Annotated in this window: 85 protein-coding genes, 3 tRNA genes and 1 pseudogene; 57 read left to right on the forward strand and 32 right to left on the reverse strand. The window is 54.3% G+C overall.

The annotated features are described in order from the left end of the window. Positions 1-195: 195 nt before the first annotated feature. Both recD and recB read right to left on the reverse strand, forming a co-directional pair. Positions 196-2,490 carry an exodeoxyribonuclease V subunit alpha gene (gene recD / locus V8L71_RS13645; protein ID WP_431313181.1) on the reverse strand — a complete coding sequence of 765 codons (2,295 nt, stop codon included), beginning with the start codon at positions 2,488-2,490 and terminating at the stop codon, positions 196-198. A gap of 46 nt (positions 2,491-2,536) precedes the next feature. Then, positions 2,537-6,442: an exodeoxyribonuclease V subunit beta gene (gene recB, locus V8L71_RS13650; protein ID WP_336274452.1), complete on the reverse strand. Its 3,906-nt coding sequence runs from the start codon at positions 6,440-6,442 to the stop codon at positions 2,537-2,539. A gap of 159 nt (positions 6,443-6,601) precedes the next feature. Between recB and pncB the strand changes: the two genes are divergently transcribed. Continuing rightward, positions 6,602-7,783 (forward strand): nicotinate phosphoribosyltransferase, encoded by a 1,182-nt coding sequence (pncB, locus tag V8L71_RS13655; RefSeq protein WP_176301995.1) that lies wholly within the window; start codon positions 6,602-6,604, stop codon positions 7,781-7,783. Positions 7,784-7,788: 5 nt separating this feature from the next. Here pncB and recC read toward each other — a convergent pair whose 3' ends face one another. Further along, positions 7,789-11,406, reverse strand: a complete 3,618-nt coding sequence (gene recC / locus V8L71_RS13660) for an exodeoxyribonuclease V subunit gamma (RefSeq protein WP_336274453.1) — start codon at positions 11,404-11,406, stop codon at positions 7,789-7,791. Positions 11,407-11,583: 177 nt separating this feature from the next. On the opposite strand from recC, the gene V8L71_RS13665 reads away from it, so the two are divergent. From V8L71_RS13665 to V8L71_RS13690, 6 genes are all read left to right on the forward strand, one after another. Further along, the gene (locus V8L71_RS13665) at positions 11,584-12,015 is read left to right on the forward strand and encodes a DUF2384 domain-containing protein (protein WP_336274454.1); all 432 of its coding nucleotides are present in this window, start codon (positions 11,584-11,586) and stop codon (positions 12,013-12,015) included. Continuing rightward, positions 12,012-12,530, forward strand: a complete 519-nt coding sequence (locus V8L71_RS13670) for an RES family NAD+ phosphorylase (protein ID WP_336274455.1) — start codon at positions 12,012-12,014, stop codon at positions 12,528-12,530. The genes V8L71_RS13665 and V8L71_RS13670 overlap by 4 nt, the downstream gene beginning before the upstream one ends. Before the next feature lie 102 nt (positions 12,531-12,632). Further along, entirely contained in the window at positions 12,633-14,315 is a 1,683-nt protein-coding gene (ilvD, locus tag V8L71_RS13675; RefSeq protein ID WP_336274456.1) for a dihydroxy-acid dehydratase, read from the forward strand. Positions 14,316-14,404: 89 nt separating this feature from the next. Next, complete coding sequence (gene chrA / locus V8L71_RS13680) at positions 14,405-15,601, forward strand: chromate efflux transporter (RefSeq protein WP_176302001.1); 1,197 nt, start codon at positions 14,405-14,407, stop codon at positions 15,599-15,601. A gap of 113 nt (positions 15,602-15,714) precedes the next feature. After that, positions 15,715-15,948, forward strand: a complete 234-nt coding sequence (locus V8L71_RS13685) for a hypothetical protein (protein ID WP_083832267.1) — start codon at positions 15,715-15,717, stop codon at positions 15,946-15,948. 43 nt (positions 15,949-15,991) lie between these two features. Next, entirely contained in the window at positions 15,992-16,168 is a 177-nt protein-coding gene (locus tag V8L71_RS13690) for a hypothetical protein (RefSeq protein ID WP_008958941.1), read from the forward strand. A gap of 82 nt (positions 16,169-16,250) precedes the next feature. Here V8L71_RS13690 and V8L71_RS13695 read toward each other — a convergent pair whose 3' ends face one another. Further along, a complete protein-coding gene (locus tag V8L71_RS13695; RefSeq protein WP_008958942.1) occupies positions 16,251-16,523 on the reverse strand; it encodes an XRE family transcriptional regulator in 273 nt (90 codons plus the stop codon). 218 nt (positions 16,524-16,741) lie between these two features. On the opposite strand from V8L71_RS13695, the gene purE reads away from it, so the two are divergent. The 3 genes from purE to V8L71_RS13710 all read left to right on the forward strand — a co-directional run bounded on the left by purE (position 16,742) and on the right by V8L71_RS13710 (position 20,140). Continuing rightward, positions 16,742-17,257 (forward strand): 5-(carboxyamino)imidazole ribonucleotide mutase, encoded by a 516-nt coding sequence (gene purE / locus V8L71_RS13700; protein ID WP_176302002.1) that lies wholly within the window; start codon positions 16,742-16,744, stop codon positions 17,255-17,257. Between the two features lie 11 nt (positions 17,258-17,268). After that, positions 17,269-18,390, forward strand: coding sequence for a 5-(carboxyamino)imidazole ribonucleotide synthase (locus V8L71_RS13705; protein WP_336274457.1), 1,122 nt, complete (start codon positions 17,269-17,271; stop codon positions 18,388-18,390). Positions 18,391-18,565: 175 nt separating this feature from the next. Then, a complete protein-coding gene (locus V8L71_RS13710; protein WP_336274458.1) occupies positions 18,566-20,140 on the forward strand; it encodes a diguanylate cyclase domain-containing protein in 1,575 nt (524 codons plus the stop codon). 20 nt (positions 20,141-20,160) lie between these two features. On the opposite strand, the gene V8L71_RS13715 is transcribed toward V8L71_RS13710, so the two are convergent. The 9 genes from V8L71_RS13715 to V8L71_RS13755 form a co-directional block, all read right to left on the reverse strand. After that, positions 20,161-20,979, reverse strand: coding sequence for a TraX family protein (locus V8L71_RS13715; protein ID WP_336274459.1), 819 nt, complete (start codon positions 20,977-20,979; stop codon positions 20,161-20,163). Positions 20,980-21,057: 78 nt separating this feature from the next. Further along, positions 21,058-22,200 (reverse strand): beta-aspartyl-peptidase, encoded by a 1,143-nt coding sequence (iadA, locus tag V8L71_RS13720; protein ID WP_336274460.1) that lies wholly within the window; start codon positions 22,198-22,200, stop codon positions 21,058-21,060. A 90-nt stretch (positions 22,201-22,290) separates the two neighbouring features. Further along, the gene (locus V8L71_RS13725) at positions 22,291-23,088 is read right to left on the reverse strand and encodes a transporter substrate-binding domain-containing protein (RefSeq protein ID WP_336274461.1); all 798 of its coding nucleotides are present in this window, start codon (positions 23,086-23,088) and stop codon (positions 22,291-22,293) included. A 316-nt stretch (positions 23,089-23,404) separates the two neighbouring features. After that, entirely contained in the window at positions 23,405-24,184 is a 780-nt protein-coding gene (locus V8L71_RS13730) for a transporter substrate-binding domain-containing protein (RefSeq protein WP_336274462.1), read from the reverse strand. Between the two features lie 143 nt (positions 24,185-24,327). Then, a complete protein-coding gene (locus V8L71_RS13735) occupies positions 24,328-25,059 on the reverse strand; it encodes an ABC transporter permease (protein ID WP_336274463.1) in 732 nt (243 codons plus the stop codon). 1 nt (position 25,060) lies between these two features. Continuing rightward, on the reverse strand, positions 25,061-25,762 hold the full coding sequence (locus V8L71_RS13740) for an ABC transporter permease (RefSeq protein WP_240719572.1): 702 nt from the start codon (positions 25,760-25,762) through the stop codon (positions 25,061-25,063). 15 nt (positions 25,763-25,777) lie between these two features. Next, positions 25,778-26,548 (reverse strand): ABC transporter ATP-binding protein, encoded by a 771-nt coding sequence (locus tag V8L71_RS13745; protein ID WP_336274464.1) that lies wholly within the window; start codon positions 26,546-26,548, stop codon positions 25,778-25,780. Between the two features lie 229 nt (positions 26,549-26,777). Beyond that, a complete protein-coding gene (locus V8L71_RS13750; RefSeq protein WP_336274465.1) occupies positions 26,778-27,755 on the reverse strand; it encodes a succinylglutamate desuccinylase in 978 nt (325 codons plus the stop codon). Between the two features lie 199 nt (positions 27,756-27,954). Continuing rightward, positions 27,955-28,395 carry a hemerythrin domain-containing protein gene (locus V8L71_RS13755; protein ID WP_101147790.1) on the reverse strand — a complete coding sequence of 147 codons (441 nt, stop codon included), beginning with the start codon at positions 28,393-28,395 and terminating at the stop codon, positions 27,955-27,957. 202 nt (positions 28,396-28,597) lie between these two features. Here V8L71_RS13755 and wrbA point away from each other — a divergent pair, with 202 nt between their 5' ends. Then, positions 28,598-29,197, forward strand: a complete 600-nt coding sequence (gene wrbA / locus V8L71_RS13760) for an NAD(P)H:quinone oxidoreductase (protein ID WP_336274466.1) — start codon at positions 28,598-28,600, stop codon at positions 29,195-29,197. A gap of 76 nt (positions 29,198-29,273) precedes the next feature. Here wrbA and V8L71_RS13765 read toward each other — a convergent pair whose 3' ends face one another. Next, positions 29,274-30,302, reverse strand: a complete 1,029-nt coding sequence (locus V8L71_RS13765; RefSeq protein ID WP_336274467.1) for an SMP-30/gluconolactonase/LRE family protein — start codon at positions 30,300-30,302, stop codon at positions 29,274-29,276. Between the two features lie 159 nt (positions 30,303-30,461). After that, positions 30,462-31,535, reverse strand: a complete 1,074-nt coding sequence (locus V8L71_RS13770) for a tartrate dehydrogenase (RefSeq protein WP_336270116.1) — start codon at positions 31,533-31,535, stop codon at positions 30,462-30,464. A 183-nt stretch (positions 31,536-31,718) separates the two neighbouring features. On the opposite strand from V8L71_RS13770, the gene V8L71_RS13775 reads away from it, so the two are divergent. Next, complete coding sequence (locus V8L71_RS13775) at positions 31,719-32,645, forward strand: LysR family transcriptional regulator (RefSeq protein ID WP_336274468.1); 927 nt, start codon at positions 31,719-31,721, stop codon at positions 32,643-32,645. On the opposite strand, the gene V8L71_RS13780 is transcribed toward V8L71_RS13775, so the two are convergent. Continuing rightward, complete coding sequence (locus V8L71_RS13780; protein WP_336274469.1) at positions 32,646-33,182, reverse strand: lipocalin family protein; 537 nt, start codon at positions 33,180-33,182, stop codon at positions 32,646-32,648. 140 nt (positions 33,183-33,322) lie between these two features. Between V8L71_RS13780 and V8L71_RS13785 the strand changes: the two genes are divergently transcribed. Next, entirely contained in the window at positions 33,323-33,751 is a 429-nt protein-coding gene (locus V8L71_RS13785) for a secondary thiamine-phosphate synthase enzyme YjbQ (RefSeq protein WP_336274470.1), read from the forward strand. Positions 33,752-33,860: 109 nt separating this feature from the next. After that, positions 33,861-36,107: a glycosyltransferase gene (locus tag V8L71_RS13790; RefSeq protein WP_336274471.1), complete on the forward strand. Its 2,247-nt coding sequence runs from the start codon at positions 33,861-33,863 to the stop codon at positions 36,105-36,107. Here V8L71_RS13790 and V8L71_RS13795 read toward each other — a convergent pair. From V8L71_RS13795 to V8L71_RS13805, 3 genes are all read right to left on the reverse strand, one after another. After that, positions 36,089-36,811 carry a TVP38/TMEM64 family protein gene (locus V8L71_RS13795; RefSeq protein ID WP_336270006.1) on the reverse strand — a complete coding sequence of 241 codons (723 nt, stop codon included), beginning with the start codon at positions 36,809-36,811 and terminating at the stop codon, positions 36,089-36,091. The two genes, V8L71_RS13790 and V8L71_RS13795, sit on opposite strands and share 19 nt — an antisense overlap. Positions 36,812-36,888: 77 nt before the next feature. Beyond that, complete coding sequence (locus V8L71_RS13800) at positions 36,889-37,827, reverse strand: ABC transporter substrate-binding protein (protein ID WP_336270005.1); 939 nt, start codon at positions 37,825-37,827, stop codon at positions 36,889-36,891. Positions 37,828-37,914: 87 nt separating this feature from the next. Continuing rightward, positions 37,915-39,102, reverse strand: coding sequence for a TauD/TfdA family dioxygenase (locus V8L71_RS13805; RefSeq protein WP_336270004.1), 1,188 nt, complete (start codon positions 39,100-39,102; stop codon positions 37,915-37,917). 151 nt (positions 39,103-39,253) lie between these two features. Between V8L71_RS13805 and V8L71_RS13810 the strand changes: the two genes are divergently transcribed. The 3 genes from V8L71_RS13810 (at position 39,254) to V8L71_RS13820 (ending at position 41,267) form a co-directional block, all read left to right on the forward strand. Next, complete coding sequence (locus tag V8L71_RS13810; protein ID WP_176302021.1) at positions 39,254-40,120, forward strand: LysR substrate-binding domain-containing protein; 867 nt, start codon at positions 39,254-39,256, stop codon at positions 40,118-40,120. A gap of 188 nt (positions 40,121-40,308) precedes the next feature. Beyond that, complete coding sequence (locus V8L71_RS13815) at positions 40,309-40,917, forward strand: FMN-dependent NADH-azoreductase (protein WP_336274472.1); 609 nt, start codon at positions 40,309-40,311, stop codon at positions 40,915-40,917. Positions 40,918-40,967: 50 nt separating this feature from the next. Next, positions 40,968-41,267: an MGMT family protein gene (locus V8L71_RS13820; RefSeq protein WP_176302023.1), complete on the forward strand. Its 300-nt coding sequence runs from the start codon at positions 40,968-40,970 to the stop codon at positions 41,265-41,267. Positions 41,268-41,350: 83 nt separating this feature from the next. Here the strand turns inward: V8L71_RS13820 and V8L71_RS13825 are convergent, their stop codons facing one another. Both V8L71_RS13825 and V8L71_RS13830 read right to left on the reverse strand, forming a co-directional pair. Further along, entirely contained in the window at positions 41,351-42,919 is a 1,569-nt protein-coding gene (locus V8L71_RS13825) for a GNAT family N-acetyltransferase (protein ID WP_336274473.1), read from the reverse strand. Between the two features lie 42 nt (positions 42,920-42,961). Beyond that, positions 42,962-43,876 carry a DMT family transporter gene (locus V8L71_RS13830; protein ID WP_336274474.1) on the reverse strand — a complete coding sequence of 305 codons (915 nt, stop codon included), beginning with the start codon at positions 43,874-43,876 and terminating at the stop codon, positions 42,962-42,964. 185 nt (positions 43,877-44,061) lie between these two features. Between V8L71_RS13830 and V8L71_RS13835 the strand changes: the two genes are divergently transcribed. The 5 genes from V8L71_RS13835 to V8L71_RS13855 all read left to right on the forward strand — a co-directional run bounded on the left by V8L71_RS13835 (position 44,062) and on the right by V8L71_RS13855 (position 52,483). Continuing rightward, on the forward strand, positions 44,062-46,083 hold the full coding sequence (locus tag V8L71_RS13835; RefSeq protein WP_336274475.1) for an FAD-dependent oxidoreductase: 2,022 nt from the start codon (positions 44,062-44,064) through the stop codon (positions 46,081-46,083). 162 nt (positions 46,084-46,245) lie between these two features. Then, positions 46,246-47,292, forward strand: coding sequence for a threonine aldolase family protein (locus V8L71_RS13840; protein ID WP_008958970.1), 1,047 nt, complete (start codon positions 46,246-46,248; stop codon positions 47,290-47,292). Between the two features lie 294 nt (positions 47,293-47,586). Beyond that, complete coding sequence (locus V8L71_RS13845) at positions 47,587-49,509, forward strand: PrkA family serine protein kinase (RefSeq protein WP_035565019.1); 1,923 nt, start codon at positions 47,587-47,589, stop codon at positions 49,507-49,509. 62 nt (positions 49,510-49,571) lie between these two features. Then, positions 49,572-50,858: a YeaH/YhbH family protein gene (locus V8L71_RS13850; protein ID WP_101147802.1), complete on the forward strand. Its 1,287-nt coding sequence runs from the start codon at positions 49,572-49,574 to the stop codon at positions 50,856-50,858. Positions 50,859-50,911: 53 nt separating this feature from the next. Beyond that, complete coding sequence (locus V8L71_RS13855; RefSeq protein ID WP_336274476.1) at positions 50,912-52,483, forward strand: SpoVR family protein; 1,572 nt, start codon at positions 50,912-50,914, stop codon at positions 52,481-52,483. Positions 52,484-52,594: 111 nt separating this feature from the next. Here the strand turns inward: V8L71_RS13855 and V8L71_RS13860 are convergent, their stop codons facing one another. After that, on the reverse strand, positions 52,595-52,909 hold the full coding sequence (locus tag V8L71_RS13860) for a high-potential iron-sulfur protein (RefSeq protein WP_336274477.1): 315 nt from the start codon (positions 52,907-52,909) through the stop codon (positions 52,595-52,597). A 266-nt stretch (positions 52,910-53,175) separates the two neighbouring features. Between V8L71_RS13860 and V8L71_RS13865 the strand changes: the two genes are divergently transcribed. Both V8L71_RS13865 and V8L71_RS13870 read left to right on the forward strand, forming a co-directional pair. Then, complete coding sequence (locus V8L71_RS13865) at positions 53,176-53,451, forward strand: Lrp/AsnC family transcriptional regulator (RefSeq protein WP_008958975.1); 276 nt, start codon at positions 53,176-53,178, stop codon at positions 53,449-53,451. A gap of 89 nt (positions 53,452-53,540) precedes the next feature. Beyond that, positions 53,541-54,401 carry a DNA/RNA non-specific endonuclease gene (locus V8L71_RS13870; RefSeq protein WP_336274492.1) on the forward strand — a complete coding sequence of 287 codons (861 nt, stop codon included), beginning with the start codon at positions 53,541-53,543 and terminating at the stop codon, positions 54,399-54,401. A 124-nt stretch (positions 54,402-54,525) separates the two neighbouring features. Here V8L71_RS13870 and V8L71_RS13875 read toward each other — a convergent pair. From V8L71_RS13875 to V8L71_RS13885, 3 genes are all read right to left on the reverse strand, one after another. Further along, positions 54,526-54,612 (reverse strand) — tRNA-Leu (locus V8L71_RS13875). Positions 54,613-54,656: 44 nt separating this feature from the next. After that, positions 54,657-54,743, reverse strand: a tRNA-Leu gene (locus V8L71_RS13880). 95 nt (positions 54,744-54,838) lie between these two features. Then, positions 54,839-54,925, reverse strand: a tRNA-Leu gene (locus V8L71_RS13885). A 249-nt stretch (positions 54,926-55,174) separates the two neighbouring features. Between V8L71_RS13885 and rnr the strand changes: the two genes are divergently transcribed. The 9 genes from rnr (at position 55,175) to V8L71_RS13930 (ending at position 63,228) form a co-directional block, all read left to right on the forward strand. Beyond that, the gene (gene rnr, locus V8L71_RS13890) at positions 55,175-57,592 is read left to right on the forward strand and encodes a ribonuclease R (protein WP_336274478.1); all 2,418 of its coding nucleotides are present in this window, start codon (positions 55,175-55,177) and stop codon (positions 57,590-57,592) included. A 2-nt stretch (positions 57,593-57,594) separates the two neighbouring features. Next, positions 57,595-58,380, forward strand: coding sequence for a 23S rRNA (guanosine(2251)-2'-O)-methyltransferase RlmB (rlmB, locus tag V8L71_RS13895; protein ID WP_101147805.1), 786 nt, complete (start codon positions 57,595-57,597; stop codon positions 58,378-58,380). A 248-nt stretch (positions 58,381-58,628) separates the two neighbouring features. Then, positions 58,629-59,006 (forward strand): 30S ribosomal protein S6, encoded by a 378-nt coding sequence (gene rpsF, locus V8L71_RS13900; RefSeq protein ID WP_007113338.1) that lies wholly within the window; start codon positions 58,629-58,631, stop codon positions 59,004-59,006. Positions 59,007-59,039: 33 nt separating this feature from the next. Continuing rightward, positions 59,040-59,267 carry a 30S ribosomal protein S18 gene (rpsR, locus tag V8L71_RS13905; RefSeq protein ID WP_008958980.1) on the forward strand — a complete coding sequence of 76 codons (228 nt, stop codon included), beginning with the start codon at positions 59,040-59,042 and terminating at the stop codon, positions 59,265-59,267. A 12-nt stretch (positions 59,268-59,279) separates the two neighbouring features. After that, positions 59,280-60,131, forward strand: coding sequence for a hypothetical protein (locus tag V8L71_RS13910; RefSeq protein WP_336274493.1), 852 nt, complete (start codon positions 59,280-59,282; stop codon positions 60,129-60,131). 15 nt (positions 60,132-60,146) lie between these two features. Continuing rightward, a complete protein-coding gene (rplI, locus tag V8L71_RS13915; protein WP_035584127.1) occupies positions 60,147-60,593 on the forward strand; it encodes a 50S ribosomal protein L9 in 447 nt (148 codons plus the stop codon). Between the two features lie 284 nt (positions 60,594-60,877). Further along, positions 60,878-62,266, forward strand: a complete 1,389-nt coding sequence (gene dnaB / locus V8L71_RS13920; protein WP_176302030.1) for a replicative DNA helicase — start codon at positions 60,878-60,880, stop codon at positions 62,264-62,266. A 122-nt stretch (positions 62,267-62,388) separates the two neighbouring features. After that, on the forward strand, positions 62,389-62,682 hold the full coding sequence (locus V8L71_RS13925) for a hypothetical protein (RefSeq protein WP_008958984.1): 294 nt from the start codon (positions 62,389-62,391) through the stop codon (positions 62,680-62,682). A 243-nt stretch (positions 62,683-62,925) separates the two neighbouring features. Continuing rightward, positions 62,926-63,228 (forward strand): DUF6482 family protein, encoded by a 303-nt coding sequence (locus V8L71_RS13930; protein WP_008958985.1) that lies wholly within the window; start codon positions 62,926-62,928, stop codon positions 63,226-63,228. Positions 63,229-63,265: 37 nt separating this feature from the next. Here the strand turns inward: V8L71_RS13930 and V8L71_RS13935 are convergent, their stop codons facing one another. Next, on the reverse strand, positions 63,266-63,664 hold the full coding sequence (locus V8L71_RS13935; RefSeq protein ID WP_008958986.1) for a thiol-disulfide oxidoreductase DCC family protein: 399 nt from the start codon (positions 63,662-63,664) through the stop codon (positions 63,266-63,268). 9 nt (positions 63,665-63,673) lie between these two features. Continuing rightward, positions 63,674-65,259: pseudogene (locus tag V8L71_RS13940) on the reverse strand (cryptochrome/photolyase family protein). Positions 65,260-65,402: 143 nt separating this feature from the next. Here V8L71_RS13940 and hemH point away from each other — a divergent pair. From hemH to rloA3, 12 genes are all read left to right on the forward strand, one after another. Further along, positions 65,403-66,482 carry a ferrochelatase gene (gene hemH / locus V8L71_RS13945; RefSeq protein WP_336274479.1) on the forward strand — a complete coding sequence of 360 codons (1,080 nt, stop codon included), beginning with the start codon at positions 65,403-65,405 and terminating at the stop codon, positions 66,480-66,482. A gap of 237 nt (positions 66,483-66,719) precedes the next feature. Further along, positions 66,720-69,071, forward strand: a complete 2,352-nt coding sequence (locus tag V8L71_RS13950) for a putative monovalent cation/H+ antiporter subunit A (RefSeq protein ID WP_336274480.1) — start codon at positions 66,720-66,722, stop codon at positions 69,069-69,071. After that, entirely contained in the window at positions 69,064-69,495 is a 432-nt protein-coding gene (locus V8L71_RS13955; RefSeq protein ID WP_336274481.1) for a Na+/H+ antiporter subunit B, read from the forward strand. Before V8L71_RS13950 ends, V8L71_RS13955 begins: the two co-directional genes overlap by 8 nt. 18 nt (positions 69,496-69,513) lie before the next feature. Continuing rightward, positions 69,514-69,861 (forward strand): Na+/H+ antiporter subunit C, encoded by a 348-nt coding sequence (locus V8L71_RS13960; RefSeq protein WP_008958992.1) that lies wholly within the window; start codon positions 69,514-69,516, stop codon positions 69,859-69,861. Continuing rightward, complete coding sequence (locus V8L71_RS13965; RefSeq protein ID WP_336274482.1) at positions 69,858-71,462, forward strand: Na+/H+ antiporter subunit D; 1,605 nt, start codon at positions 69,858-69,860, stop codon at positions 71,460-71,462. The genes V8L71_RS13960 and V8L71_RS13965 overlap by 4 nt, the downstream gene beginning before the upstream one ends. Further along, positions 71,459-71,932, forward strand: coding sequence for a Na+/H+ antiporter subunit E (locus V8L71_RS13970; RefSeq protein ID WP_336274483.1), 474 nt, complete (start codon positions 71,459-71,461; stop codon positions 71,930-71,932). The genes V8L71_RS13965 and V8L71_RS13970 overlap by 4 nt, the downstream gene beginning before the upstream one ends. Continuing rightward, positions 71,932-72,201 (forward strand): MrpF/PhaF family protein, encoded by a 270-nt coding sequence (locus V8L71_RS13975; protein ID WP_176302034.1) that lies wholly within the window; start codon positions 71,932-71,934, stop codon positions 72,199-72,201. Before V8L71_RS13970 ends, V8L71_RS13975 begins: the two co-directional genes overlap by 1 nt. Then, entirely contained in the window at positions 72,194-72,598 is a 405-nt protein-coding gene (gene mnhG, locus V8L71_RS13980; protein ID WP_176302035.1) for a monovalent cation/H(+) antiporter subunit G, read from the forward strand. The genes V8L71_RS13975 and mnhG overlap by 8 nt, the downstream gene beginning before the upstream one ends. Positions 72,599-72,820: 222 nt before the next feature. Beyond that, positions 72,821-73,000, forward strand: coding sequence for a DUF2256 domain-containing protein (locus V8L71_RS13985; protein WP_101147810.1), 180 nt, complete (start codon positions 72,821-72,823; stop codon positions 72,998-73,000). After that, the gene (locus V8L71_RS13990; protein ID WP_336274484.1) at positions 72,997-74,442 is read left to right on the forward strand and encodes a DASH family cryptochrome; all 1,446 of its coding nucleotides are present in this window, start codon (positions 72,997-72,999) and stop codon (positions 74,440-74,442) included. The genes V8L71_RS13985 and V8L71_RS13990 overlap by 4 nt, the downstream gene beginning before the upstream one ends. A 92-nt stretch (positions 74,443-74,534) precedes the next feature. Then, a complete protein-coding gene (locus tag V8L71_RS13995) occupies positions 74,535-75,803 on the forward strand; it encodes a lytic murein transglycosylase (RefSeq protein WP_336274494.1) in 1,269 nt (422 codons plus the stop codon). A gap of 33 nt (positions 75,804-75,836) precedes the next feature. Further along, positions 75,837-76,403 carry a retropepsin-like aspartic peptidase RloA3 gene (rloA3, locus tag V8L71_RS14000; RefSeq protein WP_101147814.1) on the forward strand — a complete coding sequence of 189 codons (567 nt, stop codon included), beginning with the start codon at positions 75,837-75,839 and terminating at the stop codon, positions 76,401-76,403. Between the two features lie 30 nt (positions 76,404-76,433). Here the strand turns inward: rloA3 and V8L71_RS14005 are convergent, their stop codons facing one another. Then, complete coding sequence (locus V8L71_RS14005) at positions 76,434-77,147, reverse strand: 16S rRNA (uracil(1498)-N(3))-methyltransferase (protein WP_336274485.1); 714 nt, start codon at positions 77,145-77,147, stop codon at positions 76,434-76,436. A 135-nt stretch (positions 77,148-77,282) separates the two neighbouring features. On the opposite strand from V8L71_RS14005, the gene phaR reads away from it, so the two are divergent. From phaR to V8L71_RS14040, 7 genes are all read left to right on the forward strand, one after another. Next, the gene (gene phaR / locus V8L71_RS14010) at positions 77,283-77,789 is read left to right on the forward strand and encodes a polyhydroxyalkanoate synthesis repressor PhaR (RefSeq protein WP_336274486.1); all 507 of its coding nucleotides are present in this window, start codon (positions 77,283-77,285) and stop codon (positions 77,787-77,789) included. Positions 77,790-77,855: 66 nt separating this feature from the next. Beyond that, positions 77,856-79,142: a phosphoribosylamine--glycine ligase gene (gene purD, locus V8L71_RS14015; RefSeq protein WP_101147819.1), complete on the forward strand. Its 1,287-nt coding sequence runs from the start codon at positions 77,856-77,858 to the stop codon at positions 79,140-79,142. A gap of 79 nt (positions 79,143-79,221) precedes the next feature. Continuing rightward, positions 79,222-79,662 (forward strand): acyl-CoA thioesterase, encoded by a 441-nt coding sequence (locus V8L71_RS14020; protein WP_101147821.1) that lies wholly within the window; start codon positions 79,222-79,224, stop codon positions 79,660-79,662. Continuing rightward, positions 79,662-80,534, forward strand: a complete 873-nt coding sequence (locus V8L71_RS14025) for a phosphoribulokinase (protein WP_008959627.1) — start codon at positions 79,662-79,664, stop codon at positions 80,532-80,534. Before V8L71_RS14020 ends, V8L71_RS14025 begins: the two co-directional genes overlap by 1 nt. Positions 80,535-80,576: 42 nt before the next feature. Next, entirely contained in the window at positions 80,577-80,918 is a 342-nt protein-coding gene (locus V8L71_RS14030) for a histidine triad nucleotide-binding protein (RefSeq protein ID WP_008959626.1), read from the forward strand. A gap of 49 nt (positions 80,919-80,967) precedes the next feature. Beyond that, positions 80,968-81,609, forward strand: coding sequence for a 2-polyprenyl-3-methyl-6-methoxy-1,4-benzoquinone monooxygenase (coq7, locus tag V8L71_RS14035; protein WP_336274487.1), 642 nt, complete (start codon positions 80,968-80,970; stop codon positions 81,607-81,609). Positions 81,610-81,684: 75 nt separating this feature from the next. Beyond that, entirely contained in the window at positions 81,685-81,843 is a 159-nt protein-coding gene (locus V8L71_RS14040) for a DUF1328 domain-containing protein (RefSeq protein WP_101147824.1), read from the forward strand. A gap of 86 nt (positions 81,844-81,929) precedes the next feature. On the opposite strand, the gene ettA is transcribed toward V8L71_RS14040, so the two are convergent. The 4 genes from ettA to V8L71_RS14060 all read right to left on the reverse strand — a co-directional run bounded on the left by ettA (position 81,930) and on the right by V8L71_RS14060 (position 86,081). Continuing rightward, positions 81,930-83,591: an energy-dependent translational throttle protein EttA gene (ettA, locus tag V8L71_RS14045; RefSeq protein ID WP_101147825.1), complete on the reverse strand. Its 1,662-nt coding sequence runs from the start codon at positions 83,589-83,591 to the stop codon at positions 81,930-81,932. Between the two features lie 155 nt (positions 83,592-83,746). Next, on the reverse strand, positions 83,747-83,959 hold the full coding sequence (locus V8L71_RS14050) for a PA3496 family putative envelope integrity protein (RefSeq protein ID WP_008959622.1): 213 nt from the start codon (positions 83,957-83,959) through the stop codon (positions 83,747-83,749). 189 nt (positions 83,960-84,148) lie between these two features. Next, positions 84,149-84,583, reverse strand: coding sequence for a PAS domain S-box protein (locus tag V8L71_RS14055; RefSeq protein ID WP_101147827.1), 435 nt, complete (start codon positions 84,581-84,583; stop codon positions 84,149-84,151). Positions 84,584-84,767: 184 nt separating this feature from the next. After that, positions 84,768-86,081, reverse strand: coding sequence for an MFS transporter (locus V8L71_RS14060; RefSeq protein WP_335598323.1), 1,314 nt, complete (start codon positions 86,079-86,081; stop codon positions 84,768-84,770). A gap of 116 nt (positions 86,082-86,197) precedes the next feature. On the opposite strand from V8L71_RS14060, the gene V8L71_RS14065 reads away from it, so the two are divergent. The 5 genes from V8L71_RS14065 (at position 86,198) to bcsA (ending at position 90,481) form a co-directional block, all read left to right on the forward strand. After that, complete coding sequence (locus tag V8L71_RS14065; protein WP_008959619.1) at positions 86,198-86,467, forward strand: Rdx family protein; 270 nt, start codon at positions 86,198-86,200, stop codon at positions 86,465-86,467. Continuing rightward, positions 86,464-87,336: a DMT family transporter gene (locus V8L71_RS14070; RefSeq protein WP_336274488.1), complete on the forward strand. Its 873-nt coding sequence runs from the start codon at positions 86,464-86,466 to the stop codon at positions 87,334-87,336. The genes V8L71_RS14065 and V8L71_RS14070 overlap by 4 nt, the downstream gene beginning before the upstream one ends. Positions 87,337-87,489: 153 nt before the next feature. After that, on the forward strand, positions 87,490-87,978 hold the full coding sequence (locus V8L71_RS14075) for a hypothetical protein (RefSeq protein ID WP_336274489.1): 489 nt from the start codon (positions 87,490-87,492) through the stop codon (positions 87,976-87,978). Then, positions 87,975-88,757 carry a cellulose biosynthesis protein BcsQ gene (bcsQ, locus tag V8L71_RS14080; protein ID WP_336274490.1) on the forward strand — a complete coding sequence of 261 codons (783 nt, stop codon included), beginning with the start codon at positions 87,975-87,977 and terminating at the stop codon, positions 88,755-88,757. The genes V8L71_RS14075 and bcsQ overlap by 4 nt, the downstream gene beginning before the upstream one ends. Beyond that, a complete protein-coding gene (gene bcsA, locus V8L71_RS14085; protein ID WP_336274491.1) occupies positions 88,757-90,481 on the forward strand; it encodes a UDP-forming cellulose synthase catalytic subunit in 1,725 nt (574 codons plus the stop codon). The genes bcsQ and bcsA overlap by 1 nt, the downstream gene beginning before the upstream one ends. Positions 90,482-90,588: the final 107 nt, after the last annotated feature.

Here is a 90,588-nt window from a genome sequence, read left to right on the forward strand (position 1 = left end):
CCTAGCCAAAATGCTTGAGTGGAATTGAGTTCGCGGCTCATGATGATCTCCAAAATTAAAGAGACCATCAGTGTGATCAGCCTACGTTAATGTGGGTAGATGGGGTTTATGGCGCGCTTACTTATATTAGATACGACTAAAAGACCGCTTATGACCGAAAATCGACACCACCATCAACGGTAATTCCAATTTTGATTACACCGACCCACTAACCCTCATAACCTCCCTAGTCACCGCATCATTCAATATCCCGCGCTTGGCTTCGACAACCGTGAGCCAATCACGGGCGCGGGTGATGCCGGTGTAGACCAGCTCGCGGGTGAGGATGGGGTTGGGTGTTTGCGGTAGCAGTAGGGCGGTGTGCTGGAACTCCGAACCTTGGGATTTGTGTACCGTCATCGCGAACACGGTTTCTACCGCGTGTAGGCGGGAAGGCAGTACCCAGTGAATCGGGTTTTCGGGGTCGCTGGTCGGAAAGGCGACTCTTAATAGCATTCTTCCTGGCGTTCCTAATGAAGAGCGGGGATCAGGCACCGCCATGGTGATGCCGATATCGCCGTTCATCAGTTTTAGGCCGTAGTCGTTTTGGGTGACCAGCACCGGGCGGCCTTCAAACCAGCCTTTCTCTAACGTGTGGTCGTTGCCGAACAGCAGCTTTTCGCGGCGCAGGGTTTTGGCGATGCGCAGGTTTAAGCCTTCTACTCCCCAGGGGCCTTTGCGTAGTGCGCACAGCAGCTGAAAGCGGCTGTAGGCATTAAGTACTTGCTTCGCCCAGGCATCGTAAGCTTCCCCGTTCTCTTCAAATGCCAAGGTGGTATCAGGCCGTTCACTCGCTAGGGTATTCAGGTAGTGCTGGTAGCCGGTGGGCGGTGCCATTGGCTCGCCCTTGAAATTGGTGCGGCCTTCGCCTGCGTTGGGAAAACGTTCCGGGCTGCCGGTGATCACCAGGCGCTCCAGGGCGCTGTCTTCGTTTTGTGCGTCGGGCTTTAACACCAGGTGGTGCAGGTCAGCATAGCCGCTATTCAGTACGCCATGCACGGCTTGGTGTTTATCCCGTTCCCGCAATGTCTCACTTAGCGGCTGGTTAATCGCCTGGGCGAGCTGGCCGATGCCGCTTGTTTCAGTAAAGCGGTGGCTTACCCGCAGCATGGTAATGGCTTGGTCCAGCGGCTGGCCGTCCGGGTCGATTAATGCTTCTGGCAGTGGGTGGTCGGTGAGCTCGGCTAGCCACTGCGCCGTGGCGGGTGTGTAGTGGGCGGCGTCGGCGCGGCGGCACAGGTCGCCCAGCACGGCGCCTGCTTCCACGGATGCCAGCTGGTCTTTATCCCCCAGCAGCACCAGCTTGGCGCTGGCGGGTAGGGCGCTGAGCAGCGCCGTCATCATTTCGATATCCACCATCGAGGCTTCATCCACCACTAGCACGTCCAGCGCTAGCGGGTTGGCGGCGTTGTGGCGGAAGTGGCGGGTGTCGGCGCGGGCGCCAAGTAGCCTGTGGATCGTGGTGACTTCCGTGGGAATGTCGATTGCGTTCGATGAGGAAGCGGCTGATTGCTCATTTAATAGCGATTCCAACCCGCTAAGGGGTAGGTCCTTCACCTGCCCGGCGATGGATTCATTTAGCCGTGCGGCAGCCTTGCCAGTGGGAGCAGCTAGGCGAATGCGTAGCGGGTGGGCGTTGGGCTGGGCCAGTTGTAGGGTTTGCAGTAGGGCCAGGAGGCGCACCACGGTAGTGGTTTTGCCGGTACCGGGGCCGCCGGTGATGATCGCAAACGGGCTGCGGGCAGCAAGGGCGCAGGCGGCTTTTTGCCAATCCAGGGTGGTGGTGGGTTCGAAGAGGATGTTTAGGGCTTGGGAGAGTATACCGGGGTGACTATCGTCACCCATAGCCCAATGAATTGGGCTCCTACAAAAACCCTCTTCGCCGGAAAGGCGGTTGGCGATTTCCTGGTGCAGGGTTTGCTCGAACTGCCAGTAGCGGCGCAGGTAGAGTTTGCTGGTGTTGTCGCTGTGGCTCACTACCAGCGGTGTATTGCCGGGGCCGTCGCTGATCAGTGTGGGGTGGTTGAGCGCGGCCTGCCATTCGGGCAGCGTTAACGTGGCCAGCACGTGGCTGGGTAGCGGCGGCGGGTCGTTGAGGTCGTCGCCTTCCGGTGGCAGCGAAAGCGCAAAATCCGGGGCTTCCAGCGTCGCGGCTACATCCAGGCAGACATGGCCACGGCCAAGTTGGTGGCTGGCTAGCGCTGCGCCCAGTAACAGCAGCGGCGGGGCGTTTTGGGTTTCACGGTCGAGAAAGCGCACCAGGGCCAGATCCAGGTCCCGCAGCCAGCCACGGGAAACCCAGCGTTCACACAGTACGAATAGCGCGGAGGTATCGCTTAACGCGGGGTGCGGTTGGGTAGCACTGACGGCTGATTCTGTCGGTGGCGTTACCGTTGCGGTTGAATCAGGTGCAGCGGCTGGCGCGTCATCGGCGAACAGGTCAAGGTTCATGGAAGCGTTGTTTCTTTTGCTCATACCTGTTGTCTCATACCTGTGCTCATACCAATGCCTCTTGGCCTGTTGTTGATTCTATTGTTGCGTTTGCCGCTGTGCCGGTAAACAGTGCATCCAGGGCTTCGATCAGCGCGACCGGCGCAGGCACGGAGTGCACGCCACGGGCGGTGGTGCGGCTGCCGCGCAGAAACACCGTCATCGAACCGCCCAGGTGTTGGTGCGGGTCGTAGTCGGGCAGGCGCGCTTTGAGCAGCCGGTGGAGGGCGAGCATATACAGCGCCGCTTGCAGGTCGTAGCGTTTTTCAAGCATGGCATCGCGCAGGGCGTCAGCAGTGTAGGCGCTGTCGTCGCTGCCCAGGTAGTTGGATTTCCAGTCGAGCACGTAGAAGCGGCCTTCATGCTCAAAGGCGAGGTCGATAAAGCCCTTGAGCATGCCGTTGAGGGTGTCGGCATCCAATACGGGGCGCGATACCCCTGGCAGTAAGTGGTCACTGACTAGCTCATCCAGCTTGCGTGTTTGTACCTGGTGCGCGGCAAACCAGAACTCCAGTTCCACCTGATAGCTTTCGAGTTCGCATAGCGCCACTTGGCTGCCTTCGCTGGGCTCTGTCAGGGACGGGGACGGGGCCAGTGAAAGAGAGTGAGGCAGGGGAAGCGGCGTGGCGAGCAGTTCTTCCAGCCAGCCCGCCAGAGTGTCGTGCCATGCCTGCCAGCCGCGCAGCTGCACGCGCCGCCGCAGCATATCTTCTCTGGCGGCGGGGTCTTCTAGCGCTTTGTTGAAGCCTAGTTGGCCCGCCCACTCCAGCAATCCATGCAGGAAAGTGCCTGGGCCAGGCCCTCGTGGAAACCGGTGCAGGTGAAACGCCTCGGTGTTGATGGCGTTGTCGTGGGGCTCGTCCAGCACTTCCAGGGTGGTGGCTTCCTGGGGGGTGGTAGGTTCCGGCGTGGGCGTTGGCTGCGCCGCCCCTGGCATCGTTTCAGAGACAGCCCCTGAGGTGCGCAGCGCCGAGTAGCTGGCGATCCACCACTGTTCACGGGCGGGGCGCAGCGGGGTGCGGGCGTGGCCCAGTGCTTGCTGTTCCGGCGCCGGGGTGAAGCGCAGCGCGGTGGGTTCCGGGGCGGTACTTAAATCAATATCGCTGCCTTTCACCAGTTCGCCCAGCGCCTGGGTAAACGCGCGGGGGGCAATGGCCTTGCCGCCGTTGATCAAGTGGCCGATGGCGCTGTTTTCGCTGCCTTTTAGCGGCGCCAGCCCTAGCAATGTGGCGTGGCGGGCGCGGGTGAGCGCGACGTAGAGCTTGCGCAGGTCTTCACCGAGGCGTTCGCGGTCGGCGGTGGCCAGCGTGGCCTCATCGGCGCTCAGGCTGAGTTGCAGCGTGCCGTCGCTATCGTGCCAGCGCAGCGGCAGGTCGGTGTCGCTGACCGGGCGGTGGTTGGCGATAAACGGCAGGAACACCAACGGGTACTCCAGCCCCTTGGATTTGTGAATGGTCACTACCTTGACCAAGTCGGCGTCGCTCTCCAGGCGCAGCTTGTGGCTGTCGCCGTGGCTATCCGGGTCGGCAATGGCCTCGGCTAGAAAGCGAATCAGCGCGTGTTCGCCATCCAGCTCCTGGCTGGCATGCTGGAGCATTTCACCCAAGTGGAGCAGGTCGGTTAGCAAACGCTCACCCTCGGCGAACTCGCCCAGCAGCCGCGCAGCGATATCAAAATCGACCATCAATCGGCGCACCAGCGGCAGCACACCTTGGCGCTGCCACAGGCGGTGGTAGTCGCTGAACTGCTCGACCCGCGCTTCCCAGGCCAGTTCGCTCTGGTTGAGGTGGTCGAGTGCTTCAAGGCTGAGCCCCAGCACCGGCGTTGCCAGGGCGGCGCGCAGCTTGGCTTCCGCCTGGCGGGAGTTGGCTTGGGGCTCGGCGCAGGCGCGCAGCCAAATAGCTAGCTGCGGAGCGATGGGGGAGCTGAACACCTTGTCGTGATCGGAAAGGTAGACGCTCTTGATGCCCCGGCTGGCCAGCGCCAGACGAATCGCTCGCGCTTCCTGCAGGCCGTTGACCAGCACGGCCATGTCTGAGGGGGCCAGCGGAGTGAGTGATTGCTCTCCGTTATCGTCATCGCCATCAGCGACCTTCGCAAACCCCGCCTGCTGTTGGCGGCCTGCTTCCAAAAACATGGCCATGTGCGAGGCGCAGCGCTCGGCCATCTCCGTTTGGTAGGCGGTTTTGGAGAGCGGCTCGTCGCTTTCCAGTGGCCACAGGGTCATCGCTGCTAGCGGTTGGCCGTTGAGTACCAGCGTCTCTTTGGTACCTTTGGCGTTAACGGGGTTGAACGGCAGCGGGTTGTCGCCGCCATCAGCGCGGAACAGGAAAGCCCCGGCATCATGCTGGTCGGCGTAGCTGAAACAGTGGTTGACCGCTTCCACCATGGCGCGGCTGGAACGGAAGTTGGTGCCCAGCGTGACGTGGCGGCCATCGGTGTCTTCGCGGGCCTGCAGGTAGGTGAAGATATCCGCGCCACGGAAGGCGTAGATCGCCTGCTTGGGGTCGCCAATCAGCAGGATGGCGCTGTCGCGCCGGGGCGTTGCGACGTCATACACGGCGTTGAAGATGCGGTACTGGATCGGGTCGGTATCCTGGAACTCGTCGATCAGTGCCACGGGGAACTGGCGCTGGATTTGCGCGGCCAGGGCTTCTTTGTTGGGGCCTTTCAGGGCGCGATCCAGATGAGTGAGCAGGTCGTTGGGGCCCATCTCGGCGCGGCGCTCCTGTTCGCGCTCCAGCCGGGCGCGGCACCACTGTACGGCGTGAATCAGCAGGTCGTTGCGTGGCTCGGGCAGGGCATCCAGCGCTTGCGGTAGCTGTGCCAGCGCTTCCCAGGCTTGCGGGCAGGGCGGTGCGCCTTCTTTCCAGATATCGGCCATGCCGTCTGGCGTCATGCGTTTCCAGGCGGCGTCAGTGAGCGCGGGGCGGTCGGCCTCCGTTTCGCACCACTCGCGTAGTGCGCTTAGCCAGTTGGCGCGGCTTTTGGCGTTAAAGCTTTGGCCCTTGAAGGCTTTGCGCGTTGCGGCGTCTTCCAGGGCGGGCACCAGATCATCCAACCAGGCGGCCCAAGGGGCTTTGAGTTCGCTGAGCTTTGCGGCGCGTTCGGCCTGGGTAGCGGCCAGGGTCTCGCTGGGTTCGGGCTTTTCGTCGCCCAGCGCTTCGCTTTCGGGCAGTAGCCGTTGCAGCGGTGCGTGCAGGTCGTCCGGTGATTTCCAGTAGCGGGTGACAATGCCGAGGGCGTCGCTATCCAGCGGGTAGTAGAAGCTGCGCCAGTAGTCGCGCACCACTTCCTGTTCGAGTTCGCGCTGGTCGTTTTCCAGGTTGAGGGAGAACAGGCTGCCGCTGTCGAAGGCGTGTTCGCGCAGCATGCGGTAGCACCAGCTGTGGATGGTGGAAACCGCGGCTTCGTCCATCCATTCCGCGGCCAGCGCTAAGCGCCGCGAGCAGGCGGGCCAGGTGGCGGGGGCGTATTGGTCGCGGAGTTCTAGGAGCAACGGATCTAGTGCAACCGGGGCTTCCCCGGCGACAAGCCTACGTGGAGGCGCTGTGAACCCATCCCTGGGCGCTACATTCAACATCCCTGTTGAATGACCTCCACTACGGCTTGCCCCCGGCGCCCCTCCATCTATTTCCTCAGCTCGAAATACTTCTGCTGCTTCTACCAGCCGGTTGCGGATCCGTTCGCGTAGCTCTTGGGTGGCGGCGTTGGTGAAAGTAACGACCAGGATTTCCGGCGGCGTGAGCGGGCGGATAAACGCGGTATCGTCGTCAACGCTGTGGCCACCGAGTACCAGCCGCACGTAGAGCAGGGCAATGGTGAAGGTTTTACCGGTGCCAGCGCTTGCCTCTATCAGTCGGCTGCCGTGGAGTGGGAGGCTTAGTGGATTGAGTGGTGCTGGCTGGCTCATCACTGATCTCCGGACGCTGGCAGCAGAAAGCAAATCGGCCCAACGTGGGGCCTAGACTGTATGAGAGCCCCGCCACCTGATAATCTTGTCGCCGAGCCACTCTTGGTGCAATGAGTTTACGCTACCGGCGGCTTCGGTTCACTCTAACGATGGGATCTCATGCTGACATCGCTGCTGGATAATGACTTTTACAAGATCACGATGCAGAACGCCGTGATCAAACGCTTTCCCTATGCCCAGGCGCGCTATGCGTTTATCAATCGTGGCGAGCACGAATTTCCTGATGGCTTCGGTGATGCGCTGCGTCGCGAAGTGGATCAGATGGCGATGCTGCGCCTGAGTGATGAGGAAAAGCGCTATCTCGAAATAACCTGCCCTTATCTCGACCCTACCTATCTCGATTTCCTGGCCGGGTTTCATTACGACCCTGCCGAGGTGATTATCGAGCAGCAGGGCAGTGACCTTTCGGTGATTATCGAGGGGCCCTGGTACCGCACCATTCTGTGGGAAGTGCCGTTGATGGCGCTGATCAGCGAGCTTTGGTATCGGCTGCGGGGTGTGTCGGTCACCCATGAGGCCGATGCAATGATCGAACAGCGCGCCCAGGAGAAGATCGAACTCTACCGCCGTCTTGGGTTGAAGATTGCCGAGTTCGGCACCCGTCGGCGCTTCTCGTTCGATGTTCATGACCGTGTGGTGGGCGCACTTTGCCACAATGGCGGCGAGGCGTTCAGCGGCACCAGCAATGTGCTGCTGGCCATGCGCCATGGGGTTAAGCCGATTGGCACCCACGCCCATGAGTGGTTCATGTTCCACGGCGCCCGCTTTGGTTTCAAGATGGCCAACAGCCTTGCCCTCGAGCATTGGGTGGATGTGTATCGCGGTGATCTGGGCATTGCCCTGACCGATACGTTCACCTCGCGGGCGTTCTTCGATAGCTTCGATAAGAAATTCGCCAAGCTGTTCGATGGCGTGCGCCATGACAGCGGCGACCCGATTGATTTTGCCTCCCAGACCATCGCCCACTACGAGCGCCTGGGCATCAACCCGTTGAGCAAGACGATTATCTTTTCCGATGCGCTGACGCCGGAGAAGGTCGAGCATATTCACGCGTTTTGCAAAGACCGGATTGGTATGGCGTTCGGCATCGGCACCAACTTCACCAATGATGTGGGCGTCGAGCCGATGAACATGGTGATCAAGATGGTCGAGGCGCGCCCGGAAGGGCAGCAGTGGCTGCCGGTGATCAAGCTCTCCGATGTACCGGACAAGCACACCGGCGACCCGGAGATGATTTCGCTGGCGAAGCGGGTATTAACCCTGGGCTGGAAGAGCCATTAGGCTTGTCAGCCTTTAACGGCACGATGCAGCGGCGAATAGAGCGCCTCGGTTAGTGTGGCGAAAAGGTGGCCTAGCGCTTGCTCGCTGACCAGCCGTTCAAAGCTCGGCCACTGGTGGGAAAGGTAGGCGCTTTGGGCGACTTCGCCGGTCTGGAAGCGCCCGCCTTCGTAGGCGGTTTCGGCGGCGGCGTAGGCATCGCTATCCGGTTCGGATTCCGGCGTACCTAGCTTCGCCAACCAGGCGAAAGCGGCCTGGGGCGCCAGCGGTAGCGGGGCCTGCATGCCATCGCACCAGGCACTTAGCAGGTTTTGTAGCTGGTAGCGGGCATTCTCGGCCTCTAACGGTTCCAGCCGCACATGGCCTGCTTTGGACAGTAGCTGGGTGGTCATCGGGCGCTCACTATTACCCGCCAGATGCGCGACCCAGGGCCGCAGCAGGTGCTGCCAGCGGTATTGACCACGGCCGCGTCCCTGACTGACCAGGCTGCTGCTGAGCAGTAACAGGCGGCAGCGGTTGCCCGCCTCATCCTGGCGCAGTTCCCCCAGCCAATCTTCCAGCGCTACCTTTCCTTCAGTTTTTTCAACAACATGCACTGCCTGCGGTGCTGCTACCACGTGTGGCCACTCTTGCAGCGCCTCTTCGTAGGCACCGAACAGTGCCTCCATCGGTTCCGCCAGCGCTTCACGCATCCGCTCGCCAAAGGCGCCCACGGCCAGCACGCCTTGGCCTTTGAAGCGTTCCAGCGCAGCGTGCAGTGCTTCCATGCGCGGTTGGCCGTTATCCACGGCGTGGCGCTGGGCGGCGATTAACTGATCCTGTAGTTGCCAGTTCTGTAGCCCGTCCAGGGTGAAGGGCTCGACATCCAGTTGGGTAAGCGCTTCCTGCTCGAAATAGACGCCAAGACGGGTGTTGAAAAAGGCCTTCGCGGGGTCGCGTAAAAAGCTGCCTAGCTGGGCCAGAGTTAACGTGCTTTGCTGTTCGCTGTCCGCTTTTAGCTCTGGTGATTGTGAGCCTTGGGTGCTTTCTCCACTGGGGGTGTGCAGGGCGTGCCACTCGTGGGCATACGTAAACAGACGTGCTTGGGCGGGGGAATCGCTGGCTTTGGAAGAGAAGTAGCGGCGACTAAACGGCTGCAGCGGGTGCTCGGTAGTCAGCGCTTCCAGCAGCGGCTCGCCGTTGTGGGTGTGCCAGCCCGCTTCCAGGTGGTCGCGCAGTTGGCCGACCAGCACCGAGGGCGGCATGGGGTTGTTGTCGATCTGGCTGCGGCCCACCCAACTAATATAAAGCTGCTGGCGAGCGGATAGCAGCGCTTCCAGGAACAGGTAGCGGTCGTCTTCCCGCCGCGAGCGGTCGCCGGGGCGGTAGTCGCTGCCCATCAGGTCGAAATCCAGCGGCGGCTGTGAACGCGGATACTCGCCATCGTTCATGCCCAGCAGGCATACGTGCTTGAAGGGAATGGCCCGCATCGGCATCAGCGTGGCGAAGTTGACCGCACCCGCTAGAAAGCGCTGGGAAAGGCTGTGTTCGTCGATTTGCCCCAGCCAGTGTTCGCGCACCATGGAGAGCGGCAGGGGATCATGAAGCGCGGCCTCTTCGGTGCTGTCCAGCAACTGCTGTAGCGCGGTTTCCAGCTTGGTGAGCATCACGCTCTCTTGTGCATCGTCGGTCAGGAAGTAGGTTTCCAGCAGCTCGCGCAGCCGGGCCACCCAGGTGGCGGTATCGGTGGGCTGGCAGAAGGTTTCCCAGGTGGTTTCCAGCTTTTCCAGCAGATTTGCCAGGGGGCCTGCCAGGGAGGCTTCCAGCCCGCCAATATCGTCGAATGGCTCGATGCCTTGCCACGCGTCGGCACTGCCTACGGTGTACCCCAGCAGCAGGCGACGCAGACCAAAGGCCCAGGTGTTCTGGGTCAGTCCTTCGGGTAAGTCAAGACGTGTCCGTTGCTCTGCGTTAAGCCCCCAGCGAATGCCCGCGCCCTCAATCCAGCGGCTCAGGGTGGGCAGGTCATATTCATCGATGCCAAAGCGTGCACGCAGTGCGGGGACTTCCAATAGATCCAGCAGGTCGCTTACCGAAAGGCGCAGTTCCGGCAGGCGCAGCAGTTTTTCCAGCGCGATCATCATCGGTAGGCGGTGGCGGCTGGCCTGATCCGACAGCGTGTAGGGAATGTAACGCGGGTCGTCGGGTCTAGCGTTCGCGTGATAGCCACCGAAAGCGGAGCGGTACTGGCCGAACACGGCTTCAATATGCGGTGCGTAGCGGTCGATATCCGGCACCATGACGATGATATCCCGCGGGCGCAGATCCGGGTCGGCGCTGAAGTCCGCCAGCAGCTGGTCGTGAAGAATCTCCACTTCCCGCTGGGGGCCGTGGGCGATATGGAACACGATGGAGTCGTCGCTGGCCGGGTCTAGCGCGGGCCAGTGGGTTTGGGTTTCTGCTACCGGCCGCAGCTCGCGGATATCGTCCTGCAGTTGGCTGAGCAGGCAGTGGCGCTCTTCGCCGCTAAAGGGCTCGAACATGTCGATGCGCAGCGCCTGCTGCTCGAATAGCGTTTGGTAGTTGCCGGAGTCGTCGTGTTCGTCAAGCAGGCGCAGGTAGTCGCGCCCCTGCTTGCCCCAGGCGGCCAGCAGCGGCTGGGCGTGCAGGTGCAGGGCGTCGTCGGCATCGCCGGTGCCGAGTACGTCCAGGGCGTCGGGCATGCCTGCCTTGCGCCGCTGGCGGTAGCGGCTGGCGCGGAGTAGGTCTTTGTGCTCGATGATATCCGCCCAGTAATACTGGCAGGGGTTGTGCACGCAGAGCACAATTTGGCAGCAGCGCGACAGCGCCGCCAGGGCTTCGAGGGTTTGCTGCGGCAGTGACGAGATGCCGAAAATGATCAATCGCCGGGGCAATCCGTGCGGGCACGCTTGGCCTTCAAGCTGTTCGGCGGCTTCCAGAAAGCGGCTGTGTACCTGGGCTCGGCTGCTGTTAAGGCCTGCGTCGCCTTGCGTCATCGCCACATCGTCGCGCAGGGCACGCCAGAGCTCGGGCTGCCAGAGCTGGTGCGCTTCCAGCGGGCGGGCTTCGCCACGGGCGGTGATCAGCACGTCGTTACCCTTGGCCCAGGCGTCCAGCCAATCGGCGCGATACACCTGGTATTGATCGAACAGATCCGCCAGCCGCTCGGCCAGTTGGTAGTGCTTTCGCTGGTCGCGATCGACCTCTAAAAAGCGCGCCAGCGGCGCGAAGGCTTCCTGCTCGGCAAGGCTGGGCAGCAGGCGCAATAAGCGCCATATCAACCGCGACTTATCAAACGGCGACGTTTCCGGCACTGCGTGCTCGTCGTGGGTTAAGTGCGTCAGCACTGTGCGGTAAGCCTGCCACAGAAAACGCGCGGGCAGCGTAACGTTCAACGCCGCGGCTATGCCCGCCCCGCCCTGGGCTGGGTCTTCCGCTAGCGCCAGCTTTAGCCACTGCCCAATGCCGTTGCTCTGCACCAGAATAGTCTCGTTCTCCAGCGGCGAGAGCGGGTGTAGGCGCATCCACTCCACCGCCAAGCCGCGCAGGTCTTCCAGGCGATTGGCGTGCACGACCATAAAGCCCGGCGTTAACGGCGTTTGTGAGAGCAGCGAGTTTGCAGACATGCACGATGTTCCTTAATGGAGGTTCCTTCACGGCCAGGGCAGAGTGGCTCAGTGTATGGTGCCATAAGTTTAGTTCTTAAGCTTGAAACCCTAGCGTCCAGTTTTATAGCTGCTATGATGAAAATATGATGCATATAGGTTGTATATCGGCTGTATAAGCGTAGCAGGAGGTTGCCAATGGCAGTGGGCAATGTAAAAGAGTCATTGAATGAGCCGAACCGGTATCTGGTGCCTGATTCGTTCGAGCGGTTTTTGGCTGACTTAAAGGGTGTTGCTCGACAAGAGCGCCACCCGTTGATTAACCCGAGGTTATTTGCCAGTGCATTGAGCATCGATATCCAAACGCTGGCCAGCCAAGCGCATGTTCATCGTACGACGATCTCACGTGCCCAAGGGGCAGAAAAACTTCAACGTTATTTGCGTGATGCACTTCGTGTGCTCGGTGCAGCGGCGGATATTAATGGTGATTTCCATGATGCTCTGTTTTGGTTTCGCAACGAGCCGCTTAGCGCATTTGACTATAAAACACCCGAGCAGCTCGTCAGTGAAGGGCGCGCAGATGATCTTCTGCGCTATGTTCAGGCGCTGCAAGCAGGTGTCGTGGGATGATAGTACTGCCGGAGCTGAAAACTCAGGCATACCGTGTACATGTTCCACGCTGGGCATTTTCGCCTACCAGTGGGGGTGGTGCTAGAGAGCATGGTGGGCGGCTGAACCGAGTTGGTGTGGATGCTTTATATCTTTCTCTCGAGGAGCAAACAGCGTTAGCGGAGTACAAGCAGCTTTCTGCATTGATGCCACCTGGGCTGATTGTTAGCTATTCGGTGAGTGTGACTCATATTGTCGATTTTCGAGCAGGCTATCACTCGAAATGGGATAGCCTGTGGCAAGAGCTCAACTGTGACTGGCGTAAGTATTGGTTTAATCGGCGCATTGAGCCGCCTAGCTGGCTATTAGGCGATATGGCGTTGGAACAGGGTGCCAAGGGGATACTTTTTCCTTCTTTGGCACATGCTTCAGGTACTAATCTCGTTCTCTATACCGAAATGCTAACAGAAAGCGATAGCCTAGAGGTCTATGATCCGAAAGGCGACTTGCCGCGTGATGCACGCTCTTGGGAATAATTACTTTTAAAAAACTTACTTATGCGACCTCTTCCCTTGCGCGAACGCCGTGGCATCGCCAAGCTATGCGGATACCGTGAACAACGCTAAGAGAGATTTCTAATGTCAGATTCATCGCAAAACTCCCGCCGCCACTCTGCTCCTGTGGTTGATGGCCCTGGTAAAGCCGCTAGCCGCGCCATGCTGCGCGCGGTGGGCTTTACGGATGCCGATTTCAAAAAGCCTCAGGTGGGTATTGCTTCTACCTGGAGCATGGTGACGCCGTGTAATAGCCATATTAATGAGCTGGCCGAGTTTGCCCGCGATGGCGCCGATGCTGGCGGTGGTAAGGGTGTAATTTTCAATACCATCACGATTTCCGATGGTATTGCTAACGGCACCGAGGGTATGAAGTATTCGCTGGTGTCGCGGGAAGTGATTGCTGACTCCATCGAGACGGTGGCAGGCTGCGAAGGCTTTGATGGCCTGGTGGCCATTGGGGGCTGCGATAAGAATATGCCCGGTTGCTTGATGGGGCTGGCGCGTTTGAATCGTCCCAGCGTGTTCGTCTATGGCGGCACCATTATGCCCGGCAAAGGACATACCGATATCGTCTCGGTGTTCGAGGCGATGGGCGCGCACTCCCGTGGTGATATCGACCTGATCGAGCTTAAAAACATCGAAGAAACGGCGATCCCTGGCCCCGGTTCCTGTGGCGGTATGTACACCGCTAACACTATGGCTTCGGCCATTGAAGCCTTGGGCATGAGCCTGCCGGGCAGCTCTGCGCAAAATGCTATCTCTCAGGAGAAGCGCGACGACTGTAAAGCGGCGGGCGAAGCCGTGCTGGCGCTGCTAGCCGACGATATTAAACCTTCCGATATCATGACCCGCGAGGCGTTCGAGAACGCCATTACGGTGACCATCGCGTTGGGTGGTTCTACCAATGTGGTGCTGCACTTGATTGGTATGGCGCGCACCATCGGTGTGGAATTGACCCTGGCGGACTTTACCGAGATTGGTAAACGCGTGCCGGTACTCGCGGATTTGCGCCCTAGCGGCCATTACATGATGAGCGAGCTGGTGGCGATTGGCGGTATTCAGCCGCTGATGAAAATGCTGCTGGATGCAGGCCTGCTCAACGGCAACTGCTTGACCGTTACCGGCAAAACGTTGGAAGAGAACCTGGCCAATGTAGCCCCTTACCCTGCCGAGCCGCCGATTATTGCCCCGCTGGGCAACCCGATCAAAACAGAAAGCCATTTGCGCATGCTTTACGGCAACTTGGCACCGGAAGGCGCGGTCGCGAAAATTACCGGCAAAGAGGGCACGCGCTTCTCAGGCTCGGCACGGGTCTTTGGCTCGGAAGAAGAAGCCCAGGCGCGCATTAACGATGGCACGGTCGTCGCGGGCGATGTCGTGGTGATTCGCTATGAAGGACCTAAAGGCGGCCCCGGTATGCGCGAAATGCTCACACCCACCTCGGCGATTATGGGCCGCGGTTTGGGTAACGATGTGGCGCTGATAACCGACGGCCGTTTCTCGGGTGGCAGTCACGGTTTCGTGGTCGGCCATGTGTCGCCGGAAGCATTCGACGGTGGCCCGCTGGCGTTGGTAGAGAATGGCGATACCATCACCATTGATGCTGAGGCCGATACCATTGAGGTGGATTTGTCTGACGAAGAGTTGCTGCGTCGTCGCGAGGCGTGGAAACAACCAGAACCTCGCTATACCCGCGGCGTGCTTGCTAAGTATGCACGTCTTGTTAGCTCCGCTAGCACCGGCGCGGTAACAGACCAAGAGTAACGGTTTATCGGCGGGTGTCATCAAGACGTCAAGCGCAAGGCTTAGCATATAAGCCTTGCGCTTTTTTATTGGATAAACGGTGAGGATGGATGGTGGAGCAAACGCAGATACGTAGGCGCATAGGCGAGGTGTTTTGGGCATTCTTAGCGCTGGGCTTAACGTCTTTTGGCGGACCCGTGGCACATCTGGGTTATTTTCGTACCGCCTTTGTGGAGCGGCGTCAGTGGTTAACCGAAAGTGCCTACGCTGATTTGGTCGCGCTGTGCCAGTTTCTGCCGGGCCCTGCGAGTAGCCAGGTGGGGTTTGCCCTTGGCCTAATGCGTGCTGGCCCATGGGGCGCGGCCATGGCGTGGCTGGCCTTTACGCTGCCTTCGGCGATTATTCTGCTGTTGTTCGCATTGGGGGCTGCAGTGCTGGATGGCCCCATCGCCAGCGGTATCATCCACGGCTTAAAAGTGGTCGCGGTAGCGATCGTCGCCCACGCCGTATGGGGCATGGCGCGTAACCTCTGCCCGGATAAAACCCGCGCTGGGATTGCCTTGGCTGCTGTGTTCACGGTGGTGCTGGTAAGCGGCCCGCTAGGACAGGTTGCGGCGATTGTCCTGGGTGGTTTAGTTGGGCTGGCGCTGTGCCGGAATAGCGCCGCCATAGCAGAAAGCGCACCGCTGCATTTTCCGGTTTCCCGCCGGGCAGGCGTGGTCGCGTTGGGGCTATTCGGCGGGCTGCTGGTTCTGCTGCCAGTGATGGCGGGCAGTGCTGTTTGGCTTAACGTGATCGATGCATTTTACCGCTCAGGTGCGCTGGTATTTGGTGGCGGACATGTGGTGCTGCCGCTATTAGAAGCCGAGGTGGTGCAGTCAGGGTGGGTGACGCCCGATGAGTTTTTGGCCGGTTACGGCGCAGCGCAAGCAGTGCCTGGGCCGTTATTCACGTTTGCGGCTTATCTGGGCGCGCTGCTGCCCGGCATGAATGGGGTAGTGGGAGCTTTGTTGGCACTGCTGGCAATTTTTATCCCAGGCTTCTTACTGCTGGTCGGCGTACTGCCGTTTTGGAACCAATTTCGTCGGTGGGGCAGCGCTCAGGCGCTAATGCGCGGTGCCAATGCAGCGGTGGTGGGGATTTTAGGCGCAGCGCTTTATCAACCGGTATGGACCAGCGCGATCATCGGCTCTTATGAGTTTATTCTGGCACTTACGGGATTTTTACTGCTGACCGTGTGGAAGCTGCCTGCCTGGCTGGTGGTCGCGCTGGTGGCAATCGCAGGTGTCTTTATCCCACTGCCGTGACGTCAATTTCAACACGCTGTGTGTATAAACACGCACGCTGAATTTTCCCTCCCTCGGCATTGTCTTCTACGCTAAATATGTCGCCAATTATGGCTAACGAGGGAGGGGTTATCATGACGGACATGGGAGTCTGTGCCTGTCCTGGCTGTGAGCATCACGTCTCCAGCGAGCAGGCGGTCATCACAGAAGGTCGCGCCTATTGTTGTAAGGTCTGTGCTGCTGGTCACCCTGGGGGAAGCGATTGTGTTCATAAAGGGTGCCCCTGTAGTGAGCTTAACCGCCCAGCCGAGGGTGAAGAGAGTGCAGGTGAAGAGGTAATGGACGGATTCAGTAACGCGCAATTTTAGCCATAGACACAGCGTAACTGCCCACATTGACAAGGAGACCACAATGTCTAGACAAGCTCGTATCGAACCGGTCATTGAAGCCAGTGATCTTAAAGAAACCATCACCGGATGGTTGGTGATTGATGAAACAGTGCCTGAAAACGAAGTCGTTGTTTCCGAGCACACCTCTAAGAAAGAGGCAATTCAGGCTGCCGAGGCGTTAGAGCAGCGCGAAGACTAACTAGTCCATCCTAGCTAATCCATCAAAACTAGCCCAGCAAATAAAAACGCCTCGCGAGAGCGAGGCGTTGATCAGCTATTGGCTATGGCGCCTCCAGCTCTAAGGTGCGACGCAGGGCGTGAAGTTCATCCACTCCCAGGTGCTCAAGCCTTCCAGCGAGCAGGTCGCTAATTTTCTGAACGGGAAGCCCTGCCCGGCGGGCAATTTCTCGGCTTCCTAAGTCTGATACAGCGATCAGACGAGTAATAATACGCATTAGTCGCGTACGTTTTTCAAGTTCCCTGACATCGAGGTCAGGGCTGCTTCGCGGAGGATCTAGCTGTTCCGCAGTGGCAGTTGCGCGTGCCGTGCTCATGTGGCTCCAACAGTCTGAAATGACAAACACACAATGCCGCCAACTCGTGCGCATTTCAATGCCTATTTTGATGAAAATTTCACGATTTCTGCAAAGCCCGCAAACGCGCTAGCTCTGGTAAACTAGGCGTCTTCCTATTTTGCTGTGTACCTGGGCCGGTACACGCCGTTTTTCAATTTAGTATCGCTTTTATAGGCCGTTGGGCCGAGGAGTTTTGCATGTCGTCGAACAGCACACCCAAGGTGGGCGTGATCATGGGTTCTAAGTCTGACTGGCCGGTCATGGAGCACGCTGTCTCCATGCTGGAGCGTTTGGGCGTGGCCTATGAAACCCGCGTGGTCTCGGCGCATCGCACGCCGGACCTGCTGTTCGATTATGCCAAGAGTGCGGCCGAGCGCGGCCTACAAGTGATTGTGGCGGGTGCTGGTGGTGCTGCTCACTTGCCTGGCATGGTGGCCTCGCAAACGCCGCTGCCCGTGCTGGGTGTGCCGGTAGAGTCTAAGTCGCTTAAAGGCTTGGATTCACTGCTTTCGATTGCGCAGATGCCGGGCGGCATTGCAGTGGGGACGCTGGCAATTGGTAAGGCGGGCGCCACTAACGCAGGCTTGCTGGCGGCGCAGATTGTTGGCTTACAAGATGCCACTGTGCGCAGTGCGGTCGAGGCGTTTCGCGCTGAGCAGACCCAGAAAGTACTCGATAATCCGGATCCGCGTCCCGATCCAGAAGCAGAATAAGGAGGCTGTCTATGAATATCGGTGTACTAGGCGCAGGCCAACTAGGCCGTATGTTGGCGCTAGCGGGTTATCCGCTGGGCAATCGCTTCACTTTTTTAGATACCACGGGTAACCCCAGTGCAGGCATTGGCGATGTCATTGTCGACCCTGATAACCAGCATCTGGCTGAGTTTTTAGCCAAGGTGGATGTGGTGACTTACGAGTTTGAACACCTGCCAGTGGAACTGGTGCGTGAGATTGAGCAGCATAAGCCGGTTTACCCCAGTAGCCGTGCGATTGAAGTATGCCAAAACCGGGTTGAAGAGAAGACCCTATTTGACCGTTTAGGCATCCCCACGCCCGCTTACCGAGTGATAGAAAGTGCCGAGCAGCTCGAAGCTGCCGCCCGTGAGTTGGGCTGCCCGGTGGTGGCTAAATCGGTCACGGAAGGCTACGACGGTAAAGGCCAGTCGGTATTGAAACTGCCTGAGCAGGCGGCAGATGCATGGGCAGCTATTGGCCATCCGCAGCTAGTTGTTGAAGCATTTGTCGATTTCGTGCGCGAAGTCTCGATGATTGCCGTGCGCGGTCGCGATGGTGAGGTGGTGTTCTACCCCATGGCAGAAAACCAGCATGTGGATGGCATTCTGCGTTACTCGGTAGCGCCGCTACCGGATCTGGATGCTAATGTTCAGCAAACCGCCGATAGCTATATTCGTGCGTTGTTAGATGAGTTGGATTACGTGGGGGTGCTGGCGCTAGAGCTGTTTCAAACTCGTGATGGCAGCCTGCTGGCCAACGAAATGGCCCCACGCGTACATAACTCCGGCCACTGGACGATGGACGGCGCGGTGACCAGCCAGTTTGAGAATCATCTGCGTGCTATTCAGGGCTTGCCGTTGGGCGATACCCAGGCGATAGCCCCCACGTGCATGATTAATGTGATTGGCCGTGAGGGGGATAATGCGGCGATCCTGGCGCTTACAAACACGCACCTGCATCGCTATGACAAAGCAGAACGTGCCGGGCGCAAACTCGCCCACGTCAATATCCTGGCACCCAACCATGCCGAACTGCTTGAGAAAGTTCGCGCCTGTAGCGCTTTGTTGCCGGATGCTCCTCCTCCAGATCTCAGTTTTTCAATCAAACAGTAGTGCTCTAAAGCCGCCTGCCCAGCAAGCGGCTTTTTTGCTTACTTAATGGGTCGGTGGTTGACCAAGTACGCAACTTATATCGCTAAAACTACCTAAATGCGCTAAAAAGGAACTACAAAAAATCAGCTAACTAAGCTGAATCTAATAGCACTTTTTCATTAGGCGGGTAGTCGGTATGTCTCACTCCTCAACTATGGGGACTGCGTCGGGGATGCGTAGTGGTTTCCAGCGCGATCATCATGTCACCGTAAAACGTTTACACAGCGAGAAAGTACGTCTTCTGTACGATAACTTATGGCAGCCCGTGCTTAGCAGTGTATTGGCAGGGGTGTTGTTAGTGGCTGCCATGTGGCCGGTAGTGGCGAGCTGGATACTGCTGACCTGGCTTGCTGTCTTGACCTTTGTGTCGTTGGCTCGCCTTGCCTTGGCCTACTATTTTCGCCGCTTACCCGCGCAGCAACAGCAGCGCCGCCGTTGGTTACACCGGTTCAGTATCGGGGCGATTGCGGCTGGCTGCGTGTGGGGTGCTGGTGGGATAGTTCTGTTTACCGGCGAAAATCACGGCCAGGTAGCCGCGCTTTCGATTGTACTGGCCGGTATTGCCGCTGGCGGCGTCACAACGCTTTCTGCCGTATGGTGGGTTTCGCTTGGCTTTGTGTTGCCGATTATACTGCCCTTGCTGGTGCAGTTTTTGTTGTTAGGGTCATCACTGGCAATTCTCATTGGCGCCATGCTAAGCCTGTTTTTAGGCCTGATTATTACTACCAGCCGACGCCTAAGCCGCATTATTCACGACAATATTGCCCTGCGGGTGAGTATGTCTGCTCGCGAAGTGCAGTTGCAAGAAAGTGAACACCGCTACCGCTCTATCTTTCAACGTTCGCCGCTGGGCGTGCTGCATTTTGATGAACATGGCCAAGTTACTGACTGTAATAGCAAACTGCTGGATATCTTGGGTGTTAACCGTGCGCAGTTGCTCGGCTATCGCATGTTATCCCATTCGGCGGATAGTGGAGTGGCAAAGGCTGTGCGCAACGCACTAGTCAAAGGCACTGGCTATTACGAAGGAACCTACTATCTGCCCAAGGCTAGCGCGGGAACGCCTCTGCGTGCCTTCTTCAATGGCGTACATAGCGCAGGTAACGAGATGGTTGGCGGTGTAGCGATTATCGAAGATTTTACCGAGCGTAAGCGCGCCGACGCGATTATTTACCGTCAAGCCTACTATGACTCACTCACTGACTTGCCCAATCGTCGCCTGTTTATAGAGCGATTAGCTACCCTCTGCAATGAGCAGCAAACTGAACAGCAGGGCGGTTTGTTGATGTTTTTAGATTTAGACCGCTTCAAGCTGATTAACGATACCTGGGGGCACGCCACCGGGGATGATTTGCTGGTACAAGTAGCCCGCCGCCTAGAAGGCTGCCTGCGCGAAGGCGACATGGCCGCACGGCTTAGCGGCGACGAGTTTGTCCTGCTGGCGCTGCTTGAAGAAGAGACTGAGGTAGACATGGAAGCCGCTGCTGAGGCTTATATGCGCGCTGTTCAGCAGGCGCTCTCTGAACCTTATCGGCTTGAAAGCCGCTGGGTGGAGGTAACACCCAGCATGGGATACACCTGCTTTATGGCGGCTGATTGTGACGATGAAGAATTGCTTAAGCAGGCCGATATTGCGATGTACCGCGCGAAAACGGAAGGGCGCGCACGCCTGCGCCGCTTTAAGCCCTGGATGCGGGATGCCATGCATTAAAGCGGCGTTGAAAGGACCTGTTACGCTATCTGCCCGCTCAGCAATAGCCATAGCGCGATTAATGCAAAATGGCCGGGATACCACGCTAACCATAGACGCCGCGGCATTGCCAAGTTAATGGCAGGGATGCGCTGGGCCGCCCCTGCGGCAAGTATCAGCACCACCACACAAGTGCCTACAGTAAATGACTTGGCCATGTCAGACGCATTCATCTGCCCAGCAATCCAGAGAACGGGAAACGCCGCTAACCCGGCCCACAGGCGCGACTGAAAGTCACTGTCCGCTTGGCTCAAGGCATGCATGGCAAACATCAATAGCGGAATCAGCAGCAGCCCATTGTGGCCATATTCGACCCAGAACCCCAGCAGATACCACACCGTAACGCCTAGCGCGGCACCGGCTAACAGCCAGGGCATGGTGAGGGTTTGCTGCTGGTAGTGCTGCCAACCTTGGCGCACGAGCGCGCCCAGGGCTAAGCCGCTGGCGAGGGTAAAACAGACATTCAGAATGAATGTGTCTGACGTCCGCGGCATCATCATATAGGGGAGCTGGGCGACCAAACCGATAATCAAAATTCGGCGCGAGTAGCGCAGCGGATTGCGGGTATTAAACAGCCCATGCCAAGCGACCATGGCGGCAAACAGAGGGAAGGCAATGCGGCCAATGGAAGACCCCGCCCAGCTCAAATCCCAGTCACCGGGCAATATGTAGCGAGTGAGGTGATCAATGGTCATGGTGAGCAGCGCCAGCCACTGGCCCCAGCCTGTCCAGTGAGAAGAGGGACGCAGTGTCGCAGCAGCCTCTTGAGCCACCGAGTGGGCGGCTGATTTTTCAACCATGGTACCTCCTTGTAGGGTTCTGTTATGGAGTAAAGACCCGCAATGCCTGTGCTAGTTCGCCGCCAGTGCTTCTCGAGTTCAGTCCATGTAGATAGGCTTACCTAACGCCCACACTTGGTCAATCGACCAGCGTCCGTCTGAAAGCACAATAAAATCCGCATCGCTACCGGTCGACAGGCGGCCTTTATGAGGCAGTTTTAATGTGTCGGCGGCAGAAGTAGCTGCGCAGCGAAGAGCGTTCTCCACACTGATCTGGTGCTCATTAATACATTCACCCAGGACGTCAAACAGGCTGCTTAGTTTACCCGGTTTTAAGCCGATAAAGCGGCGCTGTTCGTCAAATTGCGGCAGCGAGGCGTTGGCATCTGATGAGAGGCTGATACGTGCAGGCTCAATACGCGCACTAAGCGCACGGGCAACCGCCTCTGATGCAGGCACTTCACCGCCCGCCAATAGCTCCGGCGTGGTACTCGTGGTGAAATCAATGCGGCCGCCTTCGCGGGCAAACCGCAGGCCATCTTCGAACAGTGCTGGTGTGCGGTTGATATGGGTCGGATAGAACTGCGCAAGTGGGATGGCGCTCTGCTTAGCGACACTGCGTAGTGGCTCAAGGTGCGAGTCAGCATCGCCGGTATGAATAAACACAATCCCCGACTTGCCCGCCAGCAGCCCCGCGGTGCGTGCATCAGACGCTAGCCTCGTGAGTTCGTGAGTGCTGGGTTGGGAGCCTCGGTGGTCGCTAATCGCTACTTCACCCACCCCGATAAACTCAGGAATATAGAGAATGTCGCTGGCTACCGACCCGGTCAAGGTCACGGGAGGGAGTTGGTAAGAGCCAGTATAGGCGTAGGTGGTTAAACCGCCTGCGGCAAGCTCTCGTGCTTTGCCAATTAAATTAGCAGGGGTGCGGGTTAGCGCATCGGTGCCCAGTGCGCCTATTAAGGTGGTTACTCCAGAGGCGCAGGCTTCTTCAAGGCTGAGTTCCGCCGTGCGGTTGCCAAAACCACCTTCGCCGCCGCCGCCAATATAATGAACCAACGGATCTACCAAGCCTGGAATGACGCGCCTGCCCTCAAGATCTACCGTGGTAATCAGTGAGCCCAGATTAAACGTTTCAGCGGCATCGATTATCGCTGCAATGCGCTGGTCGGCGATCAATATGTGGCATAGGCCACGAGGCTCTGGGGTGAAAAGCTGAGCGTTTTTAACGAGCGTTAGCATCGCATTCCTTACTTTTCTAAACTTAGTTTTCTGAATTCAGGTTATAAGAACGCCGACCCGAAGGTCGGCGTTATCACACCCTTCGTGTGCTTACAGGCGCACGTCGTAGTTGAAGTAACGGTTCATTATTTCATCATAAGTGCCATTGTCTTTTATGGCACGCAGCGCTTCGTTAAAGCGTTCGGCCAACGCTTCATCACGAGGACGAAATGCCACGCCAACCCCTTGGCCGAAAATATGCTCAGGCTGTTTAATAAAATCGCTGATGCGCTGGAAGTCACTCCCTTCGCTGTCAATATCAATAGTGGCTTCGGCGATAGGATAGTCCATAAAGGTGAGGTCCAGGCGTCCGCCAAGAAGGTCGGTGACCACGTCATCGGCCCCGGTATAGCGGCGGATCTCTAAGATATCTCCATATAGCTCAGTGACGTAGTTATCCTGCAGGGTGGCCCGCTGTACGCCCACGGTTAAGCCTTCCAGGCTACTGCGATCCTCAATATTGATGTCGTGCTCATTGGTGGTGATCCATGCGCTGGGGGTGGTGTAGTAGGCTTCTGAGAATAGCACGCGCTGGGCACGCTCTTCGGTAATCGCCATAGACGACATAATGGCATCGTAGTTACGTGCCAGCAGGCCGGGAATAATGCCATCCCAATCCTGTTCAACCCAGGTACAACTCACTTCAAGGTGATCGCAGACGGCGTTACCCAGTTCGATCTCAAAGCCGGTGAGTGTGCCGTCGGCTTCGCGGTACATAAAGGGTTCGTAGGGCACATCGACGCCGAGACGAATCTCGTCGTAGTCACGTGCGGTGGCGGAAATTGAAACAAACGACGTCGTTAAACCGACCGCCAAGGCAGCGGCCAGTGTCAGCGTTGCAGAACGCATAGTCAGTCTCCTGAAAACAATTTTTTAGTTAGTGGGTGTTACAACGCGCAAAGGCTTTTAAGTGCGCCAAGCGCAGGGGTTGCGGTGTGTTATGAATACACGGCAATAGTCACGCGCAGGGGCGTGGAATGGCACGGGCGTGCCAAAGGGGGAAGGCTATTCGTCGAACCACTCGCTCAGGTAAAAGCTGTCAAAGTAGCAGCTCGTGCCTGGGCGTTGCGCGCTTGAGAACTGCGCTAGCAAGGGAAGGGTATAGGTCATAGAACAATATCGCCTAAAAACCTCCCCGACGTTTCAGCCGGGGAGGAGAGAGCAATTACTCTGCGTCTTCTTCACCAAAATAACGGGTGTAGATTTCGTCGTAAGTACCGTCTTCCTGCACTTCAGCTAAGGCTTCGTTGAACTGCTCAGCCAGGGCTTCGTCGCGCTGACGGAAGGCGATACCAAAGCCGTCACCGAAGTACTCTTTCGGCTCGCTGATGCGCTCGCCGACGACTACGTACTCAGCTTCTTCGCTTTCCAGTAGGGTGGATTGGCCAATCGGGAAGTCGAGGAACACGATGTCCAGACGCTCGGCTTCCATATCCAACACCATGTCATCAGCGGTGGAGTAGCGGCTGATTTCTGCAACGTCACTGAAGTTGTCAGTCACGTAGTTATCTTGCAGGGTGCCACGCTGAACGCCGATGGTCATGCCTTCCAGTGTTTCTGTCGTCGCTTCGCTGATACCTAGGTCGCTAGCCGCAAACCATGCTGACGGCATGGTGATGTAGGGGTCAGAGAACAGCACTTGCTCACGACGCTCGTCGTTAATAGTCATCGACGACATGATGGCATCGTAGTTGCGTGACATCAGGCCAGGAATAATGCCATCCCACTCTTGCTCGACCCATTCACAGGTAACGCCCATGCGGTCACACAGTTCGTTGCCTAGGTCGATATCAAAGCCGGTAAGCTCGCCTTCAGCGGTGCGGAACTCCATCGGCTCGTAAGGAACGTCAACGCCGATACGTACGTTGTCGTAGTCACGTGCCTGTGCTGAGGAAGCGGCAGCGATGGCCAGGCCCAGCAGTGAAAGAGATAGTAGTTTTTTCATATTGTTACTCCGTATAAAGCGGATACAAAGAGCGAGTAGTATTTGTTGAACAGCTATTAAACTACCCCAGGTTGGCGTTGACGAAAAGAGCTTGCCCGCCAGTGAACCAACGTTTGTTTGACGGTTTCATTGTTTTTACATGATTAAGCATCTTGTGGACGTAGATGTGCCAGCAGCTTTTTTTCCAAATAGCGGAAGAAGAATAAAATCGCGAACGTTAAGCACAAGTAAATGGCGGCTACGAACAAAAACGCTTCAAATGGCGCGTAGTAACGCGCATAGACAAAGCGAGCGGCACCGGTCAAGTCCATCAATGTGACCACGCTGGCGATAGCGCTGGCGTGGAGCATAAAGATCACTTCATTGCCGTAGGCGGGTAGGGCGCGCCGAAAGGCGCTGGGCAAAATAATGCGCCGCATCATCATATTTTGCGACATGCCATAGGCGCGGGCAGCTTCAATCTCGCCTTGCGCGGTAGCTTTGATGGCACCCCGGAAAATCTCAGTGGTGTAGGCGGCGGTGTTCAGCGTAAAAGCGATTAAGGCCGGGTAGAAGGCCTCACGTAGCACAGGCCATAAAAAGGTTTCCTGAATGCCGTCAATAAACACCACGCCGTAGTAGATGATATAGAGCTGAATCAGCAGTGGCGTACCGCGAAATACATAGGTGAACAGGTAAACCGGCAAGCTAATCCATTTGTGCTTGGAGCTGCGCATAATGGCTAGCGGCACGGCGATAATTAACCCCGCAATCAGTGATAAAAACACTAACTGAGTGGTGGTGACCAAGCCTTCCCAGTAGTAACCCAGTGTATCGGCGGTAAAAATGGTATTGCCAGCGAGCAGGTCATTGAACCAAGCGGAAATATCGAGCATGTCACTGACCTCCAAAGCCGATGTCGTAGCGTTTTTGCAGCCGCGCAAATATCCACTCGGATACGCTGGCGATCAGCAGGTAAACCACGGCGACGGGAAGCAAAAAGGTAAACGGCTCGTGGGTAGCGCGAGAGGCTTCAGCGGCCACGCGCACCATGTCGGTTAAGCCGATAACGGACACCAGCGCAGTGGTTTTGAGCAGGACCATCCAGTTGTTGGAGAGTCCCGGCAGCGCATGGCGCATCATTTGCGGAAAGCGAATGCGGCGAAATACCAGGCTACTACTCATGCCGTAGGCCTTGCCCGCTTCGATCTGCCCGTTATCCACCGCCATAAAGGCGCCGCGAAAGGTCTCACCCATATAAGCGCCGAAGATAAAGCCAATGGTCAGCACACCAGCGGCGAAGGCATTAAAGTTAATGTAGATATCGATCTCGTAGTTGTAATAGAGCATATCGCTGATGGCGTTGACGCCGATCTGGCCACCAAAAAACAGCAACATCATTAAAACGAGGTCAGGGACGCCGCGAATCAGCGTGGTGTAAACCGTGGCGGTTCGCCTTAAAAACCAATTACGCGACATCTTGGCGGTGGCGGTTAGCAGTCCCAAAATAATCGCTAAAATCAGCGATAACACCGCCAATTGAATAGTGACGCCAGCCCCCTCGATCAGCCGGGGCCCATAACCTTGCAAATCAATCATGGTGAGCCTCGCGGATCAGTATTTGGGAGCCAGAAATTGCTGCAGGCGGGGTGACTGTGGATTGCCTAATACTTGATCCGGCGGCCCCGCTTCTTCCACCAAACCCTGGTGAAGGTAGATGACTTGGCTGGAGACATCACGGGCGAAGCTCATCTCGTGGGTTACTACCACCATGGTGCGACCCTCTTCGGCCAGCCCGTGCATGACTTTTAAAACATCGCCCACCAATTCTGGGTCGAGGGCCGAAGTAGGCTCGTCAAACAGCATGACTTCCGGGTCCATCGCCAGGGCGCGAGCAATGGCGCCACGCTGCTGCTGGCCACCGGACATTTGCGCCGGGTAGGCATTGGCACGGGCTGTTAAACCGACGCGCTCGAGCAGGGCGTGGGCGTGTTCCAAGGCCTCTTTTTTGGGCTTTTTCAGTACATGAATCGGCGCTTCAATAATGTTTTCCAGCAGCGTCATGTGGGCCCACAGGTTAAAGCTTTGAAACACCATGGAGAGCTTGGCACGCATTTGTACCACCTGCTTCCAATCTTCGGGCTCGCGGCCGTGCTTGGTGGTTTTAAAACGAATGGGTTCGCCGTGGACAATGAGGTCGCCATCATCAGGCTGTTCAAGCAAGTTCATGCAGCGCAAAAAAGTACTTTTACCCGACCCAGAGGCACCAATCAGGGTTATCACGTCGCCCTTTTGAGCTTGTAGTGAGAGTCCTTTCAGAACTTCCGTATCGCCAAAGCGCTTTTTAATATTACGCACTTCAAGGGGAGTAGGCGTAGCGGCCATAACATTGGCTCCAGTACAGAGTTGCCGCAGCAACTGGTTGGTTTGATGCGGCTGGCGCGAAAAAAGGGGCGATTCTATCAGGCTGGACGAATAATGCGCGCCCTACTTATCACATTAAACACTCGACGTTAGTTGTACCAACGCCGAGCAGCCTGTTATCGCCTCACCATTATTATTGTCAATCTCTCTAACACTAGGATGATCTTTTGGAGGGCCTTAACGCTGAACCCTACGTAACCGGTGCCACCAACAGCGCCGCACGGGCACCTACTTCTACATTGGCGTTAGGGAAGACCACGTGAAGGGGCGTATCGCCCACTCGGAATTCTCCAGCTTCTCCATCTTGCGCCAGCAGGGTGCCAGGCTCAAAACGGTTGAAGTTGGCCGTGTCTTCGGCAAAACAGAGCTGAAAGTCATCTGAGTGGCGAATCAACTCATGCTGTACCTTAAAAAACTGCATTTGCGAGGCTGGCTGGTGGGCCGGGGAGTGTCCTTCACTTAACGCTGTGAGCAGGGCAAGCATCGGTTTTAGAGACGCCAAATCGTTTTGACCGAAGGGCGCCACGCGGCCCAGTTCAAACGTAAAGGCCTGGGCGGCGTGATAGTGCTTGCTGTAGTGGGAGAATGTCCAGCTGTGCTGATGTTGGTGTAGCACCGCCTGCATATCCGCAGCGGCGAGCCACCCCCATTGCTCAGCGTCGGTAGAGGAGTCGGCAAATGGTTCGACAACGAAGCGGGGATAACGGCTATCCCGGATGGCGGTGTGTAGGTCGTAGTGCAGTTTGGGTAGCCCTGAATGGCGGGCGTAAAAGTTATCCACGGCGGCCATTAATGCTCGGGCGCGTTCCGGCTCTTCGCCTTCAGCGCGTAATTCACGCTTAAACAACCGGTTCAGGTTAGTGGTCATAAACCGCTGCTGTGCTTTAAGCGCGGGTAGGTTCCCAAGGATGACCAGCACGGGCGCGCCAAGTATGGCGCTACCGGCTTCCAGGCGGCTGAGCCATTCACCGATCAGTTCAACGGGCGCGGTTTCATTACCGTGGATAGCCGCTGAAAAAATGCACGCGTGGGCCGCGTGGCTTGCCGTATTCGGTGTGAGCTCCAAAACGCCCGGTGCATACAAGTGGTAGCTACCGCTTGGGAAGACGCCTTGCTTTTTGTCCGGGAGCTGCCCGTCAAGCGACCAGTCGAGCCATTGGCCTAGCATTGTCAGCTCCTTAGTCTCTGTTTTTAGTGTCGTTGTCGTTATAAAAAGTGAGCCTAGCATTACCACGCTAACCGTATGTCACAAGACACTAGGTCGTTCGCATGTAAAAGCCCAGCGTATTCGTGAAAAGCATAAGGGAACCGGCATCAAAAAAAGCGCCCATGCGATGCATGAGCGCTTTTTCAAGCTGCGTGTCGAGTTACGCTGAGCGCTGGCGCTCCATTTCCTGCTGATACTCACTAGCAAGGGAGGTTTTTTGTTTATCTGGTAGACCTCGGCCAGCCAGCTGGAATACTTCCTGCTCTTCTTCATCGAGGTGGTGAGTCACTAAATGCTGTAGCTGTTTAGCATGGGTCAGCCAATTAGTGGCGCTGTAGTCGGTTTCATCGAGAAGTTCTATAAGTTCATCAATTTCATGATGTTCGGCCACGCTGTGACGAGCCTTTTCCTGGGTCAAATCCATTTCCATCAGCGGGATGTAGAAAGCGCGCTCTTCGGCTGCCGCATGACCATGCAGCTCTTTTTTCACTTGCTTATAGAGTGAGTCGCGCTCGTCGCTATCTCCATGAGTCTCAATCAAGCGGGCAAGCAGATCACGCTGAATATCATGATCCTTGCGCAGGGCTTCAAAAATCGTCATTCCAGACTCCTTGGATACGTTTAGGTAGGCAAGACCAAAGCTAGTGGGGGTTTGCGTAAAGTGCAAGCTGCCGTTCGTCGATGAAATCGATGCCCGCGGACGAAAACATTCGCTTTTAACTACGCTTGAGTGCGCTATGTTGGGGTTATCGTTAACTGGGTTTAAGCCCATCGCACCGCAAAATGAAGCCAAGGAGATAGCAATGACAAAGGTACTGGTACTTTATTATTCCATGTACGGTCATATCGATACGATGGCGCACGCCGTTGCAGAGGGCGCGAAAAGCGTCAGTGGCGTTGAAGTCACCGTTAAGCGCGTGCCTGAAACCATGCCAGCGGAAGCCTTTAAAAACGCAGGCGGCAAGCAGGATTACGATACGCCTGAAGCCACACCGCAAGAGCTTGCTGATTACGATGCGATTATTTTTGGTACGCCCACTCGTTTCGGCAACATGACGGGTCAGATGCGTACCTTCTTGGATCAAACCGGCGGCCTGTGGGCCAAAGGCGCTCTGCGCGGTAAGGTAGCCAGTGTGTTTACCTCCACCGGTACCGGCGGTGGTGATGAAATGACCATTACCTCAACTTGGACCACGCTCGCCCACCACGGCATGATCATTGTGCCGATTGGTTATGGCCTTGAAGAGCAGTTCGATATTTCCAAAGTGAGCGGCGGCACGCCCTACGGCGCTGCGACCCTTGCTGGCGGCGATGGCTCTCGCCAGCCCGATGAGCGCGAGCTCAAAATTGCTCGTTTCCAGGGTGAGCTAGTCGCCAAGACAGCGGCTAAACTAGCCAGCTGATGAAGTGGTAGTTCATAACGTAAAAGCCTCGCTGGCATTGTCCAGCGAGGCTTTTTTATGGGTGATATCGACACTGCTAGGCGCCGCGTGCCGCGGTGTAAATGGTGTAAACGGATTGGCTGGCGGTCATAAATAACCGGTTACGATTCGCACCAGAAAAACATACATTGGAACAGACTTCAGGCAGCAAAACCCGCCCCAGCAGCGTGCCTTCCGGCGAGAAAACCACGACGCCATCAATACCTTCGCCACCGTTGGCGCTCGACCAGATATTGCCATCCATGTCGCAGGTCATACCGTCGAAAATGGTATCTTCGCTGGTAACGACCACTTGGCGGTCACTGACGCTTTTGCCATCTTCGCCAAGCGTCCAGCGAATAATTCGCGCGGGTTCATCGAAATGGGTGGGGGCACTGTCACTGGCGTAGAAACCCTTGCCATCCGGTGTTAGTACAATACCGTTGGGTTTAAAAATATCGTCGGTCAGCAGGATAGGTTCATCAAGGCTGTCATCGACGTAATAGATAGCGGTTTCAAGTTCCAGATCACGCTTCTTGCCCTCATAGTCGAAGTGGGCGCCGTAACCGGGATCGGTAAAGATCACACCACCCGACGGGAGCGCCACCACGTCATTGGGGGCATTGAGTGGCTTGCCTTGATAGCGCTCGGCAAGCACCGTGGTGCTGCCATCCCATTCGTAGCGTAACACCCGAGAAGGGTAGTGCTCGCAAGCAATTAGCCGGCCCTGGTGATCAAAGGTATTACCGTTAGAGTGGCCAACCTTGTCTCTTAAAACGCTGACCTGGTCAGTCGCTTCGTCCCAACGCATCTGCTTGGCTCGGGGGATATCGCTGAACACAACGTAACGGCCCACGGCATTCCAGGCCGGCCCCTCTGTCCATAGCCCGCCACTCCAGTGGCGCTCCAGCGGGCTATTGAAGATCATGTAGTCACTGAAGCGCTGATCCTCAACTTTCCAGGCATCAATGGGGTAGCGAGCGGGAGCGGGCCCTGGCGAGGCCTGCATGGCAAACAGCTGGGGGGAAGTACCGACTGCGGCCAGAGCGGCCGTTGCCGAGAGAAACTGACGGCGTCCAAGTTTCATAGCATTATCCTGAGTTTGTTTGTTGATGTTGTTACGAGCGAAGTGAAACTGACGTTTTCTTCACCTTCAGGGCAAATGTAGAACATAGGCGTGTAAAAAACATACATTGTCTGCCCGGTTGGACTCAGCCGGGCAGACAATCGCTATAGCAGATGAACGTCAGCGTGTAATAGCGTCAGCAATTGCCTTGCCTAAGCTTTGCGTTGTGCCTTGGCCACCCACATCGCGGGTGAGAACTTGGCTGTCGCCTGCGCTCAACACTTCCTCAATGGCGCTTACCAGCGCATCACCGGCTTCCTTGTAGCCAAGGTGCTCAAGCATCATGGCACCTGACCAGATCTGGCCGATAGGGTTGGCGATGCCTTTACCAGCGATATCCGGTGCGCTGCCGTGTACCGGCTCAAACAGGCTGGGAAAGTGGCCTTCTGGGTTGATGTTGGCTGATGGGGCAATGCCGATTGTGCCGGTGCAGGCGGGGCCCAAGTCGGAAAGGATATCGCCGAATAGGTTGCTGCCCACGACCACATCGAACCAGTCTGGGTGAAGGACGAAATTGGCGGTCAGAATATCGATATGGAATTTATCCACCGCGATCTCAGGGTAGCCCTTCGCCATTTCGACGACGCGCTCGTCCCAGTACGGCATGGTGATGGAAATGCCGTTGGACTTGGTGGCAGAAGTAAGCTTTTTGCGCGGGCGGGTTTGAGCCAGTTCAAAGGCGTACTTCAATACACGGTCCACGCCGGTGCGGGTCATAACCGTGTCTTGAATCACCACTTCACGGTCGGTGCCTTCAAACATTTTGCCGCCAACGCTTGAGTACTCGCCTTCGGTGTTCTCACGCACTACATAGAAATCGATATCGCCGGGTTCGCGGCCTGCCAACGGGCTTTTAATGCCGGGCATCAGCTTGCAGGGGCGCAGGTTGATGTACTGATCGAACTGGCGGCGGAACTGCAGCAGCGAGCCCCATAGGGAAATATGGTCAGGTACTTTATCGGGCCAGCCGACTGCGCCATAAAACAGTGCATCGAAGCCTTTTAACTGCTCAAACCAATCATCCGGCAGCATCTTGCCGTGTTCGAGATAGTAGTCGCAGCTACCAAACTCAAAAGTAGTGAACTCAAGGTCGATATTAAAACGCTTGGCGGTTGCCTCGAGGGCACGAATGCCTTCGGGCATGACTTCGGTACCAATGCCGTCGCCGGCGATAATGGCGATACGATGAGCCATGGTGCTTCCTTCTCTTGTTAGTGGCTGACAATTGCTGGTAAGTACTGGGTCTGGCAAGTACTAGGTCTGGTAAGTACTAGGTCTGGTAAGTACTGAATAGAGTGTAGCGGCTATTTTTATAGAGATAATCAGGCTACTATTCAAGCTATTGTTGCGTAAAAGTGAAGAGTGGCTAAGGGGTGTATGGCACAACTGGATGATTTGGCGTTTTTTCAACACCTGGCACGGGCGGGCAGCTTAACGGCAACCGCCCGTGAATTGGGGCTATCGCTCTCCGCCGTGAGTAAGCGGCTGAAACTTTTAGAAGCGCGTTTGGGGGTCGAATTGGCCGCCCGTACCACTCGGCGGTTGACGCTGACGGCGGAGGGCGAGCGCTACCTTGCCCGTGGCACGCTCATTTTGGATGAGCTTGCCGAGTTGGAGAGCTCCCTGGGTGAGCGTTCCAACCAAGCCCTTAGTGGTCGGTTGCGTGTTAATGCCACATTTGGCTTTGGCCGCCGCCATATTGCGCCGTTACTGTCGCGTTTTTGTGCTGAGCATCCCGAGGTAGAGGGTTGGCTAGAGCTCACCAACTTTCCGCTCAACCTAAGCGATCACGGCTTTGATATCGGCATTCGTGTGGGTGAACCCCCAGAGTCGCGTTTAGTCGCGCGACGCATTTTAGCGAATCGACGCATACTCTGCGCATCGCCTGGCTATATCGCTTACTCGTCGCCCCTTCAGACACCGGCTGATTTGCAGCAGCATGCTTGCCTAGTCATTCGTGAGAACGACAGTGATTTTCCGCTATGGCGCTTTGAACGCAGCGAGCCGTCCAAAAAGGAGCAAACGGTAAAAGTTAGTGGCCGGTTAGCCAGCAATGATGGTGAGGTGATTACCCGTTTGGCGTTGGACGGCCATGGCGTGATGCTGCGCTCTTGGTGGGATGTAAACGAGCACCTTGCCAGCGGCGCGTTAGTTGAACTGCTGCCTGGCTGGCAGAGTGTACGAGCGGATTTCTATGCGGTCTATGAGCAGCGCAGGCATGTGCCCGCCCGGCTGCGTGCTTTTATTGCCTTTGTTCAGCAGGAGATGGCGGGGCGGGTGTCGGCGCTGCCGGAGTCTTCCTGACTAGCGATTAGGGCAGGCTTCGCCCTGGGCGACATCGATCAGTTCATCGGTAGGAAAGTCCAGCTCCGCTGCACGCTGGCGCAGGCGGGACTCCGTCGCGCTATCCATTTCCGGTGTACGCGAGAGTATCCATAGGTAGTCTCGGTTAGGTCCCGCTACCAACGCCCACTGGTAGTCATCGTCAAGTTCAAGAATGTTATAGCCGCCGTAAAAGGGGCCAAAAAAGCTCACTTTCAAACGGCCCACATTTTTATCAGCAATAAAGTAGGCGCGGCCTTCGGCTTCATCCCACGCTTGCTCTTCCAGGTTGTAGCCACGGTTGATCACGCGTACGCCGTCGTCATCGCGCAGGCTATAAGTGGCAGTGACGCAATCAAGGCCACGCTCAAATGAGTGGTCCAGGCGCGCTATCTCGTACCATTGGCCCAGGTAGCGATCTAATGCAAAGTCACTAACCGGCTCGGTTCCCTCGGGAATGCCGGTGCAGCCGGTAAGAAAAGCCATACTGATGACGCTGCTTCCTAGCAAATGTTTCATTTAAGCGCTCCTTGGCGATGAGTCTTTGGCGATCGGCTATGTTGTGTACTATCAGACGTTACATTCTGTCGTCATTTTGCCATATAAGAAGGACACGCTGATGACGTGTCGTTAATGAGATAGCAAACACAGGAGTGTTTATGTGGTGCCAACAAGAAATCCATTTACCCGAGGTGGCGCGCGGTTTCCATCTTGTTACCGATGACGTGGCCAGGGCGCTGCCGTGTTTAAACGATGTTCATATTGGTACGCTGCACCTTCAGTTGATGCACACTTCCGCCTCGATAACGCTTAACGAGAACACTGACCCGGATGTGCGCCACGACTTAGATGCCTTTCTGCGCCGCCTGGTGCCGGAAGACTTGCCCTATTTTCGCCATACGCTGGAAGGCCCCGATGATATGCCAGCCCACGTGGCCGCTAGCCTGCTGGGCACTCAGCTCACCTTGGCCGTGCGTGACGGTCGCCTAGCGCTGGGCACCTGGCAGGGCATATGGCTGGGAGAGCATCGTCATCAGGCGGGGCCGCGGCGTTTATTGGCCACCCTAAACGGGTGCGACGCTGGTTAACCTGGTGCATCACCTGAACGCGGGGTTGCTGTATAGTTAGGGCGTTTTAAGGCTTGAACCGCTGCAGTAGCGGTTCATTCTGTATTCTCTATTGAAAAAGCGCTTTTAAATGCTACGACGCTCTGTTTTTCACCTTTCCCGCCAGCGATGGTTGCGGCTGTTTTTCTTTCTCAATCTTACCTTGGTGGGTGTGCTTATTGCGCACCAAATTTGGCTATACGTAGCAGAGCCTGAATTTGAGTCAGTCCATACGCTTCAGGTGGCGGATATTCGTGAGGTATTGGCGGAGCGAACCGACTACCGCTTTGCGGTGGTGGGTAATATCAATAACTCGGTGAGCGTCTTTCAAGATGAAATTGTGCCGCTCATCAACCAGGGCGGCATCGATTTTCTTATCTCGGCGGGTAACGCCGTTAATGGCGGGCGACAAGAGAGCTATCAGGCGATCTATCACAGTTTGGAACAGCTCAATGTGCCTTACTTGCTAACCTATGGTGATAACGAAGACAGTGACTTTGGTAGTTACCTGTTTTATGAATATTTTGGCCCGCATTTCTACTCCTTCGTTGCGGGCGATAGCCACTTCATCTTCCTGGACGGTACGGGCAAGTCGTCCACCTCTTGGCAACTTGATTGGCTTTCCAGGGAGCTGGCTGCCTCTGAGGCGCAGCATCGGTTTTTGTTTATTGGTTTGCCGCTGCACAACGTCGTGAGCGACGCGCCGCTGTTTGAAGCCGACAACTATCTCAATGACCCTCGGCTGGCCGAGGGTATTATGGCGCTGGCGGAGGAGTATGATGTTGATACGGTGTTCTCCGCTAACCTAACGCTCTTTTCAGAGCAGACGATTAATGGGGTGGATTACGTCACCACGGGCGGTGCGGGCGGTATTCTGATTGATGCCGACAGCAGCTTTCATCACTACGTCATCGTCGACGTAGAAGGTGAGAATGTCGCCATTGCACCGGTGCGTTTAAATGTGGATAGCCCCGGTTGGTGGCGGGTAGTGAGTAGCGTTGGATCAACGGTTTACGCCTTCTTTTACGTCAGCTATACCCGCTTTTTACTGATTGTTGGCTTGCTGACGCTGTTAGCGCTGCGTTTATATCGGCTGATTTTTGAAGACCGCCATTATTATCCCGATTTTGATATTGATCCGACGCCTTTCCTGGGTAAGTCACTTCGAGTGGCGATGGTATCCAATAATTACTTTCCGTTTGTGTCGGGCGTATCGGTGTCGGTGGACCGTTTGCGCAATGGTTTACGTGATTTAGGGCACTCGATTCAACTGCTAGTGCCCCGTTATCGTGAGGCATGGAAGGACGATAAAGCGATCAAACGTATCCCGACTTTAATGGCGTTTGGTGAAAAGAGGGAGTTCCGTTTAACCAACCCGTTCAGTGTGCGCTTTCGCCGCTGCCTGCGTGCCTTTAAGCCCGATTTGATTCATGTTCACCATCCTTTCTGGCTTGGTTCCATGGGGCTATTTATGGGGCGTCGGCTTAAGGTGCCGGTGGTCTACACCTATCACACCCGCCTGGAACACTATGCCCACTTTGTACCGTTACCCGGTGCGCTTTTTCGGAATTTGATCTCGCATTACCTGATTAAGCACTTTTCTAACCGCTGCCAAGGGGTGATCGTGCCTACTTACTCCGCAGAGGAGTACCTCCGCATGATTGGGGTTAAAACGCCCTCGCTGGTGCAACCAACGGGAATTGATGTGGAGCGTTTCGCGCATGTCGAGGTGGGGGAGTTGGAAGCGCTGCGTGAGCGGCTGGCTATCGATCCCGCGCGCAAAATATTAATTAGCGTCTCGCGGATTAGCAAAGAGAAAAATATTGGCTTTATGTTGGAAGCGCTCGCCGAGCTGCAGAATCAGGGACACGAGGATTTTCATCTGCTGCTCATCGGTGATGGGCCAGATCGTGAGGCCATTCAACATCAGATCGATACCTTAGAACTGGCTGCACGGGTAACGTTAGTGGGCGCGGTGCCGCCTGATCAAATGGCGCTTTATTATCACCTAGGCGATATATTTGTGTTCGCTTCTACATCGGAAACCCAGGGGATGGTGATTCTTGAGGCGATGTCGGCGGGCTTGCCCGTGGTGGCGGTGCGCTCAAGCGGTATTGATGATGTGGTGCGCCAGGGGGTAAACGGCTTCAAGACGCCGCAAAATCGTCAGGCGTGGGGACAAAAAGTCATCGAGCTAAAAGATAACGCAGAGCTTCGCCAGCAGTTGGGTAAACAGGCCAGCCACTTTGCTGAAGAGTTTGATATTGCCAACTTTGCCACCGCGGTAGCCACCTTTTACGCCGAAGTGCTTGCGAAATATCACTCCCCTTCACGCTGAGGTCGTTTTTTGGCTGCTTGGCGCCGGTTGGCATCGTGACGCTGACTGGTATAGTACTTAAGCCCGACAAGCAGGCCAACGCCAGCGGCAAGCCCTGCGCCTGCCAACACGAGTTCTTTTGTGGAGGCCGCAGTGAACAGGGCGCCTAACTGGCTACCCAAAAGAATCACCGCTGCGAGTCCCGGCACAATACCGAGGGTGGAGCCGATCATATAATCGCGGAACTTAAGGTGAAAAGCGCCCGCTAGCATATTCGTCAGCGTGAACGGGGCGAGAGGCAACAGGTTAATGACCGTCATGGTGCGAATGCCACGTTTGGACAAATAGCCCGAAAGGCCACGCAAATGACGGCCGCCATAGTGCATCAGCGCCTCTCGACCTAGCCAGTGCCCCACCCAATAAGACACCACCGATGAGGTCAATGTACCGAGCGTGGCGTACGCCAGCCCCCATACTGGGCCAAACAGTAAGCCTGTCACCACCACCAGTAGGCTAAGCGGAAACATCACCAGCAGCGCGCCAGCGTAAACGGACATCACCGCCGCAAACATCCAGGGCGCGTTACGCCATTGGCGGATGGTGTCGATCAGCTCACTCAGGCGCGCCTGGGTTAGTAGGTCATAGCGCTGTAGCAAATGCCACATAGCGCCTAACAGCACGACGGCTACCACCAGGCCAACGCCCTTGCTCAATGTTCGCGACATGCCCACTCCCATCGACTAAAAAAGCGCTAGCATACGCTAGCCGTGCGATGGGATGAAGGCGCTTTTTAGGCGAACGATTAGTTGTTGAGTTCTGCTTCAATCACCGGCCAAGCGGGCTCACCGTCGGTGGTGGTCACGTCAGCCAGCATGGCTTCAATGCGCTCGGGGTGCTCATTGATCCATTGCTCGGCGACCTCAGCAAGATCGCGCTCTTCCTGACCAAATGCCTGAATCATCCAGCTTTGCTCTTCGGCGGAGAAGGTGAATTGCTCAAAGAACGCCACGACGTTGGGATTAGCGTCAGCATAGTCACTGCGAAGAAGCGTCAATACCTCGCTTTCACCATTGTTCTCGCCGAACAGATCTTCTGGATCTTCCAGGTAGCGCATCGGCAGTTCAAGGTTCATCCAGTGAGGCGTCCAGCCTACCCAGACAATCGGCTCTTCCCGGGAAATCGCATTGCGTGCGGCGGAAAGCATGGCGACTTCGCTGGTGTCGACCAATTGCCAATCGCCGAGTCCCCAGGTGTCGTTATCAATGGCGTTGTTAAGAATCTCGCTGGCCGCTGAACCGGCACCAAAACCATGAATCTCGCCATCCAACTGGTCGCGGTAGTCATCAAGGTCGGCAAAGCTTTGCAGGCCGTCATCAAAGAGGTATTCGGGAACCGCCAGAGTCATTTGTGCGCCATCGACATTGTTCGCCACATCAATGAGTACGCCCGATTCTTTGCGGGGATTGAACATCTCGCGTTGGGCAGGCAGCCAAGCACCCAGAAAGACGTCTATATCGCCGCTTTCAATGCCCTGATAAATCACCTGCAGGCCGATTTCCTGGACGCTGGTCTCGTAGCCGAGCGGATTCAATAGCTGCTCAGCAATAGCAGTTTTAACCGTAATACCGGGCCAAGAGGGTACGCCGAAATCGAGGGTTTGATCATCGGCTTGTACGGTCGTGGCCAATAGTGCAGTGGTGGCAAGGGCAATGCCCGAGGCGAGAGGTTTAAAATGTGTCATACGATCTCCTTGCTAGGGGTTCTTGTCAGATAAGTGTTCTTGTCAGATAAACGCTGTTGCTAGATAGGTGCTTAAACTCGAAAGCCGCTAAACGTTGCGGGCTAGCACGCGAAGGCGTGAGGCCAGCATGTCGCGGTCTAGATAGGTGCCTTGTAAATGGCGAGCGCCACTATTGGGGTCGAATTCGCGCCGTCCGTGCAGTACGCGACGGTTATCAAATGCAATCATCTGCCCAGGGTGGAGGGTGAACTCCAGCTGGTGCGCTTCGCTGTGAAATAACTTCCACAATAGAGCATAGGCGCTATACCAAGCATCCATCTGCTCAACCGGTAAATGAAGCGCGTCGCGAATCCAGTTGTTCAAGCGCATCTCGACCAGGTTACCTGCACTGTCCAGTGTGACCACCGGCGCGCGCATGGAAATATCGTGGCTTTCATCCTGGAAGCGAAAGTCGATGGGCGTTTCGCTGAGTATGGCGAGCGCTTTTGGATCTTGCTGGCGTAGCGCTTCTACCACGCGGGCACCATCAGCAAACAGCGATTCACCACCGCTGGCTTCGTTTTGCAGGCAGTAGAGCAACTGAATATCGGGCGGTTGTTGCCAGTTGGGCAAATCAACATGCAGCGGCAATCCTACCGCGGTATACGCCGCATTATTGGGGTTGGGCTTAGAGCGCACATCAAAACGGGCACCAAAATTGGTGGCGCGCAGTGGGCCAATACGCTCAGCCAGCCGGCTTACTTCTTCTTCTACCAAAGGGCCGTCGGTGATCAGCGCCAAGCCATCGCGCAGCATAGCGGTTAACCAGGCTTTTTCGCCTTGGGGCGTGAGGAAGTCGCTATGGTTGATGCGCTCGGGCGCGAAGTTATTTACCCACGGTTTGGCGTTGGGGACGGCTGAGGCAAGGGTCGCTTCTGGGCGACGCTGATAAAGCCAGCCGCTGTGAAACGTACTAACGTGGCCGTCCTGCCAGTTCAAATGCAGATGGCCATCCAGTAGCGCCACGGTTGGCGGCTCGGAAATCGCTTCAAGCGGCAGGTAGAGCCGTTCACGGGTTTGCGGATGACGACAGGCTGGGCAGGCACAGTGATCGCGCAGCCAGAGTAGGGGCAGGGTGGTTTGCTGGCCATCTTGCCACTCAAGGGCAATACCTTGTTGGGTGAGCATGGCCTGTGTGAGGGCGGGGCCGGTTTGATAAGGGGTTAATTCGCCCATGTCTGGGGCTTGAGGGTTGTTTGTCGTTGGTATCGTTGCCGTTTGTACTGCGCTATTCATGATGACTCCGAATCGCTCCCTTTGCGGCAGAGCCAGATGGCTGTGCGTTAGGGGTGTGCTTAAGTGTTAACCAGGATGAGGAGTAGCAGCGCCAGTGACAAACGATTAATCTGACCCCTAAGACATCATTTTATTTATAGGTCTCTTTTTCATGAGTCAGTTACCGCCATTGCTATGGCTGCAAGCCTTTGAATCCGCAGCGCGTACATTAAGCTTTACCGCTGCAGGCAATGAGCTTGGAGTAACCCAGGCGGCGATCAGTCAGCGCGTTCGGTTGCTGGAAGACCGTGTCGGGCAGAAGCTGTTTGTGCGCCATGCCCGCAGTTTAACGTTAACCCCAGCGGGGCAAGCGTGGCTGCCGAGTATTCATGACGCCTTTGTCCGAATCAGCGAAGGAACCTTGGAAGTTTTTGGTAGCACAACCGAGCAACCGGTCACACTGCGTGCCACGCCTGCCATTCAGCAGTCGTGGCTGGCGCCGCGTCTGATTGCCTTCCACCGCGCTCACCCGCAGGTGGCGATTCGTTTGGTCAGCGCTATCTGGCCTGATGACTTTGGTCCTGAAGGGGCTGATATCGAGATTCGCTATGGCAAAGGGGAGTGGACCGGCGTTGAAATGCAGCCGCTAGGGGAAGAGCATCTGCTGCCGGTGTGCTCCCTGGCCTTGGCAGAGACACTTTCTGCGCCGAGTGACCTGGCCGGACATACGCTGCTGCACGCCGTGGGTTTTGGGGTGGGGTGGCCGGGCTGGTTACAGGAAGCGGGTGCTGCCCATGTAGAGGCGCAGTGTTGGTCGCTCACCTGCGATAACCAAGTCATGACGTTGGCACTTGCCAGCCAAGGTGGCGGCATTGCGCTTACTCACCGGCGTTTAATGGAGCAACGTGGCGATTTAGTGGCGCCTTTTGATATTAGTGTGCCTAGCGACGAGCGCTTTTGGCTGGTACGGCCAAGCCGCCGCCACGTTAGCGATGAAGCAGGGTTGGTCTGGCAGTGGCTGTGCAACTCGATGGGATGAAGAGCATATCGGCGCGACTGCCCGCTGGCTTAACCGGTGAATGCGTGAAAAGTATGTGAATAAAACAGAGCACACTCGCATAATTCGATTTAATCGAATACAAGTCGGAAAACGTTGCGCTTTTGCTTATCGGAAAGCGTCGTAGAATAGCTTCCAACTCATTAACCTAATGATCTTTGGAGCTTACAATGACGACGCGTGCCCTGGTAATCACCTCTTCTATCCTGGCGGAAAACGGCCAATCCAATGCGCTGGCTAATCGTTTTATCGAGCAAGCTAACGCTCGCGATGGTATCGATGTCACCCAACGTGATGTGGTGAAAAATACACTGCCTCACCTGGATATCAGCGAGCTGGGCGCCTGGCAAGTGGCGGCTGCAGAACGCAGCGCCGAGCAACACGAGTTGGCTGCTCATTCGGAAACGCTGCTGGCAGAGTTGCGTGCTAATGATGTGCTGGTGATTGCGGTGCCGATGTATAACCTGGGTATTCCTTCGCAGTTGAAAGCATGGTTTGACCGTGTGCTGCGGGCTGGAGAAACATTCCGTTATACCGAAAACGGGCCTCAAGGCTTGGTAGAAGGCAAGCGGGCGATCATCCTGGCTGCCCGTGGCGGCCAGTACGCTGGCACCGAAATGGATAGCCAAACGCCGCACCTCAAAGCCATGCTCGGCTTGATGGGGATTAAAGATACCCAGGTGGTCTATGCTGAAGGTTTGAACATGGGCGAGCAGCATCGCGACGCTGCGCTCAAGGAAGCTTTTCAAGCGATCGATCAATTGGTCGAGGCGCTGTAAGCAGGTGGCAAGATTTTTAAAGACGCGTAATAAATAAGAGGATATTTCACATGCCCCGGCCGGAATTACTCGAGCAGATCTACACCATTGTCGATCAAATTCCGCCGGGCCGAGTGACCACCTATGGCCGCATTGCAGCCATGACCGAAGGCGCTACGCCGCGCATGGTGGGGTCGGCTATGCGCCACCTACCGGATGGCCATCAGTTGCCCTGGCATCGCGTGATTGCAGCATCCTTAAAGCTTGCCGACCATGGTGGCGCCGAGCGCCAGCACCGCAAGTTACGCGATGAGGGGGTGCTGTTCGATGCCAAAGGCCGCGTACCCGCGCATCTTGTCTGGCCTGATTGAGCTATATAACTCCTCTAGTACAACACGCATTTAGAAACAACAACGCCGCCCATTGGGCGGCGTTGTTGTATTCATGATTCCCTTCACTCTTCCAGGTTAGCACCCGATTTCCACGACCAGTCGCGCCAGCGTAGATCAAACAGATCCTTGCGGCGGTCTTTCAAGTTGGTCACTGAGCCTTCGGCACGCACTACCGTCAAACGGGTCAAGTCCAAGTCCGAGAAAAAGATCATCTCGGTATTCGGCGTGGTTTCCGCCAGCACCGCATCGTGGGGGAAGGCGAAATCAGAAGGTGAGAACACCGCGGATTGCGCGTACTGGATATCCAGATTTTCAATCGACGGCAAGTTGCCGACACTGCCGCACAGCACCACGTAGCACTCGTTTTCAATTGCCCGCGCCTGGGCGCAGTGGCGCACACGCAGGTAGCCGTTTTTGGTATCGGTCCAGAAGGGTACGAACAGGATGTCCATGTCCTGGTCGGCCAGTAGACGACCAAGCTCTGGGAATTCCACGTCGTAGCAGATCAGGATGCCCACGCGCCCAGCGTCGGTATCGAACACCTGTAGCTCATCGCCACCCTCAATGACCCAGTCGCGCCGCTCTTGAGGAGTAATATGCAGCTTAGCCTGGCGCTCAACGCTGCCATCGCGGTGGAACAGGTACGCGATGTTGTAGAGGCGGTCATCCTCGCCGACCTCAATCATCGAACCACCGACAATATTGATGTTGTAGGAGACCGCCATGCGCGAGAGTTCCGACTTAAAGCGCTCGGTGAAACCTGCCAAAAAGCGAATGGCGCCCATTTGATCCTGCTGGGCGGCGCGATCCTGAAGGCCCATCAAGGGGGCATAAAACAGTTCTGGGAATACCGCAAAATCGCTCTGGTAGTCAGACAGCGCATCAACAAAGTATTCAATCTGCTGAAGCGCGGCTTCCACTGAGGAGAACTCACGCATTTGCCACTGCACAGCACCTACACGTACTTGGGTAGGCTTGTTGTCGAGCACGCTGGCAGCAGGCTCAAACAGAATGTTGTTCCACTCTAGCAGGGTAGCGTAACCGCGCGACTGCTCATCTTCCGGCAGGTACTTACGCAGCAGGCGCTTGACCTGGAAGTCATTGGCCTGCTGGAAAGAGAGGATCGGGTCGTAGATCTCTTTACGCGAGACTTTATCAATGTACTGAGCGGGTGTGAGTTCATCAGCGTGCTGGTGATACTCGGGAATACGCCCACCGGCCAGTATCGCCCGCAGGTTCATGGAGCGGCACAGCTCTTTACGCGCTTCGTAAAGTCGGCGGCCCAAGCGATAGCCGCGGTAATCCGGGTGAATCAGCACGTCCAGACCGTACATGGCGTCGCCATCCTCATCATTGAGGATGATCTCGCGGTGACCAATCAGATCATCGTACTTGTGCGGATTAGAAAATTCGTCGTAATCCACCTGCACGGTGAGCGCCACGCCCACCAGCAATCCATCGTCCTCAATGGCGATTTGGCCATCAGGGAATTCCTGAATTAATTTGTCGATCGTGCGCTTCGGCCAAGCTCCACCGATATCGTGATAGACAGCGTCCATCAATGCCTTGAGCTGATCGTAGTCATCGCTCATTAGGTTGCGCAGATTAAGATGCAGTTCTTCCAGGGACATATCAGGGCTTCCCAGCGTCAGAAGTAAACGCCCATTCTAGCATTATTGGACGTTGCTCGGCTTATCTGGTGTTAACTCGCGGGTTAACGGCCGTGTCAGTGTTTGCGCCATGATTACCCCGGCAAGGATGAGTAGCCCGCCTGCAAAGTGGAAACCAGCCACTCGCTCGCCTAGAAAAATCATGGCAATGACTGCGCTAAATAGCGGCATTAGGTTGATAAAAATACTCGATTGATTGGCACCGATTTGACGTACCGCCCGCATCCATAGAAACGTAGTGATGACTGAGGCGGGAATACCTGCATAGAGAATCAGCCCGATATTCTGCCCATCAACCGGCGTCATTGGCCCCATTAAATAGGGCGGCAACAAGAACAGGACGGCAAAACAGACTTGGGCATAGAGCATCACCCAAGGCGGTAAGCTCATTGACCAGCGCTTGAGCATCACGCCATACAGCGCGTAGCAGGTCGCCGCGACTACCATCAGCGCATCACCCAAGGCGACCTGGAGTTGCAGTAATGAAAGCGGATTACCACGCCCTAGCAATACGGTGACGCCCACAAACGCCAGCACCCCGCCCAAAACACCGCCTAAAGTCGGTGGTTCGCGGAGAATCAGCGCGCTAAGTAGCACCGTAAGCAACGGCACCATGGCGGCAAGAATGCCCATATTGGTGGCGGTGGTGGTTTCTGCCGCCACATAGGCAAGCCCCTGCCATAGGCCCATGCCGAGTAACCCGAGTAGCGCAAGCTTCGGCCATTGGCGACGTATTTCCTCACGATGGCGAAGCACAGCAGGCAGCACAAAGGGCGTCATCACCGCGAGTGCTAATAACCAGCGTAAAAAGGCGATACTACTGGGCGCAATGGCGCCTACGCTAAGCTGATTAATGGTCATATTGCCCGACCATATTAATACAGTGGCGAGCGGCGGCAGAAAGTAAATCAAGGGCATAGCAACAGTTCCTTATCGTTAGCCGGGTAATGTGACGCGGATTTGCGCGTTGGGCAAGCGGTTGGCAAAAGATCGAGGGGCTAGATTGAAGGACTAGATCTAAGGGCTATACGTGATGCTCAGGATGTCATACGCTTGTTTGAATTTGCCTTGCAATACTACTAATAAGATTCAGGAGACCCGTGATGACTCAGACGCCCGCCTATCCGCATCTTTTCCGACCGCTGACCATTGGTCATTTGACGCTACCTAACCGTATCTTGATGGGCTCGATGCACACCAATTTGGAAGAGGCGCCGAATGGCTTTGAACGGCTAGCTGCCTTCTATGCCGAGCGGGCGCGGGAGGGGGTTAGCCTGATCGTCACGGGTGGTATCGCCCCCAATGCAGAAGGCGCGGTTTTTCAGGGGGCCAACGCGCTCGTTGACGAAGCGCAACTGCCGGAGCACCGCCAAGTGGTTAAGGCGGTGCACGCCGAAGGCGGCCACCTGTGTATGCAAATTCTGCATGCCGGACGCTACGCCTATTCGCCGGATCTCGTGGCACCTTCGGCGATACAGGCGCCGATCAATCCGTTTATGCCTCGGGCGCTAAGTAGCGACGAGGTGGAGCAGCAAATTGCCGACTACGTGCGCTGCGCGAGTCTGGCCCAGCAGGCAGGCTATGACGGCGTGGAGGTGATGGGATCTGAAGGCTATCTGATTAATCAGTTTATCTGCCAGCGCACCAATCAGCGCGACGACGAGTGGGGTGGGGCGTTTGAAAACCGCATGCGCTTCGCCGTGGAGATTGTGCGTCGTGTACGCGAGGCGGTAGGTGAACGTTTCGTGATTATTTTCCGCCTCTCGATGATTGATCTGGTCGAAGAGGGCAGTACCTGGGAAGAGGTGGTTACCCTTGGGCAAGCGATTGAAGCCGCTGGCGCTAATGTCATTAATACCGGCATCGGTTGGCACGAGGCGCGGGTACCCACAATTGTGACTAGCGTGCCTCGCGCGGCCTTTACCGAGGTGACAAAGCGCATCAAGTCGGCGCTCTCGATTCCGTTGATCACCACCAACCGCATCAACATGCCCGAAGTCGCTGAGCGGGTGCTGGCAGAGGGCCACGCCGACATGGTTTCCATGGCGCGGCCTTTTCTGGCTGATCCCGCCTGGGTGCGTAAAGCCCAGGAAGGCTTAGCAGACGAGATCAATACCTGCATTGCCTGTAACCAAGCCTGCCTGGATCACACCTTTGCTGGCAAGCTGACCTCCTGTTTGGTGAATCCTCGCGCCTGTCATGAAACCGAGCTGGTAATAGAGCCTGCGCAAACGAGTAAAAGAGTCGCGGTGGTTGGCGGCGGCCCGGCGGGGCTGGCAACGGCCGTCACGGCCGCTAGCCGGGGGCATAACGTTGTGCTGTTTGAGCAGCGCAGTGAGCTAGGCGGACAGTTTAACTACGCGCGGAGAATTCCCGGTAAGGAGGAGTTCAACGAAACCTTGCGCTACTACCGCGTAATGCTAGAGAAGTATTCGGTAGAGGTGCGCTTGAACAACACGGCAACCGCAGAAACGCTTGCCGATTTTGATGAAGTGGTGCTATCCACCGGCGTTCGACCCCGCGAACTAAGCCTGCCGGGCCACGACCATTCAAAGGTACTGAGCTATGCCGAGGCGATTGAGTCGCCCGAGCGGGTCGGGCGTAAGGTAGCCGTGATCGGCGCGGGGGGGATTGGTTTTGATGTCTCTGAGCTGCTGGCACACCAAGGGCACCCCGCGTTGGATATTGCTGACTGGTGCGACGAATGGGGCGTTGATTTAGCAGTGGGCGAACGCGGCGGTTTAAAAACACCGACACCGCCAGACGTTCCCCGCGAGATCGTGATGCTGCAGCGTAAAAGCTCCAAACCGGGTAAAAACCTGGGTAAAACCACGGGCTGGGTGCACCGCGCCTCGCTTAAAGCCCGTGGGGTCACCACGCTAACGGGCTGCGAGTACCTCAAAATCGACGACCAAGGGCTGCATATTCGCCGCGAGGGCGTTGACCAAGTGTTGGCGGTAGACAGCGTGGTGGTGTGCGCCGGGCAAGAGTCGGTGCGGGAGTTACTGGCGCCGCTGGAGCAGGCAAAAGTAGCGGTGCACATTATTGGCGGTGCCGATGAAGCCAGCGAACTGGATGCCAAACGAGCGATTGAGCAGGGCACACGTCTGGCCGCTATCCTTTAGATGGCCGGTAGCAGTAGGTGACGTTTACACGTTAATGGCGATAGACTGAATGTCCTGTTATTAAGGGATTTCTTGGCCTAGCTATTAAGCATAGCTAGGCATTAAAGGCGCTGGTGGCACCCAGCCTGCGCCGTAAGATCGCCAGATATAAGGATTACCGTCATGACCTCGGAGTGTAGCCCGCGTTTTTTAGCCAGTGATAACACCTCCGGTATTTGCCCGGAGGCGATGGAATATCTATTAGAAGCCAACCGCAGCGATGATTTGGCTTACGGTAACGATACCTGGACGGCCCGTGCCGCAGATCGCTTCCGCGAAATGTTTGACTATGACTGTGACGTCTTCTTCGTTTTCAACGGCACCGCTGCTAACTCACTGGCCCTTTCAGCGATGGGACGTAGCTACCACAGCGTTATTTGTCATGAGCTGGCGCATATCGAAACCGACGAGTGTGGTGGCCCGGAGTTCTTCTCCAACGGCGCGAAGCTGCTAACCTCACCCGGCGCCAATGGCAAGCTTACCCCGGAAGGTATCGAGGCGCTGGTCACCAAGCGCAGCGATATTCACTACCCCAAACCCAAAGTGGTCTCGCTGACCCAAGCGACCGAAGTGGGCACGCTTTATTCCCGCGAAGAGCTGATGGCGATTCGCGCCATTGCTGATAAACATGACCTGCGGTTGCATATGGACGGTGCTCGCTTTGCCAACGCCTGTGCAAGCCTAAATGCCACTCCCGCTGAACTGACCTGGCAGGTGGGTGTGGATGCGCTATGTTTTTCAGGCACCAAGAACGGCCTCGCGTTTGGTGAAGCGATCCTGTTTTTTAACCGTGAGTTAGCCGAAGATTTCTCCTACCGCTGCAAGCAAGCAGGCCAGCTGGCATCGAAAATGCGCTTTATCTCAGCGCCGTGGTTAGGGTTATTAGAAAGCGGCGCCTGGTTAACCAATGCCCAACACGCCAATGCCATGGCGAGTTACCTCTCAGAAGGCCTGCAGGCATTGCCGGGTGTCTCACTGATGTTCCCTACCCAGGCCAACAGCGTTTTCGTTGAATTGCCACTCCCGGCAATTGAAGCGTTGAAAGCTAAAGGCTGGACCTTCTATACTTTTATTGGCGCTGGCGGTGCCCGATTTGTATGTGCCTGGAACACCACCGTTGAATTACTTGATGAGTTATTAGCCGATATTCGTGCCGTGCTTGAGCGTTAAGCGCGAAAACAGCACCTCTTTTGCCGCTGTTTAGCACCTGCAATCTAGTTACGTCGCTGCCCTGGCAGCGGCGCAACTGCTCTAGTGCGCTCCCTTTCGTAGCCAGTTGCTTTATTTAACGCAACTAATCCTCTGAATAATTCTCTTAACTGTATCGCCGCTGCGTTGAAGGTTTTAGTCATCACTTTTTGCTAATGCTGACTACGCTAAAAAAAGCGACACCTCGTTTGGCACACCGTTGCGAAACACTTGGTTTGGCGGTGGCTGTCTGGGGTTAGGCCACAGGAGAATTCCATGAGTATCTTTGATCACGTTCAAGACCGATTTGCCCGCGTTCAGCAAGAAGACATGAGCCTTGAGGAGTACTTGGCGCTTTGTCGCCGTGACTCGAAAGTTTATGCCAGCGCCGCCGAGCGCATGCTGGAAGCCATAGGCGAGCCTGAAGTGATCGACACGGCGAAAGACCCGCGTCTGTCACGCATTTTTTCCAACAAAGTGATTCGCCGCTACCCTGCCTTTGCAGAGTTCCACGGTATGGAGGAGGCTATCGAGCAAATCGTTGCCTACTTCCGCCATGCTGCCCAAGGGCTTGAAGAGCGCAAGCAGATCCTCTACCTGCTGGGGCCAGTGGGTGGCGGTAAGTCATCACTGGCAGAGCGCTTGAAGTTACTGATGGAACGCATCCCGTTCTATGCCATTAAGGGCTCGCCAGTTTATGAGTCGCCACTTGGTTTATTCTCTCCCGAGGAGGATGGCGAGCTGTTAGAGAAAGAGTACGGTATTCCTCAGCGTTATCTGCGCAGCGTGATGTCGCCCTGGGCGGCGAAGCGGCTCAAAGAGTATGGCGGTGATATTTCCCAGTTTAGGGTGGTACGTTTGTACCCCTCACGGTTGAATCAAATTGCCATTTCGAAAACCGAGCCGGGCGATGAGAACAACCAGGATATCTCCTCGCTGGTGGGTAAGGTCGATATCCGCCAGTTGGAGCTTTACTCCCAGGACGACCCAGATGCCTACAGCTTCTCTGGTGGCTTATGCCGTGCCAACCAGGGGTTGATGGAGTTTGTGGAGATGTTCAAAGCGCCGATCAAGGTGCTGCATCCTCTGCTCACCGCGACGCAGGAGGGCAACTACAATCCCACCGAAGGCATGGGAGCAATACCCTTTGATGGGGTGATCCTGGCGCACTCTAACGAGTCTGAATGGCAGGCATTTCGCAACAATCGTAACAACGAGGCATTTCTTGACCGGGTCTATATCGTCAAAGTGCCTTATTGCCTGCGAGTCACCGAAGAGATCAAAATCTATCAAAAACTACTAGAGGATTCTTCACTAAATGCCGCGCCCTGCGCGCCGGATACGCTGCGCATGCTGGCGCAGTTTTCGGTGTTGTCACGGCTCAAGGCACCTGAAAACTCCAATATCTATTCCAAGATGCGCGTGTACGACGGTGAAAACCTGAAAGACACCGATCCGCGTGCCAAGTCGATTCAGGAGTATCGCGACGCGGCTGGCGTTGACGAAGGCATGCAAGGGCTCTCCACTCGTTTCGCCTTCAAGATTCTTTCTAAGGTATTCAACTTTGATAGCACCGAAGTGGCTGCCAACCCGGTGCATCTACTTTATGTGCTAGAGCAGGCATTGGAGCGTGAACAGCTGCCGTCGGAGGTGTTTGAACGCTACTTGGGCTTCATCAAAGAGTATATGGCGCCCCGCTACGTGGACTTTATTGGTAAGGAGATTCAAACCGCTTACCTCGAATCCTACAGCGAATATGGTCAAAATATTTTCGACCGCTACGTAACCTACGCTGATTTCTGGATACAGGATCAGGAATACCGTGATCATGAAACCGGCGAGCTGTTGAATCGCCAATCGCTGAACGAAGAGCTGGAGAAAATTGAGAAACCGGCGGGAATCTCCAACCCGAAAGACTTCCGCCATGAGGTGGTCAATTTTGTGCTGCGGGCACGGGCGCAAAATAACGGCATGAATCCGAGCTGGCAGTCGTATGAAAAGCTAAAAGGCGTTATCGAACACAAAATGTTCGCCAACACCGAAGAGCTACTGCCGGTGATTTCGTTCAATGCCAAGGCCTCCCGGTCAGACCAGAAGAAGCATGAAGACTTTGTGGCGCGGATGGTTGAGCGCGGCTACACCGAAAAACAGGTTCGATTACTGTCCGAGTGGTACCTGCGCGTGCGTAAGTCCCAGTAAGGGACGGATAGTTAAGGGCTGTTGTTAAAACAGTGCTTAAGAAAAGCGTCTAAGGAGGTCGTATGACCTACTTTATTGATCGAAGGCCTAACGCTAAACATAAAAGCGCGGTGAACCGTCAGCGCTTTTTAGAGCGCTATCGCAAGCATATCAAGCGTTCGGTTGAAGAGGCCGTTAATCGCCGCTCCATTACTGATATGGAGCGCGGTGAAAAAATATCTATTCCGGCGAAGGATATCTCTGAGCCAGTGTTTCAGCATGGCCCGGGCGGGGCACGCAATATCGTCTCGCCAGGCAACAAGGAGTTTGTAGCGGGCGACAAAATACGACGCCCTAGCGGGCAGGGCGGTGGCAGTGGTGCGGGGGAAGGCGGCGCCTCTAATCAGGGGGAAGGGGTGGATGAGTTCGCCTTCACCCTCAGCCGCGAGGAGTTTCTGGAGTTTGTGTTTGACGGGCTTGAGTTACCCCACTTGCAGCGCAAACCGTTGAAGTCGCTGGAAGAGGTCAAAATGGTGCGGGCGGGATTGTCTAAAGATGGCGTGCCTTCCCGGATCAGCATTACCCGTTCGATGCGCGAAGCCTACGCTCGGCGCATTGCCATGCGCGCGCCGATTAAACGGGCGCTTAAGGAAGCTCATGAGGCCCTGGAAGCCGAAGAGCGTAAAGACCCGGTATTGCGTAATCCGGCCCGTATTGCCGAGCTGAAAACTGAAATCGAACGCCTGGAAAAACGTATTGCTGGCGTGCCGTTCATTGATACCTATGACCTGCGCTACCACCAGTTAAGCGCCCAGCCGCAGCCTTCTAATCAAGCGGTCATGTTTTGTGTCATGGACGTTTCGGGGTCGATGACCCAGAACCATAAAGATATCGCTAAGCGCTTTTTCTTACTGTTGTACCTGTTTTTGGAGAAACACTACGAAAAAGTCGAACTGGTGTTTGTGCGTCACCACACCGCTGCTCGGGAAGTTAGCGAGGAGGAGTTTTTTTACTCACGCGAAACCGGCGGTACGATTGTTTCTAGTGCGCTGAATCTGGTCAATAAGATCATTGAAAAGCGTTATCCAGTAGGGCAGTGGAATTTATATGTGGCCCAAGCCTCCGATGGCGATAATTGGGATGACGACTCGAATATTTGCCGCGACTTGCTGATCAAACAGCTAATGCCACAGTTGCAATACTACGCTTACGTTGAGATTACGCCTCACGACCATCAATCGCTGTGGCATGAGTATGCAAGTGTGGTCAAAGAATTTCCCGAACGCTTTGCCATGCGGCAAATTATAGAGGCGGGCGATATTTATCCGGTCTTTCGCGAACTGTTCAAGCGTCGCTTAAGTCAGTCTTAGTGACCGTGTATAGAGGCTAGTGACCGTATGACCGTGTAATAGAGGAGTGGGCTATGAGTGCGACCCGCAAGCGCAAGCCGATTGCCACCGGCTCCGATTGGAACTTCAACCTGCTGGAGCGCTTCGATGCGGAGCTGGCAAGGCTCGCTGATGAGTATCGTCTGGATACTTATCCCAATCAGATAGAAGTGATCACCACGGAGCAAATGATGGATGCCTACGCCAGCGTGGGCATGCCGGTGGGCTACCACCACTGGTCATTCGGAAAGCAGTTTCTAGCCGTTGAAGGGGCTTACAAGCGTGGCCAGATGGGCCTGGCTTATGAGCTGGTCATTAACTCTGACCCTTGTATTGCCTACTTAATGGAAGAGAACACGCTGATGATGCAGGTGTTGGTGATGGCCCACGCCTGCTACGGTCATAACTCCTTTTTTAAAGGTAACTACCTGTTCCGTACTTGGACGGATGCCTCTTCTATTGTCGATTACTTGGTGTTTGCACGTAAGTATATCGCCCAGTGCGAAGAGCGCCACGGCGTGCAGGCTGTCGAGCAGCTGCTGGATGCTTGTCATGCGCTGCAAAACTACGGTGTTGACCGCTACAAGCGCCCCTCACCAATTTCTGCAGAAGAGGAAGCGAAGCGTCAGGATGAGCGGGAAGCCTATCTACAAACCCAGGTTAATATGCTCTGGAGAACCATTCCCGAACCGCCCACTGGGGAGTCTTCGCTGCCGGGAAGTTTGCACAATGCCAATGACGATGACCCGTTAGGCTTACATAGCGGCGGGCTTTATCCTTCAGAGCCGCAGGAAAACCTGCTCTATTTTATTGAGAAAAACGCCCCGTTGCTGGCGCCTTGGCAGCGTGAGATTGTGCGAATTGTGCGCAAGCTGGCGCAGTATTTTTATCCCCAGCGGCAAACGCAGGTGATGAATGAGGGCTGGGCGTGCTTCTGGCACTACACGTTAATGAATCGACTTTACGACGACGGCAATGTCGATGAAGGATTAATGCTGGAATTTTTGCAGTCTCACGCCGCTGTGATCAATCAGCCAGCCTTTGATAGCCCTCACTTCAGCGGGATTAACCCTTATGCGCTTGGTTTCGCGATTTTTATGGATATCAAGCGCATCTGCGAAAACCCTACCGACGAGGATCGTGAGTGGTTTCCAGATGTGGCGGGTACCCCGTGGCGGGAAACGGTGGAGTTTGCGATGCGCAACTTTAAGGACGAGTCGTTTATTCAGCAGTTTCTGTCGCCGAAGGTGATGCGGGACCATAAGCTGTTTTTAGTGGTGGATGATGATCAGTTAGAGGCCCTGGAAGTAGCGGCGATACATAACGAACAGGGCTATCGTCAGGTTCGTGAAGCGCTCGCAACGCAGTATGCGCTATCTGTTCGCGAGCCCAATATTCAAGTGGTCGAGGCGGCCATTCGTGGGGACCGCTCATTGACGCTTCATCATGTACAGGATAATCGCCGCCCGCTGGGGCGCAGCGTCTATCCGGTTATTCGCCATCTACAGCAGCTATGGGGTTTTCCGGTTCATCTGGTCTCAATGGAAGAGGGGCAAGTGACGCGGCGTTTTCACTGGCCGGTTGAAGATGACAACCATGCTTCTTAAACGCTTTTCTGCGTAAGCCAGCTTTTTAAAGTAGCCTTTAAAAAAAGACTACCCCGCGCAAAGCGCGGGGTAGTTATTAGTACAGCAGTAACCGCTCTAAACGGCAGCTGTTTAGGCTCGTGCAGTCCAAGACTGACACCAGCCCCCTGGCTCAACACTGTTCTCAGGAAACAGCTGGCAACCTTGTGTCTCTGCATTGAAGAACATGCAGTTATCGCAGCGCTCGCCCTCTTCATAAGCCGGGTGGTCGCTTGCTTCACTGGCGTCTTCGACGTAGTTAAGCGCTTGAGCGTTGCTTGAGGAAGGATCAAGACGCGGCAGCTCTTGAGCGAAAGCAGTCTTGGAAAGAATACCTGCACCCAGCGGAAGGGCAGCTAGCCCTAACATGCTGTTGCGCATGAAGTCACGACGGCTCTTATTAGCCATGATTTCTCCTTATCGTCACGGTCTGACGTTTGGTCACGGTTGTCGGGTGGTGATCCACCTCTATTAGTGCTCCGAATAAACTTATAAGTCGGAGTTCTCTTTTACATGCTAGCGGATGTGCAAAGCTTGTGCGAATGCCTTGCGATGTACAGCGACAATTGGTCACGCTGTTGCTGGGTGCTGCGCTCGCTTCCTAGTCGCTGCTATACTCTGCGCAGCTTAAAGACGACATTTTGTTGCCATTATTTTCTCTTGAGGGGCACGCTATGCAAAACGCAGTCATTTTAATCAATACCGATAAAGGCCAAGTGAAAGCCGTGGCCGAACGCTTAGCTGATGTAGAAGGCATTAGTGAAGTTTATTCTACCTGTGGCCGCTACGACTTGGTGGCGATTGCCCGTACTCGCGATTTTGAAAGCTTGGCTGAGCTGGTAACGGAGCGCTTAAATGCCGTAGAAGGTATCAGCGATACAGAAACCCTGAATGCTATGCAGGTGCACTCTCGCCACGATCTTGAAACGATGTTTTCACTAGGCTGGTAATTGGGACCGCTTTTATCGCCACGGTGGTAGTAGCTTTAAGCGAAATAAAACGATAGGCGCACGTCAGCGCTAACCAGGGAGTAAGAGTGTTGGGAACATCGCTTTCGAGCTGGCGTCGGCAGGGTCGACGCTTGGGTATTGCCGTACTGTTTGTTGCCGTTGGTACGGGGCTGTGGGAATTTCAAGAGCGACAGCATAAAGATGCTTATACGTGGATGGGAGTGCCTACCTGGGAGGAGTTTCGCCCTACTACAATTCACCGAGTACTGCGCAACGATGGCTATTTAGTTGGCTGGTCTGATGTGCGGGTTAATCCGCTATGGGTAAGCTATCAGATTGAAGCGGTAGACGATTCAAGCATTGGTTCCCGGCCAAATTTTCAAGCTGATTGGCGCACACTGTGGCCGGTAGGCACGGATAGCTACGCAGGCAGCGGTTACGATCGAGGCCATCTGGCGCCCAATTACGCAATTGCTGCCGTGCACGGGCGCAGCGCTCAAGTCGATACTTTTTTAATGAGTAATATGACCCCGCAACGCCCCCAGCTCAATCGGCAGCTGTGGCAGCGTTTAGAAGAAGTCGTTATGGATCACTTTGCGCCGCGCTTTGATCGTTTGCAGGTGATTACTGGGCCGGTATTTCCTGAACGCTTTATGGATAACGTGTTTAATCGGGTAGGTCTGGTTGAAGTGCCCGAAGCGTTTTATAAGATCATCGTCGCCCCGCACAATGAAGCGCCATTAGCGTTGGCGTTTATTATGCCGCAAGACGTACGTGGCAATGAGCCGCTGGATGATTACTTGGTAACCATTGACGATATAGAAGCACGCACTGGGCTTAACTTCTTCCCAGAGTTAACGACCGAAGTAGAGTCAGTGCTGGAGGGAGAGTTGCGTATACAGGGATGGGCACTTGAAGAAGTGGCACGACGCCCAGGGCGTTTTCAGTAAAGAGGAGGTGCTTTGAGAAAGGTACAGTGCTTGAGAAAGGTACGGTGCTTTAAGAAAAGCGAGTAAAACGGAGAGGATTAAAAGAGGAAAACAAATAATGATGCGGACTGGCCCATGTAACTCATGGTGCCCAGGAGAGGACTTGAACCTCCACGTCCATACGGACACTAGCACCTGAAGCTAGCGCGTCTACCAATTCCGCCACCTGGGCGCATCATCTAACGCTTAAATTATCTACTATCGTTTGTGCTCATATGGTGCCCAGGAGAGGACTTGAACCTCCACGTCCATACAGACACTAGCACCTGAAGCTAGCGCGTCTACCAATTCCGCCACCTGGGCGAACACAAACTTGTTGCTACTTACGTTGACTGGCTTATTGCCTTTACTTGCTTAGCACTGAACTGCGTATACAAAAAGATAGTATAAAAGCAGTTTGGTGCCCAGAAGAGGACTTGAACCTCCACGTCCATACGGACACTAGCACCTGAAGCTAGCGCGTCTACCAATTCCGCCATCTGGGCAAGTGGCGCGTATAATACCGGGGTGATGGTTAAATGCAAGACCCCTTATGCGCTTTTTATAAAGCTAATTGTATAAACAACGTCTAAGACGGTTGGGTGATTGAACGTGCAGCGCTATACTGCGCCTATGACTAAACAAAATCCTATTCATTTCAGCTTTTCAAACACTGAAATATCCAGCCCGCAACGCACTGCGTATGCGCTTTTTTTATGCCTCTCGCAAATGACGCCATTAAGGATGTTGCTCGTATGAAGTATTGGACGTTAAGTGATGATCCGCACGCCGAGCGCGAGGCGCATAAATATGGTAACCCAGCGCCGAGCCGGGAGTATTTGCTTGCTGCCTTAGAAACGTATGGCAAGCCGATTACCCATGAAAATATGAGCCGCCTGCTGGGTCTGGAAGACGAAGAGCTGATCGAAGCTGTCCGTCGCCGTTTGGCGGCGATGGAGCGCGATGGGCAAGTGCTGCGTGATCGTCGGGGCGCCTATGCGTTAATCGACAAGCTCGATCTGATCAAAGGCAAAGTGCTGGGGCACCGCGATGGATTTGGCTTCCTCTTGCGGGATGATGGCAAAAAGCCGGACTTGGTATTGCCGCCGCGCCAAATGCGACGTGTTTTTCACGGCGACCATGTGTTGGCACGCGTTAGCGGTCGTGATCGCCGTGGCCGTGATGAGGCGACGATTGCCGAAGTGATTGCACGTAACACCCAAACCATCGTTGGTGTTTACCGTAGCAATACCCCGGAGTTTGGCATTCTAATACCGGAAAATCCGCGCATTACTCAGGAAGTGATTATTCCGCATAGCGCCTGTGGTGGCGCTAAAGATGGCCAGGTGATCTCGGCCAAGATCGTTCAGCAGCCAGCCACCCGTGTACAGCCGGTAGGCGAGGTGATTGAAGTGCTGGGTGAGCGTATGGATCCCGGCATGGAAATTGATATTGCGATTCGCAGTTACGATATTCCTGCAGAGTTTCCGCCTGAAGTGCTCGACCAAATTTCTGGCATTTCAGCTGAAGTGCTGGAAGAAGACAAGCAGCACCGCGTTGACCTGCGTGATATACCGCTGGTTACCATCGACGATGAGTCTGCCAAAGACTTCGATGATGCGGTGTGCGCGTGGAAAACGAAATCCGGCAGTTGGAAACTGCTCGTCGCGATCGCGGACGTTTCCCACTATGTGCGTCCCGGCACGCCGTTGGATAATGAAGGCCGCACGCGGGGTAACTCGGTCTACTTCCCTGGTCAAGTGGTTCCCATGCTGCCGGAACTATTGTCCAACGGGCTCTGTTCGCTGAATCCCCACGTGGATCGTCTGGTGCTGGTGTGCGAGATGAATATTTCGCAAACCGGTGCGATTAGCCGCTACCGCTTCTACGAAGCCGTCATGAACTCTCACGCTCGCCTTACCTATAACAAGGTGGCGGCAATTCTTGATGAGAAGAGCGAAGAGGGCGAGGCGCTACGGACAGAGCACAGCGAGCTAGTAAAGCCGCTGAAGAATCTGGAAGAGCTTTACTACTTGTTGCGTGAAGCGCGCGCTGAACGTGGTGCGATCGATTTTGACACCACTGAAACGGCGATCATCTTTAATGATGAGCGTAAAATCGAGAAAATCGTTCCGCGTAGCCGAAACAACGCGCACAAATTAATTGAGGAGTGCATGTTGGCAGCCAACGTGGCGACTGCACGCTTCCTGGATAAGCATGACCTGCCGGCGCTTTACCGTATTCACGAACGGCCGACACCTGAGCGGCTTGATAAACTGCGCCTGTTCCTGAACGAGTTAGGTCTTGCAGTCGGCGGCGGCGACATGCCCACTCCGCAAGACTATCAGGCACTTCGTGAATCGATTGCCGACCGCCCTGACTTCGATATCATTCAGACGGTCATGCTGCGCTCAATGAATCAGGCGGTCTATTCTCCGCAAAACGAAGGTCACTTTGGGTTGGCCTACCAGGCCTACGCCCACTTTACCTCGCCGATCCGCCGCTATCCTGATCTGCTGGTGCACCGCGCTATTCGCTCGGTGATCCGCGGGCCGCGCCAGACCAATACGGTGCTGCGCGTTGAAGGATCTCCGGTTGAGCCGCCAAGTAAATGGTGCCCGTACACTTTCGAGCAGATGCTTGAGCTGGGTGAACACTGCTCAATGACTGAGCGTCGTGCCGACGAAGCCACCCGTGATGTCGAGAGCTGGCTGAAGTGCGAGTTTATGTCCGACAAACTGGGCGAAATGTTCGAAGGAACTATTGCTTCCGTCACTCAGTTCGGTCTGTTTGTGCGTCTGGATGAGTTCTTTGTGGAAGGCTTGGTGCATGTGACGTCGCTGCCTTCGGATTACTACCACTACGAAGCTGAGAAGCACCGCCTGAAAGGTGAGCGTACGGGTACGACCTACCGTTTGGGCGATGGTCTTACCGTTCAAGTGGCGCGGGTCGATATGGATGACCGCAAGATCGACTTCGGCCTGGGGGATGAAAAACCCCGCCCACGCCGCCAGCCGCGTAAGAAGCGCGGTGGGGAAGGGGGCGCTGGTGCCAAAACAAGTGGCGCTAAAGCCTCTGGTGACAAACCGTCCAGTAGCGAGAAGCCCACTACGCGTCGCGGCCCACGCCGCACACGGAACGGTCCACGCAAACCATCACCGAATAAGGGCTGAGCATGAAGTCAGCGTCTTCACGGAGGGGTCCCAAGACCCCTGATGGGCTAGATCAGGTATATGGGGTTCATGCACTGCAAAGCCTGCTAGACAGAGGTGAAGCGCCCCGAGAACTGTGGGTGCAGCAGGGGGCGGGAAGCCGCTTGAAAGAGTTGGTCGCCCACGCTCAGTCGCATGGCGCTCGTGTCAAAGAGCAGCCGCGCGATTTGCTTGACCAGCTAACCCAGGGAGCTGCCCACCAAGGGGTAGTCGCCTTTTGTCCGCCGCTAACTCCCGAGGGCGAAGAGTCGCTCTGGCTTAAGCTGCGTGCTTGGCCTTCGAATACACCGCCGCTGTTGCTGATTTTGGATGGCGTGACGGATGTGCATAACTTCGGTGCCTGCCTGCGCAGCGCGGATGCCGCCGGTGCGCATGGGGTGATCGTGGCGAAAGACAAGGCTGCACCGCTCAATGCCACCGTGCGTAAAGTCGCCTGTGGCGCCGCCGAGGTAGTGCCGGTTTATCAAGTAACGAATTTGGCGCGTACGCTTGCCAAGCTAAAAGATGCCGGTGTCTGGATAACCGGCACGGCAGGTGAGGCTGAGGCCAGTGTCTTTGATATTGACATGACTGGCCCTACTGCCCTGGTGATGGGGGCAGAAGGTAAAGGCATGCGGCGGTTAACTCGCGAGGCGTGCGATAACCTTGCCAAGTTGCCGATGGCAGGGGAGGTTTCTAGCCTCAATGTGTCAGTGGCTACCGGTATCTGCTTGTTTGAAGCTGTTCGCCAGCGCCAGCTTGCAAGTTAACCGCCGTACTACTAAGATATACGCGCCCGTTTGTCTGCAAGCGGGCGTTAGCTGTGAGAATTAGTAATTGAAACTGTTGTTGAAAACTGTCTTTGAAAACAGTTGTTGAAATAAAAGTTCTGTTTGATGCCCCGGAAGCCGTTTAATGCGGTGGCGGAGCACTTCAGTTAACTCCTTGCTTCCTTGTCGTCGTTTATTGCGTTTAGCGGTAGCACACAACGGAAGCTGTCAAACCGCAAGGAGATCCCATGCGTCATTACGAAATCGTGTTTATGGTCCACCCGGATCAAAGCGAGCAGGTGCCGGCTATGGTCGAGCGCTACACCAGCATCGTTACCGAAAACAGCGGCACTGTGCACCGTCTAGAAGATTGGGGCCGTCGTCACTTGGCTTACCCGATCAACAAGATCCACAAAGCCCACTACGTGCTGATGAACGTTGAATGTAGCGGCGAGACCCTCGACGAGATCGAGAACATCTTCCGTTACAACGACGCCATTATCCGCAGCCTGGTTGTTCGCTGCAAAGAAGCTGTTACTGAAGCTTCTCCGATGATGAAACCGGCAGAAGAAAAACGTCCGCGTCGCGAAGAAAAACCGCGCGCTGAAGAAGAAGAAACTGCCTGATTTTATTCACTGCACGTTTTAAGGAGCTAGTCCATGGCACGTTTTTTCCGTCGCCGTAAGTTTTGCCGCTTCACCGCTGAAGGCATCAAGCAGATCGATTACAAAGATCTGGACACGCTGAAGGCTTACATCACCGAAACCGGCAAGATCGTTCCAAGCCGTATTACCGGCACCAAAGCACGCTATCAGCGTCAGCTGGCGACCGCTATCAAGCGTTCGCGTTATCTGGCACTGCTGCCCTACTCCGATAGCCACCAGTAAGCGTTTAACGTGATGCTGGCACTAGCCCGATGGCTGATGCGGGGCACGCCTTACGCTGCAGGCGGGGCGGCCCTGGCAACGCTAGTGCCTTGGCTGTTCTGGTTAGGGGCAGCCATCTCAGCGTTGGTGACTCTACGCAAAGGTTTTGCACCTGCGCTGCCAGTCATTGTCGCTGCAGCACTGCCGGCTGGCTGGTGGTGGGCACAGGGAGACGTCATTCCGCTTGCTAGCATACTGCTGGTAACGCTGATGGCTGTTATCCTGCGCGAGAGGATGCGTTGGGGTGAAACGTTGATTGTGGGGACCTTGGTCGCCGCTGTCATGGTTCAGCTTGGCATCTTCAGCCCACCAGGCGGCACAGAGTTAATGCTTGAGCAGTTGCGGGAAGGTTCAGAAGAAGTGGACCGCATGCTCACGGAATTCGCCAATCAGGGCTACGATACCCAAACCATCGCCGCGCTAGTGGTGGGTGGGGTTACCGGGCTCGTCGTACTGTTGGCAGCAATAGTGTGTTTAGCGCTTGCGCGTAGCTGGCAAGCTGGGTTGTATAACCCAGGTGGCTTTCGCGAAGAGTTTCATGCATTACGCTTAACACCCAAAGAGCTGGCCGTATTGGTCGTCATTGGAGTGATAGGCATGCTGCTGGGCGCACACGCGCTGGCGATGCTTGGTTGGATTCCGCTGTTGGTAGCTGGCGTTGCGTTAGTGCATGGGTTTATTGGAATAAAGGGGATGAACGGGCTGTGGCTGGTAGCATTTTATGTGCTGCTGATCACGACCTGGCCCACGATTCTCATTGTGCTGCTGTTGGGGCTGATTGATACATTCGCGAACGTTCGCGCACGCCTTGCCCGCAGCAACTGACAAGAGGTTTACGAGATGGAAGTCATTCTGCTCGACAACATTGGTAAGCTGGGCGGCCTGGGTGACAAAGTCACCGTTAAGCCTGGTTATGGTCGTAACTACTTGGTGCCTTACGGCTTAGCCGTACCGGCCACCAAAGACAACATCGAAGCGTTTGAAGCACAGCGTGCTGAGCTCGAAGCGCAAGCAGCTGAGCGCAAGGCAGAAGCCGAAGCGCGCGCTGAGCAGTTGAACGACATCGAGCTGTCTTTGGTTTCCAAAGCAGGCGACGAAGGCAAGCTGTTCGGTTCTATTGGTCCGCGTGACCTGGCTGACGCCATTTCCTCTGCTGGCATCGATGTTGCCAAGAGCGAAGTGCGTATGCCGACAGGGCCGATTCGCCAAACTGGCGAATACGATATCGCTATTCACTTGCACGCTGAAGTGGATGCGGTTGTACGCGTAGTGGTAGTGGCAGAGTAATTAAGTACGAAGTAAGTACCGAGTAAGTATTAAGTGCTCGGTCGCTCACTGTACTAGCACGTACGCCTCAAAAGGCGCGGGGAAACCCGCGCCTTTTGTTATTTCTGACGCCTGTGCTGCAAGACGGTAGTGCTGGATAGTGTCATAAATCCGCCTGGGCTATTACGGTTTGGCGTTTTTCAGACAATGTCTAGATTGGCTGTGATGTCGGTGGTCGAACGTCCTCGCTCCGGCTAAGATACCTCTCTTCATTGGCTACGCTGTAGTGTTTAAAGGAGCTCGCTATGCAGGACCAGCCTTCTGCTGATAAAGAAACGGCAGCGCTAAAACTGCCGCCACACTCTCTGGAGGCGGAGCAGTCGGTATTAGGCGGGCTAATGCTGGATAACCAAGCCTGGGATAACGTCTCAGAACGCTTGGTGGCGGATGATTTCTATCGTTATGAGCACCGTTTAGTGTTCAACGTGATGATTCATCTGGCTGAATCCGGTCAGCCATTAGACGTGGTAACACTTTCCGAAGCGCTAGAAGCGCGTGATCATTTGGATACGGTCGGTGGGTTGGCGTTTTTGGCCGAGCTTGCGCGTAACACGCCCTCTGCCAGTAATATTCGCGCCTACGCCGATATCGTGCGTGAGCGGGCAACACTGCGTAAATTGATCCGTGCGGCTAACCAAATCGCCGATAGCGCTTTTTCCCCACAAGGGCGTCCGGCGGATGAGTTGCTCAATGAAGCGGAACGGTTAGTGTTCCAGATTGCCGAGGAGCGCCCTAAAACCGGCGGCCCTATCGGTATGAGCGATCTGCTGACCAAAGCCGTTGATCGCATTGATGAGCTGTTTAACCTGAAAGGTGAAATGACCGGGCTTTCCACCGGTTTCCGTGACCTGGACGAGATGACCACTGGTCTCCAGCCGTCGGATATGGTGGTGATTGCAGGTCGTCCCTCCATGGGTAAAACCACCTTCGCGATGAACCTAGTTGAGCATGCGGTTATTTCCAGCGACAAGCCGGTCATGGTGTTCTCTATGGAGATGCCCGCCGAGTCCCTGATGCTGAGGATGCTGTCATCGCTGGGTAGAATTGACCAAACCCGTGTACGTACCGGGCAGTTGGAAGATGAGGATTGGCCGCGCTTAACCTCCGCCGTCAACCTGCTCAAAGACAAACAGCTGTTTATTGATGATACCGCGGCCTTATCGCCTAATGAGATGCGCTCACGGTTGCGCCGGGTGGTGCGTGAGCATGGCAATATTGCACTGGTGATGATCGATTACCTTCAATTAATGCAGATCCCCGGCTTTAGCGAAAACCGCACCGGTGAAATTTCCGAGATTTCGCGCTCATTGAAGGGCTTGGCGAAAGAGTTTAATTGTCCAGTAGTGGCACTTTCCCAGTTGAACCGTTCGTTGGAGCAGCGTCCGAATAAACGGCCAGTCATGTCGGATTTGCGTGAGTCGGGCGCCATTGAGCAGGACGCGGACGTCATTGCCTTCGTTTATCGCGATGAAGTCTATAATCCAGATAACCCCGATAACCAAGGTATCGCGGAGTTAATTATTGGTAAGCAGCGTAACGGCCCGATCGGCACCGTTCACATGGCGTTTATCGGTAAATATACCCGCTTCGAGGATTTGGCCCCGGATAGCTACGGTCAAGCATTCGGCGACTAGGTTTTTACAGGCTGGTTTGGGAGGACCGGCTTCAAAGCCAGCTTTGTGATGAGTCACTTGAGGATGGGGAGCGAGCTCGTATAATGCCCCACCCATGATATGCAAATAAACGGGAGTAGCAAATGGCAGGTGGATTTCGGCGCGGTAATCGGCAGCGTCTTCCTAAGCTAGAAGGTCGCGGTGAGCTTGAAGCACTTGAGCGTGAAGGGCCTTTCAAAGAGTGGTTAGGTATGCCAGATCTTTATCGCTACCATTTGGTCGTGGAGGGAGAAAAGTACAGCTATCAAACCGAAGATGGAGAGCTGCCCGTTAAGGTGGGGGATAAGGTCGTGTTTCGCTACAAAGAGACCAAAGGCGGCAACTGGATTGACCGTAATTCACTTGGCAAAGCCATCGACCCTTCTGAATACCAGTAAAATAACGACTTCTTGACGCTTCGGTCAGGAACTCTCTTGCGCTATTGCCCTCGAATGCAGTTGAAAATTAGTGGTTAAGAAATCAGTTGTTGAATAACCCACTATTGTGAGTCTATCTTTTAATGGATGTCACAACACTGCAACAACAGGGCAACAGGAACGTCATAGGGTGCAGTCATGCTGTGCCCTGATGCCATATCTGATGCCATACTTGATGACATAGACAAATAACAGGAGGGAACCATGGAACTGAAGGATCTTAAGCAGTTTGTCGCCAGCCACGACAACTTTGAAATTCGCGTGATTACCCATTCGGGTAGCCGTTTTTATCAGGTTGAGCTGGAAGATGTTGAAGGCGAGCGCCATATGCTGATGCAGCGTTCTAAGCCAATGCTATTTCGCTCGCTGGATGATGCCTATATGGAACTCAAACGGGCTGGCATTCACCGCGCTTACTTAGTACAGCACGTGCCGCACGATGAAGTAATTGGTCGTGACGCTCATTACAGCGAGCCGCTTACATCGCGTATGCCGTTAGTATTTTAAGTTTACGCGCTAACCCAAACGCTTCACGTATAAATCGTTAACTCTTAGCTTTACGCTTTTCCCACCACCGCCCGATTCGTATTCGACGACGGGCAAAATAACGGTAACCGGCATTCATCACGCCGCGTACACCCGGTAAGCATGAAATCTTCACCAGCCGCCGGTAGCCCAACACTGCATAGAGGGCACGGCTGGCATCCATCCCGATATACCACTCTCCTTGGCTATCTTGTAGATGTAGTTGGCCCATCATCGCATTAAATTCCTGCCCGTACGCCTGAGCGTTAAAGTCACTGGCCTGGATATCTACCAGTGCGATGCGTTCCTGGTGACGATGCTTTTTAAGCCATGCCACTTCTTGCTGACAAAAAGGGCAGTGACCGTCATGAAACAGCGTAACAGGGAGCGATGCCTTCAGTGGTGAGTAGCGGCTCATTGTTATTCCTTATTGGCGTTCGGTTGTGGATATTGCATAGCCAGCGGTGTGGCAGGTTTGCCCGTAGCTCGGCGATGTTTCCAGTTGTGCTAAAAAGTGTTCGGCCTGCTGGCGAATAGCCTCACGCTTCTCATCGTTCATGCGCCCTAGGGAGCCGTAGATTAGTTTCATTCGCGGGTTTTTATTTAATCGCTCCGCATTAGTTTCAAGGAAATGCCAATAAAGGCTGTTGAAAGGGCAGGCATTAGGCCCAGTAACCTGTTTTGGCGAGTAGCGGCAGTGCTGGCAGTGATCCGACATTTTGTCGATATATTTACCCGAGGCGCAGTAGGGCTTAGAGCCCATCAAGCCACCATCGGCATGGAGCACCATTCCTAGCGTATTAGGCAGTTCCACCCACTCGCTGGCATCGGCGTAGACCGCTAAGTACCAATCGCACAGAGCTTCCGGTTTGACGCCACAAAGGAGGGCAAAGTTGCCCGTGACCATGAGTCGTTGAATATGGTGGGCGTAGCTATTGTCGATGGTCATTTGAATAGCGCGCTGCAGGCAGCGCATATCGGTATTCGCATCCCAATAAAAGGTTGGCAGTTCACGCGTAAAGCCGAGTTGGTTGGTGCTTTTGTAGCTGGGCATCTGTGTCCAGTAGAGCCCACGTACATACTCGCGCCAGCCAAGAATTTGACGGATAAAGCCTTCAACTGCATTAATCGGGGCATCACCTGCGTAATAACACTGCTCGGCGGCTTCGCAAACCTCATGAGGAGACAGTAGGCCGATGTTCATCGCGGCAGAGAGTCGCGAGTGATACAAATAGGGTGCGGAATCGCTGATGGCATCCTGATAGCGGCCAAACTGAGCCAATCCATGCTGCATAAAGTGCTTAAGATCCACTAATGCCTGCTTACGGGTCACCGGAAGGTTAAAGTTCGTCAGTGTGCCCATATGATCACTAAAGTGGCGTTCCGCATCGGCCAGAGCGTCTTGGGTAAGCTTGTCTTGGCGGTGTTGTGGCAGCTCAGGAAACTCAAGCGCTGACTTGATGGGCTGGTGATTATCGTGATCATAATTCCACTTGCCGCCAGCAGGCTCATCGCCCTCCATCAGGAATCCGGTCCGCTTGCGCTGTTCACGGTAAAAATACTCAAGTCTTAACTGTTTGCGGCCACTTGCCCACTGGCTAAAATCGCTGGCGTCGTAAAAAAACGCTCATCTTCAAGAAGCCGCCAGGGAATCGTGGCGTCTTCACGCTGGTGCATCGTCTTCCACAGCCGCCACTCTCCAGGCCGCGCAACGCGTATCTCGTCGCAGCCATACTGTGCGGCTATACGCTCGGCTTCCTCAATGAGGGAGTGGCAATTATCGGCATCATCCAGGGCGCTGTAATGGACTTGGAAACCCTTATCACGCAGTGCCTGGGCAAAGTGACGCATGGCGGCCAAAAAAAGGGCGATTTTGTGAATATGATGAGGCACATAGCGTGCTTCTTCAGCGACTTCGCACAGAGCAACGACCGCATTGGTGGGGGCTTCTTGCAGCGTTGTGAGTGAAAAAGAGAGCTGGTCGCCGAGTACTAGAAGCAGAGGCTTAGACATGAGTTGGCCTGTAGTTATACAAATGATGTCAATAGTATAACTTTATGCCGCCGCTTTGCCGAAAAGTGATAGGATTTAGCCCTCTGGTATTCATAAATTGTATTAGTGATCAGTGACACCGTTATTTTCCAGGAGCAAGTGTAATGACCGAAAATGTCGTCAAGGATCAACCGGGCGAGGGTCGGTTGGCCCATGCACCTAGTGATCACCCGCCGGTGCCGCGTGCCAAGGTCGGTGTTGTGCTCGCGAACTTGGGAACACCGGATGCCACCGACTACTGGTCAATGCGTCGCTACTTGAATGAGTTCCTGTCCGATAAGCGCGTGGTCGACTATGCCGGTTGGAAATGGCAGCCACTGCTGCAGTTGATTATTTTGACTAAGCGTCCTTTTTCGTCGGGTAAGGCGTACCGCAGTATTTGGAATAACGAAAAAAACGAAAGCCCGCTGCTAACCACTACCCGGGCTCAAACCGAAAAAATGACGGCGCGGCTGAAAGCACTCTATGGTGACGATGTCGAAGTCGATTTTTGCATGCGCTATGGCAACCCTTCTACTAAAAGCGTGTTGACCCGAATGAAAGAGAAGGGCTGTGAAAAAATCGTCTTTTTCCCCCTCTACCCTCAGTACGGTTCTCCTACAACGGCAACGGCTAACGACGAAGCATTTCGTACGTTGATGAAAATGAAGTGGCAGCCATACATTCGCACAGTGCCCGCGTATTTCGACCATCCTGCCTATGTTCAGGCGTTGGCTAACTCGGTACAAGAAGCCTATGACGGTTTTGCGACCCGGCCCACCAAGCTTGTCGCGAGCTACCATGGGGTGCCCGAGCGTTACTTGATGGAGGGAGACCCTTACCACTGCCAGTGCCAGAAAACCACTCGTTTGCTGCGTGAGAAGCTTGGTTTCAGCAAAGAGGAGGTCGATACCGCCTTCCAGTCACAGTTTGGCCCTGAAAAGTGGGTTGGCCCGCAAACCGTCAAGCATGTAGCGGAGCTTGCCAAGCAGGGGCATAAACATATTGCGATTATGTCGCCGGCTTTCTCGTCAGATTGTGTTGAAACCCTGGAAGAGATTGAAGAGGAGATTCGCGATAGCTTTATGGAAGCGGGCGGAGAGACGTTTAGCTACATTCCTTGCCTGAATGATCGCGACGACCATATCGAAGCGCTACTAAGAGTTATCAATAATGAATTAGCGGGTTGGTTGTCTATTGCCTAACGTGTAACACCTTATTTGCTATAGTCATTTCTTGACAACAGCCGCAGACGAGTTTTTGTTCGCCAGCGGCTGTTTGCGTTTAAGCGTTTGACTGGTCAGTCAAAACCATCTGTTATAAGGTGTACAACTTTAGAATCACACTACTTCAACGCTGGCATGCCAGTGACAGGGCATGATGCCTGGGTATTCGCCTCAACCTCCAAGGTGAGCCTTTCATTTTTCAGGAGATTTCGCCAGATGCAACTTGCCGTTTTAATGGGGTTTTTGCTGGCCGCGTCGTCACCGCTACTGCATCGTTGGTTTGGGCATCGCACCAGTCTTGTACTGGCGCTTTTCCCAGCAGGGTTAGCGGCCTGGCTGTTACTACAAGCCCCTGAAATCATTGAGAACGGCAGCTTGCTGTTGGAGTGGCAGTGGGTGCCTTCCCTGGGTATCAGCCTTACTTTCCTGCTGGATGGTTTGTCACTTCTATTTGGGCTATTGATCACCGTCATGGGCGCCTGCGTGCTGGTGTATGCCGGTGGTTACTTAAAAGATCATCCCGATATCGCTCGCTTTCATATCGCACTCGTCGCCTTTATGGTCTCTATGCTGGGGCTGGTGTTAGCGGACGGACTGTTGACGCTGTTTATTTTCTGGGAACTCACCAGCATCACCTCTTATTTGCTGATTGGTTTTAATCACACTGATATTAACGCCCGAAAATCAGCACGTCAGGGCTTATTTGTTACCTTTGCTGGCGGCTTAGCGTTGATGGCAGGCCTGATATTGCTGGGTACTGCGAGCGGTAGCTGGTCGTTGGCGGAAATCCTTGGTCAGGAAGCTGACCTGCGCGAACACGCCCTCTACACACCCATGTTGGTCTGCTTGTTGCTAGGGGCATTTACCAAATCGGCTCAGTTTCCGTTTCACTTCTGGCTACCTAATGCCATGGCAGCACCTACGCCAGTCTCGGCTTACCTGCACTCTGCCACCATGGTAAAGGCCGGTATTTATTTGCTGGCGCGCTTGCATCCAGAGCTAGGCGGCACGGCGATGTGGGTGGGAATTCTTTCCGTCGTAGGCGCGACCACGATGCTCATCGGTGCGTTTCTGGCCATTCATCATACTAATGTCAAAAAACTGCTCGCCTACTCGACCATTATGGCGCTAGGAACGCTGACGATGCTGTTGGGTATTGGAACCGAGTACGCAATGACGGCTTTTGTCACCTTCCTGCTCGCCCATTCGCTATATAAAGGCGCGCTGTTTATGGTCGCGGGTATTCTTGATCATGAAACAGGCACCAAGGATGTGACTCAGATGGGCGGGCTGCGCGCATTAATGCCGGTAACGGCGATTATCGCCCTGGTAGCGGCACTGTCACTGGCAGGGGTGCCGCCGCTGTTCGGCTTTATCGGCAAGGAGCTAATGCTTGAGTCTGTGCTAGGCGCCGATAGCTTCCGCATGTTGTTGGTGCTATTCGCTTTTGTCGCTTCCATTTTGACGATCGCGGTGGCCTTTATCATTGCGTTACGGCCCTTTTATGGCAAACGTCGTCACACCCCGCTTGAGCCTCATGAGGCGCCTTTGAGTATGTTGGTGGGCCCTGCGTTACTGGCAGTAGGGTCGCTACTGTTGGGCTTAATGCCAGCCTTGCTAGGCGCTAATGCCTTATTAACGTCAGCTGCCACTTCTGTTTCTGGAGAAACGATGGAGGTGACACTGTCACTTTGGTACGGCATCAATGTGGCGTTGATAATGTCGATCATCAGCCTGGGCGTTGGCTTTTTGCTGTTTAAGCGTTGGGATAGTGTGCGAGCCAAGCTTTCATTACTGGCTCCGATCATGCGCCATGGTCCCGAAGCGGGCTATGAAAGCATGATGAACGGCATTGTGCAGTTCTCTGAGTGGCAAACACGGCTGCTGCAAAACGGCTATATGCGTAACTACATTCTGGTGATGTTGATCACGCTTATTGCGCTGATTGGGAATTCAATCTTGTTACGCCATTCGCCAATATTCGCTTTTGATCTTGATGTCCGTTTCCACGAGGTGGTGGTGGCGGGCACGATGGCAATGGGCGCTCTCTTTGCCACAACGACTCGCTCGCGCCTTGGGGCCGTCGTGTCGGTTGGGGTAATGGGTTTCTCTATTGCGTTAATTTTTATTCTTTTCAGCGCGCCGGACTTAGCGATTACTCAGTTACTGGTGGAAACTTTAACGGTGATTTTATTGGTGCTGGTGCTGTTTCGGCTGCCGAGGTTTTCAAATCTTTCCACCAGTCTAGAGCGCATAAGAGATGGTGTGGTAGCCGCGATGATGGGCATTTTGATCTGCTTATTGATTATGACTGCGTGGAGTATTCAGCAGTTTGAACCGATTTCGACGTACATGATTGAGAACAGTGCTCCGCTGGCTTACGGCCGCAATATCGTCAACGTTATTTTGGTGGATTATCGCGCTCTGGACACCCTGGGTGAGATGTTCGTGCTGGCACTCGCAGCGATTGGTGTAATTGCCATGCTTAAGCTGCGTCATGGAGAGAACAGCAATGGCAAGAGCGGGGAGAGCAGTAAAGTGACCACCAAGGAGCCTTACGATGGTTAAGTCAGGCACGATTATTCTCAATACGGCGGCACGGCTGTTGATGCCGCTGCAATTGCTGTTTTCTGTTTTTCTGCTGCTCAGGGGGCACGATGAGCCGGGCGGTGGTTTTATTGCCGGTTTGGTAGCCGCTGGGGCCTTTACGCTTTACCTGTTTGCCTTTGGGGTGAGCGCGACCAAAGAAGTACTGCGGATGGTCGACCCCCGGGACCTGATAGGTATCGGCCTGCTTCTGGGGATGATTTCGGTGGTGCCCGCCTGGTTTATGGGGCAGCCGTTTTTGACTGCCCAGTGGTGGACTATTCCAGTGATTGATTTTAAAGCCTCCACGCCGCTGATTTTTGATATCGGCGTTTACCTTGCCGTGCTGGGCTCCGTAACGGGCATGGTCATGACGCTGATGGAGGTGGATAAGGATGAACCCTGAATTCACAGGAGGCACCGCATGGAACCTTTGATGGCAGTGGCGATTGGTCTGCTGTATGCAACGGCCATTTTTATGATGCTGCGTCGCTCTATCGTCAAACTGGTGATTGGTTTGATGCTGCTTTCCAACGCTGCCAATTTGCTGATTTTCACCACGGCAGGCATGACCCGTGGTGCCCCGCCGCTGATTGCGGAAGGCATGATGCAGCCGCCTAGTGGCGTAGCTGACCCTTTGCCCCAAGCGGTTGTGCTAACAGCGATCGTGATTGCCTTCGGGGTGCTGGCGTTTGCAGTGGTATTGATTCGGCGTGCCTATGAAGTCGTTAAGGCCGATGATCTCGATAAGATGAAGGATACTGATACGTGAGGCCTGAAGTTGCTCTTCCCGTCCTCCTGCCCTTGTTGTCAGGGGCTATCTCGTTGCTGTTTTGGCGCTCGCGACCCATGCAGCGATTCATGGCGGTGGCTGGCAATGTCGCACTGCTGATAGTCAGCCTGTGGCTATTTGTATCGACGTTGTCAGATGGCTACGTAACGATGCAGATGGGCAGCTGGCCAGCCCCGTTTGGGATCACCTTAATTGCCGACTTGCTCAGTGCCGTCATGGTATTGATGACCGCAATTATCGGCTTGGCAATGGGGATTTATTCATTGGCAGCCACTGGCCGTGGCCATGAAAAATTCGGCTATTATCCCTTGATGCACCTGTTGCTTGCCGGGGTGACCGGCGCGTTTTTGACCGGCGATATCTTCAATCTTTATGTATGGTTTGAAGTGATGCTGGTGGCCTCATTCGCGCTGCTGATTTTGGGTGGCGAACGGGCCCAGATGGAAGGGGCGATTAAGTATGTCACGCTGAACCTGTTAGCGTCGGTGATCTTCCTGACGGCGGTGGGGCTACTTTACGGGATGGTGGGAACGCTCAACATGGCTGACATTGCGCTGCGCATGGATGAGGCAGAGCACACTGGCATGGTCGAAGTGTTAGCGGTCATGTTTATGGTGGCATTCGGGATCAAGGCGGCGGCCTTCCCGTTGTTCTTTTGGTTACCTGCGTCTTATCACACGCCGCCAGTCGCTGTTTCAGCGCTATTTGCCGGGCTACTCACCAAGGTTGGCGTTTATGCGATGTTCCGTGTTTTCACGCTGATATTCGATCAAACCATGGGCTATCTTCAGGACATTATGCTTTGGGGCGCAGTGTTTACCATGGTAACGGGCGTATTGGGTGCGGCAGCCCAGTATGAGTTCAGGCGCATTTTGTCGTTTCATATTGTCAGCCAAATTGGCTATATGATCTTAGGTTTGGCGCTTTATACACCGCTGGCGATTGCCGGGGGTGTGTTTGCCATCGTGCATAATATGGTGGTGAAGACCAATCTGTTCTTGGTTAGCGGTATTACCCATCGGTTGCAGGGCACGTACCAGCTTAAAAAAATGGGGGGGCTTTATCGTGAGCGTCCTTGGTTAGCCGTTGCCTTCTTTATCTCTGCCTTCTCGTTGGCCGGTGTGCCGCCGCTATCAGGTTTTTTTGCCAAGTTTGTGATTGTTCGCGCGGGTCTGGAAGTTGAGGCCTATGTGGCCACTGGTATTGCGCTGGCGGTGGGGCTAATGACGCTCTACTCCATGGTCAAAATTTGGAATGAAATATTCTGGAAATCGCTACCGGAAGATAATCTGGTACCCGAAACGGCCACGCCGACCGGTGACGATGGGCGGCTGTTAAAACCAAGTCTGTGGATGATGTATTTGCCAGTAATGGTGCTGGCTCTTTCATCGTTACTGATTGGTGTGTTTGCCGAACCGATTATGTGGGTAATGACCGGCATTGGTGATCAGTTGCTTGAGCCTCGCGGGTATATCGAAGCAGTGTTGGGCGCTTCAGCCAGTGCCGAAGATGTGCTGCTGGATTCAGCTGCCGCCGCAGATGAAGAACCTAAGGCTGACGCCGGGGAGGAGCTGCCATGACCGGTGCCATTTGGAACCTACTGTTAGGATTAGCCTGGGTACTGTTGAGCGGGGATTTCAGCGGACTGAATCTCCTTGTCGGCTTAATCTTCGGTTATATCACTCTGGTGCTAATTGAGCCTCAGTTGGATGCATTGAAAGGTTATCCTGCTCGTGTGCCGCGTTTTATCGGCTTTATCGGCTTTTTTCTAAAAGAACTCATTCAAGCCAACTTACGTGTCGCTTTCGATATCGTGACGCCACCTTGGCATATGAAGCCGGGGGTTATCGCTATGCCGCTTTCCGCCCGCACCGAAATGGAAATTACCATGGTGGCCAATCTGATTTCATTGACACCGGGAACGCTGAGCCTGGATGTGTCTGATGACCGTAAGGTGCTGTATATCCATGCGATGTTTTTAGATCACGAAGAGGAGTTACGGCGTAATTTAAAAGAGATGGAGCACCGGGCCCTGGAGCTGTTTCGCTAATGGATACGGTTATTCTGATCAGCCAAGTTATCATGAGCTTGGCGCTTATCCTGACCTTTGTACGTGTCGTGCGTGGCCCGAGCCTTCCCGACCGCGTGGTCGCATTGGAGCTTTTTTCAACCACCGTGGTTGGGTTGGTTGGGGTATATGCGATCAAGTCAGATGTTGCCAGCTTCCTGGATGCCGCCATTGTGATCGCCTTGATGGGGTTCTTGGCGGCGATGGCATTTGCACGCTTTTTGGAAAGGGGAGGCCCACGGGATGATTGATTTTATAAAAGGCACACTCATCATCGCGGGCTCGCTATTTATACTGCTTGCCGCGGTAGGCCTGCTGCGGTTGCCTGATTTGCTAACGCGTATGCACGCAACCACAAAAGCGGCGGCGTTGGGCGTGATTTTGGTTATGCTGGCAGCCGCTATGCACTTTGCAGAAGTAGGTATTGTGGCCCGTTCGTTTGCCATTATTGTGTTTATTTTGATGACTGCACCGGTCGCGGCCCATGTTATTGGGCGAGCCGGTTACTTTGTCGGTTCCAAGCTTTGGAGTGGAACGGTCAAGGATGAATTGCGCCCTAACTACGACCCATTGACCCACGAATTAAAAAGTGGCCTGGAAACGCAGGAAAATGCCAAGCGCCAGCCAAGGGAAACAGACCCCGACTAAATAACGCTGACGACATCAGTTGTTACACAAACCCTATCACCCGCCAGTGAATAACCGCCATTGAGCCACCTTCGCACAGGTGGCTTTTTCATATCCTCTGTTTAATAAATCCCGTTTTTTTATACACACTAGTGAAAGCTCACCATGTATAATAATTATACTGTATAAGATAATGTGTCTATGTTTTGCGGCATGCTACATGCTGCACGTGAGTAATGTTCAATGCACCGCAAACAACATCTGTCGCAAAAAACCTGCGTTCAATGCGAGCGTCCTTTCTTTTGGCGGAAAAAATGGGCGCGCTGCTGGGACGAGGTGTGCTACTGCAGCGAACGCTGCCGTCGTAGTGCTAAGCAGTCAAAGCGCTTGGCATCAAAGCACCCCAAGGAGGCACAAGCATGAACAGCACGATCGATATTGTCTGGCTGCAAGACGACCTGCGTATTGCGGATAATCCTCTTTTTCACTTTACCGCTCGTCCTAGCTACCTGCTTTGTCTCTTTGTCGTGGATGAGCAGTGGTTGGCGCCTCTTATAGAGGGCGAATCGACGCCGCGGATCGGGCCAGCCCGATTACGCTTTTTATGGCAAAGTTTGATGGAATTGCGCGGTGAGCTTTTGCAACGCGGCAGTGATTTGTTAGTACGCATTGGTAAGCCGAGTAATGTTGTCATTGAGTTGGCCGCTTCGCTTAATGCCCGACAAGTGCGCGTTGCCGAGCATCCTGGGGTTGACGAAAATGCCCATATCCAAGCAGTTGTAGAGTCGCTGCCTAGTGAAACAACCGTTACGCGCATGGAAAGCGGGCGCCTCTTTGAACGCCATGCATTGCCTTTCGAGCAGGCGGCATTACCCAACAGCTTTTCTGCCTTCAGGCGTAGCGTAGAGCAAGAATGTACGGTGCCTGAGAATCGCTGCGCACCGGTAACGCTGCCCCCCTGGCCTGAAGCTCCCAGAGGGTTTCCACCCTTGAAAGCTGTCTGTGAGCAGAGCGCCACCTGGCAGCCGGATAGCCGTCAGGGCTATGTGTATCGGGGCGGTGAATCGGCGGCACATACGCGCCTTAACGATTACATTTGGCGTCAACAGGGCGCAGAGACGTATAAGAAAACCCGCAATGGTCTGCTGGGCGCGAATTTTTCAACCCGTGTTTCACCTTGGCTCGCCCGCGGCTGTCTGTCAGCCCGCCAAGTGTATGCGGCGGTGAAAGCGTGGGAAGCGGAGCACGGCAGCACCGAATCGAGTTATTGGATTACTTTTGAGCTACTGTGGCGGGAGTATTTTATCCGTGTCGCCGAGCTGGAAGGGACGAAGATGTTTGGCTCTCGTCAACCAGCCACGCCCTGTGCCGCTTTTGATGCTTGGCGAAATGCTACCACCGGGCTGCCGTTTGTCGATGCCGCGATGTTAGAGCTGCGACACACTGGCTGGTTATCCAATCGCGCCCGGCAAAACGTGGCCAGCTTTTTGGTGAAAGACTTAAAAGTGGATTGGCGATTAGGCGCTTTATGGTTTGAGCACTGCTTGGTTGATTACGATGTTGCCAGTAACTGGGGTAATTGGCGTTATATTGCCGGGGTAGGGCGGGATCCACGACAGGATCGCTATTTTAATGTGCTTAAGCAGGCAGGCCATTACGACCCACAAGGGCTGTATGTTGCACACTGGTTGAAACCGCTCGAAAATTTCCCCCCTGGTTTAGCACGCCACCAACCATGGCGTGTCAATGCTCTCGCGTTTAAGGCGCCTTATGTTGAACCTGAACAGTGGGCGCAGTGGCTAATTCCTTACCAAGAAGCGGTTACAACAGCCAAGCCGCCTATATTGACTATCGTTACAAAGTAACCTTCACTGATGACCAGCCGTGAAGGCTGGCATCTACGACTTTTCTAGGCCATCATCCCAGGCATGCCAAGGACTGCCTAAGGATATAAATGATGTCTCGTAATTTTTCTGCTGGGCGACCATTCCGCCCTTTAGTATGTGCCTCGTTCATTGCCGCGTTAAGCACTCCTTTTGCAGGCAGTGTTGCGCTCGCCGACTCTCAATTGATGACAGAAGTAGATACTCAGGCGGCTACTGAGGTTAGTTATGCAAATTTTCAGCAGTGGCTTCAGGAGTTTCGTCAGTATGCCGCCAACCAGGGAATCAGTGAAGCAACCCTGAGCAGTGCACTGGATGGCGTACGCTTTCGCGAGCGGGTGATTGAGCTCGACGGTTATCAGCCCGAATTTGTCCGCGCTATCTGGGAATACCTTGATACTGCGGTGTCGTCTACACGGGTTAATACCGGGAGGGAGAAGTTCGCGGCCCACCGGGATACCGCGCTGCAGATGCAGCAGCGCTTTGGCATCCCTGCCGAAATTATCGTCGCTATCTGGGGAATCGAGAGCAACTACGGCAGTAATTTCGGCGATTTCTCGACCTTGGAATCCCTTGCCACACTGGCTTATGACGGACGGCGTCGTGACTTTGCTCGTGATGAACTACTCGCTGCCTTGCGTATTATCGACGAAGGAGATATCGCCGCCGAGCAGATGAAAGGCTCTTGGGCAGGGGCGATGGGTCATACCCAGTTTATCCCCAGCAGTTTTGAAGCCTATGCCGTGGACGGCGATGGTGATGGCCGTCGCGATATCTGGGGCAGTATCCCCGACGTTATGGCATCAACGGCTAACTATCTTGACCGGGCTGGCTGGCATGCCGGTCAGCCGTGGGGAGTCGAGGTGCGTTTGCCAGAAGGCTTTGATTATGCTCAGACCGAGCGACGCAGCAGCGCCGAATGGCGTTCTCAAGGCGTAGAGGCGTGGCAGGACGAGTTGCCAGACTTTGATAGTGCGGCCATGGTTATTCCTGCTGGCGCCGATGGTCCTGCCTTCCTGGCAGGCGCAAATTTTCGTGCCATTTTACGCTATAACAATGCGACCAGTTATGCGTTGGCTGTTGCAACTTTGGGTGATGCGATCGCCGGGCGTGATGGGATACAGCATGCCTGGCCGCGGGATCAGCAACCGCTTACCCGTGACGATGTTCAAGAGCTTCAGCGGGGCCTAAACCGCGTTGGTTACTCTGTGGGCGGCGCGGATGGCGTAATGGGGCCCAATACACGCCAGGGGTTGCGGAACTTCCAGCGAGATCAAGGGTTAATACCGGATGGCTTTGCGACGCAAGCACTGCTTGAGCAGTTACGCAGTCATTTAGAGTGATCAGGTTAAATCGAATTTACCAAGGATGATGTTATGCAATTAATGGGCAAAAAGTTACTAGAAAAGTTACTAGGCAGTGTGTTGATGGGAGGCTTGCTCTCTGCCTCCGTGGCAATGGCCGATGACGATCAAGTATTTGGCTGGGTTGAAAAAGCAACCCTGCAGCCCTGGGATATTGAGGTGAAGGCCAAGCTCGATAGCGGCGCCTTAACCTCCTCGCTAGATGCGCGGGATATTGAGCTGTTTGAGCAAGATGATGAAGAGTGGGTACGCTTTCGTTTAAAGCTTGAAGATCAGGCGAGTGGTGAGGTCTTCAGTGATCAGATTGAGCGTCCGCTCTACCGAGAATTAGCAGTGCGCGGAGCCGGCGGCCGCGACGAACGCCCTGTGGTGCTGCTGGAAGTCTGTATGGGCGACACTATTTATGAAGAGCAATTCAGTCTGCGCGACCGCGAAGAGATGAACTACCCGCTACTACTGGGCCGCCGTACGATTAGCCACCTTGGCATGCTAGATGTGCGTGAAACCTTCTTGCAAGATCCTGACTGTGGGGAAAACGCAACCGTTGTGCCCCACGACCCGGAAGATGACCAATCTTAACCACTTACATTTACACTGACATTTTCTAAGTTAAAACAGCCGTGACAGCAGGGCGGTCACGGCTGTTTCGACGCGTAGAATGCGCGGACCAAGGTGCATGCCCTCGCAACCCGCTGCCAGCAACTGCTCGACTTCCCACGCTATAAACCCTCCCTCTGGCCCTACCAATAATAAAGTAGGTTCACTAATATTTCTTGGGCAGGGATCAGGCATACCGGGGTGGGCGACCAATCCGCGGCGGTTGCCCAGTAGGCCAGGTAGTTGCTGCTCCAGAAATGGACGAAAGCCTTTGCTCAGCGTGACAGTAGGTAGCTGTGTATCGCGCGCTTGTTCCAGGCCTAATAGTAGGTGTTGATGAATTTTCTCAGCGCGTAACTCGGGTGACTGCCAGTAGCTTTTTTCTACCCGCTTGGTATGCAGTAAGGTGATCTCTTTCACACCCAGCGCCGTTACATGCTCCAACGTGCGCGCTAGCATCCGCGGGCGGGGGAGTGCTAGCACCAAGTGCACGGGAAGTGGTGGCGGCGGTGGTTCATCAAGGGCTTCCAGTTGGAAATAGGCGCGTTCCGGCGTCAGTTCCTTCAGCAGCGCTTTACCCATGTTGCCACCCTGTACACCTACGGTAAGACGGTCGCCGGGGGTCGAGCGATGGACATCGCGCAAATGGGTCAGGCGACGTGGGTCGGTGATGCAGACGTGGCTGTCGGCGGTAAAATCGTTAGGATCAAGCAAAATCAAATTCATAATGAGGGTCTATTGGTCACAGAACAGGCGCAGTGCGTCTTGCTAAACTATTAAGGTGGCTTGCATGGACGCGTGGTGCAGGCACAATACCAGTAACGGGAACAAAAGCCCCTATCGCGTTTAAGGAGATGCGCCGTGCGCGTGATTCGCAAGTATGCTAATCGTAGGTTGTATGATACGCAGCAAAGTCGTTATGTAACGCTGGAAGACCTGCGCCGTTTAATTATCGAAGAAGAGCCATTTCGGGTAGAAGATGCCAAAAGCAGGGAAGATCTGACGCGTACTATTTTGCTCTCTATTATTATCGAGCAGGAGCAAGCGGACAGCGAGGCAGAAGTATTTTCTAACGACCTGCTGGCGCAATTAATCCGCGTTTACGACATGACATCACCGTTGCCGCTGTCGCGCTACCTAGAACAGGGCACTCAACTGATGTTAGAGCAGCAAAAACGCTTGCAAAGTCAGTGGAAGCAGGCGATGCGTAACACGCCGTTGGAGTTTATGCGCGAGTTAGCTGAAGAGAATATGCGCTTTTGGCAAAACACGCTGAACCAACCCGGTCAAGCCGATGACTCAGAAGATACAACGCAGACTGAGAGCGATAACCGCGACACCGACGATGATAACAAACCTACCTCCTGACCCCACTCGCCGCTGCGCTGTGGCATAATGCCGCCGATAAAGCTCTCCCGTTTGAGAAGGATGCACATGAAGGTTTTGATGATAGGCGGCGGTGGTCGTGAGCACGCCCTGGCTTGGAAATTAGCGCAATCTAAACAGGTTGAACAAGTATTTGTCGCGCCTGGAAACGCAGGCACCGCCACGGAGCCTAAGTTAACCAATGTGGCGATTGCGGCAACCGATTTAGAGGGTCTGATCGCCTTTGCCCGTGATGAGCAGATTGGCCTTACCGTGGTAGGCCCTGAGGCGCCTTTAGTAGACGGTGTGGTCGATCGTTTTCAAGCAGCAGGGTTAACAATTTTTGGTCCTACGCAGGCGGCTGCCCAGTTGGAAGGTTCCAAATCCTTTACCAAGGATTTCCTGGCTCGTCATGAAATCCCTTCAGCGGACTATCAAACCTTTACTGAGGTACCCCCCGCGCTGGCCTATCTGCAAAAAATGGGTGCGCCGATAGTGATCAAGGCGGATGGCCTGGCTGCGGGTAAAGGCGTCATCGTAGCCCTTAGCGAGGCCGAAGCAGAGGCCGCTATACGCGATATGCTGGAAGCCAATGCGTTTGGCGATGCAGGCGCTCGGGTGGTGATTGAAGAGTTCCTAGAGGGTGAAGAGGCGAGCTTTATTGTCATGGTGGACGGTGAGAATGTCGTGCCTATGGCGACTAGCCAAGACCATAAACGTGCCTACGATGGTGATACCGGCCCGAATACGGGTGGTATGGGGGCTTATTCGCCAGCACCGGTGGTTACCCCTGAGGTTGATGCGCGCATTATGGAGCAGGTTATTCTGCCCACCGTGCGTGGCATGGCTGCCGAGGGCAATGCCTATACGGGGTTCCTGTATGCAGGCTTAATGATTGATGGCGCCGGTAACCCTCGCGTTATTGAGTACAACTGCCGCTTCGGTGACCCTGAAACCCAGCCGATTATGCTGCGCTTGCTTTCTGACCTGGCGGAGCTTTGCTTGGCGGGTGCCGAAGGCCGATTGGCCGGGCAGCGTTGCGAATGGGATTCGCGTGCGGCGGTAGGCGTGGTATTGGCTGCTGGGGGCTACCCTGGCAGCTATCGCAAAGGCGATGTTATCCACGGCTTAGCAGACGCTGAACAGACGGGTTGCAAAGTGTTTCACGCGGGCACAGCGCAAAATGCCAAGGGTGAAATCACCACGGCAGGCGGTCGTGTGCTGTGCGTAACAGCGTTAGGTGATAGCGTTTCAGAAGCGCAGCAGCAAGCGTACCAAGGCGTTCACGCGATTCACTGGGAAGGCGTTGAGTGTCGACGTGATATCGCGTTCAGAGCGATTGCTCGCGAGAGGTAAGTAAGCCTGATGCTGAGCTAGCTCTGAATGCATACGCCGTTTAAACCGAGGTTCCCTACTTCACTGACGAGGAAAAGGCATGGAGCGTGTCAAGCTGGACTTTCCCGCTGAAGCGGTCATTCATCGTCACTCTTTGACAGTGCGGGTAACCGATATGAACTACGGCCGCCACTTGGGGCACGATGCGGTGGTATCGCTGCTCCACGAGGCGCGTATTCAGGCCTTTGCGGCGCTGGATCTGCCTGAATGGGACATGCACGGGCATCCATCGGTCGTCGCCGACCTTGCGATAACGTATCAAAGTGAAGCACGCTGGCCCGACGCTTTGATCATTGCGACTGCCGTGCCTGAGCCTCAAGGTACAGCGTTGACAGTTTATCAGCGCATTTATCAGGCAGATTCCCAGCAGGTTGTCGCGACAGCACGGGTTAATCAACTGCTGATTGATCTTGCTACGGGTCGTCCTGTTGAGGTGCCTGAGCAGGTTAAACAAGCGCTTGCACATGCGAGGAGCGGCTGATGTCACGGGAGTATCCGATCATTGCGGTCACCGGCTCTTCTGGGGCGGGCACGACCACCGTTCGGCGCAGTTTTGAGCGGATGTTTCTGCGTGAAGATGTGCATGCAGCCGTGGTTGATGGCGATGCCTTTCACCGCTACACCCGCGATGATTTGCACCGTATCTTCCGGGAGGAGCCCGAGCGCAAAGATGAGCTTTCTCATTTTGCCGTAGAGGCAAACTTACTGGACCGCCTGGAAGGCTTGTTTAGCGAGTATGGCGAACACGGTTCAGGTACCTTTCGGCACTATATCCACGCCGAAGATAAGCAGAAAATTGAAGCGGGCTACCGGGTGGGGACGTTCACCGAGTGGCAATCGCTGCCCTGTGGAACCGACCTGCTGTTCTATGAAGGGCTGCACGGCGGGCTGGTGACTGAAGAGTATGATATTGCCCGCCATGTGGATCTTTTGGTAGGCGTGGCACCCACAATGAATCTGGAGTGGATTCAAAAAATCGACCGTGACACCAAACTGCGTGGTTATTCACAAGAAGCGGTTATTGACACTATCCTGGGCCGGATGGATGACTATGTCCGTTATATCCAACCGCAGTTCTCGCGCACCCACATCAATTTTCAGCGGGTGCCTACTGTTGATACCTCCAACCCCTTTGAAGTGCAGGATATTCCCACCGACGCTGAGTCGTTTGTGGTCATCCGCTTTCGAGATCCCTCCACGGTTGATTTCCCTTGGCTGCTGGCAATGATCAAAGATTCGTTTATGACCCGCCCGCATACCTTGGTGGTACCCGGCGCGCGGATGTCGCTGGCCATGGAGCTCATACTTGCCCCTCTGGTCAGGCATCTACTGGCGCAGCGGCGCTTCCGTTAATCGTGACCGTCAGCATTGGCTGAAAGCCGTAAGGAGAGTTATATGGATTGTCTGTTTTGCAAAATCATCAAGCGCGAAATCCCTGCCGATATCGTTTATGAAGATGAGCATGTGTTGGCGTTTAACGATATTGGCCCTCAGGCGCCGACGCATCAGTTGATTATTCCCAAAAAACATATCGCCACACTCAATGATATCGATGAAACCGACCTTGTCACGGTAGGGCGGCTGCAGTTTACTGCCGCCAAGCTTGCCCGTGAGCAGGGCTTTGCTGAAGATGGCTATCGTGTGGTTATGAACTGCAACGAAATGGGTGGGCAAACGGTCTACCATATCCACATGCATTTAATGGGTGGGCGCGCTTTCACGTGGCCTGCTGGTTAGTCTAAGTAGACCGCTATCGTCACCCGTCATCAAACAACGGAGTGTTGCCATGGATCGTCAACAGAGTCGTTCGGATCGCGTTATTCACCAGTTTGATACTGTTTTACGTACGCTAATACCGCACGCGGCCGCATCGCAGCGCACCAGCCCTGCAGCGGGTGTTGTCGATGGTGCGCTCAATGATCAAGAGCGCCGTCACGCGGCGGGTTTGATGCGGATCAATCATACTGGGGAAGTGTGTGCCCAGGCGCTGTACCAGGGACAGAGCGTGACCGCTAAACTTCCTAATGTGCGTCAACAGGTTGAGCAGTCTGCACTGGAAGAAATCGATCATCTGGCTTGGTGTGATGAGCGTTTAGTGCAGTTACAAAGCCATCCCAGCTATTTAAACCCACTCTTTTATGTAGCCTCGTTTGGCATCGGTGCTGCGACTGGGGCCGTCAGTGATCGTATCAGTTTGGGGGTTGTTGCCGCCACGGAAGAACAGGCAGGTAAACATCTGGATGCTCACCAAAAATCGCTACCTCCCGGCGACTATCGCTCACGGGCCATCCTACGCCAAATGGCTGTTGATGAGGCGCATCACGCCCATCTTGCTTTAGAGGCAGGGGGCATTCGTTTTCCTGCCCCGGTGAAGTGGGGCATGCGACTGGCATCGAAAGTCATCTCTAAAAGTGCCTATCACCTTTAAATTCTAATAGACGCCGCATAATGGAGTGTGCAGCAAACCCCTAAGGGAAGCGATAACCAAGGAAAGGAGCAAAGGATGCTAGGCAATGCAGTGCTGTTTTTCATCATTGCGATTATCGCGGGAGTGGTTGGCTTTTCTGGCATTGCCGGGGCTGCTTCGACCATTGCGCAAATACTGTTCGTGCTATTTTTAATTCTGTGTATCGTTTCATTTCTTACTGATCGCAGACGTTAGGCGTTTACTGACATCAGCGCAATTAAAAAGGCCCCGCAGTGCGGGGCCTTGGCTATCAATATCACGCGTCAGTGTGAGGCAAGCTATCAGGCATCAATGCGCTTGTACTTCATACGCTTAGGCGTATCGTTGCCGACTCGCTTTTTATGATCTTCTTCGTACTCTGCGTAGTTGCCTTCAAACAAGACCACTTCAGAGTCACCTTCAAAGGCCATAATGTGCGTGGCGATACGGTCTAAGAACCAACGATCGTGCGAAATCACCATGGCACAGCCGGGGAAGGCGAGTAGTGCGTCTTCCAGTGCCCGCAGGGTTTCGATATCCAAATCGTTTGACGGCTCATCAAGCAACAGCACGTTAGCGCCTTGCTTGAGCGTTTGCGCAAGCTGTAAGCGACCACGTTCACCCCCGGAGAGCTCCGATAAACGCTTCTGCTGGTCGTTACCCTTAAAGTTGAATCGACCCACATAGGCGCGGGAGGAGACTTCGTAGCCGTTAATATTCAGGATGTCCTGACCATCCGATACGGCTTCCCAGACAGTTTGCTTGTTGTCCAGCGCATCGCGTAACTGCTCGACATAGGCGATGTCGACGGTTTCGCCAATCACAACCTCGCCTGCATCGGGCTGCTCTTTACCGGTAATCAGCTGGAATAGGGTCGACTTACCTGCGCCGTTACCGCCGACGATCCCCACAATCGCACCCGGGGGAATCGTGAAAGAGAGGTCTTGATAAAGCAGCTTGTCATCGAAGCGTTTGGTCACGTTATGAAACTCAATGACCTTGTCGCCTAGGCGTGGACCAGGCGGAATATAGATTTCATTGGTTTCATTGCGCTTCTGGAAGTCGCCTGACTGCATTTCTTCAAAGCGGTTAAGACGCGCTTTGCTTTTTGCCTGGCGGCCTTTGGCGTTGCTGCGCACCCACTCAAGCTCTTGCCTGATGGCTTTTTGGCGCGAGGCTTCCTGCTTGGCTTCTTGGTTTAAGCGCTGATCTTTCTGCTCAAGCCAATGAGAGTAGTTACCCTCAAACGGGATACCCTGACCACGGTCAAGCTCAAGAATCCAGCCCGCCACGTTATCCAGGAAGTAACGGTCGTGGGTAATCGCCACTACGGTACCGTTGTAGTCGTGCAAGAAGCGCTCAAGCCAAGCCACTGATTCTGCATCAAGGTGGTTGGTAGGCTCATCCAGCAGCAGCATGTCAGGACTTGAGAGCAACAGGCGACATAGTGCCACCCGGCGGCGTTCACCCCCTGATAGGTTGCCGACTTTGGCATCCCAAGGAGGAAGGCGCAACGCTTCAGCGGCAACGTCCAACTTGCGTTCTAAGTTATGCGCATCGGCCGCCTCGATAATATTTTCCAGCCGCCCCTGCTCGCTTGCCAGGGCATCAAAGTCGGCGTCTGGCTCGGCGTAAGCTGCGTACACCGCGTCTAACTTCTCTTGTGCTTCTTTAATTGCCCCTAGCGCTTCTTCGACGGTGTCGCGGACGTTTTTCTCGTCGTCTAGTTCCGGCTCCTGGGGAAGGTAGCCAATATTGATGCCGGGCATCGGACGAGCTTCACCTTCAAACTCTTTATCGACACCGGCCATGATGCGCAGCAGTGTGGATTTCCCCGAACCGTTAAGCCCCAATACGCCGATTTTGGCACCAGGGAAAAACGATAATGAGATATCCTTGAGAATTTGCTTTTTGGGCGGCACTACTTTGCCAACCCGATTCATGGTGAAAACGTATTGCGCCATGGAGATCCGTTAGGTTGTTGATAGAAAAAAGCGACAGCAGCAGGCTACTGGCTAAGGAGTGATGATAGTGGTCTGCGCCAGGAAAGGCTAGGCTGCTTAAGGTGCGCGGCTAGCCAGGCCCACTCATTGGCTGAGAAGGCCAAGCTATTCAACGCTTACTCTTCTTCGTCCCAGTCGTCTTCTATGGCTCGCTGAAGTCGACGCTCTTCTAGCCATGCTTCTACTTGGCGTCGTGCGCGTAAGCTGTCTGCTTTGCTAGGCTTGCTTTTACCGTAATGGTCATCATTAACGGCGTCTAAGCTTTCGAACTCGTCTGAGTCGATTGCTTCACTGGTAAACGTTTCACGATTTAGGGGATCACGGCTCATGTGATGTCCTCCAACCCAGCCGGCGTGCCGGCGTAACAACGGCTCCACTTATTAGCACATACGGATCAAAAAGCATGTGTGGATTGCAAAGTGAAGCGCCTAGCGCAAATTAAGCGCCTTGCGGCTATATAACGCCAGTAGGGATGAAGTTCAAGCATTGATCGGTTTTTTTAGTGAGAAAGTTAATAATTAGCGGTTATCTCGCTGTTTTTGTAACTCCACAAGCGCAAGCTGGGCCTCTACACGTTCCGTTACGTCTTTTTGTACGCCAATGTAATACATCAGCTCGTCTGCTTCGTCGTAGACCGGTGTAATGGATAATTCATTCCAAAACATGGTGCCGTCTTTACGGTAATTACGCAGTACTTCGCGAGAAGGGCTGCCATTTTTAAGCGCGTCTCGGATAGAGACCAGGGCATCCTGGTCGCGGTCTTCGTTCTGTAAAAAACGACAGTCGCGATACAGAATTTCATCCGCGCTATAGCCCGTTAAGCGCTCAAAGCCTTTATTGACGTAGATGAGGATATTTTCATCGCCTTCCTGTTCAGCAACAACAATACCGTCTTCCGAGGCGTCAATTATGCGTTCGAGCAGCTCTGGACTGATCAATGGAGATCGTTTCATCAAGGGGTTCCTGTTGCAGCTCCAATCCTTCCCGCCGTTCAAAGTGGCTTTTTTTTGCCTGTGAACGGGCAGGATTTCAAATCATTTATTATCAGCAGCATAGCAAGGGCTCCAATCTACCGCTGCTATCTGGCTCTATCATGGCGAGCGTTGTCACGCATTGCAATCGTGTACGCGCACCGTCTCATTCGACCTCGGGTAATTGGTGGGCGCTCAATACAGCCCCCACAGCGGTTGCAGCAAGTATTAGCAGTAGTATGGCGCTACCAAACCATTGTGCAAGAGCGCCAATAATGCCGCCTACCAAAAGCATTAATACGCCTGTTAGCGTATTAGAGAGCGCAACGTAAAGCGCCCGATTATCTTGACTCGCCATATCAATGAGGTAGGTTTTTCGCCCCAAGCGTACGCCATGGTGAATAATCACTAAGAGCGCGTAAACCACCGCATAGGGCCAAATACTTTGTGCCCACCCGCCTGGCAGCCAGACCACGCTGGCGGCTAATAAACAGCAAATAGCCGTACCTACCGCTGCATCGCGCATAACGCTGCGGCTCGATTGGTCGGCGCGCTTGCCCCAGACCGGGCTTGCCACCATCGCTGCAAGCCCGGATACCACAATCAAAATACCCAGGCCGCCGAGGTCGGTGCCACTTTGGTTCTGCCCCAACAGAGCGATGTAAGGCAAGGCGAGTGCACTTGATAGCAGTAATGCCCTGGCAAGGTTGAAGTGTAGAAAAGTGCGATCATTTTTTAGCAGCGACAGACCTAGCTTAATACTGTCCCAGCCGTTTTCTCCTCCTTCAACGGCGCCAGGAGCTTCTACAATACGGGCCGCGGCTAAGGCATTCATTAGCCAGCCACTAGCGGCGACTACGAGTAAGAGCGCCACGATGACATTGCCGGGGCGACTATCAAGCAGCATGAGTACAGCGCCCGTCGCCAGCGTAGCGCCACCGGCAACGCTGCCGCTCCAGCCCATCAACGTGCCGCGGCGGCGTTTGGAAATAGTCTTACCCAGTACGTCTTTGGTCGCGATGGAGGATAAGCCCCGTGCCAGCGAAAGCAGCACGAGCGCGGCTAACACTAATGCGCCGCCCAAAGAGCCGGTGGCGAACAACGCAAGTAGGGCCAGCACTAATGCGGCTAGCGCCTGAATCAGCGCACCTGTTACCCATACCCATTTCCGTTTGGGTTTTAAGCGGATAAAACCCGCCACAAAAATTTGTGGCAGTAGCGCACCCGCCTCACGTATGGGCACTAGCAAGCCTACCATCCACACCGGTGCCCCAATAATGCCCATCAGCCACGGTAAAACTAAGCGCGCGCTAGATAACTCGTCAGCCAACTTATTTCCTAAAGAAGCCCATAGGTGTAGGAAAAAATTGCGCGGCTGTTCGTTGCAAGCACTGTCAGGTATGTCATCGCACATGCGGCTATCTTCATCGCTTGTTAGCCACTCATAAAGGCGAGACTGTGAAACATCCGGTTGAGCCATGACGGTTCCTTGGCGATTGCTAATTTAAGATGACAAAATGTTTTCTGAGAACGACCAAATAGATGCTGAGAATTACATAGTATCCTGCAAAGGAATTTACCGATAAGGAACTCTCAATGTCACGCATTCAAATCCGCTACTGCACTCAATGCCAGTGGCTATTGCGTAGCGCTTGGTATGCCCAAGAACTTCTATCGACCTTTGGTGAGCAACTGACGGAGGTCGCGCTATCACCCTCTCATGGCGGCACTTTCGAGATATGGTGTGATGAACTACTGCTCTGGGAGCGTAAGCGTGATGGCGGCTTTCCCGATATAAAACTTCTCAAGCAACGCGTGCGAGATCAATTGGATCCAGAGCGAGATTTAGGGCATATCGACCGATGAGTCAGGATAAGCAAGCCGTCCTCTATGGCCTGGGGGCGGTAGCGCTTTGGTCGACAGTGGCAACGGCTTTCAAAGTAGCACTCGCATGGATGAGCCCTTTGGAATTGATGTGGCTAGCGGCATTCGTTTCCTGGGCATTAATGGGAGCGCTAGTCATCAAGCAGGGAAATATGCCCACGGCGCTATGCAGTGGTTGGAAAACAGCTGCGTGGGCGGGGTTGATGAATCCCGTGGCTTATTATTTAGTGCTGTTCGCCGCCTATGACCGACTCCCTGGACAAGAAGCCATGGCGCTGAATTATACCTGGGCGTTAGCGATGGCGTTTTTAGCGGTGCCTTTGCTTGGTCAACGCTTGACTCGAATAGATATCGTTGCTGGGTTCGTCGCTTACTCAGGCGTTTGGGTGATCGCTACACGTGGCTCGGTTTTCAATGTCTCTTTCGCCGATCCATTAGGGGTTGTACTGGCGCTCGCTTCGACGCTGCTGTGGGCACTTTATTGGCTGCTCAATGCACGCGATAAGCGACAGCCTCTGGTAGGCCAATGGCAAAACTTCAGTGTGGGTCTGCCTGTGCTGACGGTTTTGTTACTGCTTGGCCCAGGTGTGCAGTGGCATGGTTGGCCAGCGTTTGGGGCGGGCGTTTATGTAGGCTTGTTTGAAATGGGCGTGGCGTTTATTTTGTGGCAGCTGGCGGTACACCAAGTGTCGCGCACCGCCAAAGTCTCCAACCTGATTTTTCTTTCACCGCCTGTGTCGCTGTTTTTGCTTTATCTAGTGGTAGGAGAGCCTATTTTGCCTTCAACCCTGGTCGGGTTGGTGCTCATTTTGTTGGGATTAGGGCTTCAGCAAGCACAAAAGGGTAACTAGTCGGCAGTTACTCGGTAAGCGAAAATCGCTTACCGTTGAATGATTATTTTAGTACTTGATGTAAGTTGGTAACTAGTATAAAAATAACTTTAATAGCTAGTACCTATGGATTAGAAAATAGTTTTTACTAATAGGGTGCTATCATGAAAATGCATGAGGTTTAGCCTGCTGGATGTCGGGGGTTATAGCTTAGAGCGAGGTCATAACGAAAATATGGGAAAAAATATAGACATTGGTGTATTAAGTGAAAGCTTTGGTACAGAGTTCGAGTATCGAGAATTTGCGTCAGATACGGCTCATTCCAATGAGCAACAGCGTTGGAAATTGCTTGATGGGATTGCAAAGTACGCACCAGGTGTAGTTCGTAAGAGCGTTGAGCGCTCAAAGCAAGTGCCATTGCCGCCTGTTCAAATTCAGAAGCATATAAATACGCAAGTGCGGCGTGCTGCAAGAACTCATCAAGAAACTATTTCACAATCGAATCATGCGGTTGCTGCCGGCCGCCAGCCGCATCCCACACCAACTCAGCGATACTCTTTCGGTCATCTATTTGATGTGTATTCAGATAATGAGCCTGAAAAACAGCTTGGTAAAAAAGAAGAAACTTCGCTAAAAGAATTGTTAAGGCTAATTAATTCATGACACTTATTTGTGTTGCATCTCCTAAAGGAGGAGTAGGAAAAACAACGTTAACTGCTAATCTTGCTTATACATTACAGCGTCAAGGTTTTAATGTCACTGTGATTGACTTTGATGGTCAGGATGCTTTGAAACTGCACTTTGGTATTGCTTTTAATGATCCTCAAGGATATGTGGTTGAAGCAACGTCTAATCCGTATTGGCATGAAATGGTGAGAACTACTTCGAGTGGTATTGATGTGCTAGCTTATGGCCATACAACTCGAGAGGAACGCTATCGATTTGAAAGCTTTTTAGCCAACGACCCTAAAGCATTGTATCAATCACTAAAAGGTTTTTACGGTTCTCAAGATGACGTTTTGTTAATGGATTTACCACCTGGACACTCTGTCGCATTGGATGCGGTTTGTCAGTTAAAGCCGCTATGTATAACGGCATTGCTTGCAGATAGTGCCTCTTTAGCTGTTCTACCTTCAATTGAAGAAGGTGATTTCTATCCAGAAGCCATAAGTAGACATTTATATTATGTCATCAATCAGTTTGATCTGCGCAGCGAACTTAGCCGTGATGTGTACTCCCTTCTCAAAGAGCGTTTAGGCGCATCGCTTTTAGGATCAGTGCACCGTGACCCAGCGGTATCTGAAGCTCATGCATTACAAGTTTCAGTGCTACAGCATGCTTATACATCAGCAGTTGTAAATGATTTGGAGAATATTGCTCACAACCTCGTGCGTTTAATGCCAGATGCAGCATTAGTACAAGTTCGTCAGGAAGGTGAGTGATGAAAAATTTGTTCTACAAATTATGGATCATTTTTTTGCTAGTGCTATGTGTGCCTATTTTATTAATCGTCATATCAACACCTATGACATTGAGTAATCAACTAGCTTTTGGTGGTATTACTGCTTTACTTTTGTTAGCCATGGGGCAGGTCAATTCTCCGCGTATACGTTTAGCAATGGCGTTGGTAACGGTAATGACCGCAAGCCGCTATCTTTATTGGCGGATAACGGAAACACTGGTTACAGAAGGTTTATTGGAACCTGTTTTAAGCTTCGGGTTACTTGCTGCAGAGGCTTATGCATGGCTAGTGTTAGTGCTAAGCTTTTTTCAATCAGCTTGGCTGCTTGAACGTAAGATTGTTCCGCTTCCAAACGAAATTGACGAGTGGCCTACGGTTGATGTGTATATACCTACCTATAATGAAAGTTTAGATGTTGTTCGTGATACAGTGCTTGCGGCGCAAAATTTGGATTATCCTGCCGATAAAATTAATATATATCTTTTGGATGATGGAAAAAGAGCAGAGTTTGGTGCTTTTGCATCACAAGCAGGTGTTGGCTATATAACTCGAATAGATAATAAGCATGCTAAAGCAGGAAACTTAAATAATGCTCTCCAAAAAACTAAAGGCGAGCTAATTTGTATTTTCGATTGTGATCATATTACAACGCGCATCTTTTTACAGGCCACAGTAGGTTCTTTTCTTGTTGATGATTCTTTAGCTGTCATACAAACCCCTCATCATTTCTATTCACCCGATCCTTTTGAGCGGAATCTCGTCAGTGGGAGAGAGGTTCCGCACGAAGGAGAATTATTCTACGGACCTATTCAAAAGGGAAATGATTACTGGAACGCAACTTTTTTTTGTGGTTCATGTGCTGTTATTCGTCGTAGTGCTTTAGAAGAAATTGGTGGTTTTGCGGTTGAAACGGTAACAGAAGATGCTCACACAGCATTAAAACTACAACGGAAAGGTTGGTCCACTGCTTATTTAGGCATCCCTCTGGCGGCAGGGTTGGCAACTGAACGTCTTGCATTGCATATTGTTCAAAGAGCGCGCTGGGCTCGTGGTATGACTCAGATTTTACGCAGAGATAACCCTCTATTGGGCAGAGGCTTAACCGTACCACAGCGGCTTTGCTACTTAAGCGCAATGCTTCATTTTCAGTTTCCTTTGGCAAGATTTGTTTTTTTAACAGCTCCATTAGCATATTTGTTGTTTGGTCTCAATATTATTCAGTCCTCACCTCAGTCTGTGGCTGTTTATGTATTGCCTCACTTGTTTGCGGTAGTTTATACCAATGCAAAACTTGTAGGACAGTATCGATATACTTTCTGGAATGAAATATATGAGACCGTATTGACCTTTCATTTGCTAAAACCCTCTATCGTTACGCTTTTTAACCCTAATCGCGGCAAGTTTGATGTTACAGAGAAAGGGGGGCGATTAGATCGAAGCTTTTTTGATTTTAATGTGACACGTCCACATCTTTTTTTATTAGCCTTACTGATGGCCGGTGCGATATGGGGCGTAATTCGCCTAGTTTGGTGGAACCCTGACGGTGAACAGTTAAGTGTATTGGCTTTCAATTTAATATGGGCTTCTTTCAGCGCTTTCTTTTTGATGGCAGCAATAGCCGTGGGTAGTGAGCAAAAACAAGTTCGTGAATATGTGCGAATTAAATTAAGTCGACCTGTAGTTTTACACCTAACGAGGCTGTAGAAAAACCCGATTTCGAGCCGTTTCCACCGCCTGTTGTCCTTATTCATTTACCCAGCCGGTCATCTGGCTGGGTAATCTTAATATCGGCATTTAGCCACTTGAGCGCC

Source organism: Vreelandella indica, assembly GCF_037070225.1.
GTDB classification, from domain to species: domain Bacteria; phylum Pseudomonadota; class Gammaproteobacteria; order Pseudomonadales; family Halomonadaceae; genus Vreelandella; species Vreelandella arctica.

What these genes read in the sequence shown, in the direction of transcription:
- recD (WP_431313181.1), bottom strand. Translation starts at nt 2,490, where the DNA reads ATGAACCTTGACCTGTTCGCCGATGACGCGCCAGCCGCTGCACCTGAT.
- recB (WP_336274452.1), bottom strand. Translation starts at nt 6,442, where the DNA reads ATGAGCCAGCCAGCACCACTCAATCCACTAAGCCTCCCACTCCACGGC.
- pncB (WP_176301995.1), top strand. Translation starts at nt 6,602, where the DNA reads ATGCTGACATCGCTGCTGGATAATGACTTTTACAAGATCACGATGCAG.
- recC (WP_336274453.1), bottom strand. Translation starts at nt 11,406, where the DNA reads ATGTCTGCAAACTCGCTGCTCTCACAAACGCCGTTAACGCCGGGCTTT.
- V8L71_RS13665 (WP_336274454.1), top strand. Translation starts at nt 11,584, where the DNA reads ATGGCAGTGGGCAATGTAAAAGAGTCATTGAATGAGCCGAACCGGTAT.
- V8L71_RS13670 (WP_336274455.1), top strand. Translation starts at nt 12,012, where the DNA reads ATGATAGTACTGCCGGAGCTGAAAACTCAGGCATACCGTGTACATGTT.
- ilvD (WP_336274456.1), top strand. Translation starts at nt 12,633, where the DNA reads ATGTCAGATTCATCGCAAAACTCCCGCCGCCACTCTGCTCCTGTGGTT.
- chrA (WP_176302001.1), top strand. Translation starts at nt 14,405, where the DNA reads ATGGTGGAGCAAACGCAGATACGTAGGCGCATAGGCGAGGTGTTTTGG.
- V8L71_RS13685 (WP_083832267.1), top strand. Translation starts at nt 15,715, where the DNA reads ATGACGGACATGGGAGTCTGTGCCTGTCCTGGCTGTGAGCATCACGTC.
- V8L71_RS13690 (WP_008958941.1), top strand. Translation starts at nt 15,992, where the DNA reads ATGTCTAGACAAGCTCGTATCGAACCGGTCATTGAAGCCAGTGATCTT.
- V8L71_RS13695 (WP_008958942.1), bottom strand. Translation starts at nt 16,523, where the DNA reads ATGAGCACGGCACGCGCAACTGCCACTGCGGAACAGCTAGATCCTCCG.
- purE (WP_176302002.1), top strand. Translation starts at nt 16,742, where the DNA reads ATGTCGTCGAACAGCACACCCAAGGTGGGCGTGATCATGGGTTCTAAG.
- V8L71_RS13705 (WP_336274457.1), top strand. Translation starts at nt 17,269, where the DNA reads ATGAATATCGGTGTACTAGGCGCAGGCCAACTAGGCCGTATGTTGGCG.
- V8L71_RS13710 (WP_336274458.1), top strand. Translation starts at nt 18,566, where the DNA reads ATGTCTCACTCCTCAACTATGGGGACTGCGTCGGGGATGCGTAGTGGT.
- V8L71_RS13715 (WP_336274459.1), bottom strand. Translation starts at nt 20,979, where the DNA reads ATGGTTGAAAAATCAGCCGCCCACTCGGTGGCTCAAGAGGCTGCTGCG.
- iadA (WP_336274460.1), bottom strand. Translation starts at nt 22,200, where the DNA reads ATGCTAACGCTCGTTAAAAACGCTCAGCTTTTCACCCCAGAGCCTCGT.
- V8L71_RS13725 (WP_336274461.1), bottom strand. Translation starts at nt 23,088, where the DNA reads ATGCGTTCTGCAACGCTGACACTGGCCGCTGCCTTGGCGGTCGGTTTA.
- V8L71_RS13730 (WP_336274462.1), bottom strand. Translation starts at nt 24,184, where the DNA reads ATGAAAAAACTACTATCTCTTTCACTGCTGGGCCTGGCCATCGCTGCC.
- V8L71_RS13735 (WP_336274463.1), bottom strand. Translation starts at nt 25,059, where the DNA reads ATGCTCGATATTTCCGCTTGGTTCAATGACCTGCTCGCTGGCAATACC.
- V8L71_RS13740 (WP_240719572.1), bottom strand. Translation starts at nt 25,762, where the DNA reads ATGATTGATTTGCAAGGTTATGGGCCCCGGCTGATCGAGGGGGCTGGC.
- V8L71_RS13745 (WP_336274464.1), bottom strand. Translation starts at nt 26,548, where the DNA reads ATGGCCGCTACGCCTACTCCCCTTGAAGTGCGTAATATTAAAAAGCGC.
- V8L71_RS13750 (WP_336274465.1), bottom strand. Translation starts at nt 27,755, where the DNA reads ATGCTAGGCCAATGGCTCGACTGGTCGCTTGACGGGCAGCTCCCGGAC.
- V8L71_RS13755 (WP_101147790.1), bottom strand. Translation starts at nt 28,395, where the DNA reads ATGACGATTTTTGAAGCCCTGCGCAAGGATCATGATATTCAGCGTGAT.
- wrbA (WP_336274466.1), top strand. Translation starts at nt 28,598, where the DNA reads ATGACAAAGGTACTGGTACTTTATTATTCCATGTACGGTCATATCGAT.
- V8L71_RS13765 (WP_336274467.1), bottom strand. Translation starts at nt 30,302, where the DNA reads ATGAAACTTGGACGCCGTCAGTTTCTCTCGGCAACGGCCGCTCTGGCC.
- V8L71_RS13770 (WP_336270116.1), bottom strand. Translation starts at nt 31,535, where the DNA reads ATGGCTCATCGTATCGCCATTATCGCCGGCGACGGCATTGGTACCGAA.
- V8L71_RS13775 (WP_336274468.1), top strand. Translation starts at nt 31,719, where the DNA reads ATGGCACAACTGGATGATTTGGCGTTTTTTCAACACCTGGCACGGGCG.
- V8L71_RS13780 (WP_336274469.1), bottom strand. Translation starts at nt 33,182, where the DNA reads ATGAAACATTTGCTAGGAAGCAGCGTCATCAGTATGGCTTTTCTTACC.
- V8L71_RS13785 (WP_336274470.1), top strand. Translation starts at nt 33,323, where the DNA reads ATGTGGTGCCAACAAGAAATCCATTTACCCGAGGTGGCGCGCGGTTTC.
- V8L71_RS13790 (WP_336274471.1), top strand. Translation starts at nt 33,861, where the DNA reads ATGCTACGACGCTCTGTTTTTCACCTTTCCCGCCAGCGATGGTTGCGG.
- V8L71_RS13795 (WP_336270006.1), bottom strand. Translation starts at nt 36,811, where the DNA reads ATGTCGCGAACATTGAGCAAGGGCGTTGGCCTGGTGGTAGCCGTCGTG.
- V8L71_RS13800 (WP_336270005.1), bottom strand. Translation starts at nt 37,827, where the DNA reads ATGACACATTTTAAACCTCTCGCCTCGGGCATTGCCCTTGCCACCACT.
- V8L71_RS13805 (WP_336270004.1), bottom strand. Translation starts at nt 39,102, where the DNA reads ATGAATAGCGCAGTACAAACGGCAACGATACCAACGACAAACAACCCT.
- V8L71_RS13810 (WP_176302021.1), top strand. Translation starts at nt 39,254, where the DNA reads ATGAGTCAGTTACCGCCATTGCTATGGCTGCAAGCCTTTGAATCCGCA.
- V8L71_RS13815 (WP_336274472.1), top strand. Translation starts at nt 40,309, where the DNA reads ATGACGACGCGTGCCCTGGTAATCACCTCTTCTATCCTGGCGGAAAAC.
- V8L71_RS13820 (WP_176302023.1), top strand. Translation starts at nt 40,968, where the DNA reads ATGCCCCGGCCGGAATTACTCGAGCAGATCTACACCATTGTCGATCAA.
- V8L71_RS13825 (WP_336274473.1), bottom strand. Translation starts at nt 42,919, where the DNA reads ATGTCCCTGGAAGAACTGCATCTTAATCTGCGCAACCTAATGAGCGAT.
- V8L71_RS13830 (WP_336274474.1), bottom strand. Translation starts at nt 43,876, where the DNA reads ATGCCCTTGATTTACTTTCTGCCGCCGCTCGCCACTGTATTAATATGG.
- V8L71_RS13835 (WP_336274475.1), top strand. Translation starts at nt 44,062, where the DNA reads ATGACTCAGACGCCCGCCTATCCGCATCTTTTCCGACCGCTGACCATT.
- V8L71_RS13840 (WP_008958970.1), top strand. Translation starts at nt 46,246, where the DNA reads ATGACCTCGGAGTGTAGCCCGCGTTTTTTAGCCAGTGATAACACCTCC.
- V8L71_RS13845 (WP_035565019.1), top strand. Translation starts at nt 47,587, where the DNA reads ATGAGTATCTTTGATCACGTTCAAGACCGATTTGCCCGCGTTCAGCAA.
- V8L71_RS13850 (WP_101147802.1), top strand. Translation starts at nt 49,572, where the DNA reads ATGACCTACTTTATTGATCGAAGGCCTAACGCTAAACATAAAAGCGCG.
- V8L71_RS13855 (WP_336274476.1), top strand. Translation starts at nt 50,912, where the DNA reads ATGAGTGCGACCCGCAAGCGCAAGCCGATTGCCACCGGCTCCGATTGG.
- V8L71_RS13860 (WP_336274477.1), bottom strand. Translation starts at nt 52,909, where the DNA reads ATGGCTAATAAGAGCCGTCGTGACTTCATGCGCAACAGCATGTTAGGG.
- V8L71_RS13865 (WP_008958975.1), top strand. Translation starts at nt 53,176, where the DNA reads ATGCAAAACGCAGTCATTTTAATCAATACCGATAAAGGCCAAGTGAAA.
- rnr (WP_336274478.1), top strand. Translation starts at nt 55,175, where the DNA reads ATGAAGTATTGGACGTTAAGTGATGATCCGCACGCCGAGCGCGAGGCG.
- rlmB (WP_101147805.1), top strand. Translation starts at nt 57,595, where the DNA reads ATGAAGTCAGCGTCTTCACGGAGGGGTCCCAAGACCCCTGATGGGCTA.
- rpsF (WP_007113338.1), top strand. Translation starts at nt 58,629, where the DNA reads ATGCGTCATTACGAAATCGTGTTTATGGTCCACCCGGATCAAAGCGAG.
- rpsR (WP_008958980.1), top strand. Translation starts at nt 59,040, where the DNA reads ATGGCACGTTTTTTCCGTCGCCGTAAGTTTTGCCGCTTCACCGCTGAA.
- V8L71_RS13910 (WP_336274493.1), top strand. Translation starts at nt 59,280, where the DNA reads ATGCTGGCACTAGCCCGATGGCTGATGCGGGGCACGCCTTACGCTGCA.
- rplI (WP_035584127.1), top strand. Translation starts at nt 60,147, where the DNA reads ATGGAAGTCATTCTGCTCGACAACATTGGTAAGCTGGGCGGCCTGGGT.
- dnaB (WP_176302030.1), top strand. Translation starts at nt 60,878, where the DNA reads ATGCAGGACCAGCCTTCTGCTGATAAAGAAACGGCAGCGCTAAAACTG.
- V8L71_RS13925 (WP_008958984.1), top strand. Translation starts at nt 62,389, where the DNA reads ATGGCAGGTGGATTTCGGCGCGGTAATCGGCAGCGTCTTCCTAAGCTA.
- V8L71_RS13930 (WP_008958985.1), top strand. Translation starts at nt 62,926, where the DNA reads ATGGAACTGAAGGATCTTAAGCAGTTTGTCGCCAGCCACGACAACTTT.
- V8L71_RS13935 (WP_008958986.1), bottom strand. Translation starts at nt 63,664, where the DNA reads ATGAGCCGCTACTCACCACTGAAGGCATCGCTCCCTGTTACGCTGTTT.
- hemH (WP_336274479.1), top strand. Translation starts at nt 65,403, where the DNA reads ATGACCGAAAATGTCGTCAAGGATCAACCGGGCGAGGGTCGGTTGGCC.
- V8L71_RS13950 (WP_336274480.1), top strand. Translation starts at nt 66,720, where the DNA reads ATGCAACTTGCCGTTTTAATGGGGTTTTTGCTGGCCGCGTCGTCACCG.
- V8L71_RS13955 (WP_336274481.1), top strand. Translation starts at nt 69,064, where the DNA reads ATGGTTAAGTCAGGCACGATTATTCTCAATACGGCGGCACGGCTGTTG.
- V8L71_RS13960 (WP_008958992.1), top strand. Translation starts at nt 69,514, where the DNA reads ATGGAACCTTTGATGGCAGTGGCGATTGGTCTGCTGTATGCAACGGCC.
- V8L71_RS13970 (WP_336274483.1), top strand. Translation starts at nt 71,459, where the DNA reads ATGACCGGTGCCATTTGGAACCTACTGTTAGGATTAGCCTGGGTACTG.
- V8L71_RS13975 (WP_176302034.1), top strand. Translation starts at nt 71,932, where the DNA reads ATGGATACGGTTATTCTGATCAGCCAAGTTATCATGAGCTTGGCGCTT.
- mnhG (WP_176302035.1), top strand. Translation starts at nt 72,194, where the DNA reads ATGATTGATTTTATAAAAGGCACACTCATCATCGCGGGCTCGCTATTT.
- V8L71_RS13985 (WP_101147810.1), top strand. Translation starts at nt 72,821, where the DNA reads ATGCACCGCAAACAACATCTGTCGCAAAAAACCTGCGTTCAATGCGAG.
- V8L71_RS13990 (WP_336274484.1), top strand. Translation starts at nt 72,997, where the DNA reads ATGAACAGCACGATCGATATTGTCTGGCTGCAAGACGACCTGCGTATT.
- V8L71_RS13995 (WP_336274494.1), top strand. Translation starts at nt 74,535, where the DNA reads ATGTCTCGTAATTTTTCTGCTGGGCGACCATTCCGCCCTTTAGTATGT.
- rloA3 (WP_101147814.1), top strand. Translation starts at nt 75,837, where the DNA reads ATGCAATTAATGGGCAAAAAGTTACTAGAAAAGTTACTAGGCAGTGTG.
- V8L71_RS14005 (WP_336274485.1), bottom strand. Translation starts at nt 77,147, where the DNA reads ATGAATTTGATTTTGCTTGATCCTAACGATTTTACCGCCGACAGCCAC.
- purD (WP_101147819.1), top strand. Translation starts at nt 77,856, where the DNA reads ATGAAGGTTTTGATGATAGGCGGCGGTGGTCGTGAGCACGCCCTGGCT.
- V8L71_RS14020 (WP_101147821.1), top strand. Translation starts at nt 79,222, where the DNA reads ATGGAGCGTGTCAAGCTGGACTTTCCCGCTGAAGCGGTCATTCATCGT.
- V8L71_RS14025 (WP_008959627.1), top strand. Translation starts at nt 79,662, where the DNA reads ATGTCACGGGAGTATCCGATCATTGCGGTCACCGGCTCTTCTGGGGCG.
- V8L71_RS14030 (WP_008959626.1), top strand. Translation starts at nt 80,577, where the DNA reads ATGGATTGTCTGTTTTGCAAAATCATCAAGCGCGAAATCCCTGCCGAT.
- coq7 (WP_336274487.1), top strand. Translation starts at nt 80,968, where the DNA reads ATGGATCGTCAACAGAGTCGTTCGGATCGCGTTATTCACCAGTTTGAT.
- V8L71_RS14040 (WP_101147824.1), top strand. Translation starts at nt 81,685, where the DNA reads ATGCTAGGCAATGCAGTGCTGTTTTTCATCATTGCGATTATCGCGGGA.
- ettA (WP_101147825.1), bottom strand. Translation starts at nt 83,591, where the DNA reads ATGGCGCAATACGTTTTCACCATGAATCGGGTTGGCAAAGTAGTGCCG.
- V8L71_RS14050 (WP_008959622.1), bottom strand. Translation starts at nt 83,959, where the DNA reads ATGAGCCGTGATCCCCTAAATCGTGAAACGTTTACCAGTGAAGCAATC.
- V8L71_RS14055 (WP_101147827.1), bottom strand. Translation starts at nt 84,583, where the DNA reads ATGAAACGATCTCCATTGATCAGTCCAGAGCTGCTCGAACGCATAATT.
- V8L71_RS14060 (WP_335598323.1), bottom strand. Translation starts at nt 86,081, where the DNA reads ATGGCTCAACCGGATGTTTCACAGTCTCGCCTTTATGAGTGGCTAACA.
- V8L71_RS14065 (WP_008959619.1), top strand. Translation starts at nt 86,198, where the DNA reads ATGTCACGCATTCAAATCCGCTACTGCACTCAATGCCAGTGGCTATTG.
- V8L71_RS14070 (WP_336274488.1), top strand. Translation starts at nt 86,464, where the DNA reads ATGAGTCAGGATAAGCAAGCCGTCCTCTATGGCCTGGGGGCGGTAGCG.
- V8L71_RS14075 (WP_336274489.1), top strand. Translation starts at nt 87,490, where the DNA reads ATGAGGTTTAGCCTGCTGGATGTCGGGGGTTATAGCTTAGAGCGAGGT.
- bcsQ (WP_336274490.1), top strand. Translation starts at nt 87,975, where the DNA reads ATGACACTTATTTGTGTTGCATCTCCTAAAGGAGGAGTAGGAAAAACA.
- bcsA (WP_336274491.1), top strand. Translation starts at nt 88,757, where the DNA reads ATGAAAAATTTGTTCTACAAATTATGGATCATTTTTTTGCTAGTGCTA.